The organism is Ideonella sp. BN130291 (assembly GCF_036231905.1).
GTDB lineage: Bacteria > Pseudomonadota > Gammaproteobacteria > Burkholderiales > Burkholderiaceae_C > CAMLIZ01.
The window spans coordinates 340,384-454,870 of sequence record NZ_JAZARE010000003.1; the positions used below are offsets into that span (position 1 = coordinate 340,384).

The 114,487-nt window shown below is 67.3% G+C and carries 100 protein-coding genes, 5 tRNA genes and 1 pseudogene (2 of these 106 running past the window's edge); 28 read left to right on the forward strand and 78 right to left on the reverse strand.

The window, feature by feature from the left end:
- The 6 genes and pseudogenes from VPH43_RS07895 to VPH43_RS07920 form a co-directional block, all read left to right on the forward strand.
- On the forward strand, positions 1-164 hold the final stretch of the coding sequence (locus VPH43_RS07895; RefSeq protein ID WP_328577133.1) for an RNA-binding S4 domain-containing protein. Its footprint begins 265 nt before the window's first position; 164 of the gene's 429 nt are visible here — the last part of the coding sequence; the start codon falls outside the window, past its left edge; its stop codon occupies positions 162-164.
- A 95-nt stretch (positions 165-259) separates the two neighbouring features.
- The gene (grpE, locus tag VPH43_RS07900) at positions 260-808 is read left to right on the forward strand and encodes a nucleotide exchange factor GrpE (RefSeq protein WP_328577134.1); all 549 of its coding nucleotides are present in this window, start codon (positions 260-262) and stop codon (positions 806-808) included.
- Positions 809-889: 81 nt separating this feature from the next.
- Positions 890-2,860, forward strand: a pseudogene (gene dnaK, locus VPH43_RS07905) (molecular chaperone DnaK); the annotation flags it as partial.
- An 82-nt stretch (positions 2,861-2,942) separates the two neighbouring features.
- Positions 2,943-4,091, forward strand: a complete 1,149-nt coding sequence (gene dnaJ / locus VPH43_RS07910; RefSeq protein ID WP_328577135.1) for a molecular chaperone DnaJ — start codon at positions 2,943-2,945, stop codon at positions 4,089-4,091.
- Between the two features lie 120 nt (positions 4,092-4,211).
- Positions 4,212-5,819, forward strand: coding sequence for a response regulator (locus VPH43_RS07915; RefSeq protein ID WP_328577136.1), 1,608 nt, complete (start codon positions 4,212-4,214; stop codon positions 5,817-5,819).
- 141 nt (positions 5,820-5,960) lie between these two features.
- Positions 5,961-7,676, forward strand: coding sequence for a response regulator (locus VPH43_RS07920; protein ID WP_328577137.1), 1,716 nt, complete (start codon positions 5,961-5,963; stop codon positions 7,674-7,676).
- On the opposite strand, the gene VPH43_RS07925 is transcribed toward VPH43_RS07920, so the two are convergent.
- Positions 7,618-8,748 (reverse strand): PA0069 family radical SAM protein, encoded by a 1,131-nt coding sequence (locus VPH43_RS07925; RefSeq protein ID WP_328577138.1) that lies wholly within the window; start codon positions 8,746-8,748, stop codon positions 7,618-7,620. The two genes, VPH43_RS07920 and VPH43_RS07925, sit on opposite strands and share 59 nt — an antisense overlap.
- Before the next feature lie 116 nt (positions 8,749-8,864).
- On the opposite strand from VPH43_RS07925, the gene VPH43_RS07930 reads away from it, so the two are divergent.
- Positions 8,865-9,686: a zinc-dependent peptidase gene (locus tag VPH43_RS07930; protein WP_328577139.1), complete on the forward strand. Its 822-nt coding sequence runs from the start codon at positions 8,865-8,867 to the stop codon at positions 9,684-9,686.
- Between the two features lie 104 nt (positions 9,687-9,790).
- On the opposite strand, the gene dnaB is transcribed toward VPH43_RS07930, so the two are convergent.
- The 8 genes from dnaB to ppsA form a co-directional block, all read right to left on the reverse strand.
- The gene (dnaB, locus tag VPH43_RS07935) at positions 9,791-11,206 is read right to left on the reverse strand and encodes a replicative DNA helicase (protein ID WP_328577140.1); all 1,416 of its coding nucleotides are present in this window, start codon (positions 11,204-11,206) and stop codon (positions 9,791-9,793) included.
- A 162-nt stretch (positions 11,207-11,368) separates the two neighbouring features.
- A complete protein-coding gene (gene rplI / locus VPH43_RS07940; RefSeq protein ID WP_328577141.1) occupies positions 11,369-11,821 on the reverse strand; it encodes a 50S ribosomal protein L9 in 453 nt (150 codons plus the stop codon).
- Between the two features lie 11 nt (positions 11,822-11,832).
- Positions 11,833-12,123, reverse strand: a complete 291-nt coding sequence (rpsR, locus tag VPH43_RS07945; protein WP_328577142.1) for a 30S ribosomal protein S18 — start codon at positions 12,121-12,123, stop codon at positions 11,833-11,835.
- Positions 12,124-12,165: 42 nt separating this feature from the next.
- The gene (gene priB, locus VPH43_RS07950; RefSeq protein WP_328577143.1) at positions 12,166-12,456 is read right to left on the reverse strand and encodes a primosomal replication protein N; all 291 of its coding nucleotides are present in this window, start codon (positions 12,454-12,456) and stop codon (positions 12,166-12,168) included.
- A 39-nt stretch (positions 12,457-12,495) separates the two neighbouring features.
- Positions 12,496-12,861 carry a 30S ribosomal protein S6 gene (gene rpsF / locus VPH43_RS07955; RefSeq protein WP_328577144.1) on the reverse strand — a complete coding sequence of 122 codons (366 nt, stop codon included), beginning with the start codon at positions 12,859-12,861 and terminating at the stop codon, positions 12,496-12,498.
- Positions 12,862-12,969: 108 nt separating this feature from the next.
- A complete protein-coding gene (locus VPH43_RS07960; RefSeq protein ID WP_328577145.1) occupies positions 12,970-15,078 on the reverse strand; it encodes a VC_2705 family sodium/solute symporter in 2,109 nt (702 codons plus the stop codon).
- Positions 15,071-15,355 carry a DUF4212 domain-containing protein gene (locus VPH43_RS07965; RefSeq protein ID WP_328577146.1) on the reverse strand — a complete coding sequence of 95 codons (285 nt, stop codon included), beginning with the start codon at positions 15,353-15,355 and terminating at the stop codon, positions 15,071-15,073. The genes VPH43_RS07960 and VPH43_RS07965 overlap by 8 nt, the downstream gene beginning before the upstream one ends.
- Before the next feature lie 66 nt (positions 15,356-15,421).
- Positions 15,422-17,824 carry a phosphoenolpyruvate synthase gene (gene ppsA, locus VPH43_RS07970; protein ID WP_328577147.1) on the reverse strand — a complete coding sequence of 801 codons (2,403 nt, stop codon included), beginning with the start codon at positions 17,822-17,824 and terminating at the stop codon, positions 15,422-15,424.
- Positions 17,825-18,025: 201 nt separating this feature from the next.
- Here ppsA and ppsR point away from each other — a divergent pair, with 201 nt between their 5' ends.
- Complete coding sequence (ppsR, locus tag VPH43_RS07975) at positions 18,026-18,850, forward strand: posphoenolpyruvate synthetase regulatory kinase/phosphorylase PpsR (RefSeq protein ID WP_328577148.1); 825 nt, start codon at positions 18,026-18,028, stop codon at positions 18,848-18,850.
- Positions 18,851-18,857: 7 nt separating this feature from the next.
- Positions 18,858-19,550 carry a haloacid dehalogenase type II gene (locus tag VPH43_RS07980; protein WP_328577149.1) on the forward strand — a complete coding sequence of 231 codons (693 nt, stop codon included), beginning with the start codon at positions 18,858-18,860 and terminating at the stop codon, positions 19,548-19,550.
- Positions 19,551-19,558: 8 nt separating this feature from the next.
- Here VPH43_RS07980 and VPH43_RS07985 read toward each other — a convergent pair whose 3' ends face one another.
- The 16 genes from VPH43_RS07985 to rpsB all read right to left on the reverse strand — a co-directional run bounded on the left by VPH43_RS07985 (position 19,559) and on the right by rpsB (position 34,641).
- Entirely contained in the window at positions 19,559-20,335 is a 777-nt protein-coding gene (locus tag VPH43_RS07985; RefSeq protein WP_328577150.1) for a TrmH family RNA methyltransferase, read from the reverse strand.
- Positions 20,328-20,996, reverse strand: a complete 669-nt coding sequence (gene rnhB, locus VPH43_RS07990) for a ribonuclease HII (RefSeq protein ID WP_328577151.1) — start codon at positions 20,994-20,996, stop codon at positions 20,328-20,330. The genes VPH43_RS07985 and rnhB overlap by 8 nt, the downstream gene beginning before the upstream one ends.
- Positions 20,959-22,098 carry a lipid-A-disaccharide synthase gene (gene lpxB, locus VPH43_RS07995; protein WP_328577152.1) on the reverse strand — a complete coding sequence of 380 codons (1,140 nt, stop codon included), beginning with the start codon at positions 22,096-22,098 and terminating at the stop codon, positions 20,959-20,961. Before lpxB ends, rnhB begins: the two co-directional genes overlap by 38 nt.
- Positions 22,099-22,106: 8 nt before the next feature.
- Positions 22,107-22,895, reverse strand: coding sequence for an acyl-ACP--UDP-N-acetylglucosamine O-acyltransferase (gene lpxA, locus VPH43_RS08000; protein WP_328577153.1), 789 nt, complete (start codon positions 22,893-22,895; stop codon positions 22,107-22,109).
- Positions 22,896-22,899: 4 nt separating this feature from the next.
- A complete protein-coding gene (gene fabZ, locus VPH43_RS08005; RefSeq protein WP_328577154.1) occupies positions 22,900-23,346 on the reverse strand; it encodes a 3-hydroxyacyl-ACP dehydratase FabZ in 447 nt (148 codons plus the stop codon).
- Entirely contained in the window at positions 23,343-24,371 is a 1,029-nt protein-coding gene (gene lpxD, locus VPH43_RS08010) for a UDP-3-O-(3-hydroxymyristoyl)glucosamine N-acyltransferase (protein WP_328577155.1), read from the reverse strand. Before lpxD ends, fabZ begins: the two co-directional genes overlap by 4 nt.
- A gap of 45 nt (positions 24,372-24,416) precedes the next feature.
- The gene (locus tag VPH43_RS08015; RefSeq protein ID WP_328577156.1) at positions 24,417-24,929 is read right to left on the reverse strand and encodes an OmpH family outer membrane protein; all 513 of its coding nucleotides are present in this window, start codon (positions 24,927-24,929) and stop codon (positions 24,417-24,419) included.
- Entirely contained in the window at positions 24,929-27,247 is a 2,319-nt protein-coding gene (bamA, locus tag VPH43_RS08020) for an outer membrane protein assembly factor BamA (RefSeq protein WP_328577157.1), read from the reverse strand. The genes VPH43_RS08015 and bamA overlap by 1 nt, the downstream gene beginning before the upstream one ends.
- Positions 27,248-27,259: 12 nt before the next feature.
- On the reverse strand, positions 27,260-28,648 hold the full coding sequence (gene rseP / locus VPH43_RS08025) for an RIP metalloprotease RseP (protein WP_328577158.1): 1,389 nt from the start codon (positions 28,646-28,648) through the stop codon (positions 27,260-27,262).
- Positions 28,642-29,832, reverse strand: coding sequence for a 1-deoxy-D-xylulose-5-phosphate reductoisomerase (ispC, locus tag VPH43_RS08030; protein WP_328577159.1), 1,191 nt, complete (start codon positions 29,830-29,832; stop codon positions 28,642-28,644). The genes rseP and ispC overlap by 7 nt, the downstream gene beginning before the upstream one ends.
- A 19-nt stretch (positions 29,833-29,851) precedes the next feature.
- On the reverse strand, positions 29,852-30,688 hold the full coding sequence (locus VPH43_RS08035) for a phosphatidate cytidylyltransferase (protein WP_328577160.1): 837 nt from the start codon (positions 30,686-30,688) through the stop codon (positions 29,852-29,854).
- A 7-nt stretch (positions 30,689-30,695) separates the two neighbouring features.
- Positions 30,696-31,439: a polyprenyl diphosphate synthase gene (uppS, locus tag VPH43_RS08040; RefSeq protein WP_328577161.1), complete on the reverse strand. Its 744-nt coding sequence runs from the start codon at positions 31,437-31,439 to the stop codon at positions 30,696-30,698.
- Between the two features lie 13 nt (positions 31,440-31,452).
- On the reverse strand, positions 31,453-32,013 hold the full coding sequence (frr, locus tag VPH43_RS08045) for a ribosome recycling factor (protein ID WP_328577162.1): 561 nt from the start codon (positions 32,011-32,013) through the stop codon (positions 31,453-31,455).
- A 90-nt stretch (positions 32,014-32,103) separates the two neighbouring features.
- The gene (gene pyrH, locus VPH43_RS08050; RefSeq protein ID WP_328577163.1) at positions 32,104-32,814 is read right to left on the reverse strand and encodes a UMP kinase; all 711 of its coding nucleotides are present in this window, start codon (positions 32,812-32,814) and stop codon (positions 32,104-32,106) included.
- 74 nt (positions 32,815-32,888) lie between these two features.
- Entirely contained in the window at positions 32,889-33,779 is an 891-nt protein-coding gene (tsf, locus tag VPH43_RS08055; protein WP_328577164.1) for a translation elongation factor Ts, read from the reverse strand.
- Positions 33,780-33,900: 121 nt separating this feature from the next.
- Positions 33,901-34,641, reverse strand: coding sequence for a 30S ribosomal protein S2 (rpsB, locus tag VPH43_RS08060; RefSeq protein ID WP_328577165.1), 741 nt, complete (start codon positions 34,639-34,641; stop codon positions 33,901-33,903).
- A 172-nt stretch (positions 34,642-34,813) separates the two neighbouring features.
- Here rpsB and VPH43_RS08065 point away from each other — a divergent pair, with 172 nt between their 5' ends.
- Genes VPH43_RS08065 through VPH43_RS08075 form a run of 3 tightly spaced genes read left to right on the forward strand, consistent with a single transcriptional unit; the run spans position 34,814 to position 39,094 of the window.
- Entirely contained in the window at positions 34,814-36,163 is a 1,350-nt protein-coding gene (locus tag VPH43_RS08065; protein WP_328577166.1) for an amidase, read from the forward strand.
- Between the two features lie 4 nt (positions 36,164-36,167).
- A complete protein-coding gene (locus tag VPH43_RS08070) occupies positions 36,168-37,502 on the forward strand; it encodes an FAD-dependent oxidoreductase (protein ID WP_328577167.1) in 1,335 nt (444 codons plus the stop codon).
- Positions 37,503-37,543: 41 nt separating this feature from the next.
- Complete coding sequence (locus VPH43_RS08075; RefSeq protein ID WP_328577168.1) at positions 37,544-39,094, forward strand: NAD(P)H-hydrate dehydratase; 1,551 nt, start codon at positions 37,544-37,546, stop codon at positions 39,092-39,094.
- 6 nt (positions 39,095-39,100) lie between these two features.
- Here VPH43_RS08075 and rnr read toward each other — a convergent pair whose 3' ends face one another.
- Positions 39,101-41,329, reverse strand: coding sequence for a ribonuclease R (gene rnr, locus VPH43_RS08080; protein WP_442909246.1), 2,229 nt, complete (start codon positions 41,327-41,329; stop codon positions 39,101-39,103).
- Between the two features lie 91 nt (positions 41,330-41,420).
- Between rnr and VPH43_RS08085 the strand changes: the two genes are divergently transcribed.
- Positions 41,421-41,505, forward strand: a tRNA-Leu gene (locus VPH43_RS08085).
- A 175-nt stretch (positions 41,506-41,680) separates the two neighbouring features.
- On the opposite strand, the gene VPH43_RS08090 is transcribed toward VPH43_RS08085, so the two are convergent.
- The 20 genes from VPH43_RS08090 to VPH43_RS08185 form a co-directional block, all read right to left on the reverse strand.
- Positions 41,681-42,202, reverse strand: coding sequence for a phosphoribosyltransferase (locus VPH43_RS08090; protein ID WP_328577170.1), 522 nt, complete (start codon positions 42,200-42,202; stop codon positions 41,681-41,683).
- Between the two features lie 18 nt (positions 42,203-42,220).
- A complete protein-coding gene (locus tag VPH43_RS08095; RefSeq protein ID WP_328577171.1) occupies positions 42,221-43,561 on the reverse strand; it encodes an adenylosuccinate synthase in 1,341 nt (446 codons plus the stop codon).
- 41 nt (positions 43,562-43,602) lie between these two features.
- A complete protein-coding gene (locus VPH43_RS08100) occupies positions 43,603-44,766 on the reverse strand; it encodes an ATP phosphoribosyltransferase regulatory subunit (protein ID WP_328577172.1) in 1,164 nt (387 codons plus the stop codon).
- A 69-nt stretch (positions 44,767-44,835) separates the two neighbouring features.
- Positions 44,836-45,024: a DUF2065 domain-containing protein gene (locus VPH43_RS08105; RefSeq protein ID WP_328577173.1), complete on the reverse strand. Its 189-nt coding sequence runs from the start codon at positions 45,022-45,024 to the stop codon at positions 44,836-44,838.
- A gap of 12 nt (positions 45,025-45,036) precedes the next feature.
- The gene (gene hflC / locus VPH43_RS08110) at positions 45,037-45,933 is read right to left on the reverse strand and encodes a protease modulator HflC (RefSeq protein ID WP_328577174.1); all 897 of its coding nucleotides are present in this window, start codon (positions 45,931-45,933) and stop codon (positions 45,037-45,039) included.
- A gap of 24 nt (positions 45,934-45,957) precedes the next feature.
- Entirely contained in the window at positions 45,958-47,214 is a 1,257-nt protein-coding gene (gene hflK / locus VPH43_RS08115; RefSeq protein WP_442909238.1) for an FtsH protease activity modulator HflK, read from the reverse strand.
- Positions 47,211-48,455 carry a GTPase HflX gene (gene hflX / locus VPH43_RS08120; protein WP_328577175.1) on the reverse strand — a complete coding sequence of 415 codons (1,245 nt, stop codon included), beginning with the start codon at positions 48,453-48,455 and terminating at the stop codon, positions 47,211-47,213. Before hflX ends, hflK begins: the two co-directional genes overlap by 4 nt.
- 46 nt (positions 48,456-48,501) lie before the next feature.
- Complete coding sequence (hfq, locus tag VPH43_RS08125) at positions 48,502-48,744, reverse strand: RNA chaperone Hfq (RefSeq protein ID WP_328577176.1); 243 nt, start codon at positions 48,742-48,744, stop codon at positions 48,502-48,504.
- Positions 48,745-48,826: 82 nt separating this feature from the next.
- Positions 48,827-50,164 (reverse strand): ribosome biogenesis GTPase Der, encoded by a 1,338-nt coding sequence (gene der / locus VPH43_RS08130; RefSeq protein ID WP_328577177.1) that lies wholly within the window; start codon positions 50,162-50,164, stop codon positions 48,827-48,829.
- Positions 50,165-50,183: 19 nt separating this feature from the next.
- Positions 50,184-51,347, reverse strand: a complete 1,164-nt coding sequence (gene bamB, locus VPH43_RS08135; RefSeq protein WP_328577178.1) for an outer membrane protein assembly factor BamB — start codon at positions 51,345-51,347, stop codon at positions 50,184-50,186.
- The gene (locus VPH43_RS08140) at positions 51,344-52,027 is read right to left on the reverse strand and encodes a YfgM family protein (RefSeq protein WP_328577179.1); all 684 of its coding nucleotides are present in this window, start codon (positions 52,025-52,027) and stop codon (positions 51,344-51,346) included. Before VPH43_RS08140 ends, bamB begins: the two co-directional genes overlap by 4 nt.
- A 67-nt stretch (positions 52,028-52,094) precedes the next feature.
- Complete coding sequence (gene hisS / locus VPH43_RS08145; protein WP_328577180.1) at positions 52,095-53,405, reverse strand: histidine--tRNA ligase; 1,311 nt, start codon at positions 53,403-53,405, stop codon at positions 52,095-52,097.
- Between the two features lie 72 nt (positions 53,406-53,477).
- Positions 53,478-54,761 (reverse strand): flavodoxin-dependent (E)-4-hydroxy-3-methylbut-2-enyl-diphosphate synthase, encoded by a 1,284-nt coding sequence (gene ispG / locus VPH43_RS08150; RefSeq protein ID WP_328577181.1) that lies wholly within the window; start codon positions 54,759-54,761, stop codon positions 53,478-53,480.
- 28 nt (positions 54,762-54,789) lie between these two features.
- Positions 54,790-55,758, reverse strand: coding sequence for a helix-turn-helix domain-containing protein (locus tag VPH43_RS08155; protein ID WP_328577182.1), 969 nt, complete (start codon positions 55,756-55,758; stop codon positions 54,790-54,792).
- Positions 55,751-56,581, reverse strand: coding sequence for a type IV pilus biogenesis/stability protein PilW (gene pilW / locus VPH43_RS08160; RefSeq protein WP_328577183.1), 831 nt, complete (start codon positions 56,579-56,581; stop codon positions 55,751-55,753). Before pilW ends, VPH43_RS08155 begins: the two co-directional genes overlap by 8 nt.
- A gap of 46 nt (positions 56,582-56,627) precedes the next feature.
- Positions 56,628-57,791, reverse strand: coding sequence for a 23S rRNA (adenine(2503)-C(2))-methyltransferase RlmN (gene rlmN, locus VPH43_RS08165; RefSeq protein WP_328577184.1), 1,164 nt, complete (start codon positions 57,789-57,791; stop codon positions 56,628-56,630).
- Between the two features lie 25 nt (positions 57,792-57,816).
- On the reverse strand, positions 57,817-58,242 hold the full coding sequence (gene ndk, locus VPH43_RS08170; RefSeq protein WP_328577185.1) for a nucleoside-diphosphate kinase: 426 nt from the start codon (positions 58,240-58,242) through the stop codon (positions 57,817-57,819).
- A 93-nt stretch (positions 58,243-58,335) separates the two neighbouring features.
- Entirely contained in the window at positions 58,336-60,318 is a 1,983-nt protein-coding gene (locus VPH43_RS08175) for a pseudouridine synthase (protein ID WP_328577186.1), read from the reverse strand.
- A complete protein-coding gene (gene scpB, locus VPH43_RS08180; RefSeq protein ID WP_328577187.1) occupies positions 60,315-61,058 on the reverse strand; it encodes an SMC-Scp complex subunit ScpB in 744 nt (247 codons plus the stop codon). Before scpB ends, VPH43_RS08175 begins: the two co-directional genes overlap by 4 nt.
- Positions 61,059-61,241: 183 nt before the next feature.
- Positions 61,242-62,228, reverse strand: coding sequence for an RluA family pseudouridine synthase (locus VPH43_RS08185; protein WP_328577188.1), 987 nt, complete (start codon positions 62,226-62,228; stop codon positions 61,242-61,244).
- 59 nt (positions 62,229-62,287) lie between these two features.
- On the opposite strand from VPH43_RS08185, the gene VPH43_RS08190 reads away from it, so the two are divergent.
- The gene (locus VPH43_RS08190) at positions 62,288-63,100 is read left to right on the forward strand and encodes an outer membrane protein assembly factor BamD (protein ID WP_328577189.1); all 813 of its coding nucleotides are present in this window, start codon (positions 62,288-62,290) and stop codon (positions 63,098-63,100) included.
- A gap of 135 nt (positions 63,101-63,235) precedes the next feature.
- Here the strand turns inward: VPH43_RS08190 and VPH43_RS08195 are convergent, their stop codons facing one another.
- On the reverse strand, positions 63,236-65,233 hold the full coding sequence (locus VPH43_RS08195) for an ATP-dependent DNA helicase (protein ID WP_328577190.1): 1,998 nt from the start codon (positions 65,231-65,233) through the stop codon (positions 63,236-63,238).
- A gap of 176 nt (positions 65,234-65,409) precedes the next feature.
- On the opposite strand from VPH43_RS08195, the gene VPH43_RS08200 reads away from it, so the two are divergent.
- Positions 65,410-66,177, forward strand: coding sequence for a PP2C family protein-serine/threonine phosphatase (locus tag VPH43_RS08200; RefSeq protein WP_328577191.1), 768 nt, complete (start codon positions 65,410-65,412; stop codon positions 66,175-66,177).
- Between the two features lie 7 nt (positions 66,178-66,184).
- On the opposite strand, the gene VPH43_RS08205 is transcribed toward VPH43_RS08200, so the two are convergent.
- The 10 genes from VPH43_RS08205 to VPH43_RS08250 all read right to left on the reverse strand — a co-directional run bounded on the left by VPH43_RS08205 (position 66,185) and on the right by VPH43_RS08250 (position 78,767).
- Positions 66,185-66,841, reverse strand: coding sequence for a hypothetical protein (locus VPH43_RS08205; RefSeq protein ID WP_328577192.1), 657 nt, complete (start codon positions 66,839-66,841; stop codon positions 66,185-66,187).
- Entirely contained in the window at positions 66,819-67,916 is a 1,098-nt protein-coding gene (zapE, locus tag VPH43_RS08210) for a cell division protein ZapE (RefSeq protein ID WP_442909239.1), read from the reverse strand. Before zapE ends, VPH43_RS08205 begins: the two co-directional genes overlap by 23 nt.
- 2 nt (positions 67,917-67,918) lie before the next feature.
- Complete coding sequence (gene lpdA, locus VPH43_RS08215; protein ID WP_328577193.1) at positions 67,919-69,346, reverse strand: dihydrolipoyl dehydrogenase; 1,428 nt, start codon at positions 69,344-69,346, stop codon at positions 67,919-67,921.
- Between the two features lie 48 nt (positions 69,347-69,394).
- The gene (locus VPH43_RS08220; RefSeq protein WP_328577194.1) at positions 69,395-69,715 is read right to left on the reverse strand and encodes a PspC domain-containing protein; all 321 of its coding nucleotides are present in this window, start codon (positions 69,713-69,715) and stop codon (positions 69,395-69,397) included.
- Positions 69,716-69,732: 17 nt separating this feature from the next.
- A complete protein-coding gene (gene odhB / locus VPH43_RS08225) occupies positions 69,733-71,004 on the reverse strand; it encodes a 2-oxoglutarate dehydrogenase complex dihydrolipoyllysine-residue succinyltransferase (RefSeq protein WP_328577195.1) in 1,272 nt (423 codons plus the stop codon).
- A 111-nt stretch (positions 71,005-71,115) separates the two neighbouring features.
- On the reverse strand, positions 71,116-73,974 hold the full coding sequence (locus VPH43_RS08230; RefSeq protein WP_328577196.1) for a 2-oxoglutarate dehydrogenase E1 component: 2,859 nt from the start codon (positions 73,972-73,974) through the stop codon (positions 71,116-71,118).
- A gap of 181 nt (positions 73,975-74,155) precedes the next feature.
- Entirely contained in the window at positions 74,156-75,148 is a 993-nt protein-coding gene (locus tag VPH43_RS08235) for an NAD(P)H-dependent flavin oxidoreductase (protein WP_328577197.1), read from the reverse strand.
- An 86-nt stretch (positions 75,149-75,234) separates the two neighbouring features.
- On the reverse strand, positions 75,235-77,025 hold the full coding sequence (locus VPH43_RS08240; protein ID WP_328577198.1) for an acyl-CoA dehydrogenase: 1,791 nt from the start codon (positions 77,023-77,025) through the stop codon (positions 75,235-75,237).
- Positions 77,026-77,082: 57 nt separating this feature from the next.
- A complete protein-coding gene (locus VPH43_RS08245; RefSeq protein ID WP_328577199.1) occupies positions 77,083-78,015 on the reverse strand; it encodes an electron transfer flavoprotein subunit alpha/FixB family protein in 933 nt (310 codons plus the stop codon).
- Positions 78,016-78,017: 2 nt separating this feature from the next.
- On the reverse strand, positions 78,018-78,767 hold the full coding sequence (locus VPH43_RS08250) for an electron transfer flavoprotein subunit beta/FixA family protein (protein ID WP_328577200.1): 750 nt from the start codon (positions 78,765-78,767) through the stop codon (positions 78,018-78,020).
- 189 nt (positions 78,768-78,956) lie between these two features.
- Here VPH43_RS08250 and murI point away from each other — a divergent pair, with 189 nt between their 5' ends.
- On the forward strand, positions 78,957-79,760 hold the full coding sequence (gene murI / locus VPH43_RS08255; protein WP_328577201.1) for a glutamate racemase: 804 nt from the start codon (positions 78,957-78,959) through the stop codon (positions 79,758-79,760).
- Positions 79,761-79,883: 123 nt separating this feature from the next.
- Positions 79,884-81,305, forward strand: a complete 1,422-nt coding sequence (locus tag VPH43_RS08260; protein ID WP_328577202.1) for a glycosyl hydrolase family 8 — start codon at positions 79,884-79,886, stop codon at positions 81,303-81,305.
- 19 nt (positions 81,306-81,324) lie between these two features.
- Here VPH43_RS08260 and VPH43_RS08265 read toward each other — a convergent pair.
- From VPH43_RS08265 to VPH43_RS08310, 10 genes are all read right to left on the reverse strand, one after another.
- A tRNA-Leu gene (locus tag VPH43_RS08265) sits at positions 81,325-81,415 on the reverse strand.
- A gap of 60 nt (positions 81,416-81,475) precedes the next feature.
- Positions 81,476-81,549: transfer RNA gene (locus VPH43_RS08270), tRNA-Cys, on the reverse strand.
- A gap of 117 nt (positions 81,550-81,666) precedes the next feature.
- Positions 81,667-81,742 (reverse strand) — tRNA-Gly (locus VPH43_RS08275).
- Positions 81,743-81,828: 86 nt separating this feature from the next.
- Positions 81,829-84,264, reverse strand: a complete 2,436-nt coding sequence (gene lon, locus VPH43_RS08280) for an endopeptidase La (RefSeq protein ID WP_328577203.1) — start codon at positions 84,262-84,264, stop codon at positions 81,829-81,831.
- A 115-nt stretch (positions 84,265-84,379) separates the two neighbouring features.
- Positions 84,380-85,648 (reverse strand): ATP-dependent Clp protease ATP-binding subunit ClpX, encoded by a 1,269-nt coding sequence (gene clpX, locus VPH43_RS08285; protein ID WP_328577204.1) that lies wholly within the window; start codon positions 85,646-85,648, stop codon positions 84,380-84,382.
- A gap of 133 nt (positions 85,649-85,781) precedes the next feature.
- Positions 85,782-86,390 (reverse strand): ATP-dependent Clp endopeptidase proteolytic subunit ClpP, encoded by a 609-nt coding sequence (gene clpP, locus VPH43_RS08290; protein ID WP_328577205.1) that lies wholly within the window; start codon positions 86,388-86,390, stop codon positions 85,782-85,784.
- Between the two features lie 124 nt (positions 86,391-86,514).
- Positions 86,515-87,822: a trigger factor gene (tig, locus tag VPH43_RS08295; RefSeq protein ID WP_328577206.1), complete on the reverse strand. Its 1,308-nt coding sequence runs from the start codon at positions 87,820-87,822 to the stop codon at positions 86,515-86,517.
- A gap of 24 nt (positions 87,823-87,846) precedes the next feature.
- A tRNA-Leu gene (locus tag VPH43_RS08300) sits at positions 87,847-87,933 on the reverse strand.
- A gap of 88 nt (positions 87,934-88,021) precedes the next feature.
- Positions 88,022-91,219, reverse strand: a complete 3,198-nt coding sequence (locus VPH43_RS08305) for an efflux RND transporter permease subunit (RefSeq protein WP_328577207.1) — start codon at positions 91,217-91,219, stop codon at positions 88,022-88,024.
- Positions 91,220-91,235: 16 nt separating this feature from the next.
- Positions 91,236-92,342 carry an efflux RND transporter periplasmic adaptor subunit gene (locus VPH43_RS08310; RefSeq protein ID WP_328577208.1) on the reverse strand — a complete coding sequence of 369 codons (1,107 nt, stop codon included), beginning with the start codon at positions 92,340-92,342 and terminating at the stop codon, positions 91,236-91,238.
- 100 nt (positions 92,343-92,442) lie between these two features.
- On the opposite strand from VPH43_RS08310, the gene hpnC reads away from it, so the two are divergent.
- The 3 genes from hpnC to hpnE are packed head-to-tail and all read left to right on the forward strand — an operon-like array spanning position 92,443 to position 95,419.
- A complete protein-coding gene (gene hpnC, locus VPH43_RS08315; RefSeq protein ID WP_328577209.1) occupies positions 92,443-93,294 on the forward strand; it encodes a squalene synthase HpnC in 852 nt (283 codons plus the stop codon).
- Positions 93,291-94,139, forward strand: a complete 849-nt coding sequence (gene hpnD, locus VPH43_RS08320) for a presqualene diphosphate synthase HpnD (protein WP_328577210.1) — start codon at positions 93,291-93,293, stop codon at positions 94,137-94,139. The genes hpnC and hpnD overlap by 4 nt, the downstream gene beginning before the upstream one ends.
- Complete coding sequence (hpnE, locus tag VPH43_RS08325) at positions 94,136-95,419, forward strand: hydroxysqualene dehydroxylase HpnE (RefSeq protein WP_328577211.1); 1,284 nt, start codon at positions 94,136-94,138, stop codon at positions 95,417-95,419. Before hpnD ends, hpnE begins: the two co-directional genes overlap by 4 nt.
- Before the next feature lie 10 nt (positions 95,420-95,429).
- Here hpnE and VPH43_RS08330 read toward each other — a convergent pair whose 3' ends face one another.
- A complete protein-coding gene (locus tag VPH43_RS08330) occupies positions 95,430-96,389 on the reverse strand; it encodes a TIGR03790 family protein (RefSeq protein WP_328577212.1) in 960 nt (319 codons plus the stop codon).
- 170 nt (positions 96,390-96,559) lie between these two features.
- On the opposite strand from VPH43_RS08330, the gene VPH43_RS08335 reads away from it, so the two are divergent.
- On the forward strand, positions 96,560-97,330 hold the full coding sequence (locus VPH43_RS08335) for an IclR family transcriptional regulator (protein ID WP_328577213.1): 771 nt from the start codon (positions 96,560-96,562) through the stop codon (positions 97,328-97,330).
- 53 nt (positions 97,331-97,383) lie between these two features.
- On the opposite strand, the gene pbpG is transcribed toward VPH43_RS08335, so the two are convergent.
- The 7 genes from pbpG to VPH43_RS08370 form a co-directional block, all read right to left on the reverse strand.
- Positions 97,384-98,394, reverse strand: coding sequence for a D-alanyl-D-alanine endopeptidase (gene pbpG / locus VPH43_RS08340; protein ID WP_328577214.1), 1,011 nt, complete (start codon positions 98,392-98,394; stop codon positions 97,384-97,386).
- Positions 98,395-98,498: 104 nt separating this feature from the next.
- Positions 98,499-100,040, reverse strand: coding sequence for a 2-isopropylmalate synthase (locus VPH43_RS08345; RefSeq protein WP_328577215.1), 1,542 nt, complete (start codon positions 100,038-100,040; stop codon positions 98,499-98,501).
- Positions 100,041-100,057: 17 nt separating this feature from the next.
- Entirely contained in the window at positions 100,058-101,752 is a 1,695-nt protein-coding gene (gene leuA, locus VPH43_RS08350; protein ID WP_328577391.1) for a 2-isopropylmalate synthase, read from the reverse strand.
- A gap of 233 nt (positions 101,753-101,985) precedes the next feature.
- Positions 101,986-102,822, reverse strand: a complete 837-nt coding sequence (gene pssA / locus VPH43_RS08355) for a CDP-diacylglycerol--serine O-phosphatidyltransferase (protein ID WP_442909240.1) — start codon at positions 102,820-102,822, stop codon at positions 101,986-101,988.
- 70 nt (positions 102,823-102,892) lie between these two features.
- The gene (gene ilvC, locus VPH43_RS08360; RefSeq protein WP_328577216.1) at positions 102,893-103,909 is read right to left on the reverse strand and encodes a ketol-acid reductoisomerase; all 1,017 of its coding nucleotides are present in this window, start codon (positions 103,907-103,909) and stop codon (positions 102,893-102,895) included.
- Between the two features lie 29 nt (positions 103,910-103,938).
- Complete coding sequence (gene ilvN / locus VPH43_RS08365) at positions 103,939-104,430, reverse strand: acetolactate synthase small subunit (protein WP_328577217.1); 492 nt, start codon at positions 104,428-104,430, stop codon at positions 103,939-103,941.
- Positions 104,431-104,590: 160 nt separating this feature from the next.
- Positions 104,591-106,381, reverse strand: coding sequence for an acetolactate synthase 3 catalytic subunit (locus VPH43_RS08370; protein WP_328577218.1), 1,791 nt, complete (start codon positions 106,379-106,381; stop codon positions 104,591-104,593).
- Positions 106,382-106,637: 256 nt separating this feature from the next.
- On the opposite strand from VPH43_RS08370, the gene VPH43_RS08375 reads away from it, so the two are divergent.
- Genes VPH43_RS08375 through VPH43_RS08400 form a run of 6 tightly spaced genes read left to right on the forward strand, consistent with a single transcriptional unit; the run spans position 106,638 to position 109,977 of the window.
- Positions 106,638-107,204 carry an RNA polymerase sigma factor gene (locus tag VPH43_RS08375; protein WP_328577219.1) on the forward strand — a complete coding sequence of 189 codons (567 nt, stop codon included), beginning with the start codon at positions 106,638-106,640 and terminating at the stop codon, positions 107,202-107,204.
- On the forward strand, positions 107,201-107,647 hold the full coding sequence (locus tag VPH43_RS08380; RefSeq protein WP_328577220.1) for a DUF3619 family protein: 447 nt from the start codon (positions 107,201-107,203) through the stop codon (positions 107,645-107,647). The genes VPH43_RS08375 and VPH43_RS08380 overlap by 4 nt, the downstream gene beginning before the upstream one ends.
- Positions 107,648-107,653: 6 nt before the next feature.
- Entirely contained in the window at positions 107,654-108,469 is an 816-nt protein-coding gene (locus VPH43_RS08385; RefSeq protein ID WP_328577221.1) for a DUF3106 domain-containing protein, read from the forward strand.
- A complete protein-coding gene (locus VPH43_RS08390) occupies positions 108,466-108,978 on the forward strand; it encodes an RDD family protein (protein WP_328577222.1) in 513 nt (170 codons plus the stop codon). The genes VPH43_RS08385 and VPH43_RS08390 overlap by 4 nt, the downstream gene beginning before the upstream one ends.
- A 16-nt stretch (positions 108,979-108,994) precedes the next feature.
- Positions 108,995-109,375, forward strand: a complete 381-nt coding sequence (locus tag VPH43_RS08395; protein ID WP_328577223.1) for a diacylglycerol kinase — start codon at positions 108,995-108,997, stop codon at positions 109,373-109,375.
- 2 nt (positions 109,376-109,377) lie between these two features.
- Positions 109,378-109,977 carry a TIGR00730 family Rossman fold protein gene (locus tag VPH43_RS08400; protein WP_328577393.1) on the forward strand — a complete coding sequence of 200 codons (600 nt, stop codon included), beginning with the start codon at positions 109,378-109,380 and terminating at the stop codon, positions 109,975-109,977.
- Positions 109,978-109,984: 7 nt separating this feature from the next.
- On the opposite strand, the gene VPH43_RS08405 is transcribed toward VPH43_RS08400, so the two are convergent.
- On the reverse strand, positions 109,985-110,323 hold the full coding sequence (locus VPH43_RS08405; RefSeq protein ID WP_328577224.1) for a P-II family nitrogen regulator: 339 nt from the start codon (positions 110,321-110,323) through the stop codon (positions 109,985-109,987).
- Positions 110,324-110,431: 108 nt separating this feature from the next.
- Between VPH43_RS08405 and VPH43_RS08410 the strand changes: the two genes are divergently transcribed.
- Positions 110,432-111,607, forward strand: coding sequence for a GNAT family N-acetyltransferase (locus VPH43_RS08410; protein WP_328577225.1), 1,176 nt, complete (start codon positions 110,432-110,434; stop codon positions 111,605-111,607).
- 44 nt (positions 111,608-111,651) lie between these two features.
- Here VPH43_RS08410 and VPH43_RS08415 read toward each other — a convergent pair whose 3' ends face one another.
- Together VPH43_RS08415 and ppa are read right to left on the reverse strand one after the other, a co-directional pair.
- Complete coding sequence (locus VPH43_RS08415) at positions 111,652-114,384, reverse strand: M16 family metallopeptidase (protein WP_328577226.1); 2,733 nt, start codon at positions 114,382-114,384, stop codon at positions 111,652-111,654.
- Positions 114,385-114,468: 84 nt separating this feature from the next.
- Positions 114,469-114,487, reverse strand: partial view of an inorganic diphosphatase gene (gene ppa, locus VPH43_RS08420; RefSeq protein WP_328577227.1) — the 3' end only. It continues 521 nt past the right edge of the window; the window shows 19 of its 540 coding nt (coding positions 522-540); the start codon falls outside the window, past its right edge; it ends in the stop codon at positions 114,469-114,471.

The window sequence follows — 114,487 nt, forward strand, 5'->3', positions numbered from 1 at the left end:
AAACGCCCGAAAGCATCGCTGCCCGCCAGCAGGCGGCCGAGCAGCGCCGCCTGGGCGTGGAGCCCGCCCAGGCCCTCGAACACGGCCGCCCCACCAAGCGGGACCGCCGCCAGCTGGCCGACTGGGAGCGCTGGAGCGCCTCGGCGGACCGCCGCGAGCGCTGATCACCTGTTTTGCGGGGGCTTGAAGCGGCCCGTCGCGTCCCCATCTCGGCCCCGAACCGGACGAAACCTGTCCCTTTTTCGCACCGACACATCCCATGACACCCAACGAGCAGAGCCCCGACACTGCCGCCGCCAACGGCCAGGCCACCCCCTCCGACACCCAGCAGCCGCCCTCCGCCGACACCCAGAGCGCCGAAGTCCGTCTGGCGGAACTGGAGGCTAAACATGCCGAAATGGCCGACGCCTTCCTGCGCGCCAAGGCCGAAGCCGAGAACACCCGCCGCCGGGCCGAAGAGGAAGTGGCCAAGGCACGCAAGTTCGCAGTGGAAAGTTTTGCCGAGAGCCTGCTGCCGGTGAAGGACAGCCTGGAAGCGGCCATCGCGATCCAGGACGCCACCCGCGAGCAGATGCTCGAAGGCGTGCACGCCACCCTGCGCCAGCTGGCCAGCGCCCTGGAGCGCAACAAGGTGGTGGAGCTGAACCCGCCGGCCGGCACCCGCTTCGACCCGCACCAGCACCAGGCCATCAGCATGGTGCCCGCCGAGCAGGAAGCCAACACCGTGGTCGCGGTGCTGCAGAAGGGCTACCTCATCGCCGACCGGGTGCTCCGCCCGGCATTGGTCACGGTGGCGGCGCCCAAGTAAGCGAATTTCGGGCCAGCAGTGCTTGAAAAGCGGCCCATGCGACACAACTAGACGACAACCGAATTCAGTTCCAAGGAGAAACACAACATGGCAAAGATCATCGGCATCGACCTGGGCACCACGAACTCGTGCGTCGCCATCATGGAAGGCAACACGCCGAAAGTGATCGAGAACAGCGAGGGTGCCCGCACCACGCCGTCGATCATCGCCTACCAGGAAGATGGCGAGATCCTGGTGGGTGCGTCCGCCAAGCGCCAAGCGGTCACCAACCCGAAGAACACGCTGTATGCGGTGAAGCGCCTCATCGGCCGCAAGTTCACCGAGAAGGAAGTGCAGAAGGACATCGACCTGATGCCTTATGCCATCAAGGCGGCCGACAACGGCGACGCCTGGGTGGAAGTGCGCGGCAAGAAGCTGGCGCCTCCGCAGGTGAGCGCTGAAGTGCTGCGCAAGATGAAGAAGACCGCCGAGGACTACCTCGGTGAAGAGGTCACCGAAGCCGTGATCACGGTGCCGGCCTACTTCAACGACAGCCAGCGCCAGGCCACCAAGGACGCCGGCCGCATCGCCGGCCTGGATGTCAAGCGCATCATCAACGAGCCGACAGCGGCCGCGCTGGCCTTCGGCCTGGACAAGCACGGCAAGGGCGACCGCAAGATCGCGGTGTATGACCTGGGCGGCGGCACCTTCGACATCTCGATCATCGAGATCGCCGACGTGGACGGCGAGAAGCAGTTCGAAGTGCTGTCGACCAACGGTGACACCTTCCTCGGCGGCGAGGACTTCGACCAGCGCATCATCGACTACATCATTGCGGAGTTCAAAAAGGAACAGGGCGTCGACCTCACCAAGGACGTGCTGGCCCTGCAGCGCCTGAAGGAAGCGGCCGAGAAGGCGAAGATCGAGCTGTCCAACAGCACGCAGACCGACGTCAACCTGCCGTACATCACGGCCGACGCCTCGGGCCCGAAGCACCTGAACATCAAGCTCACCCGCGCCAAGCTCGAAGCCCTGGTGGAGGAGCTGATCGAGCGCACCATCGAGCCCTGCCGCATCGCGATCAAGGATGCGGGCGTGAAGGTGAGCGACATCGACGACGTGATCCTCGTCGGCGGCATGACCCGCATGCCCAAGGTGCAGGACAAGGTCAAGGAGTTCTTCGGCAAGGAGCCGCGCAAGGACGTCAACCCTGACGAGGCGGTTGCCGTGGGCGCGGCCATCCAGGGCCAGGTGCTGGGCGGCGAGCGCAAGGACGTGCTGCTGCTGGACGTCACCCCGCTCTCCCTGGGCATCGAGACCCTGGGCGGCGTGATGACCAAGATGATCAAGAAGAACACGACCATCCCGACCAAGTTCTCGCAGACCTTCTCCACTGCCGACGACAACCAGCCGGCAGTGACGATCAAGGTCTACCAGGGCGAACGCGAGATGGCCTCGGGCAACAAGAGCCTGGGCGAGTTCAACCTCGAAGGCATTCCGCCGGCGCCGCGTGGCGTGCCGCAGATCGAGGTCACCTTCGACATCGACGCCAACGGCATCCTGCACGTGGGCGCGAAGGACAAGGCCACCGGCAAGGAAAACAAGATCACCATCAAGGCGAACTCCGGCCTCAATGAAGCCGAGATCGAGAAGATGGTGAAGGACGCGGAAATGAACGCGGCCGAGGACAAGAAGAAGCTCGAGCTGGTCACCGCCAAGAACCAGGCCGACGCCATGCTGCACAGCGTGAAGAAGTCGCTGGGCGAACACGGCGACAAGCTCGAGGCCGGCGAGAAGGAAAAGGTCGAAGCCGCGTTGAAGGACCTCGAGGAAACGCTCAAGTCCGACGACAAGGAAGCGATCGAGGCCAAGACCGAGGCGCTGATGACCGCCAGCCAGAAGCTCGGCGAGAAGATGTACGCCGACGCACAGGCGGCCGCGCAGGCCGCCGGTGCGGCGGGCGGCGCACCGGGCGCAGGCCCGGAGCAGGCCGCACCGCATGCCGAAGCCAATCGCCCGGCGGACGACAACGTGGTCGACGCCGAGTTCAAGGAAGTGAAAGACAAGAAGTAATGCGCGCTTGAGGCCACTTCAACCGGCCACCCCCGTGGGCCTCACCGCGCACGGGGGCTTTTGCGTTTAAGAGAGACCACCCATGGCAAAGCGTGATTACTACGAGATCCTCGGCGTCGCCAAGAACGCCAGCGACGAGGACATCAAGAAGGCTTATCGCAAGCTCGCGATGAAGCACCACCCTGACCGCAACCAGGGGGACGACTCCAAGAAGGCCGAAGAGAAGTTCAAGGAGGCCAAGGAAGCCTACGAGATGCTCTCGGACCCGCAGAAGCGCGCGGCCTACGACCAATACGGCCATGCGGGGGTGGACCCCAACATGGGCGGCGCGGGTTTCCGCGGCGGGCCGGAGGGCTTTGGCGGCTTCGCCGAGGCCTTTGGCGACATCTTCGGCGACATCTTCGGTGGCCAGGCAGCCGGCGGCCGGCGTGGCGGGGGACAGCAGGTCTACCGCGGCTCGGATCTTTCGTACGCGATGGAAATCACGCTGGAAGAGGCGGCGCACGGCAAGGAAACCCAGATCCGCATCCCGAGCTGGGAGACCTGCGAAACCTGCCACGGCAGCGGTGCCAAGCCGGGCACGAGCCCGAAGACCTGCCCGAGCTGCAACGGCAGCGGCGCGGTGCACCTGCGCCAGGGCTTCTTCAGCATCCAGCAGACCTGCCCGCATTGCCACGGCACCGGCAAGATCATTCCCGAGCCTTGCCTCACCTGCTCCGGCCAGGGCAAGATCAAGAAGACCAAGACGCTGGAGGTCAAGATCCCCGCGGGCATCAACGAGGGCATGCGCATCCGCTCGGCCGGCAATGGCGAGCCCGGCACCAATGGCGGCCCGCCGGGCGACCTGTACATCGAGATCCGGATCAAGCAGCACGAGATCTTCGAGCGCGATGGCGACGACCTGCACTGCACCGTGCCGGTGGGCGTGACCACCGCGGCGCTGGGCGGCACCATCGAGGTGCCCACCCTGGGTGGCAAGGCCGAGATCGAGTTGCCCGAAGGCACCCAGCACGGCAAGACCTTCCGCCTGCGCGGCAAGGGCATCAAGGGCATCCGCTCCAGCTACCCGGGCGACCTGTACTGCCATGTGGCGGTGGAAACGCCGGTCAAGCTCACCGAATACCAGCGCAAGCTGCTGAAGGAGCTGGACGAGTCCTTCCGCAAGGCCGGCGACCGCCATTCGCCGAACGCCAAGAGCTGGACCGACCGGGTGAAGGACATCTTCAAGTAAACCGCCCCGGTGCCGAATTGGCCCGGCCGCCACCCCCTAATTGGGGTTTTGGTGGCTGGGCTGCCTGCCTACACTGGGCCCAACCCTGCCATACGAGCCGGGTAAGGGAAGGCTCAAGGTATGCGACTGCTTGATTCGGACATCCATCAAGCCAAGGCGCTGGTCATCGACGGCAACCCCGGCTCGCGCAGCGCGCTGGTGGCGATGCTCAAGGAGGCCGGCATCGGCAAGGTGGAACAGTCGGCCAAGGTGGCCGACGCCCGCCGGCTGCTCGAGAGCCGGCCGTTCGACATCGTGCTGTGCGAATACCACTTCCCCGGCGAAACGATGAGCGGCCAGGACCTCATCGACGACCTGCGCCTGGCGCAACTGCTGCCGCTGAACACGGTGGTGGTCATGATCTCCGGCGAAGCGGCGTATTCGCAGGTGGCCGAAGCGGCCGAAGCTGCACTGGACGCCTACGTCATCAAGCCCCACACCGAACAGGCCCTGCGCGACCGGCTGGCCGAAGCGCGCCAGCGCAAGCGCCTGCTCAAGCCCATCCTGGACCGGGTGCAGGCCAAGCAGTACCAGGAAGCGGCCGACCTGTGCCTGACGCTCTATGAAACCAAGGGGCCGGGCTGGATCCATGCCGCGCGCATCGGCGCGGAGCTGATGCTCAACCTCGGCCAGGCCCACACTGCGATGAAGATGCTGGAGGCGGTGCTCGCCACGCGCGCTCTGCCCTGGGCCCGCATGGGCATCGCCCGCACCCAGTACAAGGTGGGCAGCCTGAACAACGCCCGCCGCACCCTGGAAAGCCTGCTGTCGGAGCAACCCGGCTACGTGGATGCCTACGACGTGATGGGCCGGGTGATGCTGGACCAGGGTGATACCGGCGGCGCGATCGAGGCCCTTCACCGGGCGTCGGATCTCACGCCGGGCAGCGTGGCGCGGCTGCAGAAGTTCGGTGTGCTCGCCTTCTACTACGGCAACCAGGATGAAGCGGCCGAGGCCCTGGCGCGCGCCACCAACATCGGGGTCAGCTCCAAGGCCTATGACATGCAAGGCCTGGTGCTGCTGGCCGCGCTGCAGTACGACAAGCGCGAGACGCGCCAGCTCGCGCTGTCGCAGGCCACGATGAAGCGGGTGCTGCGCGAAGCGCCCAACAGCGCCCGCCTGAACCGGTTTGCTGGCGTGGTGGACGCTCTGCATTGCCTGGCCACCCGCAAGGTGCCGGAGGCGGTGATGCAGGTCCGCCAGATGCTGGGCTCCGTGACCGAGCCGCAGTTCGACTTCGAGGCGGCCTGCAACCTGCTCATGGTGGCCACGCGGCTGTATGCCGAAGAAACCAAGCTGGACGACATCGAGCACTCGATGGACGTGCTGGCGCGCCGCTTTGCCGTCTCCAAGACCACCTGCGAGATGCTGGTGAGCGCGGCACGCCACCAGCCCGAACTGGCCGGGCCCATCCGCCTGGGCTACGCCCACATCAGCGCGCTGGCCGAATCCGCCGTGTCGCTGTCGGTGGCGGGCAAGCCCCAGGCAGCGGTGATGGACCTGCTGAGCCAGGCCGAGCAGACGCTCAATTCCAAGCTGCTCGACCTGGCCGCCCACACGCTGGAGCGGCACCGCGCCGCCATCCCGGACGCGCCCCGGGTGCAGGAGCGCATCGACGCCTTGCGCAGCCGCTATCACAGCTACGGCACCCAGGTGCGGCTGACCCGGCCGGGCGAACACGACGGCTGACGTGCCGGCTCAAGTGGGCGCGCCGGCCGGTCGATAACGGCGAACCAGCCCGCGCTGGAAGGGGTTGCCCATGTGCCCGTGCACCACTGACCATTGCCGCCGCCCTGCGGGGCGCACCACCGCCGTCGCGCAGGTGCCTTGATGCACGCGCTGGACCGCCACATCGCCGATTGCCGCGGCCTGGTGGTGGACGCCAACCCGACATCGCGCAGCATCCTTGCGGCCCAGCTGCGCGACCTGGGCGTGGGCACGGTGGCGCAATGCAGCAAGGCCACCGACGCCCGCCGCCTGCTGGAGAACCGCGAGTTCGAATTCGTGCTGTGCGAGCAGCACTTTCCCAACGACACGCTGTCGGGCCAGGACCTGCTGGACGACCTGCGCCGTGCGCAGCTGCTGCCCTTCTCCACGGTGTTCATCATGATCACCGGCGAGGCCACCTACGGCAAGGTGGCCGAAGCGGCCGAGTCCGCACTCGACGGCTACCTGCTCAAGCCCCACACCGCCACCGGCCTGGCAGAACGCCTGCGCCATGCACGCGAGCGCAAGCGCGTGCTGCGCGAGATCTTCGAGGCGATGGAGGACCAGCAGTTCGAAGTGGCGGCGCGCATGTGCCTGCAGCGCTTCCACGATCGCTCGCCCTACTGGCTGTATGCGGCCCGCATCGGCGCCGAGCTGCTGCTGCGCCTGCAGCAACATGCCGCCGCGCAGAAGCTCTACGAAGCGGTGATCGCCACCCAGGCGTTGCCATGGGCGCGCCTGGGCGTCGCGCGGGTGCAGCTCGAAGGCGGCCAGCTGGCGCCTGCGCGCCGCACGCTGGAAAGCCTGATTGCGCAGGAACCGTCCTACGCGGATGCCTATGACGTGATGGGGCGAGTGCAGGTGGAACAAGGCCAGCTCGACGACGCGCTGGCCACCTACCGCCAGGCCAGCGAGCTGACACCCGGCTCCATCATGCGGCTGCAAAAGCACGGCATGCTGGCCTTCTACCTGGGCGACCACGAGCAGTCGGCCAAGGCGCTGGAGCGGGCCAGCGCGCTGGGCATCAACTCCAAGACCTTCGACTTCCAGTCGATGGTGCTGCTGGCGTTCGCCCGTTTCCAGCAGCGCGACGGCAAGGGCCTGCAACGTTGCCTGGACAACCTGCAGCACGCACTGGACAAGGCGCCGCAGAGCCGGCGCCTGCAGCGTTTTGCGGAGGTGGCGCGCACGCTGCACCATATGCAGCAGAAGCAGGTGGCCAGCGTGGTGAACGACGTGCGGGCGCTGGCCGCCGAGATCGCTGAACCGGACTTCGACCTGGAGGCCGCGTGCAACATGCTGGCCCTGGTGTCGCGCCTGACCGCGGCCGAGCTGCGGCTGGACGAAGCCGAAGGCTGGATCGACGCGGTGGCGCTGCGCTTTTGCACCGCCAAGGGCGTGAGCGAACTGCTGGCCCGCAGCGCCGGCGGGCACCCGCCTTACGCCGAGCGGGTGCGCCAGTGCCATGCGCGCATCCACGAGATCGCCGAGCAATGCATGGCGCACACCGTGGCCGGCGATCCGGCCGCCACGGTCAAGCAGCTGCTGGTGCACGGCAGCCGCACCGGCAACACCAAGCTGATCGACATGGCGCGGCTCACGCTCCAGCGCCACCACGCCGCCGTGGCCGACGCCGCCGAGCTGGCGCCGCAACTTGAGGCGCTGCAGCGCCGCTACGCGGGTGCGGTGAACCTCCCTCTGGGCCAGGACGGTGGGCGCTCGGCGGGCGGGCTGAACCTGCGCACGGGTGCAGCGGAGCCGGTGGCGCCCGTGCAGGCGCTCAAAACAGCTCCCCCTGGCCCGCGGCCGCATCAGGACGCGGGCGGCGGAAGCCGCTGAAGTCGAACTGTTCCTTGTCACCCGCCAGCCCGAAACGCTGCTTCGCATTGGCCACCCGCTGCGCGAACAGCTGCGCCCAGACACCCTCGCCGCTCATGCGGTGGCCGAAGCGCGAGTCGTAGTCCTTGCCACCGTGCATCTCGCGCACGCGTGACATCACACGCTGGGCCCGGTCAGGAAAGTGCTGCTGCAGCCACTGCTGGAACAGCGGGTTCACCTCCCACGGCAGCCGCAGCACGATGCTGAACCCTGAGCGCGCGCCTGCGGCGGCGGCCGCTTCGAAAATGCGCTCCAGCTCCGGCTCGTTGATGAAAGGAATCATCGGTGAGGCGCTCACGCCCACCGGCACACCCGCCCTGGACAGCGTCTCGATCACCTGCAGGCGCCGATGCGGCGCGGCGGCGCGCGGCTCCAGGATGCGCGCGAGCTGCGGGTCCAGCGTGGTGAGGGACACGTAGACCGCCGACCTGCCGTGTGCCGCCATCGGCGCGATGAGGTCGAGATCGCGCTCCACTCCGGCCGACTTGGTGATCACCGAAAACGGATGCTGGCATTCGACCATCAACTCCATGATGGAGCGCGTGATGCGCAGGCGCCGCTCCACCGGCTGGTAGGCGTCAGTGGCCGAGCCGATGTTGAGCATCTTCGGTTCATAGCGCGGGCTGGCCAGCGCCTCGCGCAGCCGTTCGGCCGCGTTCACCTTGGCGATGATGCGGGTCTCGAAGTCCAGACCCGGCGACATGTTGAGGTAGCTGTGCGTGGGGCGCGCAAAGCAGTAGATGCAGCCATGTTCGCAGCCACGGTAGGGGTTGATCGAGAGATCGAAGGACACGTCGGGCGACTGGTTGCCCGACAGGATGGACTTGACCCGCTCCTCGATGATCTGGGTCTGCGGCGCCAGATGCTCTTCGTGCGCGGCCTGTTCCAGCGTGCCCCAGCCATCGTCGAAGGCTTCACGGGTGTCGCGCTTGAAGCGATGCTCTATGGCCCAGGCGGTGCCACGGCCCTTCAAGGGCATGTACACCAGCGCCGCGGAGGCGGCGGCTTCAGCAGGGTTGGGCGTCTTGTTCATACTGTAAATATATACAGCTACTTGACCCTTCTGCGAGTGCGGAGTGCGCGCCGGCTTGAAATTGATGCGGATCGCATCCACCTGACTGGCGTCACACCGTTTCGCAAAGGCCCGCCATGCCCCTCCTCGTGCTGCTGAGCGTGGCCTTGTGCTTCGTGGCCTGGCTCTTGGCCGAGCCGGCCTATGTACGCTGGCGCCGCGCCCGCATCGCGGCCCACCCGTTCCCAGCGGCCTGGCGCTCCGTGCTGCACCGCCGGGTGCCCTACTTCCGCCGCCTGCCGGTCAACCTGCAACTGCAGCTCAAGCGCCACATGCTGGTGTTCCTGGCGGAAAAGCCTTTCATCGGCTGCGCCGGCATGAAGGTGACCGATGAGGTGCGGGTCACCATCGCGGCACAAGCCTGCCTGCTGCTGCTGAACCGGCCGCCACACTACTTTCCCGGGCTGAAACAGATCCTGGTGTACCCGGGCGCCTTTGTCGTGAACCGCGTGCACACCGGCAGCGCGGGCGTCCTCCAGGAGCAGCGCCAGGTGCTGGCCGGCGAATCGTGGTCGCAGGGCCAGGTGATCCTGTCATGGGAGGACACCCTCGAAGGCGCGGCGGTCAGCGACGATGGCCGCAACGTGGTGCTGCACGAGTTTGCCCACCAGCTGGACCAGGAAACGGGCGCCGCCAATGGTGCGCCCCGGTTGGCAGGCCCGCAGCGTTACGAACGCTGGGCCCAGGTGCTGAACCGGGAATTCGAGCAGCTGCGCGCCCTGGCTGACAGCAGTCTGCCCAGCCTGCTGAACCCCTACGGTGCGACCGACCCCGCCGAGTTTTTCGCGGTGGCCACCGAGGTCTTCTTCGAGCAAGGTACGCAGCTGGCCGCGCACAGCCCGGCGCTGTATGCCGAGCTGCGCGACTTCTACCGGGTGGACCCGCTGAGCTGGGCCTGAATCGCGGCCGGCCAGCGAGCTGTTGAGCCCAGCGCAGGAAGCCGCCCCGCCGGTCCTGCACCGGCGTGGGCCGGCAGCGCCGCCAGCGCGCGGGCGAGCGGTGCTCAGTACTCGCTGCCGCTGACCACCGTGCCGGGCGCCAGGTTGTCGAACTTGGTCAGCGGCTTCAGGAAGGTGAGCTTCACCGTGCCGACCGGGCCGTTACGCTGCTTGCCGATGATGATCTCGGCCACGCCCGGTTCCTTCGAGTCCTTGTTGTAGTACTCGTCGCGGTAGATGAACATGATCACGTCCGCGTCCTGCTCGATGGCGCCCGATTCGCGCAGGTCGCTCATCATCGGGCGCTTGTCGGTGCGTGTTTCCACCGAGCGGTTGAGCTGCGACAACGCGATCACCGGGCATTGCAGCTCCTTGGCCAATGCCTTCAGGCCGCGCGATATCTCGCCGATGACGGTGGCGCGGTTTTCCTCGCTGGCACCGCCCGAGCCGCTCATCAGCTGCAGGTAGTCAATGACGATCAGGCCCAGGCGGCCGCACTGGCGGGCCTGGCGTCGCGCGCGCGCACGCAGCTCGCTCGGGTTGAGCGCCGGCGTCTCGTCGATGAACATGCTCGCCTTGGACAGCCGCTCGGTGGCTTCGCTCAGCCGGCTCCATTCATCGTCGTTGAGCTTGCCGGTGCGCAGGTGCTGCTGGTCGATGCGGCCGAGCGAGCCCACCAGGCGAAGCGCCAGCTGGGAGGCGCCCATTTCCATCGAGAACACCACCACCGGCAGGCCTTCCTGCACCGCCACGTGTTCGGCGATGTTCAGCGCGAAGGCCGTCTTGCCCATGGACGGACGGGCCGCCAGGATGATCAGGTCGCCCGGCTGCAGGCCCGCGGTCATGCGGTCCATGTCGTAGAAACCGGTGCGCACGCCGGTCACTTCCTCGGCGCCGTTTTCGTAGAGCTCGGTGACGCGATCGATCAGCTGCATCACCAGGTTGTCCATGCTCTGGAAACCCTGCTTCTGGCGCGAGCCCTCCTCGCCGATCTTGAAGATCGTGCCCTCGGCTTCGTCCAGGATGGTGGACACCGGCGTGCCTTGCGGATTGAAGGCCTTGGTGGCGATCTGGTCGCTGGCGGCGATGAGCTTGCGCAGGATGGCGCGCTCGCGCACGATTTCCGCATAGCGGCGCAGGTTGGCCGCGCTGGGCACGCTCTGCGCCAGGTCGTTCAGGTACTTGAGGCCGCCACACTCGTCGGCCTTGCCGAGGCTCTGCAGTTGCTCGTGCACCGTGATCACGTCGGCTGGCTTGCTGGCGTTGATCAACGTGCCGATGGCGGCGTAGATCACCCGGTGCTCGAAGCGGTAGAAGTCGGTGTCCTGCAGCAGGTCGCCGGCCCGGTCCCAGGCCCCGTTGTCCAGCAGCAGGCCGCCCAGCACGCTTTGTTCGGCCTCGATGGAGTGCGGCGGCACGCGCAGGCGCGCCACTTCGTCGTCACGGGGGGCGGACTCACGGGGCTGGAAAACGGCGGACATCGATACGAAGCCTCAGGAGGGATGCCAATCGGCCATGGTAGGCCTTCGAGCGGAGGATGGCTGTGCACAGGCCAGTGGATATCCCGTGTGCAGCTTGTGAAATGCGGAGGAACAAAGAAAAAGGCCGGCATCGAGCCGGCCTTCGTGAGCGCGAAGCGTCCGTCAGTCGGTTTCGCCGACCACTACGACGGTGACGTCCACCACCACATCGGTGTGCGGTGCCACGGTCACGGCATGCTCGCCGACGGTCTTCAGCGGACCGTTGGGCATGCGGATCTGGCCCTTGGCCAGCTCGAAGCCTTCCTTCTTGAGGGCTTCCGCGATGTCGTGGTTGGTGACCGAGCCGAACAGGCGACCGTCCACGCCAGCCTTCTGGCTGATACGCACCGTCTTGCCGTTGAGTTTCTCGCCGGTGGCTTGCGCGGCGGCCAGCTTGGCGGCGGCGGCCTTCTCGAGTTCGACGCGCTTGGCTTCGAACTCCTTGATGGCGCTTTCGGTGGCGCGGCGGGCCTGGCGGCTGGGGATCAGGAAATTACGGGCGTAGCCGTCCTTCACCTTCACCACGTCGCCCAGGTTGCCCAGGTTGGCCACTTTTTCGAGCAGGATGACTTGCATGGGGCTGCTCCTTAGACCTTGTGCTGGTCAGAGTACGGCACCAGCGCGAGGAAGCGGGCACGCTTGATCGCAGTGGTCAGCTGGCGCTGGTAGTACGCACGCGTGCCGGTCAGGCGGGCGGGCGTGATCTTGCCGTTTTCGCCGATGAAGTCGCGCAGGGTGTCGACATCCTTGTAGTCGATGGACTCGACGCCGGCGACGGTGAAGCGGCAGAAACGCTTGCGGCGGAACAGCAGCGATTGCTGGTTGCGCTTGGGACGCTTGTCCTTGGAGAAGCGACCTTTACCACGGGGTGGGGGCATGATGACCTCTTTCTAAATCTGATTCCGGAATACGAACGTGAGTCAGGTGAGCAGCTCGACCTCTGTGACGTGGAAGCTGAGGCCTCGGCCATTGCGCCCCGCCGTCAAAAACCCGGCAAAGGTGCCGGAGCTTCCGATGGCCAGCGGCAACAGCTGCCGTGTGATCGCCCCGATAGCCACCGCGCGTATCTCCATGGAGACCTTGCGGGGCTGCCCGTCTTCGCTGACCTGGGATTCGTGCTTCAAGCTCAAGTCCAGGGCCGGCAGACCGGCGGGGGTGTAGCGCACGGCACCGCGTTCGACCAGTTGGGCCGACAGAACCAATCGGTTCATCGCGCCCCGGCCTCAAGCGGCTGCAGCCTCAAACACACGTCAGGCGGCGGCCTCCTGCTGGGGGGCCTTGCGGGCTTCTTCCTTCTCGACCATCTTCATCATCACCGACGGGGTCGTCTCGGCCTTGTCCTTGGCGACGGTCAGGTGGCGCAGCACGGCGTCGTTGAAGCGGAAGCCGGTTTCCAGCTCGCCCAGCGTTTCCTTGCTGCACTCGATGTTGATGCACAGGTAGTGCGCCTTGGCGAGCTTCTGGATCATGTAGGCCAGCTGACGACGGCCCCAGTCCTCCACTCGATGCACCTTGCCACCGGCATTGGTGACCAGGGTCTTGTAGCGCTCCAGCATGGCTGGAACCTGTTCGCTTTGATCCGGATGGATCAGCAGAACGATCTCGTAATGACGCATGGAGTCTCCTTGTGGATTCCAGGGATTGGAAGCCGCGCCCAATGCGTCAAATACAGACGGCGCGGCAAGGGAAAGCCAATGATTATAGCAGGCTGGCCTCGGCCCGGGTCATCCTTGCGCCGGGCCGGGCGCCCGGAGCCGCGCCAGGAGCCGGTATTCCTCGGCGGAGGGCCGGGGCGTGACCAGGCTGACCAGCAGCAGCACCGCCATGCCCAGCGGCACGCCGAACACCCCGGCAGCCATCGGCTCGATGCCCCACCAGCGCAGGTCTGCCGCAGCCGGCCCCAGGGCGAACAAGTGGCGCAGCCAAGGCAGGTTGATCACCATGTACCAGGCGCACAGGCCCAGTCCGGACAGCATGGCGCAGATGGCGCCCAGGCGCGTGGCGCGGCGCCAGAACACGCCCAGCGTGAGCGCGGGGAAGAACGCCGAAGCCGCGAGCGAGAAGGCGGCCGACACGTACTGCAGGATGTCCGTGATGCGCAGCGACGCGAGCCACGCCGCCAGCAGCGCCACCATCAGCACCAGCACCTTGGACAGCATCACGCGCCGGATCGCAGACGCGCGGGGATTGATGACCCGGTAGTACACGTCGTGCGACAGGGCATTGGCGATGGTCAGCAGCAGCCCGTCGGCCGTGGACAGCGCCGCGGCCAGCCCACCGGCAGCCACCAGGTAGGTCACGACAAAGGGCAGCCCGCCGATTTCCGGCGCCGCCAGCACGATCACGTCCTGCCCCAGGCGCAGCTCGCTGAGCTGAAGGATGCCGTCCAGGTTGATGTCCTCCACCGAGACCAGCGACGGGTCCAGCTTGGCCCAGCGCCGCAGCCAGCTCGGCAGCTCGTCGAAGGGCATGCCCACCAGGTGGGAGAACACCTCGTACTTCACCATCACCGCCAGCGCCGGAGCCGCCACGTACAGCAGCGCGATGAAGAAAAGCGACCATCCCACCGACCGGCGCGCCGCACTCACCGACGGCGTGGTGTAGTAGCGCGTCAGCACATGCGGCATGGCGGCCGTGCCCATCATCAGGCAGAGCACCAGCGCGATGAAGTTGCGCCGGGAATGGTCGAACGCCTGCTGCTGGGCGGCATCACCATCCGGGTCGCCCGCTGCGTAAGGCAGCGCCTGGGGAGGCATGCCGGCCAGCGGGCGCGACTGCCGCAATGAGGTGTCCCGCTCACGCTCGTACGCCTGCCGCGCCGCCTCCTCCGTGCGCGGCAGGCGCTGCAGCCGCCGCTCCGCCTGCTGGATGCGCACCAGGGGCTGCTCCTCGGCCTTCATGCGCTCGATCTGCCCCGCCAGTTGGCGGGCGTCCTGCGCCATCGCGGCTGGCACGTCGGCCAGCTTGGCGTTGGCCACCGCGGCCCGCTGGGCGTAGAGGGCACGCACCTCCTTCTCGCGCGGGTCGTCGCTGAGGCGGCGCTCGGCCTCGGTCACCTTCTGCAGCTGAGCACCGTAGCTGGCCGGTGACACGAGGTGGCCGGTCTGGTTCAGCGACAGCCATGCAACAGGGACCAAGTAGGCAATGATCAGCACGATGTACTGGGCCACCTGGGTCCAGGTGACGGCCCGCATGCCACCCAGGAACGAACACACCAGCACGCCGCCCAGCCCGACGAAGATGCCCACCTCGAAGCTGAAGCCGGTGAGGTGCGAGGTGATCAGGCCCACGCCATAGAGCTGTACCACCACGTACACGAAGGACACCATCACCGCGGCCGCCACGGCCAGCAGGCGGGGCAACTGGCCGCCATAACGCGCACCGATGAAGTCCGGAATGGTGAACTGGCCGAACCGGCGCAGGTAGGGCGCCAGCAGCAGCGCCACCAGGCAGTAGCCACCCGTCCAGCCCAGGATGTAGGCCAGCCCGGCGTAGCCCTGCAGGTAGAGCACACCCGCGGTGCCGATGAAGGAGGCGGCCGACATCCAGTCGGCCGCGGTGGCCATGCCGTTGTACAGCGCCGGCACCCGGCGGCCGGCCACGTAGTACTCCGCCTCGTCGGTGGTGCGGCTGAGCAGGCCGATGAGTGCATACACACCCACCGTGCCGATGAGGAACATCGCCCCGATCCAGCCGCGTGACCAGCCCAGCCGCTCGGCGCCGGCCAGCAGCACGATGAAGCCGATCACGCCCAGCGTGTACAGGCCATAGCGGCGATGCAGCTGGTGGCCGAATCGGCGTGTGGCCTCGGCCTGTGCCGACGGCTCAGCCATGCCCGTCCGTTGCTTCGCCGGGCGATGCCTCATGAAACTGCCGGTCCAGCCGCTCCATCAGCAGCGCGTACACCACGATCACGGCCAGGTACAGCAGCAGCGCACCCTGCGATGCCACCCAGAAGCTCAGCGGAAAGCCGAACAGCGACAGGCCACTCAGGTCGCGCGCAAACCAGGGGCCGACCAGGGTGATCAGCAGCCAGGCAAACAGCAGGCCGCCGGTGATGCGCAACACGCGCCGCCAGTAGCGCGACTCGATTGGCTGATCCTCGTCCATCCCCACCCCGCTAGCAGCGACCCGTCGATTGTGGGCGACGGGCCGCCTGCGGGCGATTGGGGAATGTCAGCGCTTGGCCAGGCGCTGCCAGGTCTCGACCACCGTGTCCGGGTTCAGCGAGATGGACACGATGCCCTCCTGCGCCAGCCAGTCGGCAAAGTCCGGATGGTCGCTGGGCCCCTGGCCGCAGATGCCCACGTACTTGCCGGTGGCCCGGCAGGCCGCAATCGCGCGCGAGATCATTGCCTTGACGGCCGGATCGCGTTCGTCGAAGTCGTCGGCCAGCTGCTCCAGGCCGGAGTCGCGGTCCAGGCCCAGGGTCAGCTGGGTGAGGTCGTTGGAGCCGATCGACATGCCGTCGAAATGCTCCAGGAACTGCTCGGCCAGGATGGCGTTGCTGGGCACCTCGCACATCATGATGAGCTTCAGCCCGTCCTGCCCACGCTTGAGCCCGCGCGCGGCGAGCATCTCGTTGACCTTCTGCGCCTGCTTGATGGTGCGCACGAAGGGCACCATGATCTCCACGTTGTCCAGGCCCATGTCCATGCGCACGCGCTTGAGCGCTTCGCATTCCATCGCGAAGGCATCGCTGAAATCACCGCTGATGTAGCGGCTGGCACCGCGGAAGCCCAGCATCGGGTTTTCTTCGTCCGGCTCATAGCGCGAGCCGCCGATCAGCTTGCGGTACTCGTTGGACTTGAAGTCCGACAGCCGCACGATCACCGGCTTGGGCCAGAAGGCCGCCGCGATGGTGGCGATGCCTTCGGTGAGCTTGTCCACATAGAAGGCACGCGGGCTGGCGTGCCCGCGGGCCACCGACTCCACCGCCTTCTTCAGCTCGCCGTCCACATTCGGATAGTCAAGGATGGCCTTGGGGTGGACGCCGATGTTGTTGTTGATGATGAATTCCAGCCGGGCCAGGCCCACGCCGGAATTGGGCATCTGCGCGAAGTCGAAGGCCAGCTGCGGATTGCCGACGTTCATCATGATCTTGATCGGGCAGTACGGCATCTCACCGCGCTGCACATCGGTGATCTCGGTCTCCAGCAGGCCGTCGTAGATGAAGCCGGTGTCGCCCTCGGAGCAGGCCACCGTGACCAGCGCGCCGTCGGCCAGCTTCTCGGTGGCGTCGCCGCAGCCCACCACCGCCGGGATGCCGAGCTCGCGCGCGATGATGGCGGCGTGGCAGGTGCGCCCGCCGCGGTTGGTGACGATGGCGCTGGCGCGCTTCATCACCGGCTCCCAGTTGGGGTCGGTCATGTCGGTCACGAGCACATCGCCGGGCTGCACGCGGTCCATCTCGCTGATGGAGGTGACCAGGCGCACCGGGCCGGTGCCGATCTTCTGGCCGATGGCACGGCCTTCGGCCAGCACCGCGCCCTGCCCCTTGAGCTTGTAGCGCTGCTCCAGCTTGCCTTCGGACTGGCTCTTCACCGTCTCCGGCCGGGCCTGCAGGATGTAGATCTGGCCGTCGATGCCGTCCTTGCCCCACTCGATGTCCATCGGGCGCTGGTAGTGCTGCTCGATGATCATCGCGTACTTGGCCAGCTCGATGATGTCGTTGTCGTTGAGCGAATAGCGGTTGCGTTGCTCGGGCGGCGTGTCCACCGTCCGCACCAGCTTGCCGCTGGCCGTCTTTTCCTCGGGCGAGGCGAACTCCATCTTGATCAGCTTAGAGCCCAGGTTGCGGCGGATGACCGGGAACTTGCCGTTCTTGAGCGCCGGCTTGTGCACGTAGAACTCGTCCGGGTTCACCGCGCCCTGCACCACCGTCTCCCCCAGGCCATAGCTGGAGGTGATGAACACCACGTCCTTGAAGCCCGATTCGGTGTCGATGGTGAACACCACGCCGGCGGCGCCCAGGTCGGAGCGCACCATGCGCTGCACGCCGGCCGAGAGCGCCACGTCACTGTGGGCAAAGCCCTTGTGCACGCGGTAGCTGATCGCGCGGTCGTTGTAGAGGGAGGCGAACACCTCCTTCATCTTGTGCAGCACCTGCTCGATGCCCACCACGTTGAGAAAGGTTTCCTGCTGGCCGGCGAAGGACGCATCAGGCAGGTCTTCCGCGGTAGCGGACGAACGCACCGCGAACGACGCCTCCGGGTTGCCGGCGGTGAGGCGGGCGAACTCGGCGCGGATCGCGTCTTCCAGGGGCTTGGGGAAGGGCGCGGCTTCCACCCAGCCGCGGATCTCGGCGCCGGCTTCGGCCAGCGCGCGCACGTCGTCGGTGTTCAGCGCCTTCAGGCGCGCGTTGATCTTGTCGGTGAGGCCGTTGCCCTTGAGGAACTCCCGGAAGGCCTGTGCCGTGGTGGCAAAACCCCCAGGCACGCGCACCCCGGAGGCGGCGAGCTGGCTGATCATTTCGCCGAGGCTGGCGTTCTTGCCGCCGACCACCTCGACATCGGTCATCCTCAGTTGTTCAAACGGTACGACCAGGGCGGTCGCCTCAAAGCGGGATGCAGAAGACATGGGAAAGCTCCGTGATGTGAAAAAACCGGTGCTCCCGCGTCGAACAGGCGCGCACGATCAACCCACCCGATGGTCGATTCTGGTTGTTTGGCAGGGGTGGGGCGGCGCATGGGCTGAAATCGCGAGAAATTACGCCGATTCTAGGCGCTGGCGGCCGGCCGGGGGAGCCTCCCCTATGATGGCCGGCGAGGAGCCCGCCCCATGCTGAACCGCACCGTGTTTTTTGTCTCCGACGGCACCGGCATCACCGCCGAAACCTTCGGCAACTCCATCCTGGCCCAGTTTGCCGCCAAGCCTCGGCATGTGCGGCGGCCCTTCATCGACACGGTGGAAAAGGCCTGGGCGGTGGTGCACGAGATCAACCAGACCTCCGAACGGGAGGGCCAGCGCTCCATCGTGTTCATCACCCTGGTGAACGACGAGGTGCGCGACATCGTGTGCAACCCCGAGTGCAAGGGCCTGGTGCTGGACATGTTCCGCACCTTCGTGGAGCCGCTGGAGCACGAGTTCGGCATCAAGTCCAACCACCGCGTGGGCCGGTTCTCCGACGCCGCCAAGAGCCAGGAATACAACGACCGCATCGAGGCGATCAACTTCTCGCTGGCGCACGACGATGGCCAGTCCGCGCGCAACCTGGAGATGGCCGACGTGATCCTGGTGGGCGTGAGCCGCAGCGGCAAGACGCCGACGTCGCTGTACCTGGCCATGCAGCACGGCATCAAGGCCGCCAACTACCCGCTGATCCCCGACGATTTCGAGCGCGGCAAGCTGCCGTCCATGCTGGCCCCGCACAAGCGAAAGTGCTTCGGCCTGACCATCGACCCCGACCGGCTGAGCCACATCCGCAACGAGCGCCGACCGGGGAGCAAGTACGCCGCGATCGAGAACTGCCGCTACGAGGTGAACGAGGCCGAGGCGATGATGCGCAGGGAAGGCATCTCCTGGCTGTCGTCCACGCACAAGTCGATCGAGGAGATCGCGACCACCATCCTGCGCGACATCCGGCCGGACCGGCTGATCTACTGAAGCGGCCATGACGGTGTGTGTGCTCGCCTTTGACACCTTCGGCACGGTCGTCGACTGGCACGGCAGCATCCGCCGCGAGGTCACCGCCCGCTTCCCGGACGTGGACGGCGACGCCTTCGCCACCGCCTGGCGTGCCGGTTATCGGCCCGCGATGCAGCGTGTGATGTCCGGCGAGCTGCCGTGGACCCTGATCGACGACCTGCACCGGATGATCCTGGACGAGTTGCTGCCGCGTTTCGGCCTCGCGCACCTGGACGATGCGGCACGCCGACAGCTCAACAAGGCGTGGCACCGGCTGGACCCCTGGGTGGATGCTGCCGAAGGGCTGCGCAGGCTGAAGTCGCGCCACGTCGTGTGCACCCTGTCCAACGGCAACATCGGCCTGCTTACCGACCTGGCCAAACATGGCAGCCTGCCCTTCGACTGCATCCTGTCGGCGGAGGTCTTCAAGGCCTACAAGCCCGACCCGGCCACCTACCTGGGTGTGGCCCGGGTGTTCGACGTGCCGCCGGCCGAGGTGATGCTGGTGGCAGCACACCACGATGACCTGGCTGGCGCCCGCGCTTGCGGCTTGCAGACCGCGTATGTCGAGCGGCCGCTGGAGTTCGGCGCCAACCGTGCCAAGGACGTGTCCCCACGGCCCGAGAACACGCTGCACGCCAGGGACTTCATGCACCTGGCCGATCTGCTCGACTGCTGAACCGCGAGTCAGTCAGCCGCCTGGCGCGCACTTTCGTACAGGCAGATCGCCGCCGCAGCGGCCACGTTCAACGACTCCTCACCACCGGGTTGCGGAATGGCGAGCAGCGCGGCGCAGCGATCCAGCAAGGTGGGCTGCACCCCCTGCCCTTCATGGCCCAGCACCCAGGCGGCCGGCGATGGCAGCCGGGCGCGGTGCACCGACTGTTCGGCATGCGAGCTGGTGGCCAGCAGCGGCACGCACAGCGCCGCCAGGTCGTCCACTTGCAGGCCTTCAACCAGCCGCAGCCCGAAATGCGCGCCCATGCCGGCGCGCAACACCTTCGGCGACCACAGCGCCGCGGTGCCCTTGATCGCGAGCACCTGCCGCACACCGAATGCCGCGGCGCTGCGCAGGATGCTGCCGACGTTGCCGGCGTCCTGCAGTCGGTCGAGCACCAGGCTGGCCGCATCGGCATCGATCCCGGTCGCGGCCGGCAGGGCCACCAGCGCACCGATGGACGCGGGCGACTCCAGCGCGCTGATACCACGGAACAGCGCATCGGGCACCCGCACCGCGCGACGGCCCTGCCCGCTCAGCATGCGCAGGTCCGGCTGCTCCCAGCCAGATTCGCTGATCACTACGTCCTGCAGCGCATGCCCGCGCGCCAGGCAGGCGCGCATCAGGTGGTCGCCCTCCAGCCAGACGGCACCCTCTTTCCGATAGGCCGTGTTGTCCTGCGCCAGCTTGCGCAGGCGCACCAGCAGCGGGTTGTCGCGTGAACGAATCTCGACAGGATCAGTCATCGAAGGCGTCCGTCAGCGTCGCCCCGGCGAGCGAGAGGCCAAGCGCCTCCCGCACGGGCGCGAAGCTGCGGCGGTGCGCCATGCAGGCTCCCTGGGCCTTCAGCGCGGCCAGGTGCTCCGCGGTGGCGTAACCCTTGTGCCCGGCGAAGCCATATCCGGGATGAAGCGCATCGAGCTGCAGGCAAAGCCGGTCGCGGTGCACCTTGGCCAGGATGGACGCAGCCGAAATGGACTTCACCAGCGCGTCACCCTTCACGATGGCTTCGGCGGGAATACGCAGCACCGGCAGGCGGTTGCCGTCCACCAGCACCTTGGCGGGTTTCAGGCGCAGGCCTTCCACCGCTCGCCGCATCGCCAGCATCGTGGCCTGCAGGATGTTGATCTCGTCGATCTCCTCCACCGTCGCCTCGCCGACCGCGCAGCACAGCGCCTTGGCGCGGATCTCGTCGTACAGGCGTTCGCGCTTGGCAGGCGTCAACACCTTGGAATCGGCCAGGCCCTTGATGGGACGAAGGTCGTCCAGGATCACGGCCGCAGCCACCACCGGGCCGGCCAGCGGCCCGCGGCCGGCTTCGTCCACGCCGGCGATCAGCCCGGGCGTGTCCCAGGACAGCGCAATCTGTTCAGGCTTGCGCTTTTTCGACGACTTGGGCGATGGCATCGGTGGCTCGCTGCGCGGTGTCCTGGCGCAGCCGGTGATGGAGTTCGACAAAACGCTGTTGCACGGCCTGCACGCGGGCCGGCGCATCCAGCCAGCCAGCCACCGCGTCGGCCAACGCCGCCGGCGTGGCGTCGCCCTGCAGCAGCTCGGGCACCACGAAATCCTCGCACAGGATGTTCGGCAATCCAACCCAGGGCTGGTAGCGCATGCGCTTCATGATCTGCCAGCTCACCGGGTGCAGCTTGTAGGCGATGACCATGGGGCGCTTGAACAGCGCGGCTTCCAGCGTGGCGGTGCCGCTCGCGATGAGAGTGACATCGCAGGCGGCCAGCACTTCGTGCGACATGCCGTCCACCACCTGGATCGGCGTGCCCGCGGCGTGTTGCGCCAGCAGTGGCTGCAGCAGCGGGCGCAGCCCGGGCACCACCGGCAGCACGAAGCGCAGCTCCGGACGTTGCCGGTGCAAGGCCGCTGCGGCCGCCAGGAACGGCGGTGCGATGTGCTGGATCTCGGCGCGGCGGCTGCCCGGCAGCAGCGCCACCACCTGGGCGTGCTCCGGCAACTGCAGGCGCTGGCGCCCCTGCGCCCGCGGGGGCTCCATGGGAATGGCATCGGCCAGCGGATGGCCCACGTAGCTGGCCGCCACGCCATGGCGCTGCAGCAGGGCCGGCTCGAAGGGAAACAGGCACAGCACGTGGTCGGCGGACTGCGCGATCTTGGCCGCCCGGCCGCCGCGCCAGGCCCAGATCGACGGGCAGACGAAGTGCACGGTGCGAATGCCGGCCGACTTCAGGCGCGCTTCCAGCCCGAGGTTGAAGTCGGGTGCGTCCACGCCAATGAAGGCATCGGGCTTGTCAGCCAGCAGGCGCTCGGCCAGCCGGTCGCGGATGGCCGAGATCTCGCGATAGTGGCGCAGGGCCTCCACATAGCCGTGCACTGCCAGCTTGTGGTGCGGCCACCAGGCCTCGAAGCCTTGGTCAGCCATCTTGGGACCACCGATGCCCTGCGCCTGCAGGCCGGGCCAGCGCTGGCGCATGCCGCCCAGCAGCAGCCCCGCCAGCAGGTCGCCGGAGGCCTCGCCTGCGACCATGGCGAATTTCATGATCGCCTTCAGCGAGCGATGCCGCGGGTGGAGGCGGCGAGGAACTCGAGCAACAGCGCCACGTCGGCATCCCCCTCGGGCAGCTGGCCGCGCAGGCCTTCGATCTCGGCCCGGGCTTGCTCCAGCGTGAGGCCTTTGCGGTAGAGCAGGCGGTGCATCTGCTTCACCTGGGCGATGCGCTCGGCGCTGAAGCCGCGGCGGCGCAGGCCTTCGACATTGAAACCATGCACGGCCAGCGGGTTGCCGGAGACCATCATGAACGGCGGCACGTCCTGCGACACGTGGCTCTGGAAGCCGATCATCGCGTGCGCGCCAATTTTGCAGAACTGGTGCACGCCGGACAGGCCCCCCACGATGGCCCAGTCGCCCACGTGCACATGGCCCGCCAGCGTCGCGTTGTTGGCCAGGATGGCGCGGCTGGCCAACTGCACGTCGTGCGCGATGTGCACGTAGGCCATGATCCAGTTGTCGTCACCGATCCGGGTGATGCCCACGTCCTGCACAGTGCCGCGGTTGAAAGTGCAGAACTCGCGGATGGTGTTGCGGTCGCCGATGTGCAGCTCCGTCGGCTCGCCGCGGTACTTCATGTCCTGCGGCGCGGCCCCCAGCGACGCCATCGCGAAGATGCGGTTGTCGCGCCCGATGGTGGTGGGCCCCTCGATCGTGGTGTGCGCACCCACAGTGGTGCCGTCGCCAATGCGCACCTGAGCCCCGATCACCGCATACGGGCCGATGGTGACGGTGTCGGCCAGCTCCGCGGACGGGTCGACAACGGCAGTGGGATGGATCTGCGCCATGCGTTCAGCTCACCTTGCGCATGGTGCACATCAGCTCGGCCTCGCACGCGGTTTCTTCGCCCACCAGCGCGCGCGCGCCGAACTTGAAGATGCCGGCCTTCATGCGGTTGAGCGTCACGTCCAGGAAGAGCTGGTCGCCCGGCTCCACCGGCCGCTTGAAGCGGGCACCGTCGATGCCGGCGAAGTAGTACACCGAGTCTTCGTCCAGTTCCATGTCCAGCGATGCAAACGACAGCAGCGCGGCCGCCTGGGCCAGCGCCTCCAGCATCAGCACGCCGGGCATCACCGGGCGGCGCGGGAAATGGCCGGTGAAGAACGGCTCGTTCATCGTCACGTTCTTCAGCGCGCGCAGGCGCTTGCCCTTTTCGATCTCCAGCACACGGTCCACCAGCAGGAACGGATAGCGGTGCGGCAGCTTCTTCAGGATCTGGTGGATGTCCATCGAGTTCATGAGATTTTTTTTTCCAGCGCCCGCAGGCGCTCGCGCAGTGCATGCAGGTGACGCAGCGTGGCCGCGTTCTTTTCCCAGCTCGCATTGTCGTCGAACGGGAACGAGCCGCTGTAGTGCCCGGGCTGCCGGATGGAGCGGCTGACGAGTGTGAACGCGGATACGTGCACCTGATCGCAGATCTCGATGTGGCCCACGATGCCAGCCGCCCCGCCAATGGTGCAGTGCCGGCCGATGCGTGCACTGCCTGCCACGGCCACACACCCGGCGATCGCGGTGTGGGCGCCGATGTGCACGTTGTGCGCAATCTGGATCAGGTTGTCCAGCTTCACGCCGTCCTCGATCACCGTGTCGTCCAGCGCGCCGCGGTCGATGCAGGTGTTGGCGCCGATCTCCACGTCGTCGCCGATGTGCACCGCGCCCAGTTGCTCGATCTTTTCCCAGCGGCCCTCGTGGGGCGCGAAACCGAAACCATCTGCACCGATCACTGCGCCGCTGTGCACGATGCCGCGGGCGCCGATGCTGCAGCGCTCTCCCAGGGTGACATGCGGTGCCAGCCGCGTGCCGTTGCCCACCTGGGCAAACGCCCCCACGTAGCACTGTGTACCCACCACCGCGCCGGCCTCGATGACCGCGCCGGTTCCGATGAAGGCCAGGGCACCGATGGAGGCAGACGGGTCCACCGAAGCGCCCTCTTCGATCACCGCCGAAGGGTGCGCGCCCTGTGACGCTGCGGTTTGGCGCATACCCGCCCACCACTGTGTGAGGCGCGCGAAGTAAAGATAGGGGTCCGGCGTGACGATCGCCGCGCCGCGCGCCTCGGCCGCATCCCGCAGGCCTGGCGCGACGATCACGCAGCCGGCCTGGCTGTCTGCCAGCTGGGATTGGTAGCGCGGGTTGGCCAGGAATGCGATGGTGCCGGGCGTGGCGCCCTGGAGCGGGCCGATGCGGTCGATCCGGTGCGAAGGGTCGCCCACCAGCTCACCACCCAGCCGGGCGACCACGTCGGACAGCTGTACTTCAGGCATGGCGGGCCCAAACAAATCGGGGCCTTCAGCAGGCCCCGGGGTTGGTCACTTGCCGGCGTTGAGTGCGTCGATCACCTTCTTGGTGATGTCCACACGGGCGCTGGCGAACACGGCGTCCTGCACGATGAGGTCGTACTTCTCCGTGTCGAAGATCATCTTGATGACGCGGTTGGAGCGCTCCACCACCGCGGCAAGCTCTTCGTTCTTGCGCTGGGCCAGGTCTTCCTGCAACTCGCGGCGCTTGCGCTGGAAGTCGCGGTCCTGCTCCACCAGCTCGCGCTGGCGCCGGTTGCGCTCCGCTTCGGCCAGGGTGGGTGCTTCCTTTTCGAGCTTGTCCGAGGCGGCCTTCAGGCGCGCGGCGACGTCGTTGAGTTCCTTGTCGCGCTTGCCGAATTCGGCTTCGAGCTTGGCCTGGGCCGCCTTGGCCGGAGCGGCTTCACGCAACACCCGCTCGCCATTGACGTAGCCAATCTTCAGCTCCTGCGCCTGCGCCATCGAGCCGGCGGCCAGCAGAGCGGCGGCCAGGCCCAGGGATTTCACGGTGGACAGGATGTTCATCAGAAGGCAGTCCCGATCTGGAATTGGAAGCGTTGGATTTTATCGTCCGACTTGTAGCGCAGCGGCGTGCCGTAGCTCAGCTGCAGCGGGCCGACTGGCGAGAGCCAGGACAGGCCCAGACCTGCGGAAGCGCGGATCGGGTTGCCACCAGGGATGTTGTAGTCCACCGGCTTCTTGTCCCACCAGACGTTGCCCGCGTCGGCGAAGGCAAAGACACGCAGCGACTTGTCGTTCCCGGTTCCAGGAACGGGGAAGTACAGCGAGGCGTTGACGTTGAAGCGCTTGTTGCCGCCGATGTAGGCGCCGGTGGTGTCCACCTGGCCCAGTGAGCCTTGCTCGAACACCCGCACCGAACCGAGGCCGCCACCGTAGAAGTTCTTGAACGTGGGATAGGCGCGGCCCTGCAGGCCGATGCCGTAGCCCACTTCCGCGTTGACGCCCAGCGTGAACTTGCTGAACACAGGGATCGGGAAGAACTGCTGGTACTGCAGGTTGGTGCGCAGGTACCGGGTGTCACCCGCCACGCCCCACTCGAAGTTCACACGCTGGTACTTGCCCGCGCTGGGCGTGATCACGCTGTCGCGCTCGTCGCGCTGCCAGCCAATGGTCAGCGGCACCGTGTTGCTGTTGCGGCCGAACTGGGCCACGTAGGTGGAGTACTGCGAGGGCAGCTGCGAGCCACGCAGTTCCGTGCGCTCGATGCCCAGGCCGAAGAAGACGGTGTCGACTTCCGAGAACGGCACGCCGAAGCGGATGGAGCCGCCCGGCGTGGTGATCGAATAGTCGGCACCGGCCTGGTTCAGCGGCTTGTTGGTCCGGTAGAACACGTCCACCGCGCGCGAGATGCCATCCACCGTGAAGTACGGGTCCACCGTGCTGAACACCACCGTGCGGTTCGTGCGGCTGGTGTTCAGCTCCAGGCCAAGGTAGTTGCCGGAGCCGAAGACGTTGTCCTGGCGGATCTGGGCGGTGAGCGACAGCTTCTCGGCGCTCGAGTAGCCGGCCCCCACCAGCAGGTTGCCGGTGGGGCGCTCGGTCACGTTGACCGCGAGGTCCACCTGGTCGGGAGCGCCCGGCACCTCGTTCGTCTCGACGCCCACGTCCTTGAAGTAGCCCAGGCGCTCGACGCGGTCCTTGGACAGCTTGATCTTCAGCCCGTCGTACCAGGACGATTCGAACTGGCGGAACTCCCGGCGCACCACCTCGTCGCGCGTGCGGGTGTTGCCGGCGACGTTGATGCGCCGCACGTACACGCGGCGCTGAGGCTCTGCGAACAGCACCACCACCACCTGGCCGGTGCCGCGGTCGATTTCGGGGCGCGGCTCGATGCGCGCGAAGGCGTAGCCGTAGGTGCCGAAACGGTCGCCAAAGAGCCGCGTGGTCTCGGCGACGTCCTCGCCGCGATAGGCCTCACCCGGCTTGATCTTCACCAGGTGCTTGAACTCGTCTTCCTTGCCGAGGTAATCACCTTCCAGGCGGACCGCCGTCACCGTGTAGGGCTGGCCCTCGCGGATGGTGATGGTGATGCTGATCTCCTGCTTGTCCGGAGAGATCGTCACCTGGGCGGAGTCGATCGCGAATTCGAGGTAGCCGCGGTTGGTGTAGTAGGCGCGCAGCGTCTCCAGGTCGGCGTTGAGCTTGGAGCGCGAATAGCGGTCGTTCTTGGTGTACCAGGTGAGCCAGCCGGAGGGCGTCTGCTCCAGCAAGCCCAGGAGCGTGCTCTCGGAGAACACCTTGGCACCGACGATGCGGATTTCCTTAATGCGAGCGGCGTCACCCTCGGTCATCGTAAAGGTCACGTTGACGCGGTTGCGCTCCAGCGGCGTGATGGTGGTCACCACCTCCGCGCCATACAGGCTGCGCGAGAGGTACTGGCGCTTGATCTCCTGCTCGGCGCGGTCGATCACCGCCTTGTCGAAGGGCAGGCCCTCGCCGATGCCCGCGTCCTTGAGCGACTTGGTCAGCGTGTCCTTGTCGAACTCCTTCAGGCCGACGAAGCTCACGTTGGCAATGATCGCGCGCTCCTCCGCGATGATCACCACCACGTCGCCCTCGATGTCGATGCGCACGTCCTTGAACAGGCCGGTGGCGAACAGCGCGCGCAGGGCCGCAGCGCCCTTCTCGTCGTTGTAGGTCTCGCCGACACGGAACGGCAGCGCGGCGAACACCGTGCCGGGGTCGGTGCGTTGCAGACCCTCGATGCGGATGTCTTTCAGCGTGAAGGGTTCGACGGCGTGAGCCGACGGCCCGTAGGCCGCAGCCACGAGGGCCACGCACGCGGCGACAGGGCGCAGGAATGAGCGATCAGCAAGGTGCATCAGACAGGGGGTTCAGTGCAGGCCCAGGAGGCGGGCCACATCGTTGTACAGGGCGAGTGACATCAGGAGCAGCATGATCAGCGCGCCACCACCTTGCAGCCACTTGAGCCACAGGCCGGCGACCGGACGCCCCGTCACAGCCTCGAAAATGTAATACATCAGGTGGCCGCCATCGAGCATGGGCAGCGGCAGCAGGTTCAGCACACCGAGGCTGACGCTCACCAGCGCAAGGAAACCCAGGTAGTAGGCTGGCCCCTGCTGCACCGACTGGCCAGCGAACTCGGCAATGGTGAGCGGGCCGCTCAGGTTCTTCAGCGACGCCTGGCCGATCAACATGCGGCCCAGCATCTTCAGCGTCAACGCGCTCACTTCCCAGGTGCGCTTCACGCCCTGTACCAGCCCTTCGACCGGACCATGGCGCACGGTGACCACCGCGGGCAACTTGCCAACGAACGCGTCGATGCGACCGACGGAACGCCCGCCTTCGCTCACCACGCGGGGCTGCACCACCAGTTCCAGCGTGCGGCCGTCGCGCTCCACGACCCAGGTCTGGGCCGGTGCGCTGGCGGCCTGGGCGCTTTCGCGGATGCGCTCGCGCAGCCGCAGGCCATCGTCCACCGGCTCGCCATTGAGCCGCAACACACGGTCACCGGCCCGCAGGCCCGCGCGCGCGGCCGGGCCGTCCGGCTTCACCTCGCCCATGACCGGTTCGCTGTAGGGCGCGCCGATGCCGATGCGTGAGGCCAGGGCCGCGTCCACCTCCTTGGCGTCAATGCGGTCGAGTTCGAGGACGACGTTGCGAGTCCCCCGACCACCGTGTTCCAGCACCCGCAGATGCAAGCGCTCGCCGCGCAGGGCAGCCTGCGTGAGCTCCCAGCGCAGATCCGCCATGGACCGGACGTCGGTCCACTGCGGGTCGGGCTGGTTGTCTTGGGTGACACCCACCGCGGTGATCTCGTCGCCGGCATGCAGACCGGCGCGCTGCGCCAGGCTGCCGGCCACCGGGGCGCTGATCACTGCCTTGGCTTCATCGATGCCGATCCAGTGCGCGGCTGCGTACAGCAGCACCGCCAGCAGCAGGTTGGACACCGGCCCCGCAGCGACGATGGCCGCCCGCTGCCACAGCGGCTTGTGGCCGAACATGAACGGCCGGTCGTTCGGCGTGATCGGCGGAAACTCGCGATCGTCGATCCAGCGCACATAGCCGCCCAGCGGCAGCGCCGACAGCACGAACTCGGTGCCGTCCGGCGTGGCCTGGCGGCGCCACAGCACACGCCCGAAGCCGATGGAAAAGCGCTGCACCTTCACACCGCAGGCGATCGCAACGCGGTAGTGGGCGTATTCGTGCACCACGATGAGCACGCCCAGCGTCAGCACGAAGGCCAGCGCCATGGTCAGCATGACGGCAACTCCGCAATGCACTGGCGGGCGCGCTCGCGTGCCTGCCCGTCCAGCGCCAGCAGGTCCTCCACCGTGGCATCGCTGCCCAGAACAGGCTGCACCCGTTCGATCGTGGTGGCGTTGACCCGATGGATGGCATCAAAGGCGATGCGCCGGTCCAGGAAGGCAGCCACGGCCTCCTCGTTGGCCGCGTTCAGTACCGTGGTGCTGCCCTCAGGGGCGCGCAGGGCGTCCCAGGCGAGTTGCAGGCCGGGGAAGCGGGCGGCGTCCGGCGCTTCGAAGGTCAGGGCCGACAAGGCCAGGAAATCAGGCGGTACCGCGCCGGACTCGATGCGTTCCGGCCACGCCAGGCCGTAGCTGATCGGCATGCGCATGTCCGGCGTGCCCAGCTGCGCCAGCACCGAGCCGTCGCGGCAGACCACCATCGAATGGATGAGGCTTTGCGGATGGATCACCACCCGTACCTGCTCGGGCGCCAGGTCAAACAACCACCGGGCCTCGATGACCTCCAGCGCCTTGTTCATCATGGTGGCCGAATCCACCGAGATCTTGCGGCCCATCACCCAGTTGGGATGGGCACAGGCCTCTTCCGGCGTGACGGCGCACAAGGTGGCCGGGTCGCGCTGGCGGAATGGCCCGCCGGAGGCCGTGAGCACGATGTGGTCGATGCGACGCGCCCAGGTGCTGCGGTCCTCAGGCAGGCACTGAAAGATGGCCGAATGCTCGCTGTCGATCGGCAGCAGGGTCGCACCGCCTTCCTTGACGGCGCGCATGAACAGTGCCCCGCCCACGACCAGCGCTTCCTTGTTGGCCAGCAGCAGGCGCTTGCCCGCGCGTGCGGCGGCCATGCAGGGCGCGAGGCCGGCCGCGCCCACGATGGCGCCCATGACGGCATCCACGTCCGGATGCGCCGCCAGGTCGCACAGGGCCCGCGGGCCGGAGAGCACCTCGGTGCGCGAGCCGGCTTCCTTCAGGCGCGCGCGCAGGCTGGCAGCCGCTTCGTTGCTGTGCACTGCGGCGAAACGCGGCTGCCATTGCAGGCATTGCGCCAACAGCGCGTCCAGCTGGCTGTAGGCCGTGAGCGCGAACACCTCGAAGCGGTCGCGGTGGCGCGACACCACGTCGAGCGTGTTGGTGCCCACCGAACCGGTGGACCCCAGGATGCAAAGGCGTTGACGCGCCACAGAGAGTCGTCCTTCGAAATCAGGCGAGCGCCAGGGCGAGCGCGATCGGAAACACCGGCAAGAGGGCGTCGATGCGATCCAGCACCCCGCCATGGCCGGGCAGCAGCTGGCTGGAGTCCTTGGCGCCGGCGGCACGCTTGACCAGGGATTCGAACAGATCACCCACCACGCTCATGGCGGCCAGCACCAGCAGGCTGCCCAGCATGCCGCCCAGCCCCCAGGTGCCGGCCAGCTGCGTGAAGAGGCTGGCCGACTCGGCGGGCAACTGCCGGTCCAGCGCCATCCAGGCCAGCGCCAGCACCAGCACGCCGGCCATGCCGCTCCACACCCCTTCCCAGCTCTTGCCCGGGCTGATGGAGGGTGCAAGTTTGCGCTTGCCGAAGGCCCGGCCGCCGAAATAGGCCGCAATATCCGCCGCCCACACCAGGCAGAACACCGACAGCAGGAAATTCACGCCGTTGGCCTTGGCGTGGCTCAAGGCCAGCCAGGCCGCCCACAGCGCCACGCAACCAATCAGCCAGCGCAGCAGGCGTGGCACCTTGGGCCAGCCGGAGGGCCCGGCACGCAGCGCCAACGGCCCGGCCACCAGCCAGAGCGCGGCCACCACCCACCAAGTGCCCGACGGTGCAGCGACGGTCCAGCCCAGCGCCCACGCCGCCCCACAGGCCGCGGCCACCAACAGCCCGCTGCCCACCGCAGCGGCACCGGGAAGCTGGTTCAGGCGCGCCCATTCCCAGCCGGCCGCCGCGATACCCACCAGCGTCAAGGCAGCAAAGGGCCACACCATGGGGGCGAACAGGGCAGGCAGCAACACGGCGAGCAGCACGAGGGCGGTGATCACGCGCTGCTTCAGCATGCTGGCCTCAAATGGAGTTCTCGGCCACGGGCTGGCCGGTGGGAACAGCGCCGAACCGGCGGTCGCGGGCGGCAAACGAGCGCAGCGCGCTGTCGAGTTCGGCCTCGCCGAAGTCGGGCCACAGGCAGTCGGTGAACACGAATTCGGAGTACGCCACCTGCCAGAGCAGGAAGTTGCTTACGCGCACCTCGCCGCCGGTGCGGATAAAGAGATCGGGGTCGGGCGCGTAGCTCATGGCCATGAAGCGGCTCAGCGTCGTCTCATCCAGCGCCTCGGGCGCCACGCCGGCGCGCATGGCCTGGCGGCACGCCTGCACCACGTCCCAGCGCCCACCGTAGTTGAAGGCCACCGACAAGGTGATGCGCGTGTTGTGCGCGGTGGCGCTCTCGGCCTGGTTCCAGGCCTCGCGCACCTTGTCGGACACCGCGTCGCGGTCCCCCACGATGCGGATGCGCACACCTTCCTTCGCCAGCTTGGTCAGGTACTTGGACACCGCCACCAGCACCAGGCCCATCAGGCCGGACACTTCCTCGGTGGGGCGCTTCCAGTTCTCGGACGAAAAGGCGAAGACGGTGAGGTATTCGATGCCGCGGTCGGCGCAGGCCTGCACCGTGCGCACCAGGGCATCCACGCCCTGCTTGTGGCCGAAGAAACGCGGCATGAAGCGCTTCTTGGCCCAGCGCCCGTTGCCGTCCATCACGATGGCGACGTGGCGCGGAATGTCCGCACCGTTCACAGCTGAAGAGGACAAGCTTTTCGCCCGTTCAGACCGCGAGGATTTCCGCTTCCTTGGCGGCAATCAGCTTGTCGATTTCGGCGACGGTGCGGTCGGTGAGCTTTTGCACGTCGTCTTGCGCGCGGCGCTCTTCGTCCTCGGTGGCCAGCTTGTCCTTCAGCAGCTTCTTCAAGTGCTCGTTGGCATCGCGGCGCAAGTTGCGCACGGCCACCTTGGCGTCTTCGCCGGCATGGCGGACCACCTTGGTGAGGTCGCGCCTGCGCTCTTCAGTCAGCGGCGGCATCGGTACGCGCAGCAGGTCACCCTGGGCTGCGGGGTTCAAGCCGAGGTCCGACTCGCGGATGGCCTTCTCGATCTTCTGGCCCATGCCCTTTTCCCAGGGCTGCACGCTGATGGTGCGTGCATCCAGCAGCGACACGTTGGCCACCTGGCTGATCGGCACCATGGAGCCGTAGTAGTCCACGTGCACCTGGTCCAGGATGCCCGGGTGGGCTCGGCCGGTGCGGATCTTCTGCAGCTCGGTCTTGAAGGCCTCGACCGATTTGGCCATCTTGGCCTGGGCCGTGTTCTTGATGTCGGCAATGGTCATGCTGCCCTCCGCAGAGCCGTCTCAAGGCGGGCAGGCGCCCCCTCGGGGGGCAGCGAACGAATGTGAGCGTGGGGGTCCATAACAATCTCCTCAAACGTGAACCAGGGTGCCCTCGTCTTCACCGAGCACCACACGCTTCAACGCGCCGGGCTTGAAGATGGAAAACACCTTGATCGGCAGCTTCTGGTCACGGCACAGCGCAAACGCGGTGGCGTCCATCACCTGCAGGTTCTTCGCAATCGCTTCGTCGAAACTGATGGTGGCGTAGCGCGTGGCGGCGCTGTCCTTCTTGGGATCGGCCGTGTACACCCCGTCCACCTTGGTGGCCTTGAGCACGATTTCGGCGCCCATTTCCGCGCCGCGCAGGGCGGCGGCGGTGTCGGTGGTGAAGAACGGATTGCCCGTGCCGGCCGCGAAGACGACGACCTTGCCTTCTTCCAGGTACTGCAGCGCCTTGGGCCGCACATAGGACTCCACCACCTGGTCGATCGCGATGGCGGACATCACCCGGGCCGTCATGCCTTCCTGGCGCATGGTGTCGGCCAGCGCCAGGGCGTTCATCACCGTGGCCAGCATGCCCATGTAGTCGGCGGTGGCGCGGTCCATGCCCACCGAACCGCCGGCCACGCCGCGGAAGATGTTGCCGCCGCCGATGACCACCGCCACCTCACAGCCGAGCTGCGTCACCTCCTGCACTTCCTTCACCATGCGGACGATGGTGGCGCGATTGATGCCGTAGGCGTCATCGCCCATCAGCGCTTCGCCGGACAGTTTGAGCAGGATGCGCTTGTGCATCGGCATGCGGTGTTCTCCCAGGGGTCGTGCTCGTGTCAATGTCGGAGTTTAAAGGGGCGCCGCAGCGCCCCTTGGTGTGCTTACTGCCCCTTGGCAGCGGCCACCTGCGCGGCCACTTCCGCGGCGAAGTCGTCGACCTTCTTCTCGATGCCCTCGCCCACCACGTACAGGGTGAAGCCCTTCACCGTGGTGCTGGCGGCCTTGAGCATCTGCTCGACAGTCTGCTTGTCGTTCTTCACGAAGGTCTGGTTCAGCAGCGACACTTCCTTCAGGAACTTCTGCACCGAGCCTTCGACCATCTTGTTCACGATCTCGGCCGGCTTGCCGGATTCGGCGGCCTTCTCGGCGGCGATCTTGCGTTCCTTGTCGATCAGCTCGGGCGACACGTCGGCGGTGGACAGGGCCACCGGCTTCATGGCCGCCACGTGCATGGCCACATCCTTGGCGGCCACGTCGTCACCTTCGAACTCCACCACCACGCCGATGCGGGTGCCGTGCAGGTAGCTGGCGAGCTTGCCGCCGCCGGCATAACGCTTGAAGCGGCGGATGGACATGTTTTCGCCGATCTTGCCGATCAGGCCCTTGCGCACGTCTTCCACCGTCGGGCCGAAACCGTCTTGCGACAGCGGGTAGGCGCCGATGGCGGCCACGTCAGCCGGGTTGTTGTCGGCGATCAGCTGGGCCACCGACTTGACGAACGCCAGGAAGGAGTCGTTCTTGGAGACGAAGTCGGTCTCGCAGTTGACCTCCACCAGCGCGCCGGTGCTTCCGTTCACCACGGCGGCGATCACGCCTTCGGCGGTGATGCGGGAAGCGGCCTTGCCGGCCTTGTTGCCCAGCTTGACACGCAGGATCTCTTCGGCGCGCTCCATGTCGCCTTCGGCCTCGGTGAGGGCCTTCTTGCACTCCATCATCGGGGCGTCGGTCTTGGCGCGCAGTTCGGCGACCATGCTGGCGGTGATTGCAGGCATCGTGTGTTCTCCTTGCTCGTCGGCGCGACCCGTTTTGTGCGGAATCGGCCGGATTTGTTCAGGGGGCTTGGAAAAAAGGGGCTGAATCAGCCCCTCGTTCCGGATCCGGGGAGGATCGCAATCAGGCTTCGTTGACCTCGACGAACTCGTCGCTGCCGGTGGCGGCCTGCACCACTTCTTGCGTGGCGTTGGCCTTGCCTTCCAGCACGGCGTCAGCGACGGCGCGGGCATACAGCGCCACGGCCTTGGCCGAGTCGTCGTTGCCGGGGATCACGTAGTCGATGCCTTCCGGCGAGTGGTTGGAGTCGACGATGCCCACCACCGGGATGCCCAGCTTCTTGGCTTCGGCGATGGCGATCTTGTGGTAGCCCACGTCGATGACGAACAGCGCGTCGGGCAGCGCGTTCATGTCCTGGATGCCGCCGATGTCCTTTTCGAGCTTGGCGATCTCGCGCTGGAACATCAGCGCTTCCTTCTTGATCGACGGCTCGGTGCCGGCCTCGATCTGCGCCTGCATGTCCTTGAGCTTCTTCAGCGAACCCTTGACCGTCTTGAAGTTGGTCAGCATGCCGCCGAGCCAGCGCTGGTCGACATAGGGCATACCGGCGCGCTGGGCTTCCTGGGCGATCACTTCGCGCGCCTGGCGCTTGGTGCCGATCATCAGGATCGTGCCGCGGCGGCTGCTCAGCTGGCGCACGAACTTCATCGCTTCCTCGAACTTCGGCAGCGTCTTTTCGAGGTTGATGATGTGGATCTTGTTCCGATGGCCGTAAATGAACGGGGCCATCTTCGGGTTCCAGAAGCGCGTTTGGTGTCCGAAATGGACACCGGCTTCCAGCATTTCACGCATGGTGACGGACATGGAGAACTCCAAGGTTGGTTCTAAAATCCGGCTTGAAATCGCAGCTCGCGGAACTCCTGTGTTCCCGCGGTTGCGACACCTTTGATGCAGCCGGGTTCGCGATTTGTCTATCGTCGCTCGGGCTTTCAAAGCCGTTGCGCTTGAGATAAACCCAAAGAGTATAGCACCCGGCATGACCCTCGATCTCTGTGCGGCGGCCAGCGCCGTGGCGACCGGCCAGCTCACCGCGCAGGACGCGCTGCGCCAGGCCCAGGCCGCAGCAGCCCTGCCAGCGAACCGCCATACCTTCATCCGCCGCTTCGAGGCTCAGGCCGAAGCGGCGGCGGCTGCGGTCGACGCGCTGCGCGCAGCAGGTGGGCCGGTCCCCCCGCTGGCGGGCTTGGCGGTGTCGGTGAAGGACCTGTTCAACATGGCCGGCGCTGCCACCACGGCCGGATCGCTGGTGCTGGCGGATACGGCGCCCGCGCGGCAGGACTCGGCCATGGTCGCCCGCCTGCGCGCCGCGGGCGCAGCACTGGTGGGCCACACCAACATGACGGAGTTCGCTTTCTCCGGCGTCGGCATCAATCCGCACCATGGCACACCGGCCAATCCGGTCACGGCCCCGCTGGATCCGTTGGCCCGCGTCCCCGGCGGTTCCAGCTCCGGCGCTGCGGTGTCGGTCGCCACCGGCGCCGCCTGGGCCGCGCTCGGCTCGGACACCGGTGGCTCCATCCGCATCCCGGCGGCCCTGCAAGGCCTGGTCGGCTTCAAGAACACGCAGGCGCTCACGTCCAACGAAGGATGCCTGCCGCTGTCACCCACCCTGGACACCAGCTGCGCCATCACGCTCACGGTGCGCGACGCGGTGCGCCTGCATGAAGTACTGGCGGCCCGCACGGTGCGCCTGGTGAACCGGCCGTTGTCAGCCACCCGGCTGGGGGTGCCGCAAGGCAGCCTGCTGGAAGCGCTGGAGCCCACCGTGGCAGCGGCGTTCGAACGCACGCTGCGTCGGTTGCGCGACCAGGGGGCCCAACTGGTGGACCTGCCGCTGCCTTCGCTGGAGGAGCTGACCCGCCTGCAGGCCAATGGCGGTTTTGCGGCCGCTGAAAGCTGGGCCTGGCACCGAGAGCGGCTGCTGCGCGACGGCCACCGCTACGACCCCCGCGTGGCCACCCGTATACGGCGGGGCGAAGCCATCAGCGCGGCTGACTACCTGGACCTACACGCGGCGCGCCGCGCATGGATCGCCGAGGCGGGCCGCGCGATGGCTGGCTTCCACGCCATGCTTTCGCCCACCGTGCCGATGGTGGCGCCGCCGTTGCAGCCCTTGCTGGACAGCGACGACCACTTCTTTCGCACCAACGCGCTGCTGTTGCGCAACCCCTCGGTGGTGAACCTGCTGGACGGCTGCGCCCTGTCCCTCCCCTGCCACGCCGAAGGCGAGCTGCCGGTGGGGCTGATGGTCTGGCATGCCGGCCATCACGACGATGAGGTGCTGAGCAGCGCCCTGGCGATCGAAGCCGCGCTGGAAGAAGCCTGACACCATGCGCGTTGCAGTGATAGGCGCCGGCATCATCGGCGTCACGACGGCCTACGAACTGAGCAGCGACGGCCACGAGGTGACCGTGTTCGAGCGTCGCGGCAGCGTCGGCGCGGAAACCAGCTTCGCCAACGCGGGGCTGGTGGCGCCGGGTTACGTCACCCCGTGGGCCGCCCCCGGCATGCCGGCCAAGGTGCTGCGCCACCTGTTCAGCCGCCACGCCCCCGTACGCCTGGGCGGCTGGCCGGACGCCGCCTTGCTGCGCTGGGTGTGGCGCTGGTGGCGCGCCTGCAACCCGGCCAGCTACGAGCTCAACCGCGGGCGCATGTTCCGCCTGGCCCGCTACAGCCAGGATCGGCTGCGCGGCCTTACCGAAGCGCTGCAGCTCGACTACGAGCAGGCCAAGGGTTGCCTGGTGCTGCTGCGCACCGAACGCGACCTCGCCCTGGCCGAGCCCGGTTTGCGCCTGCTGGAAAACCTGCAAGTGCCGTTTGCGCTGGCCGACGCTGCCGCCTGCTACCGCATCGAGCCGGGCCTCAACGCCGAGACGCCGCTGCACGCGGCCATCCACCTGCCCGAAGACGAGGTGGGCAACTGCCGCCAGTTCGCCCATCTGCTGAAGGCGGAGGCGCAGCGCCTGGGCGCGCAGTTCGAGTTTCATCGACGCGTGCTGGCCATCGAACCCGGGCACAGCGTGACACTGCGCCACCAGGCCACCGCCAGCCATGCCGCATCGACGCTGGTGGACAGCAGCGCGAGCACCTCGCCGGCCAGCACGGAGAGCGACTCCGACCCGGTCGACGAGCGCTTCGATGCGGTGGTGGTGTGTGCCGCGCTCGACAGCGTGTCGCTGCTGCGGCCACTGGGCGTCGAGTTGCCGCTCGCGCCGGTGCATGGCTACTCCATCACCGCACCGCTGCGCCAGCGCGAGATCGAACTGCGCCTGGGCCCGCGGGCGGCGCTGATGGACGAGCGCTACAAGGTCGCCATCAGCCGCCTCGGCCAGCGCCTGCGGGTGGCCGGCAGCGCTGAACTCGGCGGCTCGCTGCAGCAGCAGTCGGACGCCGCATTCGCCACCCTGTACCGCGTGTTGCACGACTGGTTTCCCGGCGCGGCGCAGGTGGGGCGAGCCCAGCGCTGGAAAGGCGCGCGGCCGATGCTGCCCGACGGGCCGCCCGTGCTGGGCCCCAGCGGCGCGCCCGGGGTGTGGCTGAACCTCGGCCACGGGTCCAGCGGCTGGGCCTTGTCCTGCGGTTCGGCCCGCCTGCTGGCCGACCGCATCGCAGGCCGCGCACCCGCCGTGGACACCGAGGGCTTGGGCATCGAGCGTCTGCGCTGACACCGCCTCCTGCACCGACGCGCCGGCGGCAGAATGCACCGATGCCCTCGGTACTGGCTCCTCCGGTTCCTGTCCTGCCTGGCACGGCGACGTCCTGGCCGCTGCATGGGCTGGCCGCCTCGCGGGCCATCGAACAAGCCAGCCTGGCCGGCCTGCCGCCGCACACGCTGATGCACCGTGCGGGCACCGCCGTGGCCCGCCTGGCACTCGCGGTCGCCCCGCACGCGCAGCACATCTGGATTGCGGCCGGCCCGGGCAACAATGGTGGCGACGGCCTGCAAGCCGCCATCGCGCTGCAAGCCGCCGGCAAGCGGGTGAGCGTGAGCTTGCTGGCAGCGCCCGAGCGTTTGCCTCCGGACGCCCGCGATGCCTACGAGCGCGCCCGCCAGGCCGGTGTGCCTATCGAGCACACCGCCGTCCCGACCAGCGCTTGCGAGCTTGGCATCGACGCGCTGCTCGGCCTGGGCAGCAACCGTCCGGTGCAAGGCGAGATCGGCGCCGCGGTCGACGCGCTCAACCGGCTCGAGGCCCCGGTGCTCGCGGTCGATCTGCCCTCCGGGCTTCAGGCGCAGACCGGCGCCCTGCTCGGCGGCCCGGTGGTGCACGCCGATCACACCTTGTGCCTGCTGAGCCTCAAGCCCGGGCTGTTCACCGGCCTGGGGCGGGATCATGCCGGCCGGGTGTGGTTGTCACACCTGGGTAACCAAGCCGATGCGCCGGCCGAGGCCTGGTTGAGCGGCAGCGACGGTCTGGCCGAGTTGATGCCCCTGCGTCGTCACGCGCAGCACAAGGGCAGCTTCGGCGACACCGTCGTCGTGGGTGGCGCCACCGGCATGGAAGGTGCCGCCTGGCTGGCAGCGCGCGCGGCGCTGTGCGCGGGGGCCGGCCGCGTGTATCTCGACCTGCTGGGCGGCCACGCCGGATTCGCCGGTCCGCCGGAGCTGATGTGCCGGCCGGGCCTGGTGATGAGCCGACCACAGGACCTGGCGAAGTCCACGGTGGTGTGTGGCTGCGGCGGCGGCAACGCCGTGGGCACGGTGCTGCTCGCAGTGCTGGAACACAGCGCCCGCCTGGTGCTGGACGCCGATGCGCTGAATACGATCGCCGCCGACGCTTCGCTTCAACAGCAGCTCGCCCGGCGACATGCGCAGCGACTGCCCACGCTGCTGACGCCGCATCCGTTGGAAGCCGCCCGTCTGCTGGGCTGCGACGCCGCCACAGTGCAGGCAGACCGCTTCCGGGCGGCCGCCGCCCTCGCCGATCGGCTGGCGTGCGCCGTGCTGCTCAAGGGCTCGGGCAGCGTGTGTGCTGCCCCCGGTCAGCCGCCGCAGGTGAACCCCACCGGCAACGCCCTGCTCGCGAGCGCCGGCACTGGCGACGTGCTGGCTGGCTGGGCAGCGGGCCTGTGGTCGCAACAGCCCCGCTCCGACGTCGATTCCAGCGCAGAGGCCCAGGTGGTGGGCGCTGGCGCTGCGTGGCTGCATGGCCAGGCAGCCGATGCGGCGCAGGCGGCCGGACGCGCCATGCCACTGACCGCCTCGACCCTCATCGACGCGATGGTGGCCGAGGCCACCATCCTCGCCCGCCGCTGACCCGCTTCAGCGGCGCTTGCGGCTGCTCTTGGCCGCCGTCTTGGCGCTGCCCGATGCGGTGCGTGTGCCGCTGCGGCCGGTCTTTGCGCCCGCCCCCGCAGCCCGCCGGGCATTGCTGCGCACGGCCCGGTCGGCCTTCTGCAGGCTGTGCAGTTCCTCCACGGCGCTGCCGTCGCCCCGGCCATTGCCCGCCACGCCCTTGTCGCGCTGCGCCCGGGCCAGCAAGCGCTCCGCCTCGCCTTCGCGCACCATGCGGAAGTCGATCTTGCGCCCATCCAGGTCCACCCGGCTGACCTGCACGCGCACCCGTGCACCCACCGTGTAGCGGATGCCAGTGCGCTCGCCTCGCAGCTCCTGGCGCGCCTCGTCGAAGCGGTAGTACTCGCCACCCAGCTCGGTGATGTGCACCAGCCCTTCGACATACAGCGCATCGAGCTGCACGAACAGGCCGAACGTCGTGACCGCGCTCACCGTTCCTGCGAACTCCTCGCCCAGGTGCTCGCGCATGTAGCGGCACTTCAGCCATGCTTCCACGTCGCGCGAGGCCTCATCCGCACGGCGCTCGTTGCTGCTGCAATGCACGCCGGCGGCTTCCCAGGCCTCGGCCTCGGTGATCTGCACCTTGGGTGGCTTGCCGCCCTTGCGCACCTTGGGTGCGTCTTCCAGGTGGCCCGTGCTCAGGTGATAACGCTTGCCATTGAGGATGGCCTTGATGACACGGTGCACCAGCAGGTCCGGGTAGCGCCGGATCGGGCTGGTGAAGTGCGTGTAGGCCTCGTAGGCCAGGCCGAAGTGGCCGCTGTTGATCGGCGTGTAGATCGCCTGCTGCATGGAACGCAGCAGCATGGTGTGGATCTGGGCTGCGTCGGGCCGCTCCTTGGTGGCCTGGGCGATCGCCTGGAACTCGCCCGGCTTGGGATCGTCGCTCACACCCATGCCGATGCCCATGGCCTTGAGGTAGTTCTGCAGCAGTTGCAGCTTTTCGGGCGTGGGGCCTTCGTGCACGCGGTACAGCGCCGGGTGGTGGTGGCGCGCGATGAAGTCGGCCGAGCACACGTTGGCCGCGAGCATCGATTCCTCGATCAGCTTGTGCGCCTCGGTGCGCACCCGCGGCACGATCTTCTCGATGCGGCCGTTTTCGTCGCAGATGATCTGCGTCTCGGTGGTTTCAAAGTCCACCGCCCCGCGCCGCGCGCGCCCTTTCAGCAGCGCGCGGTACACGTCGTTGAGGTTCAGCAGATGCGGCACCAGCTCCGCGCGCCGTGCCGCCTCGGGGCCGCGTGTGTTCGACAGGATGGCCGCCACCTCGTTGTAGGTGAAGCGCGCATGCGAGCACATCACCGCCGGGAAGAACTGGTAGGCCTGGATCTCGCCGTCGGCATCGATCAGCATGTCGCACACCATCGACAGCCGGTCCTGCTCGGGGTTGAGCGAACACAGGCCGTTGGACAGCTTCTCCGGCAGCATGGGGATCACGCGGCGCGGAAAGTACACCGAGGTGGCGCGCTCGTAGGCATCGTCGTCCAGCGGCTCGCCCGGCTTCACGTAGTGGCTCACGTCGGCGATCGCCACCACCAGGCGCCAGCCGCTGAAGGCCGTCTTGCCGCGACCGGTTTTCACCGGCTCGCAGTACACGGCGTCGTCGAAGTCGCGTGCGTCCTCGCCGTCGATGGTGACCAGCGGCACATCGGTCAGGTTGATGCGACTGCGCCGGTCGACCGGGCGGATCTTGTCCGGCAGCGCCGCGGCCTGCGCCACGGTCTCCGGCGAGAAGCGATGCGGCACCTCGTACTTGCGCACCGCGATCTCGATCTCCATGCCGGGGTCGTCGATCTCCCCCAGCACCTCCGTCACCCGGCCCACCGGCTGCGAATACATCGACGGTGTTTCGGTGAGTTCCACCGCCACCACCTGGCCAGCCGTGGCATTGGCAATGGCGTTCTTGGGAATGAGGATGTCATGGCCATACCGCCGGTCCTCCGGCGCGACGACCCAGACACCGCTCTCGTGCAGCAGGCGGCCAATGATCGGTGCCTTCTTGCGCTCGAGGATGTCGAGCACCCGGCCTTCGGGGCGGCCCTTGCGGTCGTAGCGCACGATGCGCACCCGCACGCGGTCGCGGTGCAACACCGCGCGCATCTCCTGCGGCGAGAGGTACACATCCTGTCCATCGTCGCGCACCACGAAACCGTGGCCGTCGCGATGGCCCTGCACTGTGCCTTCCACTTCGCTCATCAGAGCGGCGCCGAGCACGGGGGCGCTTGTGTTCGTTTTATTTTTGATGATATGATCCTAGCTTCACGTTAAACACGTGACCTGAACAAAAGCCCAGGTGGCGGAATTGGTAGACGCACTAGTTTCAGGTACTAGCGGGTAACTCCGTGGAGGTTCGAGTCCTCTCCTGGGCACCAGAAGACGAAAAAGGCCAACGCAAACGCGTTGGCCTTTTTCTTTGTGCCAACGGCAGCACAGCCAGCAATCGCAGTTCCCGCCCTGCGGCACTGCAGCCGCAGGGCAGCGCCCGCGGGTGCTGCTGATGGCGCGTTGAAATGAAAAGGCCTGCATGAGCAGGCCGCACTGTACCGGTCAAATGGCGAACTTCTTCGCCAGGCCTTCGGGGCGCAAGCTGTCGTAGTCTTCAAACGGCTGATGGATCCACGGGCTGGTGGGCAGCAGCTCCACGAAGTAGTCCGGTGTGTAGCTCGACACACCCTTGGTCCAGATCACCGCCGAGCGCAGTTCGTTGATGGAGGGCATGCCGCGCAGCCGGTCCACCACCGCGCGCAGCGTCACGCCGGAATCGGCCAGGTCGTCCACCAGCAGCACGCGGCCAGCGAGTTCGCCCTTGGGCATGGTGATGTACTTCGCCATGTCCAACCGGCCCTGGATGGTGCCCGCTTCGGCGCGGTAGGAGCTGGTGGACATGATGGCCAGCGGCTTGTCGAACACGCGCGAGAGCACATCGCCCGGGCGCATGCCACCCCGCGCCAGGCACAGGATCTGGTCAAACTCCCAGCCGGAGTTGTGCACCTTGAGCGCCAGGCGCTCGATGAGCATGTGGTACTCGTCCCAGGATACGTACAGGTGCTTGCCGTCGTCGGTGAGCATGGTGTGGGCCTTGGTCTCTCAGGCTTTGTAGGGGTGGCGCAGCAGGATGGTGTGGTCGCGGTCGGGGCCGGTGGACACCATGTCGATCGGTGCGCCGATCAATGATTGCACGCGCTCCAGGTAGCGGCGCGCGTTCAGCGGCAAGTCGTCCCACTTGGTGAGGCCGACCGTGCTGTCCGTCCAGCCCGGGAAGGTCTCGTAGATCGGCTTGCAGGCCACGATGTCGTCGGCGTCCAGCGGCAGGATGTCGATGCGCTGGCCGTGCAGCTCGTAGCCCACGCACACCAGGATTTCCTTCAGGCCGTCCAGCACGTCCAGCTTGGTGATGCACAGGCCAGAGATGCCGTTGATGATGATGGATCGCTTGAGTGCGGCGGCGTCCAGCCAGCCGCAACGGCGTGCACGGCCGGTCACCGTGCCGCGCTCCTGCCCCACGGTGGACAGGTGATGGCCCACCGTGCCGGCGTCGTCGATCGGCAATTCGGTGGGGAACGGCCCGCTGCCCACGCGCGTGGTGTAGGCCTTGGTGATGCCCAGGATGTAGTGCAGCTGGTCCGGCCCCACGCCTGCGCCTGCAGCGGCATTGCCCGCCACGCAGTTGCTGGACGTCACATACGGATAGGTGCCGTGGTCGATGTCCAGCAAGGTGCCCTGCGCGCCTTCGAACAGGATGTTGGCGCCCTGCTGGCTGGCGGTGTGGATGCGGTAGCCCACGTCGGCCATCATCGGCTTCAGCTGCTCGGCCACCTTCATCGCCAAATCGAAGATCGGCTGGAACTCCAGCGGCCTGGACTTCAGGTACCCGCTCAGCGCGAAGTTGTGCAGTTCCAGCAGCTCGCGCAGTTTCTTCGCGAAGCGCTCGGGGTGCTTGAGATCCTGCACACGCAGCGCACGGCGCGCCACCTTGTCCTCATAGGCCGGGCCGATGCCCTTGCCGGTGGTGCCGATCTTGCCGGCGCCACTGGTCTCGCGCAGGGCCTCGCGCGCCTTGTCCACCTCCACATGGAAGGGCAGGATCAGCGGACAGGACTCGCTGATGAAAAGGCGCGAGCGCACATCCAGGCCGATCGCCTCCAGGCGCTCGATCTCCGACAGCAGGTGCGTCGGATCAACCACCACGCCGTTGCCGATGTAGCAGGCCACGCCCTCGCGCATGATGCCCGAGGGAATGAGCTGCAGCGCCGTCTTCACGCCCTTGATGACCAGCGTGTGGCCGGCGTTGTGGCCGCCCTGGAAGCGCACCACGCCCTGGGCGTGGTCGGTCAGCCAGTCGACCACCTTGCCTTTGCCTTCGTCACCCCATTGGGTGCCCACAACGACCACATTGCGGCCGGGCGCAGAAGAGTTGCCTTGTTGCATGTCGCGTAAACCTGAAGGAAAGAATTGCGGGTGTGCGGCGCTCAAAGGGCGCGCACCACCCATTGGCCGTTGTCGGCCACCAGTTCACGGTCGCAGGCGAACTCGTCGCCCTCGTGTTCATGGCCCGGCAGGATGCAGACCACGGTTTCACCCTGCTCGCGCAGGCGCCGCACCGCCGAACGCAGTTCCGCCTGCTCGCCCCAAGGCGCGCGCACCGCTGCGCGCAGCGGCCAGGCCGGGGCGCTGCCCGACAGTGCCTTCAAGTCCAGGCTGAACCCGACGGCGGGCCGCTTGCGGCCGAACACCGCGCCCACCTCGTCGTATCGGCCACCCCGCAGCAGGGCATCGGACGAACGCGTGTCATACACCGCGAAACGGGCGCCGCTGTAGTAGGCGTAGCCGGTGAGGTCGGACAGGTCGAAACCGACCTTCAGGCCGGGGTAGGCGCGTTGAAGGTGGCTGCGCAGCCATGCCAGGTCATCCAGCGCGGCGGCAATCTGCGGATCGGGCGGCAGCTGCTGGCGCGCGGCGGTGAGCACATCATCCCCGCCATACAGCGACAGCAGGCGCTTGAGCGCGCCGCGGGTGGCTTCAGGCAAACCGCGCGACAGCTCGTCGAGCGCGCTGGCGTCCTTGCTGCTCAGGGCAGCCACCAGCTCCGCCAGCCGTGCACCCGCCAGCGGCACGCTCGCCATCACACCGCGCACGATGCGGGCATCACCGAGATCCAGCACCACGTCACCCACACCGGCGGCCTTGAGGCTGTCCAGTGCCAACTCCAGCACCTCCAGGTCTGCTTCCAGGCCGGCATGGCCGTAGATTTCGGCACCCAGCTGCAGCGGCTCGCGCGTCGCGTGCAGGCCGTCCGGGCGGGTGTGCAGCACCGGGCCGCAATAGCACAGGCGCGTCACGCCGACACGATTGAGCAGGTGCGCATCGATGCGCGCCACCTGTGGCGTGGTGTCGGCCCGCACGCCCAGCGTGCGGCCGCTCAGCTGGTCCACCAGCTTGAAAGTCTTGAGGTCCAGTTCATGCCCGGTGCCGGACAGCAGGGACTCCAGGTGCTCCAGCAGCGGCGGCATCACCAGCTCGAAGCCGTAGCCGCGCGCGACATCGAGCAGGCTGCGACGGAGCTCCTCGATGCGGCGCGCCTCGGCGGGCAGGACATCGGCAATGTGCTCGGGCAGCAGCCAAGCAGACGACATGGAAAATGCACCGGGGATTGAAAACGGCATTGTACCGGCCTGATGCGGGCAAACCCGCCCCCGCCGGGCTCAGGCGAACAGCAGCAGGAGCGCCAGCCCGATCAGCATGCTACACAGGCCGAGAAAGCGGATCTGGCCATCCGACAGGCGCAACACCCGCTCCAGCACCGCGCGCCATCCGCGCGGCGTGAAGAAGGGCGTCACGCCTTCGAAGATGAGCATCAGCGCCAGCGCGGTGAGCGCCGCGGATCCCAGCATGGCGAGCGGCGGCTACTTGCGGCCTGCCGGTGCCGCCGCGCCAGCCTCGCTGCCGCGCATGGCGCGCAGGAAATCGCTGTTCGAGTCCATCACCATCACATCGGACTTGCTGCGGAAGGAGGCGCGGTAGGCCTCCAGGCTGCGGTAGAACCTGGCGAACGAGGGGTCGCGCCCGAAGGAATCAGCGTACAGCGCGGAGGCCTTGGCATCACCCTCGCCCTTGATCTTCTGCGCGTCCCGGTAGGCCTCGGCGATGATCACCTCGCGCTGGCGGTCGGCGTCGGCGCGGATCTTCTCGCCCTCGGCCTGGCCGGTGGAACGCAGTTCGTTGGCCACCTGCTTGCGCTCGGATTCCATGCGGCGATACACCGCATCGGTGATGTCGGCGACGAAGTCCACGCGCTTGATGCGAACGTCGACGATCTCGATACCGAACGACTTGGCTTCATCGGCCAGGCGGGCCAGCACGCCCTGCATCACCTTCTCGCGCTCGGTGGCCAGCACGCTGCGCACGGTGCGGCGGGTGACCTCCTCGTTGAACGCGGCCTGGATCACCGGGCTGAGCCGGCTTTCCAGGTTGCGGATGTCCACGCCGTTGTTGCGGATGAACTGCCGGGGTTCGGTGATGCGCCACTTGACCAGCCAGTCGATGATCAGGCTGCGCTTCTCGGCGGTGAAGATGGGGCGGGTTTCCGGGCTGTCCAGCGTCTGCACCCGCTTGTCCAGGAACACGACGTTCTGGAACGGCGGCGGCCACTTCACCTTCAGGCCGGGCTCGGTGATCACTTCCTTGATTTCGCCGAGCGCGTACACCACCGCCACCTGGCGCTGGTCGACGATGAAGAGCGTGGAGGCCAGCAGCATCAGCACGATGAGCGCGCTGGCGACGATGAATCCGATGCGGTTCATGTGTTTGTTTTTCCGTGTCGCAGTTCAGCGGCCTTCACGATCGCGGCCACGCTGGTTGTCGCGTGAGCGCACGTCCACTGATGAGGCCGAAGCGGGCACCGAGTCGTTCACGCTGGTGGCCGGCGCACTCGGCGCGACCGTTGCACCGCCTTGCTGGAGCAGCTTGTCCAGCGGCAGGTAGAGCAGATTGGACCCGTTGCGCGTGTCCACCATCACCTTGGTGACGTTGCTGTAGACCTGCTGCATGGTGTCGATGTACAGGCGGTCGCGCGTCACGCCCGGCGCCTTCTGGTATTCGGTGAGCACCGAGCGGAAGCGTTCGGCATCACCTTCGGCCTGCGACACCACCCGCGCGCGATAGGCCTCGGCCTCGGAGCGCAGCCGCGAAGCGGTGCCCTGTGCCTTGGGAATCACGTCGCTTGCGTAGGCCTGGCCTTCGTTCTTGAAACGGTCGCGGTCGGCACCGGCCTTGAAGGCCTCGTTGAACGCAGCCTGCACCTGCTCGGGCACCTGGACGTTCTGCACGTTCACGTTCACCACGATGATGCCGGCGCGCAGCCGGTCGAGCTGGGCCTGGATGGACTTGCTGAGGTCCGCGGCCAGTGCGTCGCGCTGCTCATAGAGCACCGAGTCCACCTTGTTGCGGCCCACGATTTCGCGCACCGCCGACTCGGCCGCCTGCTCCACGATGGCATCGTCCGGGTTGCGGTTCTCGAACAGGTAGGCACGCGCATCCTTCAGCCTGAACTGCACCGTGAACCGGATGTCGACGATGTTCTCGTCCTGCGTGAGCATGGACGAGTCGCGCAGCCCGGTGGCCTGCACCACCGCGTTCTTGCCGATCTCCTTGGAACGCAGCTGCGTCACGGCCACCGTTTCATGCTGCTGGAACGGATACGGAAAGCGCCACTGGAAACCAGCGTCCGAGGTGTAGGCGTAGCGGCCGAAGGAGGTGACCACAGCCTGCTGACCTTCCTGCACGATGAAGAAGCCGCTGCCCAGCCAGATCAGCAGCACCACGCCGGCGATCAGGCCGATGCCGAGGCCCGCACTGCGCATGTCGGGCTGGAAGCTCGGCCCGCCCCCACCGTCCCCACCAGAGCGCCCGCCGCCGCGGCCGCCGAACAGGCCGCTCAGCTTGCGGTTGAAGTCGCGCCAGAGTTCATCCAGGTCGGGCGGGCCTTCATTGCGGCCGCCGTTGTTGTAGATGGCGGTCGCGCGACGCGGCCAGAGGCCACGCAGCAGCGTGTGCAAGCGGTTCTTTTGCAAGGGCGTGCTCATGCCTGAAGAGGTGGAGGTAGGTGTTCGTCGGGCCGCGGCAGTTCGTCGCCGCCGTGGCCGGGCGTTATGTTGTCATGTTGGGCGGCCGGTTCGGCCAAGCCTTCGCTGGAAGCGAGCTGGGCGATGCACTCGCGCAACACATCGAGGCCGGTGCCATCGAGCGCGCTCACCCATACGCGCGGCACGCGCACACCCGAGGGGCGCTCCACCCAGTCGATCATGGCGCGCGGCCGTTGCCCGGCCGGCACCTGGTCCAGCTTGTTGTACACCAGCACCTGCGGCACCTCGGCTGCGTCGATCTCGGCCAGCACGCGTTCCACCTCCTGCTGCTGCTCGGCCAACGCCGGGCTGGAGGCGTCCACCACGTGCAGCAGCAGGTCGGCCTCGGCCGCCTCCTGCAAGGTGGCACGAAAGGCCTCCACCAGCTTGTGCGGCAGGTCGCGGATGAAACCCACGGTGTCCGACAGCGACACCGAACGTCCCGCCTGCTCCAGGTACATCGAGCGGGTGGTGGTGTCCAGGGTGGCAAAGAGCTGGTTGGCCGCATAGGCGCGCGCCTTGACCAGCGCATTGAACAGCGTGGACTTGCCGGCATTGGTGTAGCCCACCAGGGACACGCGGTAGGCGCCGCTGCGCTCGCGCGCCTTGCGCTGCGTGTTGCGCTGGCGCTTCACACGTTCCAGGCGCTGCTTCACCGTCTTGATGCGCTCACCGATCATGCGGCGGTCAAGCTCGATCTGCGCCTCCCCCGGGCCGCCGCGCGTGCCAATGCCGCCCTGCTGGCGCTCCAGGTGGCTCCATCGCCGCACCAGGCGGGTGGCCAGGTACTGCAGGCGGGCCAGTTCCACCTGCAGCTTGCCCTCGTGGCTTTTGGCGCGGGCGGCAAAGATCTCGAGGATGAGCGCGGTGCGGTCGGCCACGGGGACACCCAGGTGGCGCTCCAGGTTGCGCTGCTGCGCCGGCGACAGGGCCTGGTCGAAGATGACACCGTGGGCCTGGTGCTCCTGCACCAGCGCCTTGATCTCATCGGCCTTGCCGGAGCCCACGAAGAGGGCTGCATCCGGCGCCTTGCGGCGGGCGATCACACGCGCCACCGCCTCGTCGCCGGCCGATTCGGCCAGCAGCGCCAGCTCGTCGAGGGTGGGATCGAAGGAGGCGTCGGTGCCGATCTCGACACCAACCAGGACGGCACGCGCGGTCTCACCCTGGTGGGGCGGGACCGGAGGCTCGTGAGGATTCAAGATGGGGGACGACTGCAGGGTAGCCGCCGGCCGCAACCGGCGAGCGTCAGGGCTGCTCAGGAGCGTCTGACGCGTGGAAGTTCACCGCACGGCCAGGCACGACGGTGGAGATCGCGTGCTTGTAGACCATCTGGGTGACGGTATTGCGCAGCAGCACCACATATTGATCGAAGGATTCGATGTGGCCCTGCAGCTTGATGCCGTTGACGAGGTAGATCGACACCGGCACATGCTCTTTGCGCAGCAGGTTCAGAAACGGGTCTTGTAGGAGTTGGCCCTTATTGCTCACGATATAGCTCCGTGTTCGAAGTTCTGGAGAATGCCACGTTAACACACAGGGGGTGCGTTCGCGACACCGGGTGGATTGGCCCTCAACCGCTCTTTTCGTCGAACGGATTGCGGGACGATTTCATCTCGATGCGCAACGGCGTACCCACCAGCTGGAAGTGCGCCCGGAAGCGCCCTTCAAGGTACCGCTTGTACGCGTCGGTCACGTGCTCCAGCGAGTTGCCATGGATCACGATCACCGGCGGGTTCATGCCGCCCTGGTGGGCATACCGCAGCTTCGGCCGGAACATGCCTGCCCGCTTGGGCGCCTGGTGTTCCACCGCTTCGTGGAGCAAGCGGGTGAGCACCGGCGTGGACATCTTCTTGGTGGCCGATGCATGCGCATCCGCGATCGCTGACCACAGTGGCCCCAGGCCTTGCCGCTTCAGCGCCGAGATATGCAGGATGGGGGCGAACTTCAGGAAGGCAAGCCGGGTCTCGATCGAACGCGCCAGCATTTCGCGCTGGTAGCTGTCCACCGCATCCCACTTGTTGATGGCGATCACCACCGCCCGGCCTGCGTCGAGGATGTAGCCCGCGATGTGGGCATCCTGGTCGCTCACGCCTTCGGCCGCATCGATCAGCAGCACCACCACGTTGGCGTCGGCGATCGCCTGCAGCGTCTTCACGACGGAGAACTTCTCGATCGCCTCGAACACCCGGCCCTTGCGGCGCAGGCCGGCGGTGTCGATCAGCTGGAACTTGCGGCCGTGGCGCTCGAAGGGCACGCTGATCGCGTCGCGCGTGGTGCCCGGCATGTCGAAGGCGATCAGGCGCTCTTCGCCCAGCCAGGTGTTGATGAGCGTGGACTTGCCCACGTTGGGCCGGCCCGCCACCGCCAGGCGGATGGGCGCGCCCTCCTCGTCTTCCTCCTCCGGCTCCTCCTCGAACTCGAACTGGTCGAGGATGGCTTCGAGCAGGCTGCGGATGCCCTGGCCGTGTGCGGCGGAGATGGGATGCGGATCACCCATGCCGAGCTCATGGAACTCGGCCAGCAAGGGCGACTCCGCCATGCCTTCGGCCTTGTTCACAGCCAGCAGCACGCGTTTGTTGGCCTGGCGCAGGTAGCGCGCGATGTCATGGTCCTGCGGCGACAGCCCGTTGCGCACGTCCACCACGAAGACCACGGCGTCGGCTTCGGCGACCGCCTGCTTGGTCTGCTTGGCCATTTCGGCGACCACGCCGGTGGGCTTTTCGGGTTCGAAACCGCCGGTGTCGATGACGATGAACTCGCGGTCCCCGAGGCGGCCGTCGCCGTAGTGGCGGTCGCGCGTGAGGCCGGCGAAATCCGCGACGATCGCATCCCGGCTCTTGGTGAGCCGGTTGAAAAGGGTGGACTTGCCCACGTTGGGGCGGCCGACCAGGGCGATGACAGGTTTCACGGCAGGTGGAAGACGGGGTTCATTCCGGCCGGAAAGCGAACAGGCCGCCGTTGCGCGTGGTCACCAGCAAGGTGGTGCCCGATCGCACGGGGGTGCCGACCACCGCCGAGCCGTCGGTGGGCAGGCGCAGCAGCGTCTCGCCGGTCTCGCGGGCCAGGAAGTGCACATAACCTTCGAAATCGCCGAACACCACGGTCTTGCCCACGCTGAGCGGGCCGCTCAAGCCGCGGTTGAGGAAACGCTCATGGGTCCAGGCAACATCGCCGCTGGCGGTGCGCCAGGCGGTCACCCGATCGCTGGCATCGCCGCCGAAGAGGAACTCGGCATCCCCGCCGACCGCGTTGATGCCGCCCACGTTCTTGCTCCACAGCAGGCTGGCGCGCTCGGCATTGGCACAGGCCACCGCCGACTGGAAGGCGCGGGCGCACACGGTGTCTCCTGTCCGCACCACCGGGCCCACCAGGTCGGCCAGGCGCTCGACTTCGTTGGTGCCGCGCGGCGATGCCAGCGGCACCTCCCAGCGGACGGTGCCGCGCACCGGATCCACCCCGGTCAGGCGAGCGCCCTGGCCCACCAGCAAGGTGTCCTTGAAGGCGGCCACGACGCCCGGCTGGGCCAGCGTGAGCGCGTCGCCAGGGCGTTGCAGCGACCAGATGCGCCGGCCGTCCAGCACGTCGAAGGCATGCACCGCCCGGTCCACGCCCATCACGAAGACACGTTCGCCGGCCACCAGCGGCGCGGCGACGACGCGCGAGCTGAGCGCCTGGCGCCACTTGAGCGCACCGGCTTCCATCACCACCAGCTCGTTGTTGCGGGTCACCACCGCGGCAAAGCGACCATCGCTGCCCACGCCGGCGGACAGGCGTTCGCCGACATTGCCGCGCCAGAGTTCGCGGCCGTCGTCCGCGTTCAGCGCCACCACCGTGCCGTCGGTGCCGGCCGCGGTGAAGGAGGCGCCGCTCACGGCGACCGCCATCGGGAACTGCACGCTGTCCACCCGCGCGGCCCACACCTGCCGGCCCGCGATCTTGGGCGTCACGGCTTCCAGCTCCGCAGGCTTGGGCTTGTCGGAGAACCAGCTCATCGGGTTCAAGCCGCTCAGGCTGCCGCAACCGGCCAGCATGCTGAGCGACAGCACCGCCGTCGCACAGGCGGCCCTGCGCACCATGGCGCCGGCCATCATTGTTTGGCTCCTGCAGGTGCCGAAGCACCGGCCGCGGGCTCCGGCGGGGCACCCAGCGCCGTGAGCTTGGCATCCACCAGGCGCCGGTATTCGAGCTTCTCGTCCATGGCCTTCCATGCAGCCTGGTAGGCCGCCTTGGCGTCGTCCTTCTTGCCCTGCGCCAGCAGCACGTCGCCGCGCCGGTCGGCCACCAGGGCTTCAAACTCCTTGCCGCTGGCCGAGGCGAGTTGCTTCAGCGCTTCGTCGTACTGCTTCTGGTCGAGCAGCACACCGGCCAGGCGCAGCCGCGCGATGGTCTTGTATTCGTTCTCGGTGGCGTTGTCAGCCACCCAGGCCAAGGTGGCTTTCGCGCCGTCGGCCTGGCCTTTTTCGTACTGCACCTTGGCCGCGAGCAGGCCGCCCTGCTCAGCGAAGGCCGTGCGCGGATAGCGGGCCTTCAGGTCGGAGAAGACCTTGCCAGCCTTCTCCGCATCGCCAGCCTGCGCTGCGCGCTCGAGCTCATCGAACATCGCGCTGGCCTTGCCGGCCTGCTCGCGCTGGTACCAGTTCCAGCCGTTCCACGCGGCGAACGCGCCGAGCACGAGGATCAGCACCCAGGTGATCAGGTTGCCGTATTGCTTCCAGAACGCCTTGAGTTCGTCGAGCTGTTCTTGTTCTTGCAGGTCGAGTTGAGTCGCCATGGTGCCCGCGCCTTCGCCAGGCGCTGCGTTGGAAAAGGGAGGATTATGGCTTCGGCCGGTGCGGCGCTTATGCGCCGAGCCATTCGCGGGCCAGGGAGGCCAGCTGACCGATCGGCACGCTGCGTTGCCCGGCACCCGCATCCCGCAAGGACTTGACCGCGACTTCACCGCGCGCAAGTTCGTCGTCACCGAAGATCAGCGCGTAGCGTGCGCCGCTGGCATCCGCCTTCTTGAACTGCGCCTTCATGCTGCCGCCGCCGGCGTGCATGAGCACCGCCACGCCAGCGGCACGCAGGGATTCCAGCGCCGCCATGGCTTGCGGCACGGCGGCCGCCGACGGCAGCACCGCATAGGCCAGCGGCACGGCGCCCGGCACCGGCAGGGCCAGCTCCTGGATCAGCAGCAGCAGGCGCTCGATGCCCAGCCCGAAGCCGACCGCAGGTGTCGGCTTGCCGCCCAGTTGCTCGATCAGGCCGTCGTAGCGGCCGCCACCACACACCGTGCCCTGGGAGCCGAGCTGGTCGGTCACCCACTCGAACACCGTGAGGTTGTAGTAGTCCATGCCGCGCACCAGGCGCGGATTCACGCGGTAGGCCAGGCCCGCGGCATCCAGCACCGCGCGTACTGCATTGAAGTGCGCAAGCGAGGCCTCGCCGAGGAAGTCCATCAGCTGCGGCGCGCCTTCGATCAGCGTCTGCATCGCCGGGTTCTTGCTGTCCAGGATGCGCAGCGGGTTGCTGTGCAGGCGACGCTGGGAGTCCGCGTCCAGCGCGTCGGCATGCTGCTGGAAGTAGGCCACCAGCGCATCGCGGTGGGCGCGCCGCTCGGCGGGCTGGCCCAGGCTGTTGAGCTCCAGCCGCACCTGCTGGCCTTCCACCAGGCCGAGCTCGCGCCAGAGGCTGCGCGCCATGAGGATCATCTCCGCATCAACGTCCGGCCCGGCAAAGCCCAGTGCCTCCACGTCGAGCTGGTGGAACTGGCGATAGCGGCCCTTCTGCGGCTTCTCGTGGCGGAACATCGCACCCATGGTCCACACGCGCAGCGGGCCGTTGTAGAGCGCGTTGTGCTCCACCATCGCGCGCACGATGCCGGCAGTGGCTTCGGGCCGAAGGGTGAGCCGGTCGCCGTTCATCGCATCGACAAAGGAGTACATCTCCTTTTCCACGATGTCGGTCACCTCGCCCAGGCCGCGCACGAACAAGGCGGTGGGCTCCACGATGGGCGTCAGCAGGTACTGGTAGCCATAGCGGCCGAGCACTGTGCGCACCGTGGTGTCGAACCACTGCCACAAGCCGGAATCGGGCAGCTTCTCGGTGCGCGGCACGCTCGCCGGCAGGATGTCGTTCATGCCTTTGACGGCACGCAGGATGTCAGCCATGTCTGGAGTGCAAAAAGCGGCCTCTTGGCCGCGTGGGATGAGGAGGAAGGCGGTGCGAGGACGACAGCCGCTTCAATGCGCGGCCGTGGCAGCGCCGAAGCGGCGCTCGATGTAGTCCTCGACGATCTTCTGGAAGTCGCGGGCGATGCCTTCGCCGCGCAGCGTCAAAGCCTTCTCGCCGTCAATGAACACCGGAGCCGCGGGGGCCTCGCCAGTGCCCGGCAGGCTGATGCCGATGTCGGCATGCTTGCTCTCGCCGGGGCCGTTGACGATGCAGCCCATCACCGCGACCTTCATGTTCTCCACACCGGGATAGCGCGCGCGCCACACCGGCATCTGCAGGCGCAGGTAGTCGTCGATCTGCTTGGCCAGCTCCTGGAAGGTGGTGCTGGTGGTGCGGCCGCACCCGGGGCAGGCGGTGACGCTGGGGTTGAAGTGGCGCAGGCCCAGCGCCTGCAGGATCTCCAGCGCCACCACCACCTCCTGGGTGCGTGCTTCGCCGGGCTGGGGCGTGAGCGACACGCGGATGGTGTCGCCGATGCCTTCCTGCAGCAGCACCGACAGCGCCGCCGCCGAGGCCACCGTGCCCTTGGTGCCCATGCCGGCTTCGGTGAGGCCCAGGTGCAACGCATAGTCGCAGCGCTGGCTGAGCGCGCGGTACACGCTGATCAGGTCCTGCACGCCGCTGACCTTGCAGCTGATGATGATCTGGTTCGGGTCCAGGCCCAGCTCGCTCGCGTAGGCCGCCGACTGCAGCGCCGAGCTCACCAGCGCCTGGTACATCACCTGCTTGGCGTCCCAGGGTTGGGCGCGCTTCGCGTTGTCGTCCATCAGCGACGCGAGCAGTTCCTGGTCCAGGCTGCCCCAGTTGACGCCGATGCGCACCGCCTTGTTCCAGCGGCAGGCCGCTTCGATCATCTGGGCGAACTGGCGGTCGCGCTTGTCGCCCTTGCCGACGTTGCCCGGGTTGATGCGGTACTTGGACAGCGCCTCGGCGCACGCGGGAAACTCGGTCAGCAGCCGATGACCGTTGTAGTGGAAGTCGCCCACCAGCGGCACGGCTATGCCCATGCGGTCCAGTTGCTCGCGGATGTGCGGCACCGCCTGCGCGGCCTCCGGCGTATTGACCGTGATGCGCACCATCTCCGAGCCGGCCACGGCCAGCTCCTTCACCTGGATGGCGGTGCCGATGACGTCCACCGTGTCGGTGTTGGTCATGGACTGCACACGCACCGGTGCATCGCCGCCCACCGTGACCACACGGTCGCCCCACGCCACGCGCGCCTGGCGCGAACGGCGCTGCGCCGGCGCGGCGGCGGCAATCGGTTCGAAGGAGAAGGCGTTCAGGTCGGTCATGCGTCTTTCGGCGTCCGGCTTGCGGCCGCTACTTCAGTTCAAGGCGTGCCACGTTGTCGCGGGTGGACAGCGGCACCGGCTGGCCGCGGAAGCTGAGCTGCGTGACCGCGGCATTGCCGATTTTCACGCGCAAGGGCACCGGCCCTGCCAGCGACACGGACTCTCCGGTCTGCACGGTGCGCGAGATCAGCACCTTGCCGGTCGCGTCCTGTACCTCCAGCCACGACGGCCCGCTGGTGGCCTTGACGGTGAGTTGCGGCTCGGCCGTGTTGCCGGCCCCCGGTGCGGTCGGCGGCGGGGTCAGCGGCAAGGCCATGCTGGCCGGCGAGGCCACCACGGGAGACCGCGAGGCCACCGTGGACGCAGCCGGCACCAGTGCCGGTGCAGCCGTGGGTGCGGACGCCGCCGCCGAGGCGGCCACCGTGGGCGCGGCCGTGGACGCGGATGCCGGCACGGCCACAGGAGCAGCGAGGGTCGGCATGGGTGCCGGCGCTGCGATCGCTGTGGTACTGGCGGCATCGGCCACCGCCGAGGCGGCCGGCGCTTCGGCGGGCGCGGCGCCACGCGGCAGGTTCAGCCAGCCCGGCGGCAGGAAGTACACCGCCACGGCGGCCGCCACCAGCATGGCAGAGCCCCACACCACCGGCCGGTTGAATGCTGGCCAGTCGCTGCTGTCTCGCCGGCTGCCCCGTTCACGGAACGGCGCATTGATGCCCTCGCTCACCTTTTCCAGGCCCTTGCCGGGTGCCTGGGGCAATTTGGCAAGCACCGGCTCGGCAGGGATCTTGAGCGCGCGGCACACCGCCTGGGCCAGCGCCCGGGTGAAGGTGGTGTCGGAGAGTTCTTCGTAGCGGTCGGCTTCCAGCGCCTCCAGCTTGCGCGGAGTGACCTTGATCGCAGCGGCCAGGGCCGCGATGTGCATGCCCTGCGCCATGCGGGCCTCGCGCAGCATGGCGCCCGCGGTCAGGCCGGCCTGCTCTTCACCCACCTCACTCATCGAACCGCCCTCTCTCCAGCGCCAGGGTTTCAGGCGCCTGCGGGAAGCGGTTGCGCAGCTCGGTGCCGAACTGCTGCACCCCCTGCCGGTTGCCGAGCTTGTTCTCGACCCGCGCTGCCAGCCACAAGGTCTGGGCGCTGGACTGCTCGGGCTGCGCATTGACGCGGCCGATGTAGAAACGGGCACGCTCGTACTCGGCGCGCTGGTACAGGACCTCGGCGAGGTTCACTGCGGTCGTGGGGTTGCTCGGGTCGAACTCATAGGCCCGCAACAGGGTGCGTTCGGCTTCTGCCAACTGGCCGGCGCGTGCCTGGCACACACCCTGCGCCAGCAGGGTGCGCGGCTGGCCGCGGTACTGCGGCTGGGCCACCGCCTGCCCGAACTGCGCCTGCGCCTCGTCGAACCGGCGCTGCTGGCACAGGAACCAGCCATAGTTGTGCATGGCATCGGCGTCATGCGCGTTCAGCTGCAACGCGCGGCGGAAGCTTTCCTCCGCCAGCGGCGCGTTACCCATGCTGCCGTAGATCAGCCCGCGCAGGTTGTAGGCATCGCCGAACTGCGGGTCGGCAGCCAACGCCTGCCTCACCTCGTCGAGCGCGGTGTCGGTCTGGCCGCGCGCGAAGTAGGCGGACGCCAGTTCCAGCCGCACGCGGGCCCGCCGGTCGTTGTCGCCTTGCTCCGACGAAGCGCCCGAAGTGCGGCTGCCATCCGTGCTGGTGCTGGAGCTGGTGGTGGTGCAGCCGGTGAGCGCGAGCGCGCAGGCCACGCCGGCCATCCAGCGCAGGGCGGTCGGCGATGGCCATCGGCGTAGGCAGTGCCTCATCAACAAGCGTCGTCTCCTCGGCTCAGCAGGTGAGCGGCTCAAAAGGTCAATGGTGCCCCGGATTGCGTGGCGAGCTCACTGGCTGCAGCCGGATGGGCGCGCGGCTCATGCGTTCGCGGGCGTGCGTGCGATCCTGCACTTCGCCGGCCAGCTGGCCGCAGGCGGCGGCGATGTCGTCGCCCCGTGTCTTGCGCACCGTGGTGACCACGCCCGCGTCCTGCAGCACCTTGGCAAAAGCCTGCACGCGCTCGCGCGGCGATCGGATGAGGCCGGACTCCGGGAAGGGATTGAACGGAATGAGATTCAGCTTGCACGACACCGGGCCGATCGCCCGCGTGGCCGAGTGCTCGCCGCGCACCAGGGCCACCAGTTCGCGCGCCAGCTCGGGCGTGTCGTTCACCCCGTCCAGCATGCAGTACTCGAAGGTGATGAAGTCGCGCGGCGCCGCTTCCAGGTAGCGCTGGCATGCCGCCATCAGCTCATGCAGCGGGTACTTGCGGTTGAGCGGGACGAGGTTGTCGCGCAGCGGATCGTTGGGCGCATGCAGGGACACCGCCAGCGCGACCGGGCAATCGCTGCGCAGCCGGTCCATCATCGGCACCACGCCGGAGGTGGACACGGTGACACGGCGGCGCGACAGGCCGTAGCCGTGGTCGTCGAGCATCATGCGCAGCGCCGGCACCAGCGCGCTGTAGTTCTGCAGCGGCTCGCCCATGCCCATCATCACCACGTTGGTGATGGCGCGTTCGCCTTCGGCAAGCTGCAAGCGGCGGCGAAGCTGGTGCTCGGCAAACCACAGCTGGGCGATGATCTCACCGGTGCTGAGGTTGCGGCTGAAGCCCTGATGGCCGGTGGAGCAGAAACGGCAGCCCACCGCACAACCGGCCTGGGACGACACGCACAAGGTGCCGCGGTCGTCTTCGGGGATGAACACCGACTCCACCGCGTTGCCGCCGCCCACGTCGAACAGCCACTTGATCGTGCCGTCGGCGGAGGCCTGCTCGCTGATCACCTGCAGCGCGCGCACTTCGGCGCTGCCGGCCAGCTTTTCACGCAGGGACTTCGCCAGGTCGGACATCTGCGCAAAGTCAGATGCCCCTTTTTGATGGATCCAGCGAAACAGCTGGGTGGCGCGAAAGCGCTTTTCCCCCAGCTGCTCGCAGTAGGCAGCCAAGCCGTCGAGATCGAATTCAAGCAGATTGGCTGTCATGACGCCCCTCCAGGGGCACGCGCTTTCAGCGCGAGTAGACGTTCATGCCGGGGAAGAAGAAACCGACTTCCACCGCTGCAGTTTCCGGCGCGTCCGAGCCGTGCACCGCGTTGGCGTCGATGCTATCGGCGAAATCGGCGCGGATCGTGCCTTTCTCGGCCTTCTTCGGGTCGGTGGCGCCCATCAGTTCACGGTTCTTCGCGATGGCGTTTTCGCCTTCGAGCACCTGGATCATCACCGGGCCGGAGATCATGAAGTTGACGAGGTCGTTGAAGAACGGACGCGCCTTGTGAACGGCGTAGAACGCCTCGGCTTCACCGCGCGACAGATGCGCCATCTTGGCGGCAACGATCTTGAGGCCAGCGCCTTCGAAGCGGGCGTAGATCTGTCCGATCACGTTCTTCGCCACGGCGTCGGGCTTGATGATGGACAGGGTGCGTTCGATGGCCATGTTTCTTCTCCTGAATCAATAACTTGGCAAAGCCTTGCATTGTAGCCCGCGAACATGTCCGGGCACTGCACGCGGGGCCTGCTTGGCGTGGGGTCAGCGCCCGCGCCGCCCGCCCCGCGGGCCACCCCGGCCACCACCACCGCCGCCACCACCCTTGTTGCGCAGGAAGGCGTCGGCACCGATGTAGCCCACCGAGGTCTGCATCGGGTCGGGCTGCTTCACGCCGCCGCCACCACCGCCGCCACCGCCCTTCTTGCGGCCGCCGCCGGGGCCGCCGGCACCCCCTGGCCCGCGCGGCTTCTGGACAAAACGCTTGTCGTAGGTCTGCTGCAGCGGATTCGGGATCGGGCCGGTGTTGTCATCGTCCCCGTCATGGTGCTGGCGGCGATTGGCCTGGCGGTCCTGCATCAGCGCCCGCTTGTCGTAGGTCTGCTGCAGCGGATTCGGGATCGGGCCGGTGTTCTCGTCGCGATCATCGGCCGCACGGGGCTCGCGCCGTTCGGCCTGGCGGCCGCGCTTGTCGAAGGTCTGCTGCAACGGGTTGGGAATGTTGCCGCCACCCTCGCGCGGGCCCGGGCCGCGCTGGCCCGTCTCTTCGCGCCGGCCGCCCTCTTCACGGCGGCCGCCACGGCCACGCTTGCCGCCCCGGCGGCCGCGGCCCGGCTTGCCTTCGCCGCCTTCTGCCTCGGCGCTCTGCGGCCGGCCCTCACCACCACCGGCCAGGCGGCGGATGGTGCGCACGTCGTTGTCGTCCAGGTCCACCCACACGCCGCGCTTGAGCCCGCGCGGCAGCACCACGGTGCCATAACGCACGCGGATGAGGCGGCTCACGGTGAGGCCCACCGCGTCGAAAAGCTTGCGCACCTCGCGGTTGCGGCCTTCGGTGATGACCACGCGGTACCAGCGGTTCACACCCTCGCCGCCACCGTCCTCGATGGCCTTGAATGCGGCCTTCTGGCCCTCGATGTCCACACCCTCCAGCAGGCGGGCGCGCGACTCGTCGTCCAGGGTGCCCAGCACCCGCACGGCGTATTCCCGCTCCACGCCGAAGCGCGGATGCATCAGCTGGTTGGCGAGCTCGCCCGAGTTGGTGAACAGCAGCAGGCCTTCGGTGTTGATGTCCAGCCGCCCCACGGACTGCCACTTGCCCTGCTGCAGCCGCGGCAGCTTGCGGAACACCGTGGGCCGCTGCTGCGGATCGTCATGCGTCACCACTTCGCCGGCCGGCTTGTGATAGGCGATCACGCGCGGCGGGGGCGGCGAGATGCGGTAGCGCACCGGCTTGCCATTGACCTTGACCTGATCCCCAAAGGAGATGCGCTGGCCGATGTGCGCCGGCTCGCCGTTCACCGTGACACGGCCCTCGACGATCATCTGCTCCAGGTCGCGCCGGGAGCCGACGCCGGCCTGCGCGAGCACCTTGTGCAGCTTGGGCGCGTCGGCATCCGCAGCCAGCACCCGCTTGGTCTGGGCCTCCTCGACGGCCGCTTCGGGCTCGGCTTCAGCGGCCGGGGGTTCGGCATCGAACTCGCCGGACAACAGCTGGGCGAACACCTCGCCGGTGCTGGGCGTGGGCGGCACCGGGCGCGGCTCCTTGGGCGGGCGCGGCTCCCTGGGTGGCCGCGGCTCGCGCGGTTCGCGCGCTTCGCGGGCTTCGGCAGCAGCCCCTTCAGCGCCAGCGCCGCCTTCGGCCACCACGCCATCCGGGCCCGCCTCGCGCGGGCCGCGGTCACGCCGGCCGCGCCGGCGGTTGCGCCCACTGCGCGGGGCGTCGCCCGCGGGGGCGGCTGCACCGGCCCCATCGTCCGATCCGGCAGGCTCCGCTTCCACCCCGGCCGCCACGGCGGGCTCGGCCTGCGCAGGAATCGCCGCCACCACGGTCTCCGGCACCGTCAAGGGCGCCGGCTCCACGGTGTGGCCACCGGCATCGCTGATGGCCTCTGCCACCGCCTCGGCGGTCTCGCTCTTTTTCACCGTGCGTCGGCGTCGCGGCTTGGGCGCTGGCGCGTCGGGGGAGCCGGCGGCCGGGTCGGCCGGGGCATCGGAGGGGAGCGAGTCGGAGTCGTTGGCGTTCATGTGTGTGGTTCTACAGGTGCCGCATCGTCGGCCGGCACGTCAGGGACAGGTTCTTCGTCGGGAGCCGCGGATGCAGGCGAATCGCTGCTGGCGGCGGGTGCGGGTTCGGCGGGCGGGGTGGGCTCGGCAGCCGCCGCCTGCGCATCCAGGGGCAGTGCGGCCTGCCCTTCCTCGAGCAAGGAGGGTTGCCCGTCGGACATGCCATCCACCAGCGCTGCCGCGTGCGGCGGCGCACCGTCCAGTGCGGGCAGCTGGTCCAGGCTGGCCAGCCCCAGGTCGTCCAGGAACTGGCGTGTGGTGGCATACAGCGCCGGGCGGCCGGGGGCTTCGCGGTAGCCGATGGCTTCGATCCAGCCGCGGTCCTCCAGCTGCTTGACGATCTGGCTGCCCACCGTCACGCCGCGGATGTCCTCGATGTCGCCCCGGGTGACCGGCTGGCGGTAGGCCACGATCGCCAGCGTTTCCATCACGGCGCGGGAGTACTTCGGCGGCTTCTCGGGATTGAGCCGGTCCAGGAACTCGCGCATTTCCGGCCGGCTTTGGAAACGCCAGCCGCTGGCCAATGCCACCAGTTCGACGCCGCGGTCTTCCCATTCGCGCGCCAGCTCATCGAGCAGGCTGCGCAGGGTGTCTGCACCGACCTGGTCTTCGAACAGCACGCGCATCTCGCGCAGCGAGAGCGGTGCCTGGGCGCAGATCAGCGCGGTTTCGAGGACGCGCTTTGCATCCTGGGTGTTCATCGATGTGGTTCTCGCGGCCGGCCTTGAACCGGCAGTGGCGATCGGAGCGCCTGGGGCCTCAAACAGACCTGGAGGCTCGTGCCTCGGTGGCGCCGCTGTAGCGTCTGGCAGGCCGACCAGCAGGCTGCGAAGGGATATCGCAGGGCGCTGAAGCCTGGGGACCTGGAACGCGATTGTAGCCGCTCATCGTGATGCTCCGGCGACCTGCTGCCACGCCGGCAGCAGGTCCGCCGGCAGGTCGGCCTGGAAATCCAGCTCCCGGGCCGTGGCCGGATGGCGCAGGCGCAGGCGCTCGGCGTGCAGGGCCTGGCGTGTGAGCCCCAGTGCGGGGCGGCCGCCATAGGTGGCATCCGCCAGCAGGGGATGGCCGCGCGACGCGAGGTGCACGCGGATCTGGTGCGTGCGGCCGGTGTGCAAGGTGCAGCGCAGCGCGCTCACGCCGTCGTGCACGGCGATGCGCTCCACGTCCGTGCGCGCAGGTTTGCCCGACGCCACCACGGCCATGCGGATGCGCGACTGCGGGTCGCGTGCAATGGGCGCGTCGATGCTTACGTGCTCGAAGCGCACTTCGCCGTGGGCGAGCGCGAGGTACTGGCGGTGCACCTCGCGCGCGGCGATGCTGCGCACCAGCGCCGTCACCGCCGGCAGCGTCTTGCCCACCACCATGAGGCCGGACGTGTCCTTGTCGAGCCGGTGAACAATGCCCGCGCGCGGCAGGGACGCGGCCGCCGCATGGTGCGCGAGCAGCGCATTGAGCACGGTGCCGGACCAGTTGCCCGCGGCCGGATGCACCACCATCCCGGCCGGCTTGTGGATGACCAGCAGGTGCTCGTCCTCGAACGCGATGTCCAAGGGCAGGGGCTCGGCCCGGAAGGCGCGGCTTTCCGCCGTGGGCACAAGCTCCAGCCGAACGGCCTGCCCCACGCGCACGCGGCGCGACGCCGCACCGGCCGCCACCCCATCCAGGAGGACATGGCCGCCATCGATCAGCGATTGCAGGTGGCTGCGCGAAAACTCCGGCGCCAGGACGACCAGCACCTTGTCCAGGCGCTCGCCGTGCTGCGCCGCATCGACCACTGCCTGGCGAACTTCATGCGCGTCGGCTTCGGCCTCGTCGGCAGCGTCGGGCAGCGTGTGCAGGTCCAACGGCTGCGGCTCGGGGCGGTTCATATAATCGTGTGCGTTCTTGCAGACTACCGATGCCGGCCCACGATGTGCCGGACCCACCGATGACCGTTTCCCGTGTGTGGCGCCTTAGCGGCGCAATGGCGCCGCTGATGCTGGCGGCGCTGCTGGCGGCTTGTGGTTCGAGCCCGAAAGGCGACGACAACTCGCCGCAGGCGGTCGAACGATTGTATGCAGACGCCAAGGAAGACATGGCGTCCGGCTCCTACGACTCGGCGATCAAGCTGCTGGAGCGCGTGGAAGGCCGGGCGGCCGGCACCCTGCTGGCACAGCAGGCCACGCTCGACCTGGCCTACGTGTACTACAAGCAGGGCGAGCGCGCACAGTCCATCTCCACGCTGGACCGCTTCATCAAGCTGCATCCGTCCAGCCCGGCGCTGGACTATGCGCTGTACCTGCGCGGCATCGTGAACTTCAACGACAACCGCGGGCTGCTGGGCAGCCTGGCCGGCCAGGACATGTCCGAGCGCGACCAGCAGGCTTCGCGGGACGCGCACCAGTCGTTCAAGCAGCTGGTGGAACAGTTCCCGAACTCCAAGTACACGCCGGACGCGCGGCTGCGCATGGACTACATCGTGAACGCGCTGGCCGACTATGAGCTGCATGTGGCGCGCTACTACTTCCGCCGCGGCGCCTTCGTGGCGGCTGCCAACCGCGCCCAGCAGGCGGTGCAGGAGTTCCAGCAGGCGCCCGCCACGGAAGAAGCGCTCTACATCATGGCGCAGAGCTACGACAAGCTGGGCCTGACCCAGCTGCGCGACGACGCCGACCGTGTGCTGAAGAAGAACTTCCCGAACAGCCGCTATCTCGTGGAAGGCATCCGCTCGCCTAACCGCTCCTGGTGGCAGTTCTGGTGACACGTTGACCCCCGGCCGTTGGGCGGCCGCCCCCCAAGGGGGCTCGAGTCGCGGCCGGGCAACCCGTCCGCGACCCGCCCGTTCTATCGCCAGCGCCCCTGACCGCGTTGCGGTCTGTCCCAGAGGGACTTGCCGCTAAAACGGCGCGTCCCGCGTGGCGGCCAATTCCGCCAGCCAGGCCAGCGCGTCGTCTTCGCTGGCCAGCGGCGTCATCGGCGGCAGCGCCGCCTTCAGGCGCTTGCCGTATTGCATCTGCGCCATGCGCGGGTCGCACACCACCAGCAAACCGCGGTCCGTTTCGCTGCGGATCAGGCGGCCGCCGCCCTGCTTGAGCGAGATGGCGGCTTCGGCCACGAAGTACGCCATGAACGCGTTGCCACCGGCGGCTTCGATCTGCTTGACCCGCGCCTCCACCAGGGGGTCGTTGGGTGGCGGAAAAGGCAGCTTGTCGATGAGCACGCACTGCAGCGCTTCACCGGGCACGTCGATGCCCTCCCAGAAGCTCTGGGATCCCACCAGCACGGACGACGGCCGGCTCAGGAAGGCCTGCAGCAGGCTGCGCTTGGGGCTTTCGCCCTGCACCAGCACCTGGATGTCGTGCCCGGCCAGCTGTTCGCGCAGCGTGGCAGCGATCTGCTGCAGCGCCCGCAGCGTGGTGGTGAGCACGAAGGTGCGGCCGCCCAGCGCAACCGCGCAGCGCGCAGCCAAGGCGGCCACCGCCGGCGGATGTGCGCCGTCGTTGGGCTTGGGAAACCGCTGCGGGATCCACAGGCGGGCGTGGGCCGCGTAGTCGAAGGGGCTGTTGAGCTTGAGGGTGCGTGCATCCTCCAGGCCTGCCGACGCGGTAAACCAGGTCAGCGCCTCGTCGTCACCGAGGGTGGCCGAGGTGAATATCCAGGCCTTGGGCGCGGCCTCGCGCTGCTCGGTGAGCATGTCGCGAATGTCCAGCGGCGACTCCACCAGCCGCAGCTGCAAAGGGGTGAGGTCGATCCAGCGCACCCGGCCATCGGCACACGGCTGAACGAAGCGGCCGGCCAGGGAGGCGAGCTGCAAGGCGCGCTGCTGCAGCTTGGGGAAGTCGGGCGCGATCTCGCTCACGGTGTCCAAAGCCTCGGCCGCCTGCCGGCACATCGCATCCAAGGCGGCCAGCGAGTCCTTGAACAGTGCGAGCGTGGATCGTTCCTCCCAGCGAAGCTTGACGATGCCCCGCACGTCGCGCATGGGCCCTGCGGCCGCCAGGCGCAGGTCACGCGCGGCGCGGTCGCAGCCGGCCGCCAGGTCGGACCAGGGCGCCAGGCCACGCGCATGCTGCAGGCCCGCGGCCAGCATGTCGCGTGCAAAGTCGATCACCTGCCCGCTGCCCAAGGTGGTGCCGAGGAACTGCACACCCGCTTCGGCGAGCTGATGCGCTTCGTCGAACACCGCGGCGTCCACTGTGGGCAGCAGTTCGGCCACGCCGCTGTCACGCAAGGCCATGTCGGCGAAGAAGAGGTGATGGTTCACCACCACCAGGTCAGCGGCCATCGCTTCGCGGCGCGCCTTCATCACATGGCATTTGTAGTACTGCGGGCATTCAGCGCCCAGGCAGTTCTCGCGGGTGGAGGTCACCAGCGGAATGACCGGCGAACGCTCGTCCAGGCCTTCGATTTCCGCCAGGTCCCCGGTGGTGGTGGCCTGGGCCCAGGTTTCCACCTTGGCGAGTGTGCGCACGGCCCAGCGGTCGGGCAGCTGCGCGCTCTGGCGCGCCTGATCCAGCCGATGCAGGCAGAGGTAGCTCGCCCGCCCCTTGAGCAGTGCCAGTGTCACCGGCATGCGCAAGGCATCGCGCAGACGCGGCAGGTCGCGCAGGAACAGCTGGTCCTGCAGGCTCTTGGTGGCCGTGCTCACCAGCGCCCGCTGACCGGAGAGCAGCAGCGGCACCAGGTAACCGAAGGTCTTGCCGACGCCCGTGCCGGCTTCCACCACCAGGGCTTCGCGCCGCTCGATCGCCTGCGCCACGGCCAACGCCAGCTGCTGCTGCGCATCCCGTTCCACATACGACGGGTCCGACTCGGCCAGCGGGCCGCCGGGCGCGAACGCCCAAGTGACCTGGGTGGCCAGCGCGCCTGCGGCCTGCTGTGCTTCGATGTCCATGGGGTTCAACGGGGGCCGGGCCGGCGATCGGTCAGGCGATGAAGGCAGCAGGCACCCAGGCGCACGGCCGGCCAAGGCAGCTGACGAGGATGAAGGGGCGTGTCCACGAGCAAAAACGCATGTCCGTCACGGCAAGACTGCGCTGAGGGGACAGGCGGAGAGTTTATATTGCCGCCATGAGCCCAAGCCCCCATGGCCACCGCCTCGCCGCGGCCACCGCACTGCATCGCGGCGACCGCGGTTACCAGCAAGACCAGGTCGAGATCCTCGTGCACCCGCGGGTCACGGGCTGCGCGCTGGCCATCGTGGCCGACGGCATGGGCGGCAAGAGCGGCGGCCGCAAGGCCGCCGACCAGGTGATCCTCACTGCACAGCAGATCTTCGAACGCTACGTGCCGGAAAAGGACGATCCCACCGACACCTTGCGCCAGCTGGTGATGGAGGCGCACCTGATGATCAAGCTCACCGCCATCACCGCGGAAGAAGAGCCGCACAGCACCATCGCCGGCTTCATGATCGGCCCGACGCTCGAGTGCGAGGTGGTGCACGCCGGTGATTCACGCGTGTACCACTTCCGCGGCGCGGAGATGGTCAGCCGCACCATCGACCACTCCTACGTGCAGCGCCTCATCGAAGAAGGCAAGATCACCGAGGAAGAGGCCAACACCCATCCGCAGTCCAACCTGCTCACCGGCTGCCTGGGCACCCACCAGGATCCGCCCGTCACCCTCAGCCGCATCGGGCCGCTGCAGGTGGGCGACACCCTGCTCGCCTGCAGCGACGGCCTGTGGCACTACTTCACCCCCAAGGAGCTGGGTGCCATCGTGCAGGCGCTGCCGCCGCGTGAAGCGAGCGAGATGCTGGTGGGCAAGGCGCGCCAGCGCGCCCGCGGGGGCGGCGACAACCTGTCGCTGGCCCTGGTGCGGGTCGAACCGTTGCGCTGAGGGGTTGTCAGCGGGCGGCGCTGGCTGCCACGGCGGCCGGGATGGGCAGTGAGGCTGCCGGCTTGTGCACCTGCGCCCGTGCGGCATTGCGGCGCGCCAGCTCCTCACGATGCGCAGCGGCCTCCTTCTGCCGCTGCCGATACGCCGCCTCATTGCGCTCGCGTTCCGCGGCCGAAAGAGCTGGCGGATGCGCCGCACCAGGCTCTTCGTGTCGCGCCACGGCGGGCGCCGACGCCACACGAGCCTCAGCCGCAGACGCCGCCGAGGCAACCGCCGCCTGGCGCTGCACGACACGCGGCTGGGCCGGCGCCGCGCGTTTCAGGGCGGCCTCGCGTTGTTTCTCCTGCAGGCGCTCGAGTTGTGCAGCGGCGCGTTGCTTACGCAGCGCCTCGTCCAGCACCGACTGCTGCTGTGCCAGGTGCTCCAGCGCCAAGCGCCGATCGGCACGCGCCTGCTCAATGCAGGAGGTGATGATGAACTGCGACTCGCATTGCCGGACCTGCGCCGCATACTGAGATTCCACCCGCTGCCGCTCATTCGCCACGCGCTCGCGCTCGGTACGCTGGTCGAGCGCGTCGGCCGCGGGCGCATTGGCAGTCCAAGCGGCGAGCAGCAGCGCAGCGACAGCGCGCAGCGGGGCGTCAGGTGAGAGAGGTATCGACATCGCGGCGGGACAAGGCCAGGAACTCGGCTGACTGCATCTCGTGCAGCCGGGACACGGTACGCGGGAATTCGTGCGCCAGCGGGCCTTCGGTATACAACTGTTCCGCCGGCACCGCCGCCGACATGATGAGCTTGACGCGCCGGTCGTACAACACGTCCACGAGCCAGGTGAAACGCCGGGCCTCCGACGCCAGGCGTGGAGACATCTGCGGCACGTCGGACAGCAGCACGGTATGGAACTGGGTGGCCAGCTCCAGGTAGTCGTTCTGCGAGCGCGGCCCGCCGCACAGCGTCTTGAAGTCGAACCACACCACGCCGCCGGCGCGCCGCTGCGCCCGCAGCTCCCGGTGCTCGATGTGCAGCAGCCGGTCCTCGTCACGTGCTTCGGCCAGGCGCTCGAAGGCCTGCGTCATGGCGGCGTCGGCCTCGGCACCCAACGGGGTGTGGTACAGCTGAACCTGCTGCAAGGTGCGCTGGCGGTAGTCGGTGCCGTTGTCCACGCTGATCACTTCGAGCTTGTCCTTCAGCAGCGCGATGGCCGGCAGGATGCGGTCGCGATGCAGCCCGTTGGGGTACAGCTCGTCCGGATGGAAGTTCGACGTGGTCACGATGCTCACCCGGTTGGCAAACAGCGCCTCCAGCAGGCGATGCAGGATCATCGCGTCGGTGACGTCGGCCACGTGGAATTCGTCGAAGCAGATCAGCCGGTAGCGCCGGGCGATGCGCTTGCCGAGTTCGTCCAGCGGGTTCACCGTGCCCTTGAGCTCCTGCAGCTCGCGGTGCACCTCGCGCATGAATTCGTGGAAATGCAGGCGCGTCTTGCGCGTGAGCGGCACGGCCTGGAAGAAGCAGTCCATCAGGAAGCTCTTGCCCCGCCCCACCCCGCCGTGCATGTACACGCCGCGGGGTATCGGTGGGTGGCGCAGCAGCTTGGTGAGCGGGTTGCTGCGCCGGGCCTTGTAGTCCGCCCATTCGTTCTCGCAGCGCTCCAGCGCGTCCACGGCCCGCAACTGGGCCGGGTCGCTCTGGTAGCCGCGCTCCTGGAGCGTCTGCGCGTAGAGCTGGCGGACTGGCACGATCAGAAGTTGAGCGTGCGCTTGTCGACCGCCAGGGCCGCTTCCTTGGTGGCTTCGCTGAGGCTCGGGTGCGCATGGCAGATGCGGGCGATGTCCTCGGCGCTGGCCTTGAACTCCATCGCCACCACCGCCTCGGAGATCAGCTCGCTGGCATAGGGCCCCACGATGTGAACACCCAGGATCTCGTCGGTCTTGGCGTCGGCCAGGAACTTCACCATGCCGGTGGTGTCACCCAGCGCGCGGGCGCGGCCGTTGGCGCTGAACGGGAAGGTGCCGGCCTTGTAGGCGCGGCCGGCGGCCTTGAGCTGCTGCTCGGTCTGGCCCACCCAGGCGATCTCCGGGCTGGTGTAGATCACCCAGGGGATGGTGTTGAAGTTGACGTGCCCATGCTGGCCGGCGATGCGCTCGGCCACGGCAACACCCTCTTCCTCCGCCTTGTGCGCGAGCATGGGGCCGCGCACCACGTCGCCCACCGCCCACACGTTGGGCAGGTTGGTCCTGCAGTCGTCGTCCACCGCGATGGCGCCGCGGTCGTCGAGCTTCAGGCCCACCGCTTCACCGTTCAGGCCGATGGTGTTGGGCACGCGGCCGATGGACACGATCAGGCGGTCGCACTCCAGGATCTGTGCACCGCCGTTGCTGTCGGTGTAGCTGACCGCCACGCCGTCGGCGTTGGCCTTGACCTCGGCGATCTTCACGCCGAGCTCGATCTTCAGGCCCTGCTTCTTGAAGGCGCGTGCCGCCTCCTTGGCGATCTGCTCGTCCACCGCACCCAGGAAGGTGGGCAGCGCTTCCAGCACCACCACCTCGGCGCCCAGGCGGCGCCACACCGAGCCCATTTCGAGGCCGATGACACCGGAGCCGATGACCCCCAGCTTCTTGGGCACGCCACCGATGCGCAAGGCACCGTCGTTGGACAGGATGCGCTCTTCATCGAAGGCCGCGCCCGGCAGCGCCCGCGGGTTGGAGCCGGTGGCCAGGATCACGTGCTTGGCGGTGATCGTTTCTTCCGCCGCACCCGCCACCCTGATCTCGTAGGCGCCGTCCTTGGCCGCTGCAAACGAGCCGCGGCCGTGGAAGAACGTCACCTTGTTCTTCTTGAAGAGATAGAGGATGCCGTCGTTGTTCTGCTTCACGACGGTGTCCTTGCGGGCCAGCATCTTGGCCAGGTCCACCTGCACACCGGACAGGTTGATGCCGTGGTCGGCGAAGTGGTGCTGCGCCTGCTCCACGTGTTCGGACGACTGCAGCAGCGCCTTGGATGGGATGCAGCCGACGTTGGTGCAGGTGCCGCCGGGTGCGGGGCCGCCCTTGCTGTTTTTCCACTCGTCGATGCAGGCGGTGTTGAAGCCCAGTTGGGCCGCGCGGATGGCGGCGATGTAGCCGCCGGGGCCGCCGCCGATCACGACGACGTCGAAGGATTTGCTCATGAGAAACTTTCGCAGATGGTGGAGTGCGACAGGGGCCGCACCCGGCTGTCATTCACTCGGCACGAAGATCCACAGCAGCACATAGGCCAGCAGGCCGACGCCGCCGAACAGGAAGAGCAGCGCGAAGACCAGGCGCCACACCCACGACTCCGCGCCGGTGGCGCGCGCGATGCCGCCGCAAACACCGCCCAGCCATTGGTCGGTGCGGCTGCGGCGCAGCGCGTTCACGCCTGCAAGCGCGGGTGCCGGCGAGGTGCCGGGGAGGGGTGCGTCCAGCAGCCGGGCCTTGGCGCGTGCGAACTCGTCGTCGGTCAACGCGCCGCGCTGGCGCAGTTCGTCAAGCTTGCCGAGTTCGTCGCTCAAGGCCATGGCTGCCTCCCGGGGCGTCAGATGTCGAACAGCAGGCGCGCCGGGTCTTCCAGCGCTTCCTTCATCGCCACCAGGCCCAGCACGGCTTCGCGGCCGTCGATGATGCGGTGGTCATAGCTCATCGCCAGGTAATTGATCGGGCGCACCACGACCTGCCCGTTCTCCACCACCGCGCGGTCCTTGGTGGCATGCACGCCCAGGATGGCCGACTGCGGCGGGTTGATGATGGGCGTGGAGAGCATGGAGCCGAACACGCCGCCGTTGGAGATGGAGAAGGTGCCGCCGGACAGCTCTTCGATCGAGAGCTTGCCGTCCTTGGCCTTCGCGCCGTACTCGGCGATCTTCTTCTCGATGTCGGCGAAGCTCATCTGGTCGCAGTTGCGCAGCACCGGCACCACCAGCCCGCGCGGCGAACCCACCGCGATGCCGATGTCGAAGTAGCCGTGGTAGACGATGTCGTTGCCGTCCACGCTGGCGTTGAGCACCGGGTACTTCTTGAGCGCGGCCACCGCTGCCTTGACGAAGAAGCTCATGAAACCCAGCTTCACGCCGTGTTCCTTCTCGAACTTCTCCTGGAACTTCTTGCGCATTTCCATCAGCGGCGCCATGTTCACCTCGTTGAAGGTGGTCAGGATGGCGTTGGTGGCTTGTGATTGCAGCAGGCGCTCGGCGATGCGGGCGCGCAGGCGGCTCATGGGCACGCGCTGCTCCGGGCGGTCACCCAGGTTGGCCGCGACGGGCGCGGCGACGGGCGGCAGCGGCTTGGCAACAGCAGGTGCTTGCGGCACCGCCACCGGCGCGGCGGCCAGTGCCGGCTTGCCGCCGCCTTCCAGCGCACCCAGCACGTCGCCCTTGGTGATGCGGCCGTCCTTGCCGGTGCCGCTCACCTGGCCAGCGCTCAGGCTGTTGTCCGCCATCAGCTTGGCCGCGGCGGGCATGGCGACGTCCGACTTCGAGCCGGCGGCGGCCGGCGCTGCCGCTGCCGCGGGGGCTGCTGCAGCCGGCGCCGCAGCGGGTGCCGCGACAGGCGCCGCTGCAGCGCCCTTGCCCTCGCTGTCGATCTTGGCGATGACCTGGTCACTGGTCACCGTGGCACCGTCGGCCTGAACGATCTCCGCCAACACGCCGGCGGACGGCGCCGGCACTTCGAGCACGACCTTGTCGGTCTCGATCTCGATCAGGATCTCGTCGATCGCCACGGCGTCGCCGGGCTTCTTCTTCCACTGCAGCAGGGTGGCTTCGGCCACCGATTCGGACAGCTGCGGGACTTTGACTTCTACGATTGCCATTTCAAAACTCTCTTTGTTCGTGTGGCGCCGCGCTGAAGCGCTCGCCGCCGCAGGCGGTAAGCGCACGCAGGGTGACCACGGCGCGCAGCGCCCGTGGTCACCGGCGAAGCGTTATTTGCTGAGGACGAAGCCCTTGAGCTTGCCGTAGGCCTGGTCGAGCAGCGCCTTCTGCTGCTCCTGGTGCAGGTGTGCATACCCCACGGCCGGCGATGCCGAGGCGGGCCGGCCGGCGTAACCCAGCTTCTGCCCCTCGAGCATGTTCTCGTGGATGTAGTGCTGCACGAAGAACCAGGCCCCCTGGTTCTGGGGCTCGTCCTGGCACCACACGATCTCGGTGGCGTTCGGATAGCGCTTGACCTCGGCCGCGAACGCCTTGTGCGGGAAGGGATAGAGCTGCTCGACGCGGATGATGGCCACGTCGTTGCTCTTCTTCTCGTCGCGGCGCTTCACCAGGTCGTAGTACACCTTGCCCGAGCACGCGATCACCCGCTTGACCTTGGCGGCGTCGATCTCCGCATTGGTCTCCGGGATCACCGTCTTGAACTCGCCCTTGGTGAACTCGGCCAGCGGCGAGGTGGCGTCCTTGTTCCGCAGCAGCGACTTCGGCGTCATGATGACCAACGGCTTGCGGAACATGCGCACCATCTGCCGGCGCAGCAGGTGGAAGATCTGGCTGGCGGTGGTGGGCTGCACCACCTGCATGTTGTTGTCCGCTGCCAGCTGCATGAAGCGCTCCAGGCGCGCCGACGAGTGCTCGGGGCCCTGGCCCTCGTAGCCGTGCGGCAGCATCAGCGTCAGGCCGTTGACGCGGCCCCACTTCACTTCGCCGGACGCGATGAACTGGTCGATGACCACCTGCGCGCCGTTGGCGAAGTCGCCGAACTGCGCTTCCCAGATGGTCAGCGTGTTCGGGTCGGCCGACGCATAGCCGTACTCGAAGCCGAGCACCGCCTCCTCGGAGAGGATGGAGTCGATCACCACGAACGGCGCCTGGTTGTCGGCCACGTTCTGCAACGGGATGTAGGTGCCCTCGTCCCACTTCTCGCGGTTCTGGTCGTGCAGCACGGCGTGGCGGTGCACGAAGGTGCCGCGGCCCACGTCCTCGCCCGACAGGCGCACCGGGTAGCCGCTGGCCACCAGGGAGGCATACGCCAGGTGCTCACCCATGCCCCAGTCGATGTTGATCTCGCCACGGCCCATGGCGGCGCGGTCGGCGATCACCTTTTCGACCAGCGGGTGCAGCTTGAAGCTGCTGGGGATGGTGGTGATGCGCTCGGCCAGGCGCTTGATCTCGGCCAGCGGCAGCGCGGTGTCGGCCGCGTCGGTCCACTTCTTGCCGAGGAAGGGCGTCCAGTCGACGGCGTACTTGCTCTTGTAGTTGGTGAGCACCGGGTCGACGGTGTGCTTGCCGGCGTCCATGGCGGCGCGGAAGGCCTTGACCATCTCGTCCGGCCCGTCGGCGGGCAGCACGCCCTGGGTGACCAGCTTGTCCGCGTACAGCTTGCGCGTGCCGGGGTGCTGCGCGATCTTCTTGTACATCAGCGGCTGCGTCAGGCTGGGCGTGTCCTGCTCGTTGTGGCCCAGCTTGCGGAAGCAGATGATGTCGACGACCACGTCCTTGTTGAATTCCTGGCGGTAGTCCATTGCCAGCTGCGTGGCCAGCACCACGGCCTCCGGGTCGTCGCCGTTCACGTGCAGCACCGGGGCCTCGATCATCTTAACGACGTCGGTGCAATACAGCGTGGAGCGCGAATCGCGCGGATCGCTGGTGGTGAAGCCGATCTGGTTGTTGATCACCAGGTGCACGGTTCCGCCGGTGTAGTAGCCACGCGTCTGCGCCAGCGCCAGCGTTTCCATCACCACGCCCTGGCCTGCAAAGGCCGCATCGCCATGCACCAGCACGGCCAGCACCTGGTCGCCTTCCTTGTCGCCACGGCGGTCCATGCGCGCCTTGACGCTGCCCTCGACCACCGGGTTCACGATCTCCAGGTGCGAGGGGTTGAACGCCAGGCTCAGGTGCACCGGGCCGCCCGGGGTGGACACATCGCTGGAAAAGCCCTGGTGGTACTTCACGTCACCGGCGGGCAGATCTTCCTTGGCGGTGTGGTCGAACTCGGAGAACAGGTTCGCGGGCGCCTTGCCCAGCGTGTTCACCAGCACGTTGAGGCGGCCGCGGTGGGCCATGCCGATCACGAACTCCTGCACGCCCTTCTCGCCGCCGCGCTGCACCAGCTCGTCCATCGAGGCGATGAAACTTTCGCCGCCTTCGAGCGAAAAGCGCTTCTGGCCGACGTACTTGGTATGCAGGTAGCGCTCCAGGCCCTCGGCCGCGGTCAGGCGGTCGAGGATGTGCTTCTTCTTCTCCGCGGTGAAGGTCGGCTTGCTGCGGATGCTTTCCAGCCGCTCCTGCCACCAGCGCTTTTCCACCGGCTCGGTGATGTGCATGAACTCCGCACCGATGGAGCCGCAATAGGTTTCGCGCAGCGCCTGCAGGATCTCGCGCAGGGTCTGGTGCTCGGCCTTGGTGAAGTAGGTGTTGGTGGCGCTGAACGTGATGTCCATGTCCGCTTCGGACAGGTCATAGAACGCCGGCTCCAGTTCGGGAATCTTGGGGCGCTCGGTGCGCTTGAGCGGATCGAGGTCGGCCCAGCGGGCGCCCAGCGACCGGTAGGCGGCGATCAACGACTGGACATGGACCTGCTTGCGCGCGACCGAGAGTTCGGTGCTGCTGGTCTTGACCTGGAAGGCATTGGCCTTGGCACGCTGGGCGAAGGATTCGACCACCGGGGCATGCGGCACGTCGCGTGCTTCCGAGCCGTCGACCGCCGGCACGTTTTGCAGGGCGTCGAAGTAGGCGCGCCAGTTGTCAGGCACCGACCCGGGGTTGTCGAGGTAGGCCTCGTAGAGTTCCTCGACGTAGGGAGCATTGCCCCCGAACAGGTACGAGTTCGACCTGTATTGCTGCATCATCTTTCGCTCACCTTTCACCCCGGTTTCCAGGGCTTCGATGGGTTGTAGAACCTTCCGCGGCCCGGCTCTACCGGTTGGCGGATTGCGACCCGCCTTGCTGTCAGCACAGTCAAGGGGACGGGAAGGACCAGAGTCTTAAGTCACGGGCGGCACTGTAACACCGATGTTCCGGTGGTTGGTTTTACTGCAGTTCCAAAGACAGCGCCGGCGAGGATGGCATCACGCCCAGGCGCTTGCGAGCAGCGGTGTATTCGCGCCGCAGGCGAGCCACCAGTTGGGCCGCGGGGACCACCTGGTCGATGGTGCCGATGCCTTGGCCGCAGCCCCAGATATCCTTCCAGGCCTTCTTGGCGCTGTCCCCGCCGCCGAAGTTCATCGCGCTGGGGTCGCTTTCGGGCAGCTTGTCCGGGTCGAGCCCCGCGTTGACGATGGAACCACGCAGGTAGTTGCCGTGCACGCCGGTGAACAGGCTGGAGTAGACGATGTCGGCACTGGCGCTCTCGACGATCATCTGCTTGTAGTTGTCCGGCGCGCGGGCTTCGTCGGTGGCGATGAAGGCCGAGCCGATGTAGGCGAAGTCGGCGCCCATGGCCTGTGCCGCCAGCACCGCGCCGCCGGTGGCGATGGAGCCACTGAGCGCCAGCGGGCCGTCGAACCAGCGGCGGATTTCCTGCACCAGCGCAAAGGGGCTGGTCGTGCCGGCATGGCCACCGGCGCCGGCGGCCACCGCGATCAGACCGTCGGCGCCCTTCTCGATCGCCTTGCGCGCGAAGCGGTCGTTGATGATGTCGTGCAGCACGATGCCGCCCCAGCTGTGCACCGCCTCGTTCACGTCGGTGCGCGCGCCCAGCGAGGTGATGACCAGCGGCACCTTGTACTTGGCGCACAGCGCCATGTCGTGCTCCAGCCGGTCGTTGCTCTTGTGCACGATCTGGTTGATCGCAAAGGGCGCGGCCGGCCGGTCGGGGTGGGCCCTGTCATGCGCGGCCAGCGTTTCGGTGATCTCCGCCAGCCAGTCCTCCAGCTGCGATGCCGGGCGCGCGTTGAGCGCGGGCATGGAGCCCACGATACCGGCCTTGCACTGCTCGATCACGAGCTTGGGGTTGCTGATGATGAACAGCGGCGAGCCGATGACCGGCAGGCTGAGCTTGGACAGGACGGCAGGCACGCTCACAGGCGACTCCTCGGGGCAAAGGCAGGATCAGTGTGCGCGGCGCTCCGGCCGCGCTCTATCACACAAGCGACAGCGGCTGCGCTGGCTCAGAAGGCGTCCAGCGCCATCTCGGTGACGCCGGCGGCGCCTTCGACAATGCTGTCGCGCTGGCCGGGCACGCGGCTGAGGATGTGGTCGCCGTAGAAGCGCGCGGTGGCGATCTTGGCCTTCATGAACTCGGTGTCGCTGCCTTCAGCCAGGCGGTCTTCCGCCACCATCAACGAACGTGCCATCTGCCAGCCGGCCACCACGTTGCCCGCCAGCATGAGATACGGCACCGAGCCGGCAAACACCTCGTTGGGATGCGCCTTGGTGCGGCCGGCGACGAAATCCACCGTCTGCTGGAAAGCCTGGCGGGCAGCGGCCAGGCGCTTCAGCATCGCGCGGCAGGCGACGCTGTCGCGCTTTGCGAGTTGCGCTTCGGTGGCCTCGATCTGGCTTGCGATCGCCATCGCGGTTTGGCCACCGTCACGCGCGGTCTTGCGGCCCACCAGATCGTTGGCCTGGATGGCCGTCGTGCCTTCGTAGATCGTCAGGATCTTGGCGTCGCGGTAGTACTGCGCCGCCCCGGTCTCCTCGATGAAGCCCATGCCGCCGTGCACCTGCACGCCCAGGCTGGTGACTTCCAGGCTCATCTCGGTGCTGAAGCCCTTGACCAGCGGCACCATGAATTCATAAAAGGCCTGGTTCTGCCTGCGCACCTGTTCGTCCGGGTGCGCATGCGCCGCGTCGTAGGCGGAAGCGGCCACCAGCGCCATCGCACGACAGCCTTCGGTGAAGGCACGCATGGTCATCAGCATGCGCTTCACGTCAGGGTGATGGATGATGGGCGCGGCCGTGTTCATCGAGCCATCGACCGGGCGCGACTGCACACGGTCGCGCGCATAGGCCACCGCCTTCTGGTAGGCCCGCTCGGCCACCGCGATGCCCTGCATGCCCACCGCGTAGCGGGCCGCGTTCATCATGATGAACATGTACTCCAGGCCTCGGTTCTCCTGGCCCACGAGGTAACCCACGGCCCCACCGTGATCGCCGAACTGCAGCACCGCGGTCGGGCTGGCCTTGATGCCCATCTTGTGCTCGATGCTCACGCAGTGCACGTCGTTGCGCGCGCCCAAAGAGCCGTCCGCATTGACCATGAACTTGGGCACCACGAACAGCGAGATGCCCTTCACGCCTTCCGGTGCGCCCGTCACGCGCGCCAGCACGAGGTGGACGATGTTGCCCGCCATGTCGTGCTCACCGTAGGTGATGAAGATCTTGGTGCCGAAGAGCTTGTACGTGCCATCGGGTTGCGGCTCGGCGCGCGTGCGCACCAGCGACAGGTCCGAGCCGGCCTGCGGCTCGGTGAGGTTCATGGTGCCGGTCCACTCGCCGGAGATCATCTTCGGGATGTAGATCGTGCGCAGTTCGTCGCTGCCGGCGGTGAGCAGCGCCTCGATCGCGCCATCGGTCAGCAGCGGGCACAGGGCGAAGCTCAGGTTCGCGCTGTTGATCATCTCGATGCAGGCCGCGCCGATCGTCTTGGGCAGGCCCTGCCCACCGAACTCGCCCGGATGCTGCAGGCCCTGCCAGCCGCCTTCGCCGAACTGGCGGAACGCGTCCTTGAAACCAGGCGTCGTGGTGACCTCGCCGTCCTTCCACGACGACGGGTTCTTGTCGCCTTCGAAGTTCAGCGGCGCCACTACGCCTTCGTTGAAGCGCGCGCACTCCTCCAGCACCGCCTGTGCCGTGTCGACGCCGGCCTCCTCGAAGCCGGGAAGCTTCGTCAGGGCGTCGATGTTGGCCAGCTCCTTCATGCCGAACAGCATGTCCTTCACGGGGGCGCGGTAGCTCATGGTCTGTCTCCGGATCCAAAGAAAAGGGCGCCCGCCGGGCGCCCGCTGTCCTGTCAATTACAGGGCGTTCACGAGCTCGGGCACGGCCGCGAACAGGTCGGCTTCCAGGCCATAGTCAGCCACGCTGAAGATCGGCGCTTCGGGATCCTTGTTGATCGCGACGATCACCTTGGAATCCTTCATGCCGGCCAGGTGCTGGATGGCGCCCGAGATGCCGGCCGCGATGTACAGCTGCGGCGCGACGATCTTGCCGGTCTGGCCGACCTGCCAGTCGTTGGGCGCATAACCGGCGTCCACGGCGGCTCGGCTGGCGCCGAGCGCAGCGCCCAGCTTGTCGGCCAGCGGCGTGAGCACTTCATTGAACTTGTCGCTGGAGCCGAGTGCGCGGCCGCCGGAAACGATGATCTTGGCGGCGGTCAGCTCGGGGCGGTCGCTCTTGGTGACCTCACGGCCCACGAAGCTGGAGCTGCCGCTGTCGGCCACGGCGTTCACGTTCTCCACAGCCGCGGAGCCGCCGGAGGCTGCGGCTGCATCGAAGCCGGTGGCGCGCACCGTGATCACTTTCACCTTGTCGGTGCTTTGCACCGTGGCGATCGCGTTGCCCGCGTAGATCGGACGCTCGAAGGTGTCGGGCGAGTCCACCTTGCTGATCTCGCTGATCTGCGCCACGTCGAGCTTGGCCGCGACGCGCGGCGCCACGTTCTTGCCGTGCGCGGTGGCGGGAAAGAGGATGTGGCTGTAGCTGCCGGCAACGGCCAGCACCTGCGCCGCCACGTTCTCGGCCAGCTGTTCGCCCAGCGCGGGCGAGTCGGCCAGCAGCACCTTGCTGACGCCGGCGATCTGCGATGCCTGCTTGGCGGCCTCGGCGGCGTTCGCGCCGGCCACCAGGACGTGCACTTCGCCACCGCAAGCGGCGGCTGCGGTCACGGTGTTGAAGGTGGCGCCCTTGATGGACGCGTTGTCGTGTTCGGCAATGACGAGTGCGGTCATGTTCAGATCACCTTGGCTTCGTTCTTCAGCTTCGCGACCAGCGTGGCCACATCGGGCACCTTGATGCCGGCGCTGCGCTTCGGGGGCTCGCTGACCTTCAGCGTCTTGATGCGCGGCGTGACGTCCACGCCCAGGTCGGCCGGCTTCATCGTCTCCAGCGGCTTCTTCTTCGCCTTCATGATGTTGGGCAAGGTCACGTAGCGCGGCTCGTTCAGGCGGAGGTCGGTGGTGATCACCGCCGGCAACTTGACCTTCACGGTCTCCAGGCCACCGTCCACTTCACGGGTGACGCTCGCGAAGCCATCGGCCACCTCGACCTTGGAGGCGAAAGTGGCTTGCGGCAGCTCAGCGAGTGCGGCCAGCATCTGGCCGGTCTGGTTGCAGTCGTCGTCGATGGCCTGCTTGCCGAGGATCACCAGCTGCGGCTGCTCCTTGTCGATCAGCGCCTTGAGGATCTTGGCCACCGCCAGCGGCTGCAGCTCTTCGGCGGTTTCCACCAGGATGGCGCGGTCGGCGCCGATGGCCATGGCGGTGCGCAGGGTTTCCTGGCACTGCGTGACGCCGCAGGAAACGGCGATCACCTCGGTGACCACGCCCTTTTCCTTCAGGCGCACGGCCTCTTCGACGGCGATCTCGTCGAAGGGGTTCATGCTCATCTTCACGTTGGCGATGTCCACCCCCGTGCCGTCGGATTTCACGCGGACCTTCACGTTGTAATCGACGACGCGCTTGACGGGTACCAGAACCTTCATTGCGCTTATCTCCTGTACTGATTGACGTAAACGTTAAGTGGGATTCTAGAGGGGCGAGCGCACGTCCTCGGCCGCGAGGCAGCACAATAAAACGAACGATCGTGCTATTTTAGATGCGTCTCCCCAACCGGCCCTGTCGTGCAGGCGACAAGGCCGGTTGAACAGCCAGCAGATAGACTGCCCGGCGCCATGCACAGCCCCGCCACTCCTTCCGGCCTGATCGGTGTTTTCGACTCCGGCGTGGGCGGCCTGTCCGTGTTGCGCGCCTTGCGTGCGCGGCTGCCGGGTACACCGCTGCTGTACCTGGCCGACTCCGGCTACGCGCCTTATGGCGACCGGACCGTCGAGGACGTGACCCAGCGCTCGGCCCGTGTGATCGAGCACTTGCTGCAGCAGGGTGCGTGCATGGTGGTGATCGCCTGCAACACGGCGACCACGCTGGCGATCGGGGATCTGCGGGCGCGTTGGCCGCAGGTGCCGATCGTGGGCGTCGAGCCGGGCGTCAAGCCGGCCGTGCTGCGCACGCGCAACCGCCGCATCGGCGTGCTCGCCACCCGCCGCACGATCGCCAGCGAACGGTTGCAGCGCCTGCTGCAAGACCATGCGGCGGCCTGCGAAGTGACCTTGCAGGCCTGCCCCGGCCTGGTGGACGCCATCGAGTCCGGCATGCTCGATGACGAGGGCATGTTTGGCCTGCTGGGCGAGTTCTGCGCCCCGCTCCAGGCGGCGCAAGTGGACACCGTGGTGCTCGGCTGCACGCACTACCCGTTTGTCGCCGACCTCATCCGTCGCTGGATGGGCCCCGATGTGCAGCTGGTGGACACGGCCGACGCCGTCGCCGAACGCACCGCCGCCGTGTGGCAGGGCCTCGCGACGGCACCCAGCGGCCCGGTCTCCACCCGCTTGCAGACCACCGGTGAGCCGGTGCTGCTGAGCCGCCTGGCGGCACGCTGGCTGGGCATCGAACAGCCCGCCGAACGGGTCTGTCTGTAACGGGCGTTTGCCAAACCCGGTAGATCTACCAAGAGGGCGGGTAGATCCTCCGGGGGCCGCGTGCGCACCGTTTGCCAGGCGCTGTTTATAAGGTCGACTCCTTCAACCCTCGGGAGAACCGGCGTGACGATTCGATCCATCCCTGCACGATGGCTGCTCACCGCAACCCTGCCGCTGCTGATGCTGGGCGGCTGTGGTGGCTCCAGCCCCGACGACGAGAGCGACACCGGCAGTGCGCAAGCGCAGGGCGCCGCAGTCGGCACACGTTCGATGCACCGCAGAACCGAGCCGGGCAATGCCGCGGCCATCGCCGAAGCCGACGGTGGCCAGGCGACCGCCTTGCACGCGACCGGCCAGTGGGACGCACAAGCGCTCGCCACCGCGGCCGCGCGTCCATTCCCGCACCACGTCACCTACACCAGCGGCGTCATCAAGCCGAGCAACGTCTCCCAGTCGGCGATGGACTCCGCCGTGCAAAGCCGCTACGCGAGTTGGAAGAGCACCTACCTGCGCACCTCCGGCGGCCAGGGAACCTGGGTGAAGTACGACGACACCAGCTCCACGGTGTCCGAGGCGCACGGCTACGGCATGGTGATTTCCGCCTACATGGGCGACAAGACCACCTTCGATGCGATGGTCAAGTACTTCAAGGCACACCCGAGCGTCAACGCCGCACACCTGATGGCCTGGAAGCAGACGCTGTCAGGCGGTACGATGAAGAACGTGGAAGGCGCCGACTCGGCCACGGATGGTGACCTCGACATCGCCTACGGCCTGCTGCTTGCGGACGTGCAATGGGGCTCCACCGGCACCATCAACTACAAGAGCGAAGCACTCGCCGTGCTGCACGATGTGCTGGCCCACGACGTGAACCAGACGACCTGGACGCTCAAGCCCGGCGATTGGGCGAGCGGCTCGGACGCCAACCACACGCGCCCGTCTGACTTCATGACCAGCCACTTCCTCGCTTTCGCCAAGGCCGACAGCGCGAACGCGACCAAGTGGAACAACATCTACGACAAGGTCTCGTCCATCGTGAACTACCAGTTCACGCATGGCAGCGGCAACACCGGCCTGATGCCGGACTTCATGGTGAAGTCCAGTTCCAGTTCGAACTTCCTGCCGGTGTCAGGCACGTACCTGGAAAGCTCGCACGACGGCGACTTTGACTACAACGCCTGCCGCACGCCGTGGCGCCTGAGCATGTCCTACATCGTCAACGGCCGCACCGACATGCTGGCACCGCTCCAGAAGCAGGCCGCCTGGATTCGCTCGGCCACCGGCAGCGTGCCCACGAAGGTGCGCGCCGGCTACTACGTGAAGAACGGTACCAATGGCAGGGCCTATGTGAGCTACGACGACCTTGCCTTCACAGCCCCGATGGCGGTGAATGCCATGCTGGGCGGCGGCTCCGGGCAGACCTGGCTCAACAACCTGTGGACGTCGATCAACGGCGGCGACTACGGCAGCACCGTCGACTACTACGGCGACACCATCCGGCTGCAGGTGATGCTCACGGTCTCGGGCAACTGGTGGACGCCCTGAGGGAGGGATAAGCGGCTCGTGGTGCCCGGGACGGGGATCGAACCCGTATGCCCTCTCTCAAGGGCGGCGGATTTTAAGTCCGCTGCGTCTGCCTGTTTCGCCACCCGGGCCGCGCGCGATTATGGGCGCGCACCAATGAAAAGGGCCTCGCAACGCGAGGCCCTTTTGTCTGGAGGCGCGGGCCGGAGTCGAACCGACCTACACGGATTTGCAATCCGGTGCATAACCGCTTTGCTACCGCGCCTTGTTGTTCTTGTTGTCCGGTGCTGCCACCGATATTGGGCGGCATTCTCACACAAGGATCAAAGACCCGTTGGGTGCATAAAAAAGGGAAGCATGAGCTTCCCTTTTTCGTCTGTTCTGGAGCGGGAAACGAGACTCGAACTCGCGACCTCAACCTTGGCAAGGTTGCGCTCTACCAACTGAGCTATTCCCGCTTGGGCACTCCGCTGACCAACAAAACTTTTGCTGTTCAGCGAAGCTCGCAGTATATACCGCTTTTTAGAAGCTTCGCAAGCCCCTTTCAGTGCTTGATCGCTTCAGTGGTCGCCTGCCCGCCTTCCGGTGTGGTGGCAGCTGCAGCCGGCGTTTCCGGCTTGGGCACCACTTCGTCGTCGGGCAGGGGTTGCGGCTTGGCTTCCAGCGCCACTTCCAGCACGTGGTCGATCCACTTCACCGGCACGATCTCGAGCTTGTTCTTCACATTCTCGGGAATGTCCTGCAGATCCTTGACGTTCTCTTCCGGGATCAGCACCGTCTTGATGCCGCCGCGGTGAGCTGCCAGGAGCTTCTCCTTCAGGCCGCCGATCGCCGTGACCTCGCCGCGCAAGGTGATCTCGCCGGTCATCGCCACATCCGCCCGCACCGGGATGCCGGTGAGCGCCGACACGAAGGCCGTGGTCATCGCGATGCCCGCGCTGGGGCCGTCCTTGGGCGTCGCACCGTCCGGCACGTGGATGTGGATGTCGCGCTTTTCGAAAGCTTCATCCTTGATGCCGAGGCGTCGCGAGCGTGAACGCACCACCGAGCGTGCAGCCTCGACCGACTCCTTCATCACGTCGCCCAGCTGGCCGGTGCGAATGATGTTGCCCTTGCCGGGCATGATGGCCGACTCGATGGTGAGCAGGTCGCCGCCCACTTCGGTCCAGGCCAGGCCGACCACCTGGCCGACCTGGTTCTGCTTCTCGGCCTGGCCGTAGCTGAAGCGCCGCACGCCCAGGAAGTCGTGCAGGTTGTCTTCAGTGACCACCACCTTGCCGTCGTAGGTCTTGAGCTGGATGCCCTTGACCACCTTGCGGCAGATCTTTGAGATCTCGCGCTCCAGCGAACGAACGCCGGCTTCGCGGGTGTAGTAGCGGATGATGCCGCGGATGGCGCCCTCGGTGACTTCCATCTCCTCATCTTTCACGCCATTGTTCTTCTGCTGTTTGGGCAGGAGGTAACGCTGGGCGATGTTGAGCTTTTCGTCCTCGGTGTAACCCGACAGGCGGATCACTTCCATCCGGTCCAGCAGCGCCGGCGGGATGTTCATCGAGTTCGACGTGGCCACGAACATCACGTCCGACAGGTCGAAGTCGACCTCGACGTAGTGGTCGCTGAAGGTGTGGTTCTGCTCCGGGTCCAGCACTTCGAGCAGGGCCGACGACGGGTCGCCACGGAAGTCCATTCCCAGCTTGTCGATTTCGTCCAGCAGGAACAGCGGATTGCGGGTGCCCACCTTGGACAGGCTTTGCAGCACCTTGCCCGGCATGGAGCCGATGTAGGTGCGGCGGTGGCCACGGATCTCGGCCTCATCGCGCACGCCGCCCAGCGCCATGCGAACGAACTTGCGGCCGGTGGCGCGCGCCACGCTCTGGCCCAGCGAGGTCTTGCCCACGCCCGGGGGGCCCACCAGGCACAGGATGGGCGCCTTCACCTTGTCGACGCGCTGCTGCACCGCGAGGTACTCGAGGATGCGGTCCTTGACCTTCTCCAGGCCGTAGTGGTCCTCGTTCAGCACGTCCTCGGCATTCTTGAGGTCGTGCTTGATCTTGGTCTTCTTGCTCCAGGGCAGGTTGACCAGGGTGTCGATGTAGTTGCGCACCACCGTGGCTTCGGCGGACATCGGCGACATCAGCTTGAGCTTCTTCAGCTCGGCATCGGCCTTCTTGCGCGCCTCCTTGGGCATGCGGGCGGCGGCAATCTTCTTCTCGAGGTCCTCGAGGTCAGCGCCCTCTTCGCCGTCGCCCAGTTCCTTCTGGATCGCCTTGACCTGCTCGTTCAGGTAGTACTCGCGCTGGCTCTTTTCCATCTGGCGCTTGACGCGGCCACGGATGCGCTTTTCCACCTGGAGGATGTCGACCTCGTGCTCCAGCAGCTCCAGCAGCTTTTCCAGGCGCTTGTCGACCTCGAACAGGTCGAGTACCGACTGCTTGGCTTCCAGCTTCAGCGGCAGGTGTGCGGCGATGGTGTCGGCCAGTCGGCCGGCATCGTCGATGCCTGCGATGGAGGTCAGGATCTCCGGCGGGATCTTCTTGTTGAGCTTGACGTACTGGTCGAACTGCTGCGTGACCGCGCGGCGCAGCGCCTCGATCTCGGGCTTGGTATCGGCCAGCGGCGGCACTGGGGTGACATCGGCGACGAAGTGCTCGCCGTTGTCCGAGATCGCATTGGTGTTGGCGCGCTGGATGCCTTCGACCAGCACCTTCACGGTACCGTCGGGCAGCTTCAGCATCTGCAGGATGGTGGACACGCAGCCGACATCGAACATGTCGTCGGCTTTCGGCTCGTCCTTGCCGGCGGCCTTCTGGGCCACCAGCATGATCTGGCGCCCTGCTTCCATCGCCGCTTCCAGTGCCTTGATGGACTTGGGGCGGCCGACGAACAGCGGGATCACCATGTGGGGGAACACCACCACATCGCGCAGCGGCAGCAGCGGCAAGGTGATGGGTTCAGCAGGCAATACGGGATGTCCGGACATGGGAACCTCTCTTTCCCGGCCTACTTAGGGGCCGGGGCTGAATTTGCAAGCAGCCGCATCATGCGGACCGCTTGCTGGTGTGGGCGACCGCAAACGCAATGCCGGATCGGCGCGTTCAGGCGCTGGCCTTGGCCTGCTCGCGGTACACCAGCAGGGGCTTGGCGTTCTCTTCGATGTTGTGCTCATCGAGCACCACCTTGGCAACGCCATCGAGGTTGGGCAGATCGAACATGGTGTCGATCAGGGCGGCTTCCATGATGGAGCGCAGGCCGCGTGCACCGGTCTTGCGGGCCAGCGCCTTGCGGGCAATCGCCTGCAAGGCCGACGGGCGGATCTCCAGATCGACTCCGTCCATGCCGAAGAGCTTCTGATACTGCTTGAGCAGTGCGTTCTTCGGCTCGGTGAGGATCTGCACCAGCGCGTCTTCGGTCAGCTCGCCCAGGGTGGCGACCACCGGCAGGCGGCCCACCAGTTCGGGGATGAGACCGAACTTGATCAGATCCTCGGGCTCGGCCTCGCGGAACACTTCCGAGACCTTGCGCTCGTTCTTGGTGTGCACCGTGGCGCCGAAGCCGATGCCTGAGCGCTCGGTGCGGTTCTGGATCACCTTTTCCAGCCCGTCGAAGGCGCCACCGCAGATGAACAGGATGTTGGTCGTGTCGATCTGCAGGAAGTCCTGGTTCGGGTGCTTGCGCCCGCCCTGCGGCGGCACGCTCGCCATCGTGCCCTCGATGAGCTTGAGCAGCGCCTGCTGCACGCCTTCGCCGGACACGTCCCGGGTGATGCTCGGGTTGTCAGCCTTGCGCGAGATCTTGTCGATCTCGTCGATGTAGACGATGCCGCGCTGCGCCCGCTCGACGTCGTAGTTGCAGTTCTGCAGCAGCTTCTGGATGATGTTCTCGACGTCCTCGCCCACGTAGCCCGCTTCGGTGAGCGTGGTGGCGTCCGCGATGACGAAGGGCACGTTGAGCAGGCGTGCCAGCGTCTGGGCCAGCAGCGTCTTGCCGGAGCCGGTGGGGCCGATCAGCAGGATGTTGCTCTTGGACAGCTCGACTTCATCCTTCGAGCTGCCCATGTGCTTCAGGCGCTTGTAGTGGTTGTAGACGGCCACAGAGAGCGTGCGCTTGGCCTGATCCTGGCCAATGACGTACGAGTCCAGGATGCCCTTGATCTCGCCCGGCGTGGGCAGGTCGGACTTGGCGGCGCGCGAGGCTCCGTTTTCAGCGGGCACCTCGTCGCGGATGATGTCGTTGCACAGCTCGATGCACTCGTCGCAGATGAAGACCGAAGGGCCGGCGATGAGCTTCTTCACCTCGTGCTGGCTCTTGCCGCAGAAGGAGCAGTACAGGACTTTTTCGCTCGAAGCGCCTTTTTTGTCGGCCATGGGTGCGTGCGAAGGGAATCGCGGTACGTGAGAGTGTTCGGATCAATGATAGTTCAAGTGAAGACGGGGCCTTTCGCAGGAAAAGGCCCCGTTTTCCATGCTCCGCCGGCCGCTTGCGGCCGGCAAGCGGCGCTCAGGCCCGCTTGTCCAGCACCTGGTCGATCAGGCCATAGGTCTTCGACTCGTGAGCGGACATGAAAAAGTCCCGTTCCGTATCGTTTTGGATCTTTTCTAGCGGCTGGCCGGTGCGCTCGGCCAGGATGCGGTTCAGCTGCTCGCGGGTGCGCAGGATCTCCCTGGCATGGATCTCGATGTCCGTGGCCTGGCCCTGGGCGCCGCCCAGCGGCTGGTGGATCATGATGCGCGAGTTCGGCAGGGCAAACCGCTTGCCCTTGGCGCCCGCTGCCAGCAGGAAGGCGCCCATGCTCGCTGCCAGGCCCATGCACAGGGTGGACACGTCGGGCTTGATGAACTGCATGGTGTCAAAGATCGACATGCCGGCGCTCACCGAGCCGCCTGGCGAATTGATGTACAGCGAAATGTCCTTGTCGGGGTTTTCGCTTTCCAGGAACAGCAATTGCGCCACCACCAGGTTGGCGGTCTGGTCATTCACCGGGCCGACCAGGAACACCACCCGCTCGCGCAACAGGCGGCTGTAGATGTCGTAGGCGCGCTCGCCCCGGCCGGACTGCTCGATGACGATGGGCACCATGCCCAGGTTCTGCGTCTCCAATGCGCTCATGCTGTTCCTTGAGGAATGATTCATCCGATATTGGGCTTCATTATGAGGTGACAAGAGCCGACCCCAGATGCAAAAAGGGCACCGGCCTGGTGGCCGAGTGCCCTGCTGCACGGAACGGGAACCGTCAGGCCTTCATCAGCTCGTCGAAGGGCAGCGACTTGTCCACCACCTTGGCCTTGCCGAGCACGTACTCGGTGACGTTGTTCTCGATCACCACCGCTTCCACCTCGGACATGCGCTGGCGGTCGCTGAGGTACCAGCGCACAACCTCGGCCGGCTTCTCGTAGCTCTGCGCCATTTCCTCGATGTGGGCCTGCAGCTGGTCCGGCTTGGCCTGCAGGTTGTTCTGGCGCACCAGCTCCGCCACGGCCAGGCCCAGGCGCACGCGGCGCTCGGCCTGGGGCCGGAAGATCTCCGCGGGGATGGGCGCCTTGTCGGCATCCTTCACGCCGCGCTGCTTCAGGTCGGCGCGTGCCTGCTCGGTCATGCGCTCCACTTCGTTGGCCACCAGCGCGTTGGGCACTTCCAGCTCGGCCGCCTTCAGCAGCGCGTCCATCACATTGGCCTTGTTACGGGCCTGGACACGGAATTTCACTTCGCGCTCGAGGTTGCGCTTGATGTCCGCGCGCAGGGCTTCCACCGTGCCTTCTGCGATGCCGAGGGACTTGGCAAAGGCCTCGTCCACCTCGGGCAGGTGGGCGGCCTCGATCTTCTTCATGGTGACCAGGAAGTCGGCTTCTTTCCCGGCCACGTCCTTGCCGTGGTAGTCCTCCGGGAACTGCAGCGGAAAGGTCTTCGACTCGCCGGTCTTCATGCCGCGCACGGCTTTGTCGAACTGCTCCAGCATCTGGCCTTCGCCGATCAGAAACTGGAAGGCCTCAGCCTTGCCGCCGGAGAAAGGCTCGCCGTCGATCTTGCCTTCGAAGTCGATGGTCACGCGGTCGCCTTCCGCGGCGCCTTCCGCGGCCGGACGCTGGGCGAAGGTGCGGCGCTGCTTGCGCAGGATGTCCAGCGTGCGGTCGATCGCCTCGTCGCTCACGTCGGCGGTCACACGCTCCACCTCCACGGCGGACAGGTCACCGATCTTCACTTCCGGGTAAACCTCGAAGGTGGCGTCGAAGGCAATGGTGCCCTCGGGAGCCTCGTCCTTCTGGGTGATACGCGGCTGGCCGGCCACACGCAGCTTGGCTTCGGTGGCGGCGTTGTTGAAGGCCTGGCCGACCTTGTCGTTCATGACCTCGTATTGCACCGAATAGCCGTAGCGCTGGGCGACCACGCTCATGGGCACCTTGCCCGGGCGGAAACCATCGGCCTTGACCGTGCGCGACAGGCGCTTCAGGCGGGATTCGACTTCGTTGCTGATGTCGGTGGCAGCCAGGGTCAGCGTGATGCGACGCTCCAGCTTCTCAAGGGTTTCCACGGTGACCGTCATATGCGTGTCTCTCTGGTTGATACATGGTGCGCGGGGGGGGACTCGAACCCCCACACCATCGCTGGCGTCAGGACCTAAACCTGGTGCGTCTACCAATTTCGCCACCCGCGCACACGGGAAAGAAAAGTGAAACAAGGGGCGGGAGCTTTCGCTCCTGCCCCTTGCTACGGAATCCTGGCGATCCGGCAAACCTCGAATTTTAGCTGGTTGCGGTGCCTATTTCGAGATTTCCCACCGGATTCGCCGGCCGGGCCTTTTCCTCGGTCGGCCGGGGCACCCGGAACCAGGCCGCATACATTGCCGGCAACGCCAGCAGCGTGAGCACCGTGGCCACCACCAGGCCACCCATGATGGCCACCGCCATCGGGCCCCAGAACACACTGCGCGACAGCGGGATCATCGCCAGCACGGCCGCCGCGGCGGTGAGCACGATCGGCCGGAACCGCCGCACCGCGGATTCCACGATCGCCGTCCAGGTGGGCACGCCGCGGGAGCGGTCCTGCTCGATCTGGTCGATCAGGATCACCGAGTTGCGCATGATCATGCCCATGAGCGCGATCACCCCCAGCAGCGCGACGAAACCGAAGGGCCGGTTCAGCAGCAGCAGCGCCCCCGCCACCCCGGCAATGCCCAGCGGCCCGGTCAGGAACACCAGCATGGCGCGCGAGAAGCTGTGCAGCTGCAGCATCAGCAGGGTGAAGATGATGAACAGCATCACCGGCACGCCGGCCGCGATCGAGCCCTGGCCCTTGCTGCTCTCCTCCACCGAGCCCGCGATCTCGATGCGGTAGCCCGGCGGCATCTTGGCCTGCAGCTCGGCCAGCTTCGGCCACACCTGGTTGGTGACGGTGGCGCCTTGCAGGCCTTCGACCACGTCGCCTTGCACGGTGACGGCGAAGTGCCGCCCTTCGCGCCACATCACACCCGGCTCCCAGGTGAAGCCGACCTTGGCGATCTGGGTCAGCGGAATGGAGCGGCCGCTGGCGGTGGGCAGGTAGGCGTTGCCGATGTCGGTGATCGCATTGCGTTCGTCAGCCGGCTGGCGCAGCACGATGTCCACCAGCTTGTCGCCTTCGCGGTACTGGCCCACGGTGGTGCCGGACAGGATGGTGCGGGAGGCCTGTGCGATGGACTGGCTGGTCACCCCCAGCGCCCGCGCCTTGTCCTGGTCGATGTCCAGGCGCAGCACCTTGACCGATTCGTTCCAGTTGTCGTTCACGCCGCGCATGTTCGGGTTGGCGCGCAGGATCTCCTTGGCCTGATCGGCCCACTGGCGTACCTGCCTGGCGTCGTCGCCCACCACCCGGAACTGCACCGGGTAGGGCACCGGTGGCCCGTTGGGCAGCAGCTTGACGCGGCCGCGCACTTCGGGGAACTCGTCGGCCAGGATGGTGGGCAGCCGCAGGCGCAGCGCCTCGCGCTCCTTCAGGTCCTTGGGCAGCACGATGGCCTGGGTGACATTGCTCTGCGGGAAGATCTGGTCCAGCGGCAGGTAGAAGCGCGGCACGCCGCTGCCCACCCACATGGTGACCGCCTCCACGCCCGCTTCCTTCTTCATGCGGGCCTCGAAGTGCTTGGCCACCTCTTCGCTCTGCGTGATGGTGGAGCCTTCCGGCAGCCACAGGTCCACCATGAGTTCGGGGCGGCTGGAATCGGGGAAGAACTGCTGCTGCACCTTGCCCATGCCAGCCAGGCCCAGCACGAAGGTGAACACGGTCAGCCCGATCGTGATCCAGCGGTGCTCGACGCACCAGTTCACCAGGCCGCGGAAGCGGGTGTAGAACGGCGTGTCGAACAGCTCGTGCGGGCCCTCGCTGTCGCTCTGGACCTTGCTGTGCACCCGCAGCAGCCTGGCGCCCAGGTAAGGCACGAAGTACACCGACACCAGCCAGGAGATCAGCAGCGCGGCGGTGGTCACCGCGAAGATGGCGAAGGTGTATTCGCCCACCGTGGACTTGGCCATGCCGATCGGCAGAAAGCCGGTGGCGGTGATCAGCGTGCCGGTCAGCATGGGCATGGCCGTCACGTCGTAGGCGAAGGTGGCGGCGCGCATCTTGTCGTAGCCCTCTTCGAGCTTGCGCACCATCATCTCCACCGCAATGATGGCGTCGTCCACCAGCAGGCCCAGCGCGATGATCAGGCTGCCGAGCGAGATCTTGTGCAGCCCCACGCCCCAGTAGAACATGGTGACGAAGGTGATCGCCAGCACCAGCGGAATGGTGATGCCCACCACCAGGCCGGGCCAGATGTCGATGCGCAGCGGCTTGGTGTGCAGGCCCAGGCTGATGAAGCTCACCGCCAGCACGATCACCACCGCCTCGATGAGCACGTGCACGAACTCGCCCACCGAGCGAGACACCGACTTGGGCTGGTCCTGCACCTGCTCGAGCTTGATGCCCAGCGGCAGCTCCTTCTCGATCTTGCCGGTGGTCTCCTTCAGTGCATCGCCCAGGCGGATGATGTCGCCGCCCTTGGCCATGGAGATGCCCAGCGCCAGCACCGGCTTGCCCTGGTGGCGCACTTTCACGGCCGGCGGGTCCACGTAGGCCCGCTTGATCTCCGCGATGTCGCCCAGGCGCAGCGAACTCGATGCACCCGTGCCGGTGTTGGTGGCCCGGATCGGGAAGCGCCGCAGCTCTTCCACCGAGTTGAACTGGCCGCCGATGCGCACCTGCAGGCTGTCGGTGCCGGTGTTCAGCACGCCCGCACTTTCCACCGCGTTCTGCGCGCCCAGTTGCCCCAGCACCTGGTTGAAGTCGAGCCCGAGCTGGGCCAGCCGCTTCTGCGAGATCTCGATGAAGATCTTTTCCGGTTGCGCGCCGAAGATCTCCACCTTCGCCACATCGGGCACCTTCAGCAGCGTCTGGCGCACCCGGTCGGCGTGCTCGCGCAGTTCCTCGTCGGTGAACCCGTCGGCGGAAAGCGCATAGATCGAGCCGTAGACGTCGCCGAACTCGTCGTTGTAGAACGGGCCGATCACGCCCTGCGGCAGGGTGGAGCGCGCATCGCCGATCTTCTTGCGCACCTGGTACCAGACGTCGTGCACCGCGCCCGGTGGCGAGCTGTCGCGGATCTGGAAGATGGTGAGCGATTCACCCGGCTTGGTGTAGCTGCGGATCTTGTCCGCATACGGCACCTCCTGCAGCGTCTTCTCGATCTTGTCGGTCACCTGCTCGGCCACCTGCTGCGCGGTGGCGCCGGGCCAGAAGGCCTGCACGACCATGGCGCGGAAGGTGAACGGCGGGTCTTCGTCCTGGCCGAGCTGGAAGTACGCGGCCACGCCGAGCACCATCAGCACGATCATCAGGTAGCGGGTGAGCGGCTGGTGCTCCAGCGCCCAGCGCGAGATGTTGAAGCGCGAGCTGGGCGGGTCGCCGGCCAACGGAGAGGGGTTCATGGGACGCGCCTTGAGGTCAATGGGTGCTGGCTGCCACCGGCGTGCCGCCGCGCGGGTCGACGTAGAGCTTGACCTTCTGGCCAGGCGTGAGCACATGCACGCCGGCGGTCACCACGGTCTGCCCGGGTGCGAGACCACCGCTCACCAGCACACTGTTGCCCTCGGCACCGGCCACCTGGATGGGCTGCGGCTTGACGGTCATCGAGGCCTTGTCCACCAGCCACACCGCCGTCTTGCCCTGGACTTCCATCACCGCGGACAAGGGCAGCTTGGCCACGCCCACCGTCTTGGGCAGCTCCATCAGCACCGCGGCGGTCTGGCCCAGGCGCACCGGCGCCTTGCCGACGTCGGCCTTCACCAGGAAGGTGCGGGTCACGGGGTCCGCCGCCGCAGCCACCTCGCGCACGGTGGCGGGGAAGATTTCAGCGCCCTGCCCCCACATGCGCACCTTCAGCGCTTGCGGCGAACCCGCAAGGGCCCGCACGCCGGCGATCTGGTCTTCCGGCACGGCGAACACCACGTCGCGGGGCCCGTCATGCGCCAGCCGCAGCACCGGCGTGCCGGCGCCCACCACGGTGCCCGGGTCTGCGTCCACGCCAGTGATCACGCCGGGCGCGTCGGCCACCAGGGTGGCGTAGGCCGTCTGGTTGACCTGCACGCCGGCCTGGGCGCGCGCTTGGTCCAGCTGCGCCTTGGCGGCCTTCAAGGCGGTGTCGCGCCGCTCCAGTTCGGCGGCGCTGATGAAGCCCTGGTCGCGCAGGTCCTTGAAGCGCTTGTAGTCGGCTGCCGTCTGGTCGAAGTTGGCCTGCGCCGAGTTGAGCGCGGCGCGGGCGGCGTCCTGGCCGAGCTTGAGGTCCTGCGGGTCCAGTTGCGCCAGCATCTGGCCAGCCTTGACCGTGGCGCCCAGGTCCACCGCGCGCCGCACCAGCTTGCCCCCCACCCGAAAGCCGAGGCGGGACTCGGTGCGCGCCCGCACTTCGGCCGCAAACTCATGCACGCCGCCAGCGCTGTCGCTGGACACCGTCATCGTGCGCACCGCGCGCACGGGTTCCGGCGCGGGTTGAGGTTTGGAACAGGCCACCAGGACACTGGCGGCGGCGATGACGAGGCTGAGCTTGCGCATGGAGCGTCCTTGAACGGTCGCGAGACTAACTGACTGACTGGTCAGTAATATATTTCCGGAACTCCGGGGTGTCAAATCGCTCGTCCGCCACAATTCCGCGGTGAGCGTCGACCACTACGAGAACTTTCCCGTTGCCTCATGGCTTTGCCCGCGCCACCTGCGCCCTGCCGTGAAGGCGCTGTACTGGTTCGCCCGCACAGCGGACGACCTGGCAGACGAAGGCAACGCAGCACCGGCGCACCGCCTGGCGCAGCTTTTTTCCTACCGGCAGGCGCTGGCCCTGGCCCTTGCCGACCAACCCGATCCCGAGGAGCGCTGGCCGCAGGTGTTTGGCCCCTTGCGCGCCACGCTGCAGCGCCATCGGCTCGATCCGCACCTGCTGCAGGACCTGCTGAGCGCCTTCGAGCAGGACGTGCACAACCCGCACTACCAGGACAGGGCCGAGTTGCTGGACTACTGCCGGCGCTCGGCCAACCCGGTGGGCCGCTTGCTGCTGCAGCTCTACGGGGTGAGCGATCCGGTCGCCCTGCGCCAGTCGGACGCCATCTGCACCGCGCTGCAGCTGATCAACTTCTGGCAGGACATCGGGCGCGACCTGGCCAAGGGACGCTGCTACGTGCCCCGCACGGACGCGCAACGCCATGCCGTGGACCCGGCGCACCTGCAACCGGGCATGGACACACCGGCCACCCGCGCACTCCTGCGCGATCTTTGCCACTGGAGCGAGCGGCTGATGCTGGAGGGCGCTGCCCTGGTGCACCGTGTCCCGGGGCGCGCCGGCTGGGAGCTGCGGCTGGTGGTGCAGGGGGGCCTGCGTGTTCTTGAGAGAATTGGCAGGATGCACCACGCCACACTCCTGCACCGGCCCACGCTGAGCGCCTGGGATGCGCCCCTGCTGCTGCTGCGCGCCGTCACCATGGGCACCGGGCCTGCTGCCAGGGCCACGGCGTGACCCCCGAACAGTACGTGCAGGACAAGGCGGCCCGCAGTGGCTCGTCCTTCTATTACGCCTTCCTGTTCCTGCCACCGGAGCGGCGCGCCGCCATCACCGCCTTCTACGCCTTCTGCCGCGAGGTGGACGACGTGGTCGACGAGGTACGCGACCCCAGCGTGGCGGCCACCAAGCTAGCCTGGTGGCGCAAGGAAGTGGGCAGCGCGTTTTCCGGCCAGCCTAGCCATCCGGTGATGAAAGCGCTGATGCCGCACGCGCCGGCGCACCGCATGGAAGCAGCCCATCTGCTTGCGGTGATCGACGGTTGCGAAATGGACCTGTCGCAGTCGCGCTACCTCGACTTCCCCGGCTTGCAGCGCTATTGCCACCTGGTGGCCGGCGTGGTGGGCGAAGTGGCCTCCAGCATCTTCGGCCGCAGCCAGGAGCAGACGGTGCGCTACGCCCACCAGTTGGGCTTGGCCATGCAGCTCACCAACATCATCCGCGACGTGGGCGAGGACGCCCGCCGCGGCCGCATCTACCTGCCGGTGTCCGAGCTGCAGCAGTTCGACGTGAAGGCGCATGAGATCCTCAAGCGCGAGGCGCCCTGGGGCTACAGCGACCGCTTTACCGCCCTGATGCGCTTCCAGGCGGAGCGCGCCCATCGCATCTATGACGAAGCGCTGTCGCTGTTGCCGCCACAGGACCGCCGAGCGCAGCGGCCAGGGCTGATGATGGCCAATATCTACCGCACCCTGCTGCGGGAAATCGAAGCCGAGAACTTTCAGGTGCTGCACCAGCGTATCGCGCTCACGCCGCTGCGCAAGCTGTGGATAGCGATGCGCACGAACTGGCAAGCAAGGTGAGCTCGCCGGGCCGGCGGGTCGCCGTCGTGGGCGGCGGCTGGGCGGGCGTGGCCGCCGCGGTGGAAGCGGTGAGCCAGGGCCACCAGGTCACCCTGTTCGAGACGGCCGCGCAGCTGGGCGGCCGGGCACGCAGCGTGGATTCGGCCGGCCGCCTGCTCGACAACGGGCAACATATCCTGATCGGGGCCTACCGCGACACCTTGCAGCTGATTCGCCGGGTGGGCGTGGATGTGGATGCCGCCCTGCTGCGCCAGCCCCTGCGATTGCAATACCCGGACGGCAGCGGCCTGTGCCTGCCCGCAGGGCGGCCGGTGCCCGCCTTCGTGCGCGGCGTGTTGCGCTATCGCGGCTGGCCCTGGGCCGCCCGCGGCGCCGTGCTCCTGCAGGCTGGCGCATGGCTGGCGCAAGGGTTCCGCTGCCCGGCCCACCTGACTGTTGAACGCCTGGTGCACCGCCTGCCGCGGGTGGTGCGCGACGAACTCATCGAGCCTTTGTGCGTGGCGGCCTTGAATACGCCCGCCGCCCGGGCGAGCGCACAGGTGTTCCTACGCGTGCTCAAGGATGCGCTGTTTGGCGGCCCCGGGTGCGCCGACCTGTTGCTGCCCCGCGTGCCGCTGCGCCACCTGCTGCCGCAGCCGGCCGGCGCTTGGCTGCAGTCCCGCGGAGCCGAGCTGCGGCTGGGCGAACGGGTGCAGTCCCTGCTGGCGGACGGCGCGCAGTGGCGGCTGAACGGCCACTGTTTCGATGCCGTCGTGCTGGCCTGCACGGCGGCCGAGGCGGCACGCCTGACCGCAGCCGTCGCCCCCGGGTGGTCGGCGGCAGCCGGCGGCTTCGAGTACGAGCCGATCGTCACGGTGTACCTCGCCTGCGAGGGCGCGCGCCTGCCCCAGCCCATGACCGCCTTGCGCACCGGGCCGCAGGCACCAGCCCAGTTCCTGTTCGACCACGGCGCGCTAGGCGGCCCGGCGGGACAGTTTGCCTGCGTCGTGAGTGGTGCGCGGGAGTGGGTGGCTCAGGGCCTGGCCGCCTGTGCCGAAGCCGCCGTCGCACAGGCGCTGTCCGCATTTCCGGCCGGCACCTGGCCCGCGACACCCCGGGTGGTGGCCACATGGGCCGAAAAGCGCGCCACATTCCTGTGTTCGCCGCAGCTCGAACGCCCTGGCTCGCAGGTGGCCCGGGGCCTGATCGCGGCCGGCGACTACATCGAGGGGCCCTACCCTGCCACGCTGGAAGGGGCCGTCAGGTCCGGCCTGGCCGCGGCGCGGCAGCTCGCGCCTTGAAAGCCACCCGTCAACGTGCGAACGGTGCCGCAAGCGGTTCGCCGACGAACACGCCTTGCTGCGGCCAGGCCACGCTTTTCCAGTAAGCCTCGATCGCGCTGCTGCCCTGCAGGTAGTGCAGCAGCAGCAGCTGGGGATGGGGGAACTTCTGCAGGTGATTGCACGGCTCTGTCACGGTGCCGTAGCTCGCGGTTGCACCGGAGGCGATCCAGGCCAGCGCCGTGGTCTGCCCGCCTTGCCGATCCAGCTGCCCACCAAAGGACGTGAGGTGGTCTGCCAGCGCGCCGTCCACCCAGTGCAGGCGTTCCAGGCCATCGACCTTCGCCAGCCCGGTCTCGGCCAGCAGCAACCGGTCCTTTTCGGTCAAGGCATCGCCCTGCTCCACCTGCACCTGTACACCCTGGCGCCGCATCAGGCCGACCGGCGGGTACAGCCGCGCCCGCACGTTGCGCGCTGCGTCCTGCGTGGACAGGTAGTACGCCGTGACCGGCGGCGCACCACGCCAGCCCAGGCTGCGATCGGCCGCGACGCCGCGGTCCACCAGCGCCTTGGCCTGCGCCACATCCGACGCGGCGAGCAGCATTGCCAGGCGCAGGCCCTTGTCGGTGTAGGGCCGCGACGTGGCGGCATTGAAATAGGGCGACGGACGTGAGCGGCCGCAGGTCTGGCGGCAGAGCTCCGGGTCGAAGCCCAGCGCGAGTGCGCCAGTGATCGCATTGCATTGCACCGCGTAGGGTTGCGTCCAGGCCAGCGCCAAGGCCTGGACCTTGGGTCCAAAGTGGTCGTCGATCTGGCGCTTGAGATCCGCAAACTCTTCCGGCGTCAGCGTCGCCCGCACCGGCAAGGCCAGCCGCAAGACCTGGTTCTCCTTCAGCCGGCGCTTGTCGATGTAGTAGGCACCGACCTGTTCCGAGTAGGGATCTGCCGTATTGATCACCAGGCCGATGTCGGCGGCGGTGATCCGTCCCAAGCCTTTGGGCACCTGTACCCATGTCGGCCCGGCATCGCTGGCGGCACCTGCCCCCTGCGGGCTTGCCGGGCTGGCGGCCGCGATGGTGAAGGCTGCAGCCCAGGCATATCGGTATACAAATCTACTTTTCGCCATGCAAAAATAAATGAAAGCCCTCACAATCAACCTCCATGAGGAAGAAAGAGGGCAATACACCCACCATCCAGGTACTGGAGCGGACGTTTTCGCTGCTGGACGTGCTGGCAGCGCACCAGGATCCGGTGTCGCTGAAAGAGATCAGCGACCGCACCGGACTGCATCCGTCCACCGCGCACCGCATTCTCAACGACCTGGCGGCCGGCCGCCTGGTGGACCGGCCGGAAGCCGGCAGCTATCGCCTCGGCATGCGCCTGCTGGAGCTGGGCAATCTCGTGAAAGCCCGGCTCGATGTGCGCGACGCGGCGCTGGGCCCGATGCGGGAGCTGCACAAGTTCACCCACCAGCCGGTGAACCTGTCGGTTCGCCAGGGTGACGAGATCGTCTACATCGAGCGCACCTACAGCGAGCGCTCGGGCATGCAGGTGGTGCGCGCCGTCGGTGGCCGGGCGCCCTTGCACCTCACCTCGGTGGGCAAGCTCTTCCTGGCCCATGACGACCCGCAGCGGGTGCGTGCCTATGCCACCCGCACGGGCCTGGCCGGGCACACCCGCAACAGCATCACCGAAGTGGCGCGGCTGGAACGGGAACTGGCCAGCGTGCGCCAGGCGGCCGCAGCGCGCGATGACGAAGAGCTGGAGCTCGGCGTGCGCTGCATGGCCGCCGGCATCTTCGACGACCAAGGCAAGCTGGTGGCGGGCCTGTCGATCTCCGCACCGGCGGACCGGCTGGAAGAAGCCTGGCTGGAGCGTGTGAAGGCCACTGCGGCCCAGATCTCGGCCGCCCTCGGACACCGCGGCAGCTAGACACCATGAAAAACGCCCTGGCATGCCAGGGCGTTTTGTCTTGGGTAGCCGGCTCAGGACGTGAGCTGAGCGGTGTTGGCGGTGGTCGTGGTGGCGGCGGGTGCCGGCTGCGCCTCGGTCAGCCACTTGCGGATGCGCTCGGCATCCCCAATACGGGAGTATTTGCCCGCTGAATCGAGCAGCACCATGATGAGTTTGCGGCCCGCCAGTTGGGCCTGCATCACCATGCACCGGCCCGCCTCAGAGATGTAGCCGGTTTTCTGCAGGCCGATGTCCCAGGTGGGGTTGCGCACCAGGGCGTTGGTGGTGTGGAACTGCAGCTGCCGGCGGCCGACCGCCACCTGGTATTCACGCGACGTGGACAGCTGGCGGATGAGTTCGTGCTGGTAGGCCGTCTTCACCAGCAGCGCCAGGTCATGCGCGCTCGACTGGTTGGCGCTCGACAAGCCGGTGGGCTCCACATAGCGTGTGTCGTTCATGCCCAGTTCCTGGGCCTTGCGGTTCATGGCCGCTACGAAGGCCTGCAGGCCGCCGGGATAGCTGCGGCCGAGCGCGTGCGCGGCGCGGTTTTCGGACGACATCAGCGCCAGGTGCAGCATCTCGCCACGCGTCAGGCGCGTGCCCACCGCCAGGCGCGAGCTGCTGTGCTTTTGCGTGTCGACGTCGTCGTCGGTGATGGTGAGCACCTCGTCCAGGGGCTGCTTGGCCTCGGTGACGATGGTGGCCGTCATCAGCTTGGTGATGGAGGCGATCGGCAGCACCGCTTCGGGGTTCTTGCTGAGCAGTACCTCGTTGGTGTCCTGGTCCAGCACCAGGGCGACACTGGACTTCAGGTCCAGGGGCGCGTCCGTGCCATGCAGACCGGCGAGCTGCCCGAACGATGGGCGCGCCGGTTCGACGAGGCTCACCTTGCGGGTGGGAGCGGCCTTGACGCGCACGCTGCTGTGCGCCTTGGTGGCCTTGCGCGTCTTGCCCTTGGCTTCGGCAGCCGCAGGATGGGCGAGCGCCAGCGCGACCAGCAGGCCGACGCAGGCAGACACAACTTGAGGGAACCGTAGGCTCATCGACACAACTACCTTTCGACGTGGCCGCAGTGTAGGAGACTTGTGAAAACCGCGCAATATCAATCGCTTACGCAGCGTTTCTCAAGTGAGCCCTACGGCACGACTCACCCTTGTGCTGCCACGCGCTCGGTCTGGCTGTGTAACTTGTTCAACGCGGAGAGATACGCCTTGGCGGACGCCACCACGATGTCCGGATCCGCGCCAACGCCGTTGACCACCCGGCCCCCGTGTTGCAACCGCACCGTGACTTCGCCTTGCGATTCTGTGCTGCCGGACGTGATGGCATTCACGGAATAAAGCAGGAGTTCCGCCCCGCTTTTCACTTGCGACTCGATGGCGCGCAGGCTGGCGTCCACCGGGCCGTTGCCCACGCTTTCCGTGTGGTACTCGGTGTCGCCAACGGTGAACGCCACCTTCGCATGCGGACGCTCGCCGGTTTCGGAACGCTGCGACAGTGCCAGCAACCGGTAATGCTCGTGATCGTGGCTCACGCTTTCGTCGCCCACCAGCGCGATGATGTCTTCGTCGAAGATCTCGCTCTTGCGGTCAGCCAGATCCTTGAAGCGCGCGAAGGCGGCATTGACCTCCCCCTCGGACTCCAGCTGGATGCCCAGCTCCTGCAGGCGCTGCTTGAAGGCATTGCGCCCCGACAGCTTGCCCAGCACGATCTTGTTGGCGGCCCAGCCCACGTCCTCGGCCCGCATGATCTCGTAGGTGTCGCGCGCCTTCAGCACGCCGTCCTGGTGGATGCCGGACGCATGAGCGAATGCATTGGCGCCCACCACCGCCTTGTTGGGTTGCACCACGAAGCCGGTGGTCTGCGACACCATGCGCGAGGCGGGCACGATCTGCGTGGTGTCGACGTTGAGATCCAGCCCGAAGTAGTCGCGCCGCGTTCGCACGGCCATCACCACTTCTTCCAGCGAGCAGTTGCCGGCACGCTCGCCCAGGCCATTGATGGTGCACTCCACCTGGCGAGCGCCGCCGATCTTCACCCCGGCCAGCGAATTGGCCACCGCCATGCCGAGGTCGTTGTGGCAATGCACCGACCAGATCGCCTTGTCGGCGTTGGGAATGCGCTCGCGCAGCGTCTTGATGAAGTTGCCGTACAGCTCCGGGATGGCGTAACCCACGGTGTCGGGGATGTTGATCGTCGTCGCGCCTTCGTCGATCACCGCTTCCAGCACGCGGCAGAGGAAATCCATGTCGGAGCGGTAGCCGTCTTCCGGCGAGAACTCCACGTCACCGCAGAGGTTGCGCGCGAAGCGCGTGGCCAGCCGCGCCTGCTCGAACACCTGGTCGGGTGTCATGCGCAGCTTCTTCTCCATGTGCAGCGCACTGGTGGCGATGAAGGTGTGGATGCGTGCCGAAGCCGCGCCCTTCAGCGCTTCGGCCGCACGCGAGATGTCGCGGTCGTTGGCGCGGGCCAGCGAGCAGACGGTGCTGTCCTTCACCGCATCGGCGATCGCCCTCACCGCCTCGAAATCACCGTTGGACGATGCCGCGAAGCCGGCCTCGATGACGTCCACGCGCAGGCGCTCCAGCTGGCGCGCGATGCGCAGCTTTTCTTCGCGGGTCATGGAAGCGCCGGGCGACTGCTCGCCGTCGCGCAAGGTGGTGTCGAAAATGACGAGCTTGTCGCCCATGGGCTTCTCCTTGTCGATCAAACGCTGGCGGCGGCGGGTGCGGTGGACGGGGCAGTGGCAAGCGCACGGCTCACCGCGGACAGCACGGCGAGCAGCGATGCATTCACGATGTTGGCATCGATGCCCACGCCGAACACGGCCGGTGCATCACCCACGCGCACTTCCAGGTAGGCGGCGGCGCGCGCCTGGGCGCCGGCGCCGATGGAATGTTCGTGGTAGTCCAGCACCTTCACCGGCAGGTTCAATTGGCGCGACAGCCCTTCGACGAACGCGTCGACCGGGCCATTCCCCTCCCCGGCCACGCCAAGGCGCTGGCCACTGAAGGACACCTCCGCCGCCAGCCTCAGCCGGCCGCCCGCCATCTCGGACTGGTTGAGTTGCGAAAGGCCACAGGCGCTGTCGCCGAGGCGGTATTCGCGCTGGAAGATCTGCCAGATCTCTTCGGCGCTCACTTCCTTGCCTTGGGCGTCCATCACCGCCTGCACCGCCTGGCTGAACTCGATCTGCAGCCGGCGCGGCAGCTCGAGCCCGTATTCGGTTTCCAGCAGGTAGCTGATGCCGCCCTTGCCCGACTGGCTGTTCACGCGGATCACCGCTTCATAGCTGCGTCCCAGGTCCTTGGGGTCGATCGGCAGGTACGGCATTTCCCAGATGTCCCCCTCGCGGCGCGCGGCGAAGGCCTTCTTGATCGCGTCCTGGTGCGAACCGGAGAACGAGGTGTAGACCAGGTCGCCCACGTACGGATGGCGCGGGTGCACGGGCAGCTGGTTGCAGTACTCCACCGTGCGGCGGATCTCGTCGATATCGGAGAAGTCGAGCTCCGGATCGACACCCTGCGTGTACAGGTTCAGCGCGATGTTCACCAGGTCCACGTTGCCGGTGCGCTCGCCGTTGCCGAAGAGGCAGCCCTCGATGCGCTCGGCGCCGGCCATCAGCGCCAGCTCGCCGGCGGCCGTGCCGGTGCCGCGGTCGTTGTGCGGATGCACAGACAACACGATCGCGTCGCGCCGCGCCAGATGGCGATGCATCCACTCCATCATGTCGGCAAACACGTTTGGCGTGGAGTGCTCCACCGTGGTCGGCAGGTTGATGATGCACTTGCGCTCGGGCGTGGGCTGCCACTCGGCCGTCACCGCATCCACCACGCGTTTGGCGACATCGAGCTCGGTGTCCGAGAAGGTCTCCGGCGAATACTCGAAGCGCCAGTCGGTGCCGGGCCGCGCGTCAGCCAGTTGCTTGATCAGGCGAGCGTGGCTTGCAGCCAGCTCCACCACGCCGTCCACGTCCACGCCCAATACCACCCGGCGCATCACTGGCGCGGTGGCGTTGTACAGGTGCACGATCACGCGCTTGGCGCCTTCCAGCGACTCGAAGGTGCGCTGGATCAGCGGCTCCCGGGCTTGCGTGAGCACCTGGATGGTCACATCGTCTGGCACCAGGTCCTGCTCGATCAGCTGGCGCACGAAGTCGAACTCGGTCTGCGAGGCGGACGGAAAGCCGACCTCGATCTCCTTGAAGCCGATGCGCACCAGGGTTTCGAACATGCGCAGCTTGCGTTCCGCGTTCATCGGCTCGATGAGCGCCTGGTTGCCGTCGCGCAGGTCGGAGCTGCACCAGATGGGCGCCCGGGTCAGCACGGCGTCAGGCCAGGTGCGATTCGTCAGCCGCACCGGCGCGACAGCCTTGTATTTCGCGGCGGGATTCTTCAGCATCGACATTGCAAGCTCCTTGAAGGTGTTCTGAGAAGGCAACGCCGCAAAAGGAAACGGCCCGCTGCGTTGCGCTGGGCGGGCCGTTGATCCGAGAGAAGGGTGTCTTGAGACGAAAACGATCAGCGCGCCCGAAGCACTCCTAGTAGAAGCAGCGAAATGAAGGCGGGGCGGATCGACATGACCGAATCAATATAACACGCAGCGGCAGCTGTGCAAGCAGGTCTTGTGGTTCGTCAGTGATGAAGTCCCGCTTCGTCGGGCTCTTCGGTGGACGTAGCGATCACGCTCACCGGGCGACCCTTCATCTTCTTGTAGACGTACACCGCATAACCCGACAGGCCGTACACCGCGAACAGCGCAAACAGCACGCCGGGCGGATGCAGGTTGATCACCGCGATACCCAGCGCAATCGCCACGATCACGATGAAGGGCACGGTCTTTTTGAAGCTCACGTCCTTGAAGCTGTAGAACGGCACGTTGGTCACCATCGTGAGGCCGGCGTAGAGCGTGAGGGCGAAGGTGCCCCACGCGAGCCAGTCGATTTGGAACACGTCCTTGAAGCCGGCGTCGTCCAGCACCCAGATGAAGCCGATTACCAGGGCCGCCGCCGCCGGGCTGGGCAGGCCCTGGAAGAAACGCTTGTCCACCACGGCAATGTTGGTGTTGAAGCGCGCCAGTCGCAGTGCGGCACCCGAGCAGTACACGAAGGCGGCAATCCAACCGAGCTTGCCCAGGCCCTTGAGCGCCCATTCATACACGATGAGCGCCGGCGCCGCGCCGAAGCTGACCATGTCCGACAGGCTGTCCATCTGCTCCCCGAAGGCGCTCTGGGTGTTGGTCATGCGCGCGACGCGGCCGTCCAGGCTGTCCAGCACCGCGGCGCAGAAGATGCCGATCGCGGCCTGATCGAAACGGCCGTTCATCGCCATCACGATGGCGTAGAAACCACCGAACAAGGCGGCCAGAGTGAACAGGTTGGGCAGGATGTAGATGCCCTTGCGGCGCGGGCGCGCCAAGGGCATGGCCGCTTCCATGTCGTCGTCGGGATCCGGGGTATTCGCTGGGTTCATCGGGCGGGAGGATACAGAAAGTGAAAGAGCCGCCCGAGGGCGGCCCTTGTCGCGACACGACCAGCGGTGGTCAGTTGCGGCTCTTGTCGACCAGCTTGTTGGCCTTGATCCACGGCATCATCGCGCGCAGCTTCTCGCCCACCTGCTCGATCGGGTGCTCCGCGGTGAGGCGGCGGCGCGAGCTCAGTGTCGGGGCACCAGCACGGTTTTCCAGGATGAAGCTCTTGGCGTATTCGCCGGTCTGAATGTCCTTGAGCGCCTGGCGCATCGCGTTCTTGGTGTCCTCGGTCACGACCTTCGGGCCGGTGACGTACTCGCCGTACTCCGCGTTGTTGGAGATCGAGTAGTTCATGTTCGCGATGCCGCCTTCGTAGATCAGGTCCACGATGAGCTTCAACTCATGCAGGCATTCGAAGTAGGCCATCTCGGGCGCGTAGCCCGCTTCCACCAACGTCTCGAAGCCCGCCTTGATCAGCTCCACCGTGCCGCCGCACAGCACGGCCTGCTCGCCGAAGAGATCGGTCTCGGTCTCTTCACGGAAGCTGGTCTCGATGATGCCGGCCTTGCCGCCGCCGTTGGCCGCGGCATAGCTCAAGGCCAAATCACGTGCGCGGCCGGTCTTGTCGGCATGCACCGCGATCAGGTGCGGCACGCCGCCGCCCTGGGTGTAGGTGTTGCGCACGGTGTGGCCAGGCGCCTTGGGGGCGACCATCCACACGTCGAGGTCGGCACGCGGCACGACCTGGCCGTAATGCACGTTGAAGCCGTGCGCGAAGGCCAGCGACGCGCCTTCGCGGATGTTGGGCTCCACCTCGTTGGCGTAGACGGCGGCGATCTGCTCGTCGGGCAGCAGGATCATCACGACGTCGGCGCTCTTCACCGCGTCGGCGATCTCGGCCACCTTCAGGCCGGCGCGCTCTGCCTTGTTCCACGAGGCGCCGCCGCGGCGCAGGCCGACGGTGACCTTGACGCCGCTTTCGTTCAGGTTCTGTGCGTGCGCATGGCCCTGCGAGCCGTAGCCGATGATCGTGACGTTCTTGCCCTTGATCAGGCTCAGATCCGCGTCCTTGTCGTAATAGACCTTCATGGTTGTCCTTCGGTAGAAAAGTAGTGAGTTCAGACGCGCAGGATGCGCTCGCCGCGGCCGATGCCGCTGGCGCCGGTGCGCACGGTTTCCAGGATCGCCGTGCGGTCGATCGCCTCCAGGAAGGCATCGAGCTTGGCGCCGTCGCCGGTCAGCTCGATCGTGTAGCTCTTTTCGGTAACGTCGATGATGCGGCCGCGGAAGATGTCCGCCATGCGCTTCATCTCCTCGCGCTCCTTGCCGACCGCGCGCACCTTGATGAGCATCAGTTCGCGTTCAGTGAAGCTGCCTTCGGTGAGGTCGACCACCTTCACCACTTCGATCAGGCGGTTCAGGTGCTTGGTGATCTGCTCGATCACGTCGTCGGAGCCGGTGGTGACGATGGTCATGCGCGACAGGGACGCGTCCTCCGTCGGTGCCACCGTCAGGCTTTCGATGTTGTAGCCGCGTGCCGAGAACAAGGCAACGACGCGCGACAGTGCGCCCGGCTCGTTCTCGAGCAGCAGGGCGATGATGTGTTTCATGGGTGTTCGTCCTTCGCGCTCTTCAGGCCGGCGGCGGTAACCGACGGCCCTTGGCCACGCTGTTCGAAATCGGTCTCAGATTTCCGAGGTGTTCGGTTCGATTCCCCTCAAGCCGGCAGCGGCGCGGTAACGCTCGCGGCCGTTCAAGGGTTCACGAGCCTCACAGGTCCTCGGAGCCCAGCAGCATCTCGGAGATGCCCTTCCCGGCCTGCACCATCGGCCAGACGTTTTCCGCCGGGTCGGTGCGCACGTCGAGGAACACGGTGCGGTCCTTCAGCTTGATGGCTTCGCGCAGCGCCGGCTCCACGTCCTGCGGGCGCTCGACCAGCAGGCCGACGTGGCCGTAGGCCTCGGCCAGCTTCACGAAGTCGGGCAGCGCGTCCATGTAGCTGTGCGAATAGCGCTTGCCGTAGTCCAGCTCCTGCCACTGCCGCACCATGCCGAGGTAGCGGTTGTTCAGCGACACCACCTTCACCGGCGTCTTGTACTGCTGGCAGGTGGACAGCTCCTGGATGCACATCTGGATGGAGCCTTCGCCGGTGATGCAGAACACGTCGCTCTCCGGCTTGGCGAGCTTGATGCCCATCGCGTACGGCAGGCCCACGCCCATGGTGCCCAGGCCGCCGGAATTGATCCAGCGGCGCGGCTGCTCGAAGCGGTAGAACTGCGCGGCCCACATCTGATGCTGGCCGACGTCGGACGTGATGTAGGTGTCGCGGTCCTTGGTGAGCTCCCACAGGGTCTCTACCACGTACTGCGGCTTGATGACTTCACTGCTGCGCTTGTAGGCCAGGCACTCGCGCTTGCGCCACTCGTTGATCTGGCCCCACCACTGCGACAGCGCCGGCTTGTCCGGCTTCTGCGCCGATTCCTTCAGCTGCGCGATCAGCTCCTGCAGCACGTCCTTCACATCGCCGACGATCGGGATGTCGACCTTCACGCGCTTGGAGATCGACGAGGGGTCGATGTCCACGTGGATGATCTTGCGCTCCACCGACGCAAAGTGCTTCGGGTTGCCGATCACGCGGTCGTCGAAGCGCGCGCCCACGGCGATCAGCACGTCGCAGTGCTGCATCGTCATGTTGGCTTCGTAGGTGCCGTGCATGCCGAGCATGCCCAGGAACTTGGGGTCGCTGGCCGCGCTGGCACCCAGGCCCATCAGCGTGTTGGTGCACGGGTAGCCGAGCAGCTCGTTCAGCTCGCGCAGCTCCGCCGAGGCATTGCCCAGGATGACGCCGCCACCGGTGTAGATGTAGGGCCGCTTCGCGTTCAGCAGCAGCTGCAGCGCCTTGCGGATCTGGCCGCCATGGCCCTTGCGCACCGGGTTGTAGGAGCGCATCTCCACCTTGTCGGGGTAACTGAAGGTCGTCTTGTTCAGCGACACGTCCTTGGGGATGTCCACCACCACCGGGCCGGGCCGGCCGGTGCGGGCGATGTGGAAGGCCTTCTTGAGCGTGAGCGCGAGGTCGCGCACGTCCTTCACCAGGAAGTTGTGCTTGACGATCGGGCGGGTGATGCCGACGGTGTCGCATTCCTGGAAGGCGTCCAGGCCGATCGCCGGCGTGGGCACCTGGCCGGTGATGATCACCATCGGGATCGAGTCCATGTAGGCGGTCGCGATGCCGGTGACGGCATTCGTGACGCCCGGCCCCGAGGTGACCAGCGCCACGCCCACATCGCCGGTGGCGCGCGCATAGCCGTCGGCCGCATGCACGGCCGCCTGCTCATGGCGCACCAGCACATGCTGGATCGACTCCTGCTTGTACAGCGCGTCGTAGATGTAGAGCACTGCGCCGCCGGGGTAACCCCACAGGTGCTTGACACCTTCGGCCTGCAGACAGCGAACAAGGATCTCGGAGCCGTTCAGCTCCTGGGAACCCGATGAGGAGGGGGAAGAATTTTGCGGTTGTGCCAAGGCGGCACGCTTGACTTCCGCGGCAGACATGTCCATTTCGAACCTCAGTGATTTTCTCTGACGAAAAACCATCGGTGCTTCTCCTCGCGCCCTCGTGAGGCGGACTTGAAACCTGCGCGGTCAAAAACGATGGCGCCCCGGTAGGGCAGCCTGCTTGAGACCCAAACTGCGTTGTGCGAAGCAACATTATGGCATCCCGCACCGCAGGTTCGCGCGTAAACCCGAAGCAATCCGGTGCAATGCCATAATCCGGCGCTTCAAAAGTCGGGCCCGTTCTGGCGCCTGTCCTCACTTGGCTACCGACAAAGAACTCTCGGACTTCCTCAAAAGCGTCGAAAAGCGGGCCTTCAAACGCACCGCCTACACGGTGCGTGATGACGACTCCGCGTTGGACATCGTGCAGGACGCGATGATCCGGTTGGCCGAGAAGTACGCGGACCGCCCGCCGGCGGAATTGCCGCTGCTGTTCCAGCGCATCCTGTCCAACGCCACGATGGACTGGTTCCGGCGCCAAAAAGTGCGCAATGCAGTCGTTCACAACCTGTCGGATTTCGAGTCGGCGGACGATGATGGCGACTTCGACCTGCTCGAGATGCTGGAATCGGCCGAAGGCAGCGTGGCACAGGAAAGCGCGGCCGACTCGGTCGCCCGGGCGCAGATCCTGCTACGGATCGACACCGAAGTTGCCCAACTTCCCACTCGTCAACGGGAAGCGTTTCTGTTGCGTTACTGGGAGGAACTCGACGTCGCCGAAACCGCCGCCGTCATGGGCTGTTCCGAGGGTAGCGTCAAGACGCACTGCTCGCGGGCAGTGCATGCACTCGCGAAGGCCCTGAGAGCCAAGGGAATTTCGCTATGAACACCACCAAGCTGACCACCTTACGGGACCCGGAAGTACTCCAGGCTCGGTTTGCACTGCGCGTCACCGCGCAACTGGCACAACACGCCGAACGAACGCCGCACGATGTGACCGAGCGCCTGCGCTTTGCGCGCGAGCGCGCACTGGAACGCGCGCGCCAAGTGCGCCGCAGCGCCGCCGTCGAGGCTGCATCCAACGTGCAGTCCATGGGCGGCGCGGCCGCGCTGAGCGGTGGCGGACGCTCGCCGTGGTGGCTCAAGCTCGCCTCCTTTGCACCGCTGGTGCTGCTGCTGGCCGGCTTGTCGCTGATCGAACAAATGCACGACCGGAACCAGATCGCGGCAGCCGCAGAGATCGACGTCGCGCTGCTGGCGGACGACCTGCCGCCGGACGCCTACCGCGACGCCGGGTTCGTCGAGTTCCTGAAGACTTCGCAGGAGTGATGCCGCATGCCGGTTGCTGCGCGAGCCGCCTTCGTCCGTTCCCTGGTGCTCCTGGCGCTGGCGGGCTGCGCGGCTGCCACGGCGACTGCGCAAGCGGTCAAAGGCGCCGGTAAGGCGGGGGGCGCGGGCGGTGCCGCGCCGGTGAATGCCCTGCTGCCCGCCAACCCCGCGTGGAGCTCACTCACACCGGCACAGCGCGCCGCGCTGGCGCCGCTGGAGCGGGAATGGGCGTCGATTGACGCCGACCGCAAGGAAAAGTGGCTGGAGATCGCAGCCCGTTTCCCCAACATGCCGCCCGACGAGCGCACGCGCGTGCAGGCGCGGATGACGGAATGGGCCCGGCTGTCGCCCAAGGAACGTGGCGAGGCGCGGCTGCACTACCAGGAAGTGCGCCAGCTGAGCCCTACCGAGCGCCAGGCCCGTTGGGAGCAGTACCAGGCCTTGCCGCCGGACCAGCGTCGCGCGCTGGCCGCGCGGGGAGCGGCCCCTGATCGGGCCGCCTCCTCGGCACCGGCGCCGCGCCCTGCGTCGGGCGCGGCCACGCCCAAGTCCAACATCGTCGGCATGACGCCGCCGCCTCCGGGCTCCGCCAAGCCGGTGGCGCCCACCGTGGTGCAGGCCAAGCCGGGTGCCACCACCAACCTGATGTCTCGCCCGCCGGCACCTCCCGCGCACCAGCAGCCGGGCCTGCCGAAAGTGGCCGCCACGCCGGGCTTCGTGGACAAGACCACCTTGCTGCCGCAAAAGGGCGCCCAGGCGGCCGGCACGCGCGCTCCGGCGGCAGCGGCGTCCTCGCCCACCAAGCCCTCCTCCAAGCAGTGACCGCTGGCGAGCAGCCATTGGCAGCGCCGCCGCTGCTGCGCCGCCTGGCGTGTTTCCTCTACGAGGGGGTGCTGCTGTTTGGCGTTGTCATGATCGCCGGTTACCTCTACTCCAGCCTCACCCAGCAACGCCACGCGTTGCAAGGCCAGCACGGCCTGCAGGCGTTCCTGTTCGTGGTGCTCGGCATTTACTTCGTGTGGTTCTGGTCGCATGGCGGGCAGACGGTGGCCATGAAGACCTGGCACATCCGCCTGGTGGACACCGAGGGGGCCGCAGTCAGCCAGTGGCGTGCCGCAGCACGCTATCTGCTGAGCTGGCTGTGGTTTCTGCCGGCCCTGGCGGTCGCGCATGCGGCGTCGTTGCAAGGGCTGCCCGCGCTGTTTTCCGCCATGGCGGCCGGAGTGCTGGTGTTCGCCTTGTTGTCATTCCTGCACCCGCAGCGGCAATACCTGCACGACGCCGTGTGCGGCACCCGGCTGGTCACCCACCGGCCGGCGCGGCCACGCTAGCGGCAGAATCCTTCGGATGACCAATCCGCACAAGGGCCGCACCGGCCTGGACCGCCTGGCGCGCGCGCTGGGGTATTCAGTAGAAGGCCTGCGCGCCGCCTATGTGGGCGAGAGCGCATTCCGACAGGAGTTCTGGACCGCTGTGGTGCTGTTGCCGGCTGCCTTCTGGGTGGGCCGCAGCTGGACCGAAACCGTATTGCTCGCCGGCTCGGTGATGCTGATGATGATTGTCGAGCTGCTCAATTCCAGCATCGAAGCCGTGGTGGACCGCGTTTCATTCGAGATCCACCCGCTGGCCAAGCGCGCCAAGGACATTGCCAGCGCAGCGGTCTTCCTGTCGGTCGGCAGTTGTGCCGTGTTGTGGATCAGCGCGCTGTGGCTGCGCTGGGGCGCATGAGCATGCGCGATATCTCCGCGCCGCGGCTCAGCGTGTGCGTGTATTGCGGATCCCGCCCCGGCGCCGACCCGGTGTATGCCGAACATGCCCGCACGGTGGGACGGCTCATCGGCGAACGGGGCTGGCGCCTGGTCTACGGCGGTGGCAAGGTGGGCCTGATGGGCGAAGTGGCCGATGCCACGCTGGCCGCGGGTGGCCAGGTGCTGGGTGTGATTCCCGATTCACTGATGCGGCGCGAGGTGGGCCACCACGGGCTGACCGAGCTGCACGTGGTGTCGACGATGCACCAGCGCAAGCAGATGATGGCCGAACACGCGGACATGTTCCTCGCGTTGCCTGGCGGCATCGGCACGTTCGAGGAGCTGTTCGAGGTGTGGACCTGGCGGCAGCTGGGCTACCACGACAAGCCGGTGGGCCTGCTCAACAGCGGCGGTTATTACGACGCCTTCATGCGCTTCATCGGGCAGTCGGTGGAACAGGGTTTCCTGTCGGCGGAGCAGCAGGCCGTGTTGCAGGTGGGCGAGGAACCGGTGGCGCTGCTGGACCGGCTGGCGACCCTGGCGCGCTCGGCCGCCGAGCCGGACGATTACACCCTCGTCTGAACGCGCCTCAGATCGCGTTCTCGTCGGTTTCGCCGGTGCGGATGCGCACCACCTGCTCCACCGGGGTGACGAAGATCTTGCCGTCGCCGATCTTGCCCGTCTTGGCCGCCTTGACGATGGACTCGATGCAGCGCTCCACGTCGTCGTCCTTCACCACCACTTCGACCTTCACCTTCGGCAGGAAGTCGACCACGTATTCAGCGCCCCGGTAGAGCTCGGTGTGGCCCTTCTGGCGGCCGAACCCTTTCACTTCGGTGACGGTGAGGCCGGACACGCCGACGTCTGCCAGCGCCTCGCGCACCTCTTCGAGCTTGAAGGGCTTGATGACGGCGGTGATCTGTTTCATGGCGCGCTCCAACGGTGCGAAAACAAGGGATTGGGCGCATTTAAGCACGGAACTTCTGGCCCATGGGACACTGCCAGAACCCGGTTTTGCCCTCGATCAGAGCCCCCTTTGAAGGACACCCTGCGCATCGACGACACCCCTGCGGCCGTGGACTCGGCGGCGTGGAATGCACTGCTGGCACAGCAGGCAAAACCCACGCCCTTCATGCGCCATGAATTCCTGAGCGCACTGCATGCGTCCGCCAGCGCAGCGGCCGACACCGGCTGGGCGCCCTGCTTCATCACGCTGTGGCGTGGCCGCGCCTTGAGAGCCGGTTGCGCCCTGTACCTCAAGAGCCATTCCTATGGCGAATACGTCTTCGACTGGGCCTGGGCGGACGCCTACGAACGCCACGGCCTGAACTACTACCCGAAGTTGCTCAGCGCCGTGCCCTTCACGCCCGTGCCCGGCACCCGCCTGCTGGCCGTCGATGCCGAGGCTCGGGGCCTGCTGTTGCAGGCGATCACGCAACTCGCCCGCAACAGCGAGCTGTCCTCGGCCCACCTGCTGTTCGGCGACGAGGCCGACATGGCGGCGGCCGAAGCGCACGGCTGGATGCGGCGCAGCACGGTGCAGTTCCACTGGCACAACCGCGTGGATGCACCGTTCGCGGACTTCACCGACTTCCTGGCCAGCCTGCAACGCGAAAAGCGCAAGAAGATTCAGCAGGAACGCCGCCGCGTCGCCGAAGCGGGTGTGCGCTTTTCAGTGCACCACGGTCCCGACATCGACACGGACCTGTGGGACTTTTTCTACCGCTGCTACACCCGCACTTACCGCGAACACCGCTCCACGCCGTACCTGACACGCGACTTCTTCCACCGCATGGCCGAGCGGATGCCGGACAACTGGTTGCTCTTCATTGCCGAGCGCGAAGGCCGGCACATCGCCGCATCGCTGATCGCGCTGGACCCTGAGCAACGGGTCGCCTACGGGCGCTACTGGGGCGCCACCGAGCATGTGCCGCTGCTGCACTTCGAGGCCTGCTACTACCAGCCGCTGGCCTGGTGCATCGCCAACGGCTACCAGCGCTTCGAGGGCGGCGCCCAGGGCGAGCACAAGATGGCGCGCGGCCTGCTGCCGGTGCGCACGCATTCAGCGCACTGGCTGAGCGCTCCCCGCTTCGCCAGCGCGGTGGCCGATTTCCTGCAGCGCGAAGGCGCCGGCATCGACGCCTATGTGGACGAGTTGCAGGAGCGGAATCCGTTCAAGCGGGGCGCCGGGCCGCTCCCAAGCGCGGCTTGACCCCCGCGGGGGTGGTCGCCGTCTCCGGCGACCGGGGGCACCGCTCAAGGCTGCTTGAAGTCCCCGCCGACGCCAATGACGAACGCCTGGGGCTGCAGGTGTTTCCGCATCACGGCATTCACCTGGTCGGCGGTCAAGGCGGCCAGCGCTTCGTCCACCCTCTGCGTGATCGCGAAGGTGCGCTCGAGGAACAGGTTGGCTGACAGCGACCCCGCCAGCTGCGCGTCCTGCGCGCGGCTCAGGCGTCGGAAGTTGAGCAGCGCGGTCTTGGCCGATGCCACTTCTTCCGGCATGAAGCCCTCCTTCAATGCGCGCGCCACTTCCTCGCGGAAGCCCTGCTCCACCTTGTCCCGGTTCTGCGGCGCGAAGATCGCCCCGCCCTGCCACACCGAGTTCGGCTCGAAGTTGTTCCAGCTGACATAGCTGTAGGTGCTGTAGGACAGGCCCTCGCGCTCGCGGATGCGCTTCCACAGGCGCGAGTCGCCGCCCGAACCCAGCATGAAGTTCCCCAGCATAAAGGCCGGGTAGTCCGGGTCCAGGTCGTTCAGCGGCACGTGCTGTTGCACGCTGAGCACCGCGTTCTGCTTGTCCGGCGTCTTGAACTCCAGCCGGCTGGCCGGCGGGTTGTACAGCGGGTTGGGCACGCGCGCAAAGGGCGACGGGCTCTTCCAGTCGCCGAAGGCCTGGTCCAGCGCCTGCCGCACGGTGGCGACGTCGAAGTCGCCCACCGCACCGAACTGCGCGTTGGACGCACCATAGAAGCGGCGGTGGAAGTCCTTCAGCTGCTCGACGTTGACCGCCTTGATCTCGGCCACGATCTCGTCGAAGCTGCGCGCATAACGCACGTCACCGCGCGGATAGGGGTTGCCATGGCGCGCGACCGCGTTGGCCACGATGGCCTGCGGGTCGTCGCGCTGCTGCTGCACCGAGGTGATGCCCTGGCGCTGCAATTCATCGAGCGCGCTGGCCGGGAAGCTCGGTTGGCGCAGCAGCTGGCCGACCAGCGCAATCGTGTCGGCGATGGTCTCGCGCTGGGAGGTGATGTTCACCGACACCGCGCCCGCGCCGCCGCCGATGGCCACCTCGCTGCGCAGCTGGTCCAGGCGGTCCTGGATCTGCTCGCGGCTCAGCTGCGTGGTGCCACGGTCCAGCATGCTGGCCACCATGGAGGCGACCTCGCCCTGGCCGAACAGGCTCTTCTCGTCGCCGTAGCGCAGGGTGAGCGTGGCGCGCACGGTGTTGCCGCGGCTGGGCTTGGGCAGCAGCGCCGCCTTCAGGCCGCTGGGCAGGCTGAAGCGTTGGGTGCGGGCGTCGATGTTGGCCGGGGTGGGATCGAAGGCCGCCACCGCGGCCACGCCCGCCTGCGGCTTGAACTCCTTGATCTGCTGCGCCACGTCCACCATCGCTGGCGCCGGCGCACGCACCGGCTTCTCGGTGGGCAGGTAGAGCGCGAGCGTGCGGTTGGCCTGCAGCAGGCGCTCCTGCGCGACCCGCTGCACGTCGGCCAGCTTGGCATCGCGCACGCGGTCACGCAGGAGGAAGAACAGGCGCCAGTCGCCGAGCGCGATCGATTCCGACAGCGCCACGCCCACCGCCTCCGGATTCGTGTACTGCAGGTCCCAGCTCTTGAGCCACTTGGCCTGCGCACGCTTGAGTTCGTCGGCCGTGATCGGCTCGCTGCCCAGGCCCTCCACCACCGCGAGCAGTGCGTCGCGCGCCTTGTCGACGTCCTGTCCAGGCGCCAGCTGCACACCCCACAGACCCACGCCCGGGTCGTGCATGGCCAGGGTTTCGCTGAAGGCGCTGGCGGCGAGCCCCTTTTCCACCAGGCGCTTGTGGATGCGGCCTGAAGGCGTGTCGCCCAGGATGAGCGCGAGCAGTTCCACCGCGGCAAAGTCGGGGTGCGCGCCAGGGGGCACGTGGTAGCCCGCCATCATCAAGGTGGCACCGCCCACACGCCGCAGGGTGACGCTGCGTTCACCGTCCTGCGCGGGATCCAGGGTGTACAGCTGCGGGCGCTGCTGCCTGGAGCGCGGGATCTTGCCGAAGCTGCCCTGGACCCAGCCCAACACCTTGGCGGGATCGAACTTGCCCGACACGATCAGCGTGGCGTTGTCCGGCTGGTAGTACAGCCGGTAGAACGCCTGCAGCCGGCCGATGTCCACGTTCTCCACGTCGGCCCGTGCGCCTATCGTCGTCTTGCCGTAGTTGTGCCACTGGTACATGGCGGCCAGCGTCTTCTCGAAGAGGATGCGGCTGGGGCTGTTCTCGCCCATCTCCATCTCGTTGCGCACCACCGTCATCTCGCTGTCCAGGTCCTTGCGCGCGATGAAGCTGTTGACCATGGCGTCGGCCTGCCAGTCGAGATACCACTTCAGGTTCTCGTCGTTGGCGGCGAAGCTGGCGAAGTAGTTGGTGCGGTCCAGCCAGGTGCTGCCGTTGGCCCGCAGGCCACGCTTGGTGAACTCGGCCCACACGTTGCGGTGCGTGGGTGTGCCCTTGAACAGCAAGTGCTCCAGCAGGTGGGCCATGCCGGTTTCGCCGTAGCTCTCGTGGCGCGAGCCCACGCGGTAGGTCACGTTCACCGTGGTGGTGGGCTTGGAGTCGTCCGGCGCCAGCAGCACCTGCAGGCCGTTGGGCAGCCGGTATTCGGTGATGCCCTCCACCGACTGCACCGGCTTGGGATCAGTCGCCGCCGCGGTGGCCGCATGGGCGGGCAACAGGGTCGTGGCAACGAGGCAGGCAGTGAGCAGGCGGAGCAGCATCGGTTCGACCATCCTTCGGCAAAGACCGGCAGTGTAGGCAACAAAACAAAAGGGAGCCCGTGCGGGCTCCCTTCGACGCAAACCGAGGCTGCGAGTTCAGGCGCCGTGCTTCTTG

Bases quoted from the DNA above. Each gene is read 5' to 3' on its own strand.
- grpE (WP_328577134.1), top strand. From the start codon at position 260: ATGACACCCAACGAGCAGAGCCCCGACACTGCCGCCGCCAACGGCCAG.
- dnaJ (WP_328577135.1), top strand. From the start codon at position 2,943: ATGGCAAAGCGTGATTACTACGAGATCCTCGGCGTCGCCAAGAACGCC.
- VPH43_RS07915 (WP_328577136.1), top strand. From the start codon at position 4,212: ATGCGACTGCTTGATTCGGACATCCATCAAGCCAAGGCGCTGGTCATC.
- VPH43_RS07920 (WP_328577137.1), top strand. From the start codon at position 5,961: ATGCACGCGCTGGACCGCCACATCGCCGATTGCCGCGGCCTGGTGGTG.
- VPH43_RS07925 (WP_328577138.1), bottom strand. From the start codon at position 8,748: ATGAACAAGACGCCCAACCCTGCTGAAGCCGCCGCCTCCGCGGCGCTG.
- VPH43_RS07930 (WP_328577139.1), top strand. From the start codon at position 8,865: ATGCCCCTCCTCGTGCTGCTGAGCGTGGCCTTGTGCTTCGTGGCCTGG.
- dnaB (WP_328577140.1), bottom strand. From the start codon at position 11,206: ATGTCCGCCGTTTTCCAGCCCCGTGAGTCCGCCCCCCGTGACGACGAA.
- rplI (WP_328577141.1), bottom strand. From the start codon at position 11,821: ATGCAAGTCATCCTGCTCGAAAAAGTGGCCAACCTGGGCAACCTGGGC.
- rpsR (WP_328577142.1), bottom strand. From the start codon at position 12,123: ATGCCCCCACCCCGTGGTAAAGGTCGCTTCTCCAAGGACAAGCGTCCC.
- priB (WP_328577143.1), bottom strand. From the start codon at position 12,456: ATGAACCGATTGGTTCTGTCGGCCCAACTGGTCGAACGCGGTGCCGTG.
- rpsF (WP_328577144.1), bottom strand. From the start codon at position 12,861: ATGCGTCATTACGAGATCGTTCTGCTGATCCATCCGGATCAAAGCGAA.
- VPH43_RS07960 (WP_328577145.1), bottom strand. From the start codon at position 15,078: ATGGCTGAGCCGTCGGCACAGGCCGAGGCCACACGCCGATTCGGCCAC.
- VPH43_RS07965 (WP_328577146.1), bottom strand. From the start codon at position 15,355: ATGGACGAGGATCAGCCAATCGAGTCGCGCTACTGGCGGCGCGTGTTG.
- ppsA (WP_328577147.1), bottom strand. From the start codon at position 17,824: ATGTCTTCTGCATCCCGCTTTGAGGCGACCGCCCTGGTCGTACCGTTT.
- ppsR (WP_328577148.1), top strand. From the start codon at position 18,026: ATGCTGAACCGCACCGTGTTTTTTGTCTCCGACGGCACCGGCATCACC.
- VPH43_RS07980 (WP_328577149.1), top strand. From the start codon at position 18,858: ATGACGGTGTGTGTGCTCGCCTTTGACACCTTCGGCACGGTCGTCGAC.
- VPH43_RS07985 (WP_328577150.1), bottom strand. From the start codon at position 20,335: ATGACTGATCCTGTCGAGATTCGTTCACGCGACAACCCGCTGCTGGTG.
- rnhB (WP_328577151.1), bottom strand. From the start codon at position 20,996: ATGCCATCGCCCAAGTCGTCGAAAAAGCGCAAGCCTGAACAGATTGCG.
- lpxB (WP_328577152.1), bottom strand. From the start codon at position 22,098: ATGAAATTCGCCATGGTCGCAGGCGAGGCCTCCGGCGACCTGCTGGCG.
- lpxA (WP_328577153.1), bottom strand. From the start codon at position 22,895: ATGGCGCAGATCCATCCCACTGCCGTTGTCGACCCGTCCGCGGAGCTG.
- fabZ (WP_328577154.1), bottom strand. From the start codon at position 23,346: ATGAACTCGATGGACATCCACCAGATCCTGAAGAAGCTGCCGCACCGC.
- lpxD (WP_328577155.1), bottom strand. From the start codon at position 24,371: ATGCCTGAAGTACAGCTGTCCGACGTGGTCGCCCGGCTGGGTGGTGAG.
- VPH43_RS08015 (WP_328577156.1), bottom strand. From the start codon at position 24,929: ATGAACATCCTGTCCACCGTGAAATCCCTGGGCCTGGCCGCCGCTCTG.
- bamA (WP_328577157.1), bottom strand. From the start codon at position 27,247: ATGCACCTTGCTGATCGCTCATTCCTGCGCCCTGTCGCCGCGTGCGTG.
- rseP (WP_328577158.1), bottom strand. From the start codon at position 28,648: ATGCTGACCATGGCGCTGGCCTTCGTGCTGACGCTGGGCGTGCTCATC.
- VPH43_RS08035 (WP_328577160.1), bottom strand. From the start codon at position 30,688: ATGCTGAAGCAGCGCGTGATCACCGCCCTCGTGCTGCTCGCCGTGTTG.
- frr (WP_328577162.1), bottom strand. From the start codon at position 32,013: ATGACCATTGCCGACATCAAGAACACGGCCCAGGCCAAGATGGCCAAA.
- pyrH (WP_328577163.1), bottom strand. From the start codon at position 32,814: ATGCCGATGCACAAGCGCATCCTGCTCAAACTGTCCGGCGAAGCGCTG.
- tsf (WP_328577164.1), bottom strand. From the start codon at position 33,779: ATGCCTGCAATCACCGCCAGCATGGTCGCCGAACTGCGCGCCAAGACC.
- rpsB (WP_328577165.1), bottom strand. From the start codon at position 34,641: ATGTCCGTCACCATGCGTGAAATGCTGGAAGCCGGTGTCCATTTCGGA.
- VPH43_RS08065 (WP_328577166.1), top strand. From the start codon at position 34,814: ATGACCCTCGATCTCTGTGCGGCGGCCAGCGCCGTGGCGACCGGCCAG.
- VPH43_RS08070 (WP_328577167.1), top strand. From the start codon at position 36,168: ATGCGCGTTGCAGTGATAGGCGCCGGCATCATCGGCGTCACGACGGCC.
- VPH43_RS08075 (WP_328577168.1), top strand. From the start codon at position 37,544: ATGCCCTCGGTACTGGCTCCTCCGGTTCCTGTCCTGCCTGGCACGGCG.
- rnr (WP_442909246.1), bottom strand. From the start codon at position 41,329: ATGAGCGAAGTGGAAGGCACAGTGCAGGGCCATCGCGACGGCCACGGT.
- VPH43_RS08090 (WP_328577170.1), bottom strand. From the start codon at position 42,202: ATGCTCACCGACGACGGCAAGCACCTGTACGTATCCTGGGACGAGTAC.
- VPH43_RS08095 (WP_328577171.1), bottom strand. From the start codon at position 43,561: ATGCAACAAGGCAACTCTTCTGCGCCCGGCCGCAATGTGGTCGTTGTG.
- VPH43_RS08100 (WP_328577172.1), bottom strand. From the start codon at position 44,766: ATGTCGTCTGCTTGGCTGCTGCCCGAGCACATTGCCGATGTCCTGCCC.
- VPH43_RS08105 (WP_328577173.1), bottom strand. From the start codon at position 45,024: ATGCTGGGATCCGCGGCGCTCACCGCGCTGGCGCTGATGCTCATCTTC.
- hflC (WP_328577174.1), bottom strand. From the start codon at position 45,933: ATGAACCGCATCGGATTCATCGTCGCCAGCGCGCTCATCGTGCTGATG.
- hflK (WP_442909238.1), bottom strand. From the start codon at position 47,214: ATGAGCACGCCCTTGCAAAAGAACCGCTTGCACACGCTGCTGCGTGGC.
- bamB (WP_328577178.1), bottom strand. From the start codon at position 51,347: ATGATGGCCGGCGCCATGGTGCGCAGGGCCGCCTGTGCGACGGCGGTG.
- VPH43_RS08140 (WP_328577179.1), bottom strand. From the start codon at position 52,027: ATGGCGACTCAACTCGACCTGCAAGAACAAGAACAGCTCGACGAACTC.
- hisS (WP_328577180.1), bottom strand. From the start codon at position 53,405: ATGGCTGACATCCTGCGTGCCGTCAAAGGCATGAACGACATCCTGCCG.
- ispG (WP_328577181.1), bottom strand. From the start codon at position 54,761: ATGACCGACCTGAACGCCTTCTCCTTCGAACCGATTGCCGCCGCCGCG.
- VPH43_RS08155 (WP_328577182.1), bottom strand. From the start codon at position 55,758: ATGAGTGAGGTGGGTGAAGAGCAGGCCGGCCTGACCGCGGGCGCCATG.
- pilW (WP_328577183.1), bottom strand. From the start codon at position 56,581: ATGAGGCACTGCCTACGCCGATGGCCATCGCCGACCGCCCTGCGCTGG.
- rlmN (WP_328577184.1), bottom strand. From the start codon at position 57,791: ATGACAGCCAATCTGCTTGAATTCGATCTCGACGGCTTGGCTGCCTAC.
- ndk (WP_328577185.1), bottom strand. From the start codon at position 58,242: ATGGCCATCGAACGCACCCTGTCCATCATCAAGCCCGACGCCGTGGCG.
- VPH43_RS08175 (WP_328577186.1), bottom strand. From the start codon at position 60,318: ATGAACGCCAACGACTCCGACTCGCTCCCCTCCGATGCCCCGGCCGAC.
- scpB (WP_328577187.1), bottom strand. From the start codon at position 61,058: ATGAACACCCAGGATGCAAAGCGCGTCCTCGAAACCGCGCTGATCTGC.
- VPH43_RS08185 (WP_328577188.1), bottom strand. From the start codon at position 62,228: ATGAACCGCCCCGAGCCGCAGCCGTTGGACCTGCACACGCTGCCCGAC.
- VPH43_RS08190 (WP_328577189.1), top strand. From the start codon at position 62,288: ATGACCGTTTCCCGTGTGTGGCGCCTTAGCGGCGCAATGGCGCCGCTG.
- VPH43_RS08195 (WP_328577190.1), bottom strand. From the start codon at position 65,233: ATGGACATCGAAGCACAGCAGGCCGCAGGCGCGCTGGCCACCCAGGTC.
- VPH43_RS08200 (WP_328577191.1), top strand. From the start codon at position 65,410: ATGAGCCCAAGCCCCCATGGCCACCGCCTCGCCGCGGCCACCGCACTG.
- VPH43_RS08205 (WP_328577192.1), bottom strand. From the start codon at position 66,841: ATGTCGATACCTCTCTCACCTGACGCCCCGCTGCGCGCTGTCGCTGCG.
- lpdA (WP_328577193.1), bottom strand. From the start codon at position 69,346: ATGAGCAAATCCTTCGACGTCGTCGTGATCGGCGGCGGCCCCGGCGGC.
- VPH43_RS08220 (WP_328577194.1), bottom strand. From the start codon at position 69,715: ATGGCCTTGAGCGACGAACTCGGCAAGCTTGACGAACTGCGCCAGCGC.
- odhB (WP_328577195.1), bottom strand. From the start codon at position 71,004: ATGGCAATCGTAGAAGTCAAAGTCCCGCAGCTGTCCGAATCGGTGGCC.
- VPH43_RS08230 (WP_328577196.1), bottom strand. From the start codon at position 73,974: ATGATGCAGCAATACAGGTCGAACTCGTACCTGTTCGGGGGCAATGCT.
- VPH43_RS08240 (WP_328577198.1), bottom strand. From the start codon at position 77,025: ATGAGCTACCGCGCCCCCGTGAAGGACATGCTGTTCGGCATGAAGGAG.
- VPH43_RS08245 (WP_328577199.1), bottom strand. From the start codon at position 78,015: ATGACCGCACTCGTCATTGCCGAACACGACAACGCGTCCATCAAGGGC.
- VPH43_RS08250 (WP_328577200.1), bottom strand. From the start codon at position 78,767: ATGAAGGTTCTGGTACCCGTCAAGCGCGTCGTCGATTACAACGTGAAG.
- murI (WP_328577201.1), top strand. From the start codon at position 78,957: ATGCACAGCCCCGCCACTCCTTCCGGCCTGATCGGTGTTTTCGACTCC.
- lon (WP_328577203.1), bottom strand. From the start codon at position 84,264: ATGTCCGGACATCCCGTATTGCCTGCTGAACCCATCACCTTGCCGCTG.
- clpX (WP_328577204.1), bottom strand. From the start codon at position 85,648: ATGGCCGACAAAAAAGGCGCTTCGAGCGAAAAAGTCCTGTACTGCTCC.
- clpP (WP_328577205.1), bottom strand. From the start codon at position 86,390: ATGAGCGCATTGGAGACGCAGAACCTGGGCATGGTGCCCATCGTCATC.
- tig (WP_328577206.1), bottom strand. From the start codon at position 87,822: ATGACGGTCACCGTGGAAACCCTTGAGAAGCTGGAGCGTCGCATCACG.
- VPH43_RS08305 (WP_328577207.1), bottom strand. From the start codon at position 91,219: ATGAACCCCTCTCCGTTGGCCGGCGACCCGCCCAGCTCGCGCTTCAAC.
- VPH43_RS08310 (WP_328577208.1), bottom strand. From the start codon at position 92,342: ATGCGCAAGCTCAGCCTCGTCATCGCCGCCGCCAGTGTCCTGGTGGCC.
- VPH43_RS08335 (WP_328577213.1), top strand. From the start codon at position 96,560: ATGAGGAAGAAAGAGGGCAATACACCCACCATCCAGGTACTGGAGCGG.
- pbpG (WP_328577214.1), bottom strand. From the start codon at position 98,394: ATGAGCCTACGGTTCCCTCAAGTTGTGTCTGCCTGCGTCGGCCTGCTG.
- VPH43_RS08345 (WP_328577215.1), bottom strand. From the start codon at position 100,040: ATGGGCGACAAGCTCGTCATTTTCGACACCACCTTGCGCGACGGCGAG.
- leuA (WP_328577391.1), bottom strand. From the start codon at position 101,752: ATGCTGAAGAATCCCGCCGCGAAATACAAGGCTGTCGCGCCGGTGCGG.
- pssA (WP_442909240.1), bottom strand. From the start codon at position 102,822: ATGAACCCAGCGAATACCCCGGATCCCGACGACGACATGGAAGCGGCC.
- ilvC (WP_328577216.1), bottom strand. From the start codon at position 103,909: ATGAAGGTCTATTACGACAAGGACGCGGATCTGAGCCTGATCAAGGGC.
- ilvN (WP_328577217.1), bottom strand. From the start codon at position 104,430: ATGAAACACATCATCGCCCTGCTGCTCGAGAACGAGCCGGGCGCACTG.
- VPH43_RS08370 (WP_328577218.1), bottom strand. From the start codon at position 106,381: ATGGACATGTCTGCCGCGGAAGTCAAGCGTGCCGCCTTGGCACAACCG.
- VPH43_RS08380 (WP_328577220.1), top strand. From the start codon at position 107,201: ATGAACACCACCAAGCTGACCACCTTACGGGACCCGGAAGTACTCCAG.
- VPH43_RS08385 (WP_328577221.1), top strand. From the start codon at position 107,654: ATGCCGGTTGCTGCGCGAGCCGCCTTCGTCCGTTCCCTGGTGCTCCTG.
- VPH43_RS08395 (WP_328577223.1), top strand. From the start codon at position 108,995: ATGACCAATCCGCACAAGGGCCGCACCGGCCTGGACCGCCTGGCGCGC.
- VPH43_RS08400 (WP_328577393.1), top strand. From the start codon at position 109,378: ATGCGCGATATCTCCGCGCCGCGGCTCAGCGTGTGCGTGTATTGCGGA.
- VPH43_RS08405 (WP_328577224.1), bottom strand. From the start codon at position 110,323: ATGAAACAGATCACCGCCGTCATCAAGCCCTTCAAGCTCGAAGAGGTG.
- VPH43_RS08415 (WP_328577226.1), bottom strand. From the start codon at position 114,384: ATGGTCGAACCGATGCTGCTCCGCCTGCTCACTGCCTGCCTCGTTGCC.